At 70.3% G+C, this 115343-nt stretch carries 96 protein-coding genes, 6 tRNA genes and 1 pseudogene (1 of these 103 only partly in view); 69 read left to right on the top strand and 34 right to left on the bottom strand.

The features are described 5' to 3' along the window. Positions 1 to 2445, top strand: partial view of a putative bifunctional diguanylate cyclase/phosphodiesterase gene (locus Aco03nite_RS17200; protein WP_203796357.1) — the 3' portion only. It extends 585 nt beyond the left edge of the window; the window shows 2445 of its 3030 coding nt (coding positions 586-3030); its start codon lies beyond the left edge, outside the window; it ends in the stop codon at positions 2443 to 2445. A 119-nt stretch (positions 2446 to 2564) separates the two neighbouring features. Here the strand turns inward: Aco03nite_RS17200 and Aco03nite_RS17195 are convergent, their stop codons facing one another. The 7 genes from Aco03nite_RS17195 to Aco03nite_RS17165 all read right to left on the bottom strand — a co-directional run bounded on the left by Aco03nite_RS17195 (position 2565) and on the right by Aco03nite_RS17165 (position 11932). Continuing rightward, positions 2565 to 3632, bottom strand: a complete 1068-nt coding sequence (locus Aco03nite_RS17195) for an NAD-dependent epimerase/dehydratase family protein (protein ID WP_203796356.1) — start codon at positions 3630 to 3632, stop codon at positions 2565 to 2567. Between the two features lie 867 nt (positions 3633 to 4499). Continuing rightward, positions 4500 to 5249, bottom strand: coding sequence for an SDR family NAD(P)-dependent oxidoreductase (locus Aco03nite_RS17190; protein ID WP_203796355.1), 750 nt, complete (start codon positions 5247 to 5249; stop codon positions 4500 to 4502). A 296-nt stretch (positions 5250 to 5545) separates the two neighbouring features. Further along, a complete protein-coding gene (locus tag Aco03nite_RS17185) occupies positions 5546 to 5893 on the bottom strand; it encodes a histone-like nucleoid-structuring protein Lsr2 (RefSeq protein WP_203796354.1) in 348 nt (115 codons plus the stop codon). A 1865-nt stretch (positions 5894 to 7758) separates the two neighbouring features. After that, on the bottom strand, positions 7759 to 8469 hold the full coding sequence (locus Aco03nite_RS17180; RefSeq protein WP_203796353.1) for an HAD family hydrolase: 711 nt from the start codon (positions 8467 to 8469) through the stop codon (positions 7759 to 7761). Beyond that, positions 8466 to 9224, bottom strand: coding sequence for an ROK family protein (locus tag Aco03nite_RS17175; RefSeq protein ID WP_203796352.1), 759 nt, complete (start codon positions 9222 to 9224; stop codon positions 8466 to 8468). The genes Aco03nite_RS17180 and Aco03nite_RS17175 overlap by 4 nt, the downstream gene beginning before the upstream one ends. A gap of 57 nt (positions 9225 to 9281) precedes the next feature. Beyond that, a complete protein-coding gene (gene bioD / locus Aco03nite_RS17170) occupies positions 9282 to 9989 on the bottom strand; it encodes a dethiobiotin synthase (RefSeq protein WP_203796469.1) in 708 nt (235 codons plus the stop codon). 809 nt (positions 9990 to 10798) lie between these two features. Continuing rightward, the gene (locus Aco03nite_RS17165) at positions 10799 to 11932 is read right to left on the bottom strand and encodes an 8-amino-7-oxononanoate synthase (RefSeq protein WP_203796351.1); all 1134 of its coding nucleotides are present in this window, start codon (positions 11930 to 11932) and stop codon (positions 10799 to 10801) included. A gap of 83 nt (positions 11933 to 12015) precedes the next feature. Here Aco03nite_RS17165 and bioB point away from each other — a divergent pair, with 83 nt between their 5' ends. After that, positions 12016 to 13011, top strand: coding sequence for a biotin synthase BioB (bioB, locus tag Aco03nite_RS17160; protein ID WP_203796350.1), 996 nt, complete (start codon positions 12016 to 12018; stop codon positions 13009 to 13011). After that, entirely contained in the window at positions 13011 to 13187 is a 177-nt protein-coding gene (bsaP, locus tag Aco03nite_RS55035; RefSeq protein WP_444978836.1) for a biotin synthase auxiliary protein BsaP, read from the top strand. The genes bioB and bsaP overlap by 1 nt, the downstream gene beginning before the upstream one ends. Positions 13188 to 13497: 310 nt before the next feature. Here bsaP and Aco03nite_RS17155 read toward each other — a convergent pair whose 3' ends face one another. Then, positions 13498 to 14541 (bottom strand): GNAT family N-acetyltransferase, encoded by a 1044-nt coding sequence (locus tag Aco03nite_RS17155; protein ID WP_203796349.1) that lies wholly within the window; start codon positions 14539 to 14541, stop codon positions 13498 to 13500. Between the two features lie 70 nt (positions 14542 to 14611). Next, entirely contained in the window at positions 14612 to 15343 is a 732-nt protein-coding gene (locus Aco03nite_RS17150) for an ACT domain-containing protein (RefSeq protein ID WP_203796348.1), read from the bottom strand. 828 nt (positions 15344 to 16171) lie between these two features. On the opposite strand from Aco03nite_RS17150, the gene Aco03nite_RS17145 reads away from it, so the two are divergent. The 15 genes from Aco03nite_RS17145 to Aco03nite_RS17075 all read left to right on the top strand — a co-directional run bounded on the left by Aco03nite_RS17145 (position 16172) and on the right by Aco03nite_RS17075 (position 32883). Next, complete coding sequence (locus tag Aco03nite_RS17145; protein ID WP_203796347.1) at positions 16172 to 16933, top strand: pyrimidine reductase family protein; 762 nt, start codon at positions 16172 to 16174, stop codon at positions 16931 to 16933. A 143-nt stretch (positions 16934 to 17076) separates the two neighbouring features. Beyond that, positions 17077 to 18822, top strand: coding sequence for an ATP-binding protein (locus Aco03nite_RS17140; RefSeq protein ID WP_203796346.1), 1746 nt, complete (start codon positions 17077 to 17079; stop codon positions 18820 to 18822). A 20-nt stretch (positions 18823 to 18842) separates the two neighbouring features. After that, entirely contained in the window at positions 18843 to 19997 is a 1155-nt protein-coding gene (locus tag Aco03nite_RS17135) for an exonuclease SbcCD subunit D (RefSeq protein WP_203796345.1), read from the top strand. Next, positions 19994 to 22480 carry an AAA family ATPase gene (locus tag Aco03nite_RS17130; RefSeq protein WP_203796344.1) on the top strand — a complete coding sequence of 829 codons (2487 nt, stop codon included), beginning with the start codon at positions 19994 to 19996 and terminating at the stop codon, positions 22478 to 22480. The genes Aco03nite_RS17135 and Aco03nite_RS17130 overlap by 4 nt, the downstream gene beginning before the upstream one ends. Continuing rightward, positions 22477 to 23448 carry a hypothetical protein gene (locus tag Aco03nite_RS17125; RefSeq protein ID WP_203796343.1) on the top strand — a complete coding sequence of 324 codons (972 nt, stop codon included), beginning with the start codon at positions 22477 to 22479 and terminating at the stop codon, positions 23446 to 23448. The genes Aco03nite_RS17130 and Aco03nite_RS17125 overlap by 4 nt, the downstream gene beginning before the upstream one ends. A gap of 603 nt (positions 23449 to 24051) precedes the next feature. Then, positions 24052 to 24741, top strand: a complete 690-nt coding sequence (locus Aco03nite_RS17120; RefSeq protein ID WP_203796342.1) for a sigma-70 family RNA polymerase sigma factor — start codon at positions 24052 to 24054, stop codon at positions 24739 to 24741. Next, positions 24738 to 25517 carry an anti-sigma factor gene (locus tag Aco03nite_RS17115; protein WP_203796341.1) on the top strand — a complete coding sequence of 260 codons (780 nt, stop codon included), beginning with the start codon at positions 24738 to 24740 and terminating at the stop codon, positions 25515 to 25517. Before Aco03nite_RS17120 ends, Aco03nite_RS17115 begins: the two co-directional genes overlap by 4 nt. A 223-nt stretch (positions 25518 to 25740) precedes the next feature. After that, positions 25741 to 26427 carry a hypothetical protein gene (locus Aco03nite_RS17110; RefSeq protein ID WP_239145222.1) on the top strand — a complete coding sequence of 229 codons (687 nt, stop codon included), beginning with the start codon at positions 25741 to 25743 and terminating at the stop codon, positions 26425 to 26427. A gap of 44 nt (positions 26428 to 26471) precedes the next feature. After that, the gene (locus tag Aco03nite_RS17105; protein ID WP_203796339.1) at positions 26472 to 27251 is read left to right on the top strand and encodes a DUF4142 domain-containing protein; all 780 of its coding nucleotides are present in this window, start codon (positions 26472 to 26474) and stop codon (positions 27249 to 27251) included. A gap of 40 nt (positions 27252 to 27291) precedes the next feature. Then, positions 27292 to 28572 carry a Pecanex-like protein 1 gene (locus Aco03nite_RS17100; protein ID WP_203796338.1) on the top strand — a complete coding sequence of 427 codons (1281 nt, stop codon included), beginning with the start codon at positions 27292 to 27294 and terminating at the stop codon, positions 28570 to 28572. Positions 28573 to 28816: 244 nt separating this feature from the next. Further along, positions 28817 to 29749, top strand: coding sequence for a DNA-3-methyladenine glycosylase family protein (locus Aco03nite_RS17095; RefSeq protein WP_203796337.1), 933 nt, complete (start codon positions 28817 to 28819; stop codon positions 29747 to 29749). A 27-nt stretch (positions 29750 to 29776) separates the two neighbouring features. Beyond that, positions 29777 to 30622 carry a CBS domain-containing protein gene (locus tag Aco03nite_RS17090; protein ID WP_203796336.1) on the top strand — a complete coding sequence of 282 codons (846 nt, stop codon included), beginning with the start codon at positions 29777 to 29779 and terminating at the stop codon, positions 30620 to 30622. A gap of 46 nt (positions 30623 to 30668) precedes the next feature. After that, a complete protein-coding gene (locus Aco03nite_RS17085) occupies positions 30669 to 31235 on the top strand; it encodes a GAF domain-containing protein (protein WP_203796335.1) in 567 nt (188 codons plus the stop codon). A gap of 34 nt (positions 31236 to 31269) precedes the next feature. Further along, positions 31270 to 32184 carry a diacylglycerol/lipid kinase family protein gene (locus tag Aco03nite_RS17080; protein WP_203796334.1) on the top strand — a complete coding sequence of 305 codons (915 nt, stop codon included), beginning with the start codon at positions 31270 to 31272 and terminating at the stop codon, positions 32182 to 32184. A gap of 174 nt (positions 32185 to 32358) precedes the next feature. Continuing rightward, a complete protein-coding gene (locus Aco03nite_RS17075) occupies positions 32359 to 32883 on the top strand; it encodes a nucleotidyltransferase domain-containing protein (RefSeq protein ID WP_203796333.1) in 525 nt (174 codons plus the stop codon). Here the strand turns inward: Aco03nite_RS17075 and Aco03nite_RS17070 are convergent. Next, positions 32876 to 33979, bottom strand: coding sequence for an MBL fold metallo-hydrolase (locus Aco03nite_RS17070; protein ID WP_203796332.1), 1104 nt, complete (start codon positions 33977 to 33979; stop codon positions 32876 to 32878). The two genes, Aco03nite_RS17075 and Aco03nite_RS17070, sit on opposite strands and share 8 nt — an antisense overlap. Positions 33980 to 34128: 149 nt before the next feature. Here Aco03nite_RS17070 and Aco03nite_RS17065 point away from each other — a divergent pair, with 149 nt between their 5' ends. The 3 genes from Aco03nite_RS17065 (at position 34129) to Aco03nite_RS17055 (ending at position 37013) form a co-directional block, all read left to right on the top strand. Beyond that, positions 34129 to 34647 carry an LURP-one-related family protein gene (locus tag Aco03nite_RS17065; protein ID WP_203796468.1) on the top strand — a complete coding sequence of 173 codons (519 nt, stop codon included), beginning with the start codon at positions 34129 to 34131 and terminating at the stop codon, positions 34645 to 34647. Between the two features lie 11 nt (positions 34648 to 34658). After that, positions 34659 to 36125, top strand: a complete 1467-nt coding sequence (locus tag Aco03nite_RS17060) for a deoxyguanosinetriphosphate triphosphohydrolase family protein (protein WP_203796331.1) — start codon at positions 34659 to 34661, stop codon at positions 36123 to 36125. A 171-nt stretch (positions 36126 to 36296) separates the two neighbouring features. Further along, a complete protein-coding gene (locus Aco03nite_RS17055; RefSeq protein ID WP_203796330.1) occupies positions 36297 to 37013 on the top strand; it encodes an SDR family oxidoreductase in 717 nt (238 codons plus the stop codon). On the opposite strand, the gene Aco03nite_RS17050 is transcribed toward Aco03nite_RS17055, so the two are convergent. From Aco03nite_RS17050 to Aco03nite_RS17030, 5 genes are all read right to left on the bottom strand, one after another. Then, positions 36970 to 37770, bottom strand: coding sequence for a helix-turn-helix domain-containing protein (locus Aco03nite_RS17050; RefSeq protein ID WP_203796329.1), 801 nt, complete (start codon positions 37768 to 37770; stop codon positions 36970 to 36972). The genes Aco03nite_RS17055 and Aco03nite_RS17050 overlap by 44 nt on opposite strands. Positions 37771 to 37778: 8 nt before the next feature. Beyond that, positions 37779 to 39413, bottom strand: a complete 1635-nt coding sequence (locus Aco03nite_RS17045; RefSeq protein ID WP_203796328.1) for a GMC oxidoreductase — start codon at positions 39411 to 39413, stop codon at positions 37779 to 37781. A gap of 9 nt (positions 39414 to 39422) precedes the next feature. Next, positions 39423 to 41048, bottom strand: a complete 1626-nt coding sequence (locus Aco03nite_RS17040; protein WP_203796327.1) for a phospholipid carrier-dependent glycosyltransferase — start codon at positions 41046 to 41048, stop codon at positions 39423 to 39425. 940 nt (positions 41049 to 41988) lie between these two features. Further along, complete coding sequence (locus tag Aco03nite_RS17035; RefSeq protein ID WP_203796326.1) at positions 41989 to 42927, bottom strand: CDP-alcohol phosphatidyltransferase family protein; 939 nt, start codon at positions 42925 to 42927, stop codon at positions 41989 to 41991. A 390-nt stretch (positions 42928 to 43317) separates the two neighbouring features. Next, positions 43318 to 44355, bottom strand: coding sequence for a fatty acid desaturase family protein (locus tag Aco03nite_RS17030; protein WP_203796325.1), 1038 nt, complete (start codon positions 44353 to 44355; stop codon positions 43318 to 43320). A 136-nt stretch (positions 44356 to 44491) separates the two neighbouring features. Here Aco03nite_RS17030 and Aco03nite_RS17025 point away from each other — a divergent pair, with 136 nt between their 5' ends. Further along, entirely contained in the window at positions 44492 to 45775 is a 1284-nt protein-coding gene (locus Aco03nite_RS17025) for a sensor histidine kinase (protein WP_203796324.1), read from the top strand. Next, a complete protein-coding gene (locus Aco03nite_RS17020) occupies positions 45727 to 46365 on the top strand; it encodes a response regulator (RefSeq protein ID WP_203796323.1) in 639 nt (212 codons plus the stop codon). Before Aco03nite_RS17025 ends, Aco03nite_RS17020 begins: the two co-directional genes overlap by 49 nt. Before the next feature lie 440 nt (positions 46366 to 46805). Here Aco03nite_RS17020 and Aco03nite_RS52970 read toward each other — a convergent pair whose 3' ends face one another. The 3 genes from Aco03nite_RS52970 to Aco03nite_RS17005 form a co-directional block, all read right to left on the bottom strand. Continuing rightward, positions 46806 to 48272 (bottom strand): WD40/YVTN/BNR-like repeat-containing protein, encoded by a 1467-nt coding sequence (locus Aco03nite_RS52970; protein ID WP_239145221.1) that lies wholly within the window; start codon positions 48270 to 48272, stop codon positions 46806 to 46808. A 56-nt stretch (positions 48273 to 48328) separates the two neighbouring features. Beyond that, on the bottom strand, positions 48329 to 48529 hold the full coding sequence (locus Aco03nite_RS17010; protein WP_203796322.1) for a hypothetical protein: 201 nt from the start codon (positions 48527 to 48529) through the stop codon (positions 48329 to 48331). Positions 48530 to 48629: 100 nt separating this feature from the next. Further along, positions 48630 to 50333, bottom strand: a complete 1704-nt coding sequence (locus Aco03nite_RS17005; RefSeq protein WP_203796321.1) for an alpha/beta hydrolase — start codon at positions 50331 to 50333, stop codon at positions 48630 to 48632. A 172-nt stretch (positions 50334 to 50505) separates the two neighbouring features. On the opposite strand from Aco03nite_RS17005, the gene Aco03nite_RS17000 reads away from it, so the two are divergent. Genes Aco03nite_RS17000 through Aco03nite_RS55030 form a run of 7 tightly spaced genes read left to right on the top strand, consistent with a single transcriptional unit; the run spans position 50506 to position 58351 of the window. Beyond that, positions 50506 to 52281, top strand: a complete 1776-nt coding sequence (locus tag Aco03nite_RS17000; RefSeq protein WP_203796320.1) for a diguanylate cyclase domain-containing protein — start codon at positions 50506 to 50508, stop codon at positions 52279 to 52281. Between the two features lie 54 nt (positions 52282 to 52335). Continuing rightward, entirely contained in the window at positions 52336 to 54045 is a 1710-nt protein-coding gene (locus Aco03nite_RS16995; protein ID WP_203796319.1) for an acyl-CoA dehydrogenase, read from the top strand. Positions 54046 to 54054: 9 nt separating this feature from the next. Next, on the top strand, positions 54055 to 55005 hold the full coding sequence (gene ligD, locus Aco03nite_RS16990) for a non-homologous end-joining DNA ligase (protein ID WP_203796318.1): 951 nt from the start codon (positions 54055 to 54057) through the stop codon (positions 55003 to 55005). 55 nt (positions 55006 to 55060) lie between these two features. Next, on the top strand, positions 55061 to 55555 hold the full coding sequence (locus Aco03nite_RS16985) for an RNA polymerase sigma factor (protein WP_203796467.1): 495 nt from the start codon (positions 55061 to 55063) through the stop codon (positions 55553 to 55555). Positions 55556 to 55559: 4 nt separating this feature from the next. Further along, positions 55560 to 56648 carry a hypothetical protein gene (locus tag Aco03nite_RS16980; protein ID WP_203796317.1) on the top strand — a complete coding sequence of 363 codons (1089 nt, stop codon included), beginning with the start codon at positions 55560 to 55562 and terminating at the stop codon, positions 56646 to 56648. A gap of 45 nt (positions 56649 to 56693) precedes the next feature. Beyond that, positions 56694 to 58262, top strand: coding sequence for an OFA family MFS transporter (locus Aco03nite_RS16975; protein WP_239145220.1), 1569 nt, complete (start codon positions 56694 to 56696; stop codon positions 58260 to 58262). Beyond that, entirely contained in the window at positions 58259 to 58351 is a 93-nt protein-coding gene (locus Aco03nite_RS55030) for an MFS transporter small subunit (protein ID WP_425544582.1), read from the top strand. The genes Aco03nite_RS16975 and Aco03nite_RS55030 overlap by 4 nt, the downstream gene beginning before the upstream one ends. On the opposite strand, the gene Aco03nite_RS16970 is transcribed toward Aco03nite_RS55030, so the two are convergent. Further along, a complete protein-coding gene (locus tag Aco03nite_RS16970; RefSeq protein WP_203796316.1) occupies positions 58326 to 59357 on the bottom strand; it encodes a LacI family DNA-binding transcriptional regulator in 1032 nt (343 codons plus the stop codon). The two genes, Aco03nite_RS55030 and Aco03nite_RS16970, sit on opposite strands and share 26 nt — an antisense overlap. A gap of 297 nt (positions 59358 to 59654) precedes the next feature. Here Aco03nite_RS16970 and Aco03nite_RS16965 point away from each other — a divergent pair, with 297 nt between their 5' ends. The 12 genes from Aco03nite_RS16965 (at position 59655) to Aco03nite_RS16910 (ending at position 75951) form a co-directional block, all read left to right on the top strand. After that, positions 59655 to 60953, top strand: coding sequence for an ABC transporter substrate-binding protein (locus Aco03nite_RS16965; RefSeq protein ID WP_203796315.1), 1299 nt, complete (start codon positions 59655 to 59657; stop codon positions 60951 to 60953). After that, positions 60953 to 61879, top strand: a complete 927-nt coding sequence (locus Aco03nite_RS16960) for a carbohydrate ABC transporter permease (protein ID WP_203796314.1) — start codon at positions 60953 to 60955, stop codon at positions 61877 to 61879. The genes Aco03nite_RS16965 and Aco03nite_RS16960 overlap by 1 nt, the downstream gene beginning before the upstream one ends. Beyond that, entirely contained in the window at positions 61876 to 62721 is an 846-nt protein-coding gene (locus Aco03nite_RS16955) for a carbohydrate ABC transporter permease (RefSeq protein ID WP_203796313.1), read from the top strand. Before Aco03nite_RS16960 ends, Aco03nite_RS16955 begins: the two co-directional genes overlap by 4 nt. Positions 62722 to 62734: 13 nt before the next feature. After that, a complete protein-coding gene (gene arfA, locus Aco03nite_RS16950) occupies positions 62735 to 64243 on the top strand; it encodes an arabinosylfuranosidase ArfA (protein ID WP_203796312.1) in 1509 nt (502 codons plus the stop codon). Between the two features lie 138 nt (positions 64244 to 64381). Further along, complete coding sequence (locus tag Aco03nite_RS16945; protein WP_203796311.1) at positions 64382 to 66016, top strand: beta-1,3-glucanase family protein; 1635 nt, start codon at positions 64382 to 64384, stop codon at positions 66014 to 66016. Between the two features lie 239 nt (positions 66017 to 66255). Next, positions 66256 to 67698 (top strand): pyridoxal phosphate-dependent decarboxylase family protein, encoded by a 1443-nt coding sequence (locus Aco03nite_RS16940; RefSeq protein WP_444978837.1) that lies wholly within the window; start codon positions 66256 to 66258, stop codon positions 67696 to 67698. After that, positions 67698 to 68981 (top strand): lysine N(6)-hydroxylase/L-ornithine N(5)-oxygenase family protein, encoded by a 1284-nt coding sequence (locus tag Aco03nite_RS16935; protein WP_203796309.1) that lies wholly within the window; start codon positions 67698 to 67700, stop codon positions 68979 to 68981. The genes Aco03nite_RS16940 and Aco03nite_RS16935 overlap by 1 nt, the downstream gene beginning before the upstream one ends. Positions 68982 to 69054: 73 nt before the next feature. Beyond that, complete coding sequence (locus tag Aco03nite_RS16930) at positions 69055 to 71259, top strand: GNAT family N-acetyltransferase (RefSeq protein ID WP_203796308.1); 2205 nt, start codon at positions 69055 to 69057, stop codon at positions 71257 to 71259. Continuing rightward, complete coding sequence (locus Aco03nite_RS16925; protein ID WP_203796307.1) at positions 71256 to 73049, top strand: penicillin acylase family protein; 1794 nt, start codon at positions 71256 to 71258, stop codon at positions 73047 to 73049. The genes Aco03nite_RS16930 and Aco03nite_RS16925 overlap by 4 nt, the downstream gene beginning before the upstream one ends. Next, on the top strand, positions 73049 to 73600 hold the full coding sequence (locus Aco03nite_RS16920; RefSeq protein WP_203796466.1) for a GNAT family N-acetyltransferase: 552 nt from the start codon (positions 73049 to 73051) through the stop codon (positions 73598 to 73600). The genes Aco03nite_RS16925 and Aco03nite_RS16920 overlap by 1 nt, the downstream gene beginning before the upstream one ends. A 616-nt stretch (positions 73601 to 74216) precedes the next feature. Beyond that, entirely contained in the window at positions 74217 to 75476 is a 1260-nt protein-coding gene (locus Aco03nite_RS16915; protein ID WP_203796306.1) for a magnesium transporter MgtE N-terminal domain-containing protein, read from the top strand. A 25-nt stretch (positions 75477 to 75501) separates the two neighbouring features. Next, positions 75502 to 75951, top strand: a complete 450-nt coding sequence (locus Aco03nite_RS16910; protein ID WP_203796305.1) for a YdeI/OmpD-associated family protein — start codon at positions 75502 to 75504, stop codon at positions 75949 to 75951. 3 nt (positions 75952 to 75954) lie between these two features. Here the strand turns inward: Aco03nite_RS16910 and Aco03nite_RS16905 are convergent, their stop codons facing one another. After that, entirely contained in the window at positions 75955 to 77103 is a 1149-nt protein-coding gene (locus tag Aco03nite_RS16905; protein ID WP_203796304.1) for a hypothetical protein, read from the bottom strand. A gap of 78 nt (positions 77104 to 77181) precedes the next feature. Here Aco03nite_RS16905 and Aco03nite_RS52960 point away from each other — a divergent pair, with 78 nt between their 5' ends. Next, complete coding sequence (locus tag Aco03nite_RS52960) at positions 77182 to 78000, top strand: alpha/beta fold hydrolase (protein ID WP_239145219.1); 819 nt, start codon at positions 77182 to 77184, stop codon at positions 77998 to 78000. After that, positions 77997 to 78935 (top strand): alpha/beta hydrolase, encoded by a 939-nt coding sequence (locus Aco03nite_RS52955; RefSeq protein WP_239145218.1) that lies wholly within the window; start codon positions 77997 to 77999, stop codon positions 78933 to 78935. The genes Aco03nite_RS52960 and Aco03nite_RS52955 overlap by 4 nt, the downstream gene beginning before the upstream one ends. Before the next feature lie 23 nt (positions 78936 to 78958). Here Aco03nite_RS52955 and Aco03nite_RS54085 read toward each other — a convergent pair whose 3' ends face one another. Beyond that, on the bottom strand, positions 78959 to 79081 hold the full coding sequence (locus Aco03nite_RS54085; RefSeq protein WP_275415875.1) for a hypothetical protein: 123 nt from the start codon (positions 79079 to 79081) through the stop codon (positions 78959 to 78961). A 93-nt stretch (positions 79082 to 79174) separates the two neighbouring features. Here Aco03nite_RS54085 and Aco03nite_RS16895 point away from each other — a divergent pair, with 93 nt between their 5' ends. Next, positions 79175 to 80125: a GlxA family transcriptional regulator gene (locus tag Aco03nite_RS16895; protein ID WP_203796303.1), complete on the top strand. Its 951-nt coding sequence runs from the start codon at positions 79175 to 79177 to the stop codon at positions 80123 to 80125. A gap of 163 nt (positions 80126 to 80288) precedes the next feature. Here the strand turns inward: Aco03nite_RS16895 and Aco03nite_RS16890 are convergent, their stop codons facing one another. From Aco03nite_RS16890 to cbiE, 5 genes are read right to left on the bottom strand one after another with little or no spacing between them, the layout of a single operon-like run. Further along, positions 80289 to 80876 carry a hypothetical protein gene (locus Aco03nite_RS16890; protein ID WP_203796302.1) on the bottom strand — a complete coding sequence of 196 codons (588 nt, stop codon included), beginning with the start codon at positions 80874 to 80876 and terminating at the stop codon, positions 80289 to 80291. Continuing rightward, positions 80873 to 81631 (bottom strand): hypothetical protein, encoded by a 759-nt coding sequence (locus tag Aco03nite_RS16885; RefSeq protein WP_203796301.1) that lies wholly within the window; start codon positions 81629 to 81631, stop codon positions 80873 to 80875. The genes Aco03nite_RS16890 and Aco03nite_RS16885 overlap by 4 nt, the downstream gene beginning before the upstream one ends. Before the next feature lie 42 nt (positions 81632 to 81673). Beyond that, entirely contained in the window at positions 81674 to 82399 is a 726-nt protein-coding gene (locus tag Aco03nite_RS16880; protein ID WP_203796300.1) for a cobalt-precorrin-6A reductase, read from the bottom strand. After that, positions 82396 to 83220, bottom strand: coding sequence for a precorrin-4 C(11)-methyltransferase (cobM, locus tag Aco03nite_RS16875; protein WP_239145217.1), 825 nt, complete (start codon positions 83218 to 83220; stop codon positions 82396 to 82398). Before cobM ends, Aco03nite_RS16880 begins: the two co-directional genes overlap by 4 nt. Beyond that, positions 83172 to 84380, bottom strand: a complete 1209-nt coding sequence (gene cbiE / locus Aco03nite_RS16870; RefSeq protein WP_203796299.1) for a precorrin-6y C5,15-methyltransferase (decarboxylating) subunit CbiE — start codon at positions 84378 to 84380, stop codon at positions 83172 to 83174. The genes cobM and cbiE overlap by 49 nt, the downstream gene beginning before the upstream one ends. Positions 84381 to 84536: 156 nt before the next feature. Here cbiE and Aco03nite_RS16865 point away from each other — a divergent pair, with 156 nt between their 5' ends. The 7 genes from Aco03nite_RS16865 to Aco03nite_RS54695 all read left to right on the top strand — a co-directional run bounded on the left by Aco03nite_RS16865 (position 84537) and on the right by Aco03nite_RS54695 (position 89328). Next, positions 84537 to 86141 carry a ferredoxin reductase family protein gene (locus Aco03nite_RS16865; RefSeq protein WP_203796298.1) on the top strand — a complete coding sequence of 535 codons (1605 nt, stop codon included), beginning with the start codon at positions 84537 to 84539 and terminating at the stop codon, positions 86139 to 86141. 32 nt (positions 86142 to 86173) lie between these two features. Continuing rightward, positions 86174 to 86713: an FMN-binding protein gene (locus tag Aco03nite_RS16860; RefSeq protein WP_203796297.1), complete on the top strand. Its 540-nt coding sequence runs from the start codon at positions 86174 to 86176 to the stop codon at positions 86711 to 86713. Positions 86714 to 86745: 32 nt separating this feature from the next. Next, positions 86746 to 87474 (top strand): FAD:protein FMN transferase, encoded by a 729-nt coding sequence (locus Aco03nite_RS16855; RefSeq protein WP_203796464.1) that lies wholly within the window; start codon positions 86746 to 86748, stop codon positions 87472 to 87474. Positions 87475 to 88435: 961 nt separating this feature from the next. Further along, positions 88436 to 88507 (top strand) — tRNA-Gly (locus Aco03nite_RS16850). A gap of 31 nt (positions 88508 to 88538) precedes the next feature. Beyond that, a tRNA-Cys gene (locus Aco03nite_RS16845) sits at positions 88539 to 88609 on the top strand. A 26-nt stretch (positions 88610 to 88635) separates the two neighbouring features. Continuing rightward, positions 88636 to 88707: transfer RNA gene (locus Aco03nite_RS16840), tRNA-Val, on the top strand. 156 nt (positions 88708 to 88863) lie between these two features. Continuing rightward, entirely contained in the window at positions 88864 to 89328 is a 465-nt protein-coding gene (locus Aco03nite_RS54695; RefSeq protein WP_373872604.1) for a DUF6879 family protein, read from the top strand. Positions 89329 to 89341: 13 nt separating this feature from the next. Here the strand turns inward: Aco03nite_RS54695 and Aco03nite_RS16835 are convergent, their stop codons facing one another. Further along, positions 89342 to 91576, bottom strand: coding sequence for a hypothetical protein (locus Aco03nite_RS16835; protein WP_203796296.1), 2235 nt, complete (start codon positions 91574 to 91576; stop codon positions 89342 to 89344). 89 nt (positions 91577 to 91665) lie between these two features. Between Aco03nite_RS16835 and Aco03nite_RS16830 the strand changes: the two genes are divergently transcribed. Further along, entirely contained in the window at positions 91666 to 92463 is a 798-nt protein-coding gene (locus Aco03nite_RS16830) for an endonuclease I family protein (protein WP_203796295.1), read from the top strand. Between the two features lie 36 nt (positions 92464 to 92499). On the opposite strand, the gene Aco03nite_RS16825 is transcribed toward Aco03nite_RS16830, so the two are convergent. Together Aco03nite_RS16825 and Aco03nite_RS16820 are read right to left on the bottom strand one after the other, a co-directional pair. Beyond that, on the bottom strand, positions 92500 to 93351 hold the full coding sequence (locus Aco03nite_RS16825) for a M23 family metallopeptidase (RefSeq protein ID WP_203796294.1): 852 nt from the start codon (positions 93349 to 93351) through the stop codon (positions 92500 to 92502). After that, on the bottom strand, positions 93348 to 93836 hold the full coding sequence (locus tag Aco03nite_RS16820; RefSeq protein ID WP_203796293.1) for a winged helix-turn-helix domain-containing protein: 489 nt from the start codon (positions 93834 to 93836) through the stop codon (positions 93348 to 93350). Before Aco03nite_RS16820 ends, Aco03nite_RS16825 begins: the two co-directional genes overlap by 4 nt. A 243-nt stretch (positions 93837 to 94079) precedes the next feature. Between Aco03nite_RS16820 and Aco03nite_RS16815 the strand changes: the two genes are divergently transcribed. The 5 genes from Aco03nite_RS16815 (at position 94080) to Aco03nite_RS52950 (ending at position 99923) form a co-directional block, all read left to right on the top strand. Continuing rightward, entirely contained in the window at positions 94080 to 94616 is a 537-nt protein-coding gene (locus tag Aco03nite_RS16815) for a DUF4956 domain-containing protein (protein WP_239145216.1), read from the top strand. Beyond that, positions 94613 to 95365 carry a polyphosphate polymerase domain-containing protein gene (locus Aco03nite_RS16810; RefSeq protein WP_203796291.1) on the top strand — a complete coding sequence of 251 codons (753 nt, stop codon included), beginning with the start codon at positions 94613 to 94615 and terminating at the stop codon, positions 95363 to 95365. Before Aco03nite_RS16815 ends, Aco03nite_RS16810 begins: the two co-directional genes overlap by 4 nt. A 2-nt stretch (positions 95366 to 95367) precedes the next feature. Further along, positions 95368 to 97017: a carbohydrate-binding domain-containing protein gene (locus Aco03nite_RS16805; protein ID WP_203796290.1), complete on the top strand. Its 1650-nt coding sequence runs from the start codon at positions 95368 to 95370 to the stop codon at positions 97015 to 97017. A 27-nt stretch (positions 97018 to 97044) separates the two neighbouring features. Beyond that, on the top strand, positions 97045 to 98583 hold the full coding sequence (locus Aco03nite_RS16800; RefSeq protein WP_203796289.1) for a hypothetical protein: 1539 nt from the start codon (positions 97045 to 97047) through the stop codon (positions 98581 to 98583). Positions 98584 to 98801: 218 nt separating this feature from the next. Then, a complete protein-coding gene (locus Aco03nite_RS52950; RefSeq protein WP_239145215.1) occupies positions 98802 to 99923 on the top strand; it encodes a dipeptidase in 1122 nt (373 codons plus the stop codon). A gap of 611 nt (positions 99924 to 100534) precedes the next feature. On the opposite strand, the pseudogene Aco03nite_RS16795 reads toward Aco03nite_RS52950, so the two are convergent. The 3 genes and pseudogenes from Aco03nite_RS16795 to Aco03nite_RS16785 form a co-directional block, all read right to left on the bottom strand. Next, positions 100535 to 102535 (bottom strand): annotated as a pseudogene (locus Aco03nite_RS16795) (ATP-binding protein); the annotation flags it as partial. 295 nt (positions 102536 to 102830) lie between these two features. Continuing rightward, positions 102831 to 105125 carry a putative bifunctional diguanylate cyclase/phosphodiesterase gene (locus Aco03nite_RS16790; RefSeq protein ID WP_203796287.1) on the bottom strand — a complete coding sequence of 765 codons (2295 nt, stop codon included), beginning with the start codon at positions 105123 to 105125 and terminating at the stop codon, positions 102831 to 102833. Between the two features lie 249 nt (positions 105126 to 105374). Beyond that, on the bottom strand, positions 105375 to 106238 hold the full coding sequence (locus tag Aco03nite_RS16785) for a hypothetical protein (RefSeq protein WP_203796480.1): 864 nt from the start codon (positions 106236 to 106238) through the stop codon (positions 105375 to 105377). Between the two features lie 322 nt (positions 106239 to 106560). Here Aco03nite_RS16785 and Aco03nite_RS16780 point away from each other — a divergent pair, with 322 nt between their 5' ends. The 5 genes from Aco03nite_RS16780 to Aco03nite_RS16760 all read left to right on the top strand — a co-directional run bounded on the left by Aco03nite_RS16780 (position 106561) and on the right by Aco03nite_RS16760 (position 107831). Then, on the top strand, positions 106561 to 106746 hold the full coding sequence (locus tag Aco03nite_RS16780) for a hypothetical protein (protein ID WP_203796280.1): 186 nt from the start codon (positions 106561 to 106563) through the stop codon (positions 106744 to 106746). 107 nt (positions 106747 to 106853) lie between these two features. Beyond that, positions 106854 to 106925, top strand: a tRNA-Gly gene (locus tag Aco03nite_RS16775). 38 nt (positions 106926 to 106963) lie between these two features. Beyond that, positions 106964 to 107034 (top strand) — tRNA-Cys (locus Aco03nite_RS16770). Between the two features lie 26 nt (positions 107035 to 107060). Next, positions 107061 to 107132 (top strand) — tRNA-Val (locus Aco03nite_RS16765). Between the two features lie 429 nt (positions 107133 to 107561). Next, the gene (locus tag Aco03nite_RS16760) at positions 107562 to 107831 is read left to right on the top strand and encodes a type II toxin-antitoxin system Phd/YefM family antitoxin (protein ID WP_203796278.1); all 270 of its coding nucleotides are present in this window, start codon (positions 107562 to 107564) and stop codon (positions 107829 to 107831) included. A gap of 26 nt (positions 107832 to 107857) precedes the next feature. Here Aco03nite_RS16760 and Aco03nite_RS16755 read toward each other — a convergent pair whose 3' ends face one another. Beyond that, positions 107858 to 108352, bottom strand: coding sequence for a MarR family winged helix-turn-helix transcriptional regulator (locus Aco03nite_RS16755; RefSeq protein ID WP_203796276.1), 495 nt, complete (start codon positions 108350 to 108352; stop codon positions 107858 to 107860). Positions 108353 to 108458: 106 nt separating this feature from the next. On the opposite strand from Aco03nite_RS16755, the gene Aco03nite_RS16750 reads away from it, so the two are divergent. From Aco03nite_RS16750 to Aco03nite_RS16725, 6 genes are all read left to right on the top strand, one after another. Beyond that, entirely contained in the window at positions 108459 to 109622 is a 1164-nt protein-coding gene (locus Aco03nite_RS16750) for an acyl-CoA dehydrogenase family protein (protein WP_203796274.1), read from the top strand. A gap of 13 nt (positions 109623 to 109635) precedes the next feature. Continuing rightward, positions 109636 to 110529, top strand: coding sequence for a haloalkane dehalogenase (locus Aco03nite_RS16745; protein ID WP_203796272.1), 894 nt, complete (start codon positions 109636 to 109638; stop codon positions 110527 to 110529). Next, positions 110526 to 111647: an acyl-CoA dehydrogenase family protein gene (locus tag Aco03nite_RS16740; RefSeq protein WP_203796270.1), complete on the top strand. Its 1122-nt coding sequence runs from the start codon at positions 110526 to 110528 to the stop codon at positions 111645 to 111647. Before Aco03nite_RS16745 ends, Aco03nite_RS16740 begins: the two co-directional genes overlap by 4 nt. An 18-nt stretch (positions 111648 to 111665) precedes the next feature. Continuing rightward, positions 111666 to 112991 (top strand): LLM class flavin-dependent oxidoreductase, encoded by a 1326-nt coding sequence (locus Aco03nite_RS16735; RefSeq protein WP_203796268.1) that lies wholly within the window; start codon positions 111666 to 111668, stop codon positions 112989 to 112991. 61 nt (positions 112992 to 113052) lie between these two features. Continuing rightward, positions 113053 to 113556, top strand: coding sequence for an SRPBCC family protein (locus Aco03nite_RS16730; RefSeq protein WP_203796266.1), 504 nt, complete (start codon positions 113053 to 113055; stop codon positions 113554 to 113556). 135 nt (positions 113557 to 113691) lie between these two features. Next, positions 113692 to 114174, top strand: a complete 483-nt coding sequence (locus Aco03nite_RS16725; RefSeq protein WP_203796264.1) for a hypothetical protein — start codon at positions 113692 to 113694, stop codon at positions 114172 to 114174. Positions 114175 to 114189: 15 nt separating this feature from the next. Here Aco03nite_RS16725 and Aco03nite_RS16720 read toward each other — a convergent pair whose 3' ends face one another. Next, complete coding sequence (locus tag Aco03nite_RS16720) at positions 114190 to 115215, bottom strand: hypothetical protein (RefSeq protein ID WP_203796262.1); 1026 nt, start codon at positions 115213 to 115215, stop codon at positions 114190 to 114192. Positions 115216 to 115343 lie beyond the last annotated feature (128 nt).

Here is a 115343-nt window from a genome sequence, read left to right as displayed (position 1 = left end):
CTCGCCGCCGACGTCAGCCGCGCCTCCGGGCTCGGGCACCTGGCCCTCTACACCGCCGCCGGCCTGGCCGCGCTCACCCCGTCGATGGCCGAACTCACCAAACCCGCCGAGAAGGCCGCCTCGGAGACCTCCGCCGGCCGGCTGACGCTGCTCGCCGTCGCGGCCATGGTCGCGCCGACCGTGCTGCTGGTGAAGATGTTCCGGGAGGGCCGGTTCGCCGGCCTGACCGTGGTCGCCGCGCTGAGCACGCTCATGGTCGTGCTGGTGCTGGCCCGGATGGCCGGGATCATGGCGAGCCACCGGCAGGCGATGTCCCGGGAACGCGCCCTGCGCGAAGCGTCCGCCGCCCTGGTCTCGGCCAACGACAGCGAAGCCGTCGGGCTGGCCGTGCGTACCACCGTCGCCCAGCTCATCCCGGGTGACGTACCGCACGGGGTGGTGCTCGCGATCGCGGTCACCCAGACCGAGCCGCAGAGCCCGGAAGCCGTCGCGCAGGCAGCCGTGGACCGGGCCACCGGAACCGCCGCCCGCCTGGTTCCCACCCGGGACGTGGACTGGGCGGTCGCGGTCCGGCTCACCCAGTTCGACAAGACGCTGCGCTGCCCGATGGTGCTCAAGGACCGGCCCGGCGGTGACCCGCTGGTCGGCGTGCTGCACGTGGCCGCGCCCACCTGGGCCCTGCTCGACCTGCAACGCTCCGTCGAAGTGCTGGCCGGGCAGGTGGCGCTGGCCCTGGAACGGATCGTGCTCGGGCACGAGGTGGCCCGCCGCAACAGCGAGACCTACTTCCGGACCCTGGTGCAGAACACCGCCGACGTCATCACCATCGTCGACGACGAGGACCGGATCCGGTACGCCAGCCCGTCCGCGCACGGCGTCTTCGGCGGCGACCCGACCGGGGTCCTCATCCCCGAGGTCATCCACCCGGCCGAACGCACCCGGCTGGGCGAGGTGCTGACCGCCGTCCGGGAGGGCGAGAAGATCGAGGAACAGCTCGACTTCCGGGCCCGCGGCAACCGGCGCACCGAGGTCCTGCTCGAACTGCACTGCCGGGACCTGCGCACCGAACCGACGGTGGCCGGCCTGGTCATCACCATGCGCGACGTCACCGAACAGCGCCGCCTGCAGAACGAGCTCACCCACCAGGCGTTCCACGACGCGATGACCGGGCTCGCCAACCGGGTGCTCTTCAACGACCGGCTCCAGCACGCGGTGGCCCGCAGCGCCCGGGACGGCTCGGTCGTCGGCGTGCTCTTCATCGACCTGGACGACTTCAAGATCGTGAACGACACCCTCGGGCACGCCGTCGGCGACCAGCTGCTGATCGCCGTCGCCCACCGGATCGCCGGGGCCCTGCGCGCCGACGACACCGCGGCCCGGCTCGGCGGCGACGAGTTCGCGGCCATCGTGGAGAACGTCAACGGTCCCGGCGCCGTCGAGGAGACCGCCAGCCGCATCCTGGAAGCCCTCGCCGAACCGATCGTCACCGACGCGAAACCGCTGCACGCCGTCGCCAGCATCGGCATCACCACCACCCCCGAGGGCAGCGACGCCGACGAGTTGCTGCGGCAGGCCGACCTCGCGCTCTACGTGGCCAAAGGCGCGGGCAAGAACCAGTGGCGGCGGTACGAGGCACACCTGCACGAGGAGATGGTGGCCCGGCTGGAACTGCGGTCCGCCCTCGGGCACGCGGTCAGCGAAGGCCACTTCCTGCTGCACTACCAGCCGATAGTGGACCTGCCCACCGGGGCGGCCGTCGGGTTCGAGGCCCTGGTCCGCTGGCACCACCCGCGGCAGGGCATCGTCACCCCCGACCAGTTCATCGAGGTCGCCGAGGAGAGCGGGCTCATCGTGCAGATGGGCCGGTGGGTCCTCGAGGAGGCGCTCCGGACGGTCGCCGAGTGGCGCCGGATCCTGCCGCCCGGGACCGCGCCGTACGTCAGCGTCAACGTCTCGGTCCGCCAGTTCCGGGAGGCCGGATTTGTCGACCAGGTGCGGAACGCGCTCGCCCAGACCGGGGTGCCACCGCAGGCCCTGATGCTGGAGATCACCGAGACGTTGCTGGTCAAGGACGACGAACGGATCTGGGGGGATCTCAGTGTCCTGCGCGACATGGGCATCCGGATCGCCATCGACGACTTCGGCACCGGGTATTCGTCACTGGGCTATCTGCGTCAGCGGCCGATCGACGTCATCAAGATCGACAAAGCGTTCATCGACGACATGGTGACCGGCCAGCAGCCGATGGCCCTGGTCAGCGGCATCGTGAGTCTGGCCCGCTCGCTGGGGCTGGTGGTGGTCGCCGAGGGCATCGAGGACGCCGCCCACCGAGTCGTCCTGGTCCGCCTGGAGTGCCCGCTCGGCCAGGGCTTCCTGTTCTCCAGCCCGCTCGGCCCCACCGAGGTCCTGGCCTGGCTCCGAAACAGCCAGCCCATCGCGGTCTGACCCACCCGTCTCCACCGCGTCCGGCCCGGCGGACGCGGGTCGGCCTTGGCCGTCGCCTTCCTCGCGTTGTCGGGGCGGGACGGGTAGTCGGCGAGAGCCCGGTAGGCGTACCGGCAAAGTCAGTAGGGGTTGCCCTGTCCGGGGAGCCGGCCGCGCAGCAGACCGCCGAAACGTCCGGGGCGGCCGGGGTCGTCGGTCATCGGCGGGCTGCCGGTGTGCGCGCGGTCGGCCATGCCGGTGAGCAGCTCGCGCATGGCGCTGATCGCATCGGTCCGGGGCCGCCAGCCCAGCGTCCCGGCAGCCCGGTCGCAGCTCATCAACGGTGCCTTCAACGCCAGTTTCACCCAGCCGCGATCCACCGGTTGCAGACGCAACTGCCAGGTCAGCGCCGCGGCCCCTTCCAGAAGCAGACCCGGAACCGGCAGCGGTACGCCATGAAAAGCGCGACTGACCACGTCGGCGTCCAGCACCGGCCCGGCCGCAATGTTGAATGCCCCACGCGCGTCCGACCGGAGCACCCGCAGATAGGCGTCGGCCACATCGTCGGCGTGCACCGCCTGCAACCGGAGCCCCGCATGCCGCGGCACCACCGGAAGCCGGGTCAGCCCACGCGGAAACAGCGGCCCGGCGAAATAGCGGGCGATCTCGGTACCGGCGTCCCGCTGAAAGATCAGCCCCGGCCGCAACCGCACGACACGCATCGTGGGGTGATCCGACTCGACGGTGTCCAGGACGCGTTCCACCAGCGCCTTGTGGCGGCTGTAGGAGGATTCCGGGATCCCGGTACGCAACCAGGACTCCTTGACGAACCCCTGTTTCGGGCCCGGCGCGTAGACCCCCACCGATGAGGCCTGCACCAGCGTCGGGACACCGGCGGTGATGGCCGCCCGGAAGACGGCACGGCTGCCCAGAACGTTCGTCCGGTAGAGGCGGCGCTGATCGTGACTCGGCTGGATCTGCCAGGCCAGGTTCACCACGGCATCGGCACCCCGGAAGAACTCGGTGATGCTGTCGGCGTCCTCCTCGGCACCGATGTCGGCGGTGAGCCAGGGGACGTCGGCGTACGGTCCGGAACCGGGTGGTTTCCGGCGGGAGATACCGGCGAGGTCCAGGTCCGGCTCGGTGCGCAGGCGGCGCAACAGGGCGGTACCCGCGTTGCCGCTGGCACCCACGATCACTACACGCATGGTGGTGGCGTACCCGGCGAGCGGCCCCTGAACCCCACCCTGCACCGCTGCCCGCCGTCCGCTGTTTGCTGCCTTGCCTTTCGCTCTCGCCCTCGTGGCCGCCTTTGCCCTTCGTCTTCGTCGTTGTTTTTCGTCCTGGCCTCCTGCCCTCGCCCCTGCACGGCGGCTTGAGGTTCGGCCCGGGCTGCCTGGCGTCTTTGGTTGCGGTTCTTTCCCGAACCTGTCGAGGAAGCTGCGGCTCTTTCCCTGAACCTGCCGGGAGATCGTGGCTCTTTTTCTGGTCCGGTCGGAGTCTTCGGCCCATTCCGGTGAGCGCTCGGCTCTTTCCCGAGGGTTGCGGACGGTGTCGGTGTCGTTCTTTACCGTGCCTGCGGGGGTGTTTTCCGGCGTTCCCGGGGCCTGGGCGTCGGCCAATTCGGCAGGGCGTGCCTGTTTCCTGTGAACCGGGCCGGGATTTCCGCACCTCCGGCGGGGCGGTCGGGTTCCAGGGTTCCGCATTCTGGAATGTGGGGCCGGCCGTGATCCGTCTCTGATCCGGTCCCGGCGCCTCGGCCCGGCGTCTTCGGATGCAATCCGGCAGGCAGCCCCGGATGCAATCCGGCAGGCAACCTCAGAGGCAATCCGGCAGGCGGCCCGGGGGAAAATCCGGCCGGTGACCGGGGACGTTTTCCGGATGGTGACCGCGGACGTTATCCGGCCGGTGGCTCCGTGCGCTATCCGGGAATGGTGGGGGATCTCTTTCCGCCGGCAGGCTCTTCTTTCCCGCCGGGCGCATGGTTTTCCGTTCCTGACCAGCGTCTGACCTGGTCGGCGGGTGGTCACCGGCCCGCTTCGGCTCGTGCGGGTGGTGCCTATGGTCGACTTCGGTCAGTCGGCGGCGGTGGGGCGTTTTGTGGCGGCTCGGCCCGCGTAGAGACGGTCGGTGATCGAGGGGAAGGCGTTGGCGAACAGGATCGCGGCCCGGTACTTCGCCGGGACCACCATGCGGCGGCGTGGGCGGGACAGGGCCCGCTCCACCGCGGCGGCGACGATCTCGGGGCCGGGCAGGCCGGAGCGGTGTGCGGTCAGTTCGGTGGCCACAAAACCCGGCTCGATCAGGGTCACGCCGATTCCGGTGCCGGTCAGTTCGCGGCGGACCGAGTCGTTCATCCCGCGGAGTGCGAACTTGGTCGCCGAATAGACGCCGCCGATACCTATCTCGCCGGCCACCGAGCCGATGTTCACGATCGACCCGGAACGCTGCTCCCGCATGATCGGGACGACCGCGCGCATCAACCGGACCGGGGCCATCAGGTTCACCTCGATCATCGCGCGGACCTGCTCGTCCGGGGCCAGCACCGAGGCGTCACCCCCGACACCGGCGTTGTTGATCAGCACGTCGATCCGGCCGGACACCGCCAGAGCCCGGGCCACCAACTCCTCGGCCTGCTCCGGATCGGTGACGTCGGTCCGCACCGGGTGCGCCTGACCGCCGGCCGCGGTGATCTCGTCGGTCACCGCCGTCAATTCGGCATCCCGGCGGGCGGCGAGCACCACGGTGTCACCCCGCGCGGCCAGCCGGATCGCGGTCGCCCGCCCGATGCCGCTGGACGCCCCGGTCACGATGACGACGGTCACCGGAATCCCCTTTCGACAGGAACGGTGCCGCCGCTGTTGGACGCCCCGGTCACGATGACGACGGTCACCGGAATTCTCTCTCGACAGGAACGGCGCTGCCGCTGTTGGACGCCCCGGTCACGATGACGACGGTCACCGGAATTCTCTCTCGACAGGAACGGCGCCGCCCGGAGCACTCCGGGCGGCGCCGCCGCTGGTCTTCGTGCCGTCGCCGTCTCTCAGCGTCCTGAAAAGCGGGCGACGGTCATCATTGTCGGGGAAACCGGAAGCCTCCGGGCACCCCGAACCGGGTCGGATCAGCGCTTGGCGTGGTACGCCTCGACGACATGACTCGGGATGCGGCCACGCTCGGAGACCGGGTGACCGTTCTTGTTCGCCCACTCGCGAATTGCCTGATTCTGGTCGCGGCTGGAACGGCTCGACACCGCCGGAACGGTACGCCGGGCAGTGGTGGGGACGTTACCGTTTCGGCCCAGCCGGGTGGCTGAGGAGAGGAACGGTTCCAAAGCTTTACGCAGCTTGCCGGCGTTCTTCTCGGACAGGTCGATGGTGTAGTTGACTCCGTCGAGCCCGAATTCGACGGTGCGGTCCGCATCGCCGCCGTCGAGGTCGTCGGTCAGCACGGTAATTATCTGCTTGGCCATGGTTGTGCGCTCCTACACGATGTCATTCGAGTGACGTCCGCGCGCGCACGCCCGCTCCTGGCCGCGAATGCTCGTCGTCCCATTCATTCTGTCGCCATGATGGCGGCGAGTGCAAATTGCCCGTTCTGGCATGTCGCAATTGCCGGAACCCATCCGTGCCAGCCCGGAGCCCAACTCTTTTCGGGATCGTGAATATGCGGTAACGTCTGCCCTGGGAGCGCTCCCAGGCGCCGGGTTTCCGGCACCGTGCGCCGACCGCGCCCCACGAAGACCCGAGCCGCCTCGTCGCCGATCCTCCGGTGCCGGGGCGGTTCGCCGTCCCAGCGGCTGATCTTAACCCGCCCACCCTCACCAACAGCCGTCAATTTCCACCCTCCCCAACCCGGCCACCCGCCAACAACTCCGACAGCCAAGGCGACCCACCTGCCTGACCCGCCCCGGCAGGCCGGCCCGGCCTTCGTCCCGATCCGACCTGGCCCCAGCCCCGGCCCGGCTTGGTTCGGCCCGACCTGGTCTGGCTCGCTTGACCCGGCCCGGCTTGGTTCGGCCCGACCTGGTCTGGCTCGCTTGACCCGGCTCGGCTTGGTTCGGCCCGGCTTGGTTCGGCCCGACCTGGTCTGGTTCGCCTGACCCGGCTCGGCTCGGCTTGGTCCGGGCCAGCTTTCTGGCCCGCCTTCACCCGACCCGACCCCGTCCTGGTCTGGCCCGGCTCGGCTGGCCTGGCCCGCAAACGTCTTGTGTGTAGTGACAGGTGTCTGCGAACACCGCGGATATTTCGGTGGATACTGGACAAGCCGATCAGGGGCGGTAGATCCACACGCGACCTGATTTTCGCTTGATGAGGCGGTCTGCTTTGCAGGTGCCGGGTTGTGGTCGCCCTGTCCGTTACCGGCGGTGTCGCGAACGCTGGGCGGCTGCGGGAGAAGGCTATCGGCTCAGCCGAGTTGATTTGTGCGTTCTTCTCTCACGCCCGCGCTGGATGACCTTGAAGGGGTCGCGCTTCGGTCGGCGTGATCAAGCGTCATGTTCCGGTCCTGCCGGCCACTCGCGTGAGGACTTGTCAGGTGAGGGGCGGGCCGCGCATCAGCAGGGTCGGTGGGGTCTGACCCGCGCGAGCTGGTTCATGTGGAGGCCGGCCTGCGTCGGGTCGGCTCGTGGAAGACAGGCTGCGCATCGGCCGGGGCGGTGAGGCCTTGGCTGGCGCGGGCTGGTTCATGAGGAAGCTGGTCTGCGTGCGGTTGGGCTGGCAGAGGGCTGATTCGCATGCCGATGGTCGCGGTCGGGTTGGCTCACTCAAGGGTGGGTCGCGTGGAGGGATGGCCTCTCGTAGGGGTTGAGGCCACGCAAGACGAGGGTCGGCTGTGGAAGCACGGTTGATTTGTGGAAGCACGGTTGACCTGTGGACGGGCGGATCGGTCTGTGGAAGCACAGGTTGATCTGTGGACGGGGTGGGCGGGGCGTCTCGGTCTGTGGAAGACGTGGGCTGGCCTGTGGAAGACATGGGTTGGTCTGTGGGCGGGGCGTCTCGGTCTGTGGAAGACATGGGCTGGCCTGTGGAAGACAGGGGACTGGCCTGTGGACCGGGCGTGTCGGTCTGTGGATGGTGTTCGCTGGTCTGTGGAAGACGTGGGTTGGTCTGTGCGCGCGTGGGCTGGAAGTGTGTGCCGACGCCGAAAGGGGGCCACGCCGTTCGATGACCAGTGCCAGTGCCAGTGCCAGTGCCAGTACCAGTGCCAAGAGCAGGGGCGGTGTGGTGGCGGGGCCGCGGGCGCGGAAGCTGTGAGCGGTGGGGCGTGTGCCTGCCGGGGAAGGCAGCGCCCGTCGAAGCGAACCGCGGGTGAGGGCTTTGACGGGCGTACCGGCGATCAGAGAAGGTTTTGCAGTTGGTGGCCGTCGGTGACCACGTGGTCGGGGGTGGCCTGGTCGCCTCCGGTGTCGTCTCGGGGGGACGGCATCAGGATCGCGGTGCCGATGTCGGCTCGGCGGGCGCAAGCGATGTCCCGCCGCCGGCTGTCGCCGACGAACCAGCAGGATGCGGGCGGGACTCCCAGGGCGTCCGTGGCGTTCCAGATCATCTGTGGGTTGGGTTTGCGGACGCCGGCCTCGTCGCTGTAGATCTGCACCCGGAACAGCCGGCCCACGCCGGCCTTGGTCAGGAAGTCGCGGTGTGCCGCCCCGCACAGGGTGTTGCTGACCACGGCCAACGGGATGCCGCGGCCGGTGGCTTCCGCGAGGAACTCGGCGATGCCGGGACGCAGCGTCCAGCCGTCGCGCCACGCCCAGTCGTAGCTGAGGCGGGTCGCGTTGGCGCGCACCCGGGCCTGGGCCAGGCGCGGCCAGTCGGCGATCACGAAGCGCTCCCACACGTCCAGGTGCGGGAGTTCGTCGGGCTGGTCCTCGTCGCGCCAACTGGCGTACCGCGCGGCGCCGTCGATCAGTGAGCGCTGGATCCGGCCGGGCGTGAGGGCGCCGTCGGTCAGGTTGTAGAGGCGCAGCACCAGCTCGGGCGGGTCGGCCCGGAACGGGGCGTCGGCCAGCACGCCACCGAAGTCGAGGAGGACCGCCGACGGGGTCACCGGGTCTCCTGCCCCAGGGTCCAGGCGCGGACACCACCGACGATGCCCGCGGTGTTCGGCACCACGATCACGTCGTCGCCCATCTTGGCCAGCTGGGCGGGGGTGATCAGGCGGGAGTTGCCGCCACCGAGGAACACCCGGTCCCACAGGAACACCGGGCGCAGGCCCTCGATCACGTTACGGACCCGGCGGGACCAGAGCGCGTCGCCGAGACGGCGCCGTTCATGCTCGCCGATGTACGTGTCGTAGGAGGTGCCCCACCGGATCGGGGCCTGCGACATCTCCATGTGCGGGGCGAGCTCGCCGCCGTCGAAGAGGGCGCAGCCCAGCCCGGTGCCGAGGGTCAGCACCAGCTCGCAACCGGTGCCGGCGACCACACCGGCACCGTGCACCTCGGCGTCGTTGAGCACCAGTGTCGGCAGCCCGAACGCCTCGGCCAGGGCGGTCCGGGCGTCGAAGCCGTGCCACAGATCGACCAGCTCCGGGTCGACCTTGGTGCGCGGGCCGGAACGGGTCACGTAGTGCGGGGTCGCCACCACCACGCCGTGCCGGATCATGCCGGGCATGCCGACGGTGACCCGGTCCGCGTTCGGTAGCTGCTCGCCGAGCATGACCAGTGTCTTCACGAACAGGTCAGGTGGCAGGGGATAGGGGGTGGGGACTCGAATCGGCTGGGCGCGCATGGTCCCGGCCTCGTCGAGGACGGAACCTTTGATCCCGCCACCACCGCAGTCGATCGTCAGGGTGAATGCCACCCGGCCAGTGTGCACGGCAGATCACCTCCCCCGACTGCAATTGTGCCGGGTGTCGGTCTATCCCGCCTCTTCCGCCCAGACCCGCCAGTTGTCCAGAACACCGTGCAGCGCCGGGGTCAGCCAGCCCGGAGCGGATCTCCGGAACACCCCCGGATCCATCGATCCGGCACCCTGCGGAAGGGCTCCCACCAGGTGCGGAACGAGTTCGCTGAGGTTCGCCCAGTGGACCAGCTCGGGCTCGCCCGGCCAGGCCCCGAGGATCACCCGCGCCGGTACGCCACGGCGGTTCAACGCCTCCAGCGTGAGCGCGGTGTGATTCAGCGTACCCAGCCCGGCGCGCGCCACCACGATCATGTTGGCGCCCAGGGTGGTGGCCAGATCGGCGAACGTCCACGGCTCACCGGACGGGCGCAGACCCATCGGCACCAGCAGCCCGCCGGCGCCCTCGACCAGCACCAGATCGTGTTTCTCGGCCTCCGCCCGGATCGCGTCGACCACGTCGAACAGGTCCAGCGCGGGCATACCGGCCACCCTGGCGGCGGCCAGTGGGGACAGCGGTTCCGGGTACTCGGCCAGGGTCCGCACGGTCTCCGGACCGGCCAGGCGGGTGACCACCTCGGCGTCGGTGGGTTCCCCGGTGTTGATGCCCGTCTGACCGGGTTTGATCACTGCGACACGGAGGCCGGCGTCCTGGGCGGCGGAGGCCATCGCGGCCGTGGTGATCGTCTTGCCGACCTCGGTGTCGGTGCCGGTGACCAGCACGATCCCGAGCCACTCGTCGGGATGTCCGGGAGCACGTTTCTCCCGCGGAGCGGGGTCGGGCTCGGAGGTGGTCCGCGGGGTGGGCTCGGGCGTGGTCCCGGCTTCCGGTTCGCGGGGCTCTTCCGGCTCCTCCGGGGCCGGGCTCTCCACCGGCTGCGGTACGGGCACCGGCTCGGTGGCATGCCCACCGCCGTGTGCCAGCAGCGGATCGGACTCCGGCCGGCGTGGCGGGGGCGTCGCCACCGGCAGACCGTGACCGCCGCCGCTGCGTTCCGGGTGGGGCGGCGGTGTGAGCCCGGGCGGTTCCTCCGGCGGCAACCGCCGTGAGCCGCGTTGGAGCGGCGCGCTCCAGCCCGGCGACTCGGCACGGTGCGCGGGCGGTTCCACGCGGTGCGCGGGTGGCTCGGCACGGTACGCGGGCGATTCCACGCGGTGCGCGGGAGGCTCCGCACGGTGCGTGGGCGGTTCCACGCGATGTGTGGACTGCTCGGCACGGTGCGCCGGCGGCCCGGCGCGATGTGTGGACTGCTCTGCACGGTGTGTGGACTGCTCCGCACGGTGTGTGGACGGCTCGGCGCGAGGTGCGGGCGGTTCCGCGTGACGCGTGGGGGCCGGTGGCTCCGCGCGGCGTCTCGGTGGCTCGGCGGCCCACGTCTCGGCGGGGGATTCGCCCGGCCCCGGGCCGCGGACCCGCAGCGAGGAGAGGGCCGGCTCCGGTGGGAAGAGCGGCGGCGGGCTCAGCGGTTCGCTCGGCGGGGGCGGCGGAACCACGGACAGGTGGCGGCGTGGGGACGCCTGTGGGGGATCGGCGGTCAAGGTGCGCACTCCAGGATCACGGTCAGGGCTCGGGCGAAGTCCTGCTCGGGGACGCCCGCGTTGACGGTCAGCCGCAGGCGCGAGCTGCCGTCCGGAGTCGACGGAGGCCGGAAACAACCGACCGCCACCCCACGGTCCCGGCAGTCGGCGGCCCAGGCCACGGCGGCCTCCGGCCCCGGCGCCGGCACCGAGAGGACACCGGCCGCCGGGTCACGCCCGGCGAATCCGGCGGCCCGCAGCCGCCCGGCGATGCGCGCGCCCCGGTCGAGGAGCACGGCCCGTCTGTCGTCGGCGGCCCGGGCCACCTCGACGGCGGCGAGCACACCGGCGGCGACGGCCGGGGGAGGAGCGGTGTCATAGATGAACGTGCGACCGGTATCGATCAGGTGCCTGGTGAACGTGGCCGGCCCGGCCACCACCCCACCGGCGCCACCGAGCGACTTGGACAGTGTCGCGGTGACGATCACGTCGGGCGCTCCGGCCAGCCCGGCGGCCGCCACCCCGCCGGCGCCGGCGGCACCGAGCAGGCCGAGGGCGTGCGCGTCGTCGACGATCAGCAGGGCGCCGCGGGCCGAGGTGACCGCGTGCAGGGCGGCCAGCGGGGCCAGGTCACCGTCCACCGAGAAGACCGACTCGGTGATCACGGCGGCCCGCCCGGGGTGGGCGTCCAGCAGGGCGGCGACGGCGTCCGGGTCGTTGTGCGGAGCGACTTTCACCGGCAGGCCGGAGATCCGGCAGCCGTCGATCAGGGAGGCGTGGTTGTAGGCGTCCGACACGACCAGGTCGCAGACGGCGGCGACGGCGCGGACCACTGCCAGATTGGCCAGGTAGCCGGAGGAGAACACCAGCGCGGACTCGGCGCCGGTCCAGTCGGCCAGGGCGGACTCGAGCGCGGTGTGGACGTCGGTCGAGCCACGGACCAGGCGGGATCCGGTGGCGCCCAGCCCGTACACCGCAATCGCTTTTTGTGCCGCGTCGACCACCCGGGGGTGGCCGGAGAGACCGAGATAATCGTTTCCGGCCAGATCGACGACGTGGTCGTCACCGGACCGCGGCCGCAACTGACGGGTGAGCCCCGCCTTGGCCCGTTCGCGGGCGAGGCGGTCCAGCTCCGCCAACCAGTCCCCCAAGATCCCCCCTGTGATCACGCGAACGGAAACTATCACCCAGCTCCGACAGTCTGGTCAGGCCGGGAACTCTGTAGGGTACGGGCATGCCAGAGATCCTCGACCGGGCCCGTGCCCGGGTGCTCCACGACGGTGCCGGCCTCGGTGAGGCGGACATCCTGGAGGTGCTGCGTCTGCCCGACGAGGACCTGCCGGAGTTGCTGCAGCTGGCCCACGACGTCCGGATGAAGTGGTGCGGCCCGGAGGTCGAGGTCGAGGGCATCGTCTCGCTGAAGACCGGCGGTTGTCCCGAGGACTGTCATTTCTGCTCCCAGTCCGGCCTTTTCGCATCCCCCGTCCGGGCGGTCTGGCTCGACATTCCCTCCCTCGTGGAAGCAGCCAAGCAGACCGCGGCCACCGGGGCGAGCGAGTTCTGCATCGTCGCCGCCGTCCGCGGGCCGGACAAACGGCTGATGGAGCAGATGCGCGCCGGGGTCAAGGCGATCAAGGAGGCGGTCGACATCCAGGTCGCCGCCAGCCTCGGCATGCTGTCCCAGGAGCAGGTCGACGAGCTGGTCGACATGGGCGTGCACCGCTACAACCACAATCTGGAGACCTGCCGGTCGTTCTTCCCCAACGTGGTGACCACCCATTCGTGGGAGGAGCGCTGGGAGACGCTGACGATGGTCCGCGAGTCCGGCATGGAGGTCTGCTGCGGCGGCATCCTCGGCATGGGCGAGACGATCGAGCAGCGTGCCGAGTTCGCCGCCCAGCTGGCGTCGCTCGACCCGCACGAGGTCCCGCTGAACTTCCTGTCGCCCCGCCCCGGCACCCCGTTCGGTGACCGGCCGGTGGTCGAGGGACGCGACGCCCTGCGCGCCATCGCCGCCTTCCGGTTGGCGATGCCGAGGACCATTCTTCGGTACGCCGGTGGCCGCGAGATCACACTCGGCGACCTGGGCACGAGGGAGGGCCTGCTCGGTGGCATCAACGCGATGATCGTCGGCAACTACCTGACCACGCTGGGCCGCCCCGCCACCGCCGACCTGGAGCTGCTGAAGGACCTGAAGATGCCGGTGAAGTCGTTGTCGGCGACCTTCTGATGTTCTGCGACCGCTGCGGCGAGCCGGCCACATCGGGCGACCACACCCCCTGCGCCACGGCCCGGGAGATGGAGCCACCCCGCTTCTGCCCGGACTGCCGCCGCCGCATGAAGGTCCAGGTCTACCCGACGGGCTGGTCCGCCACCTGCGTCGAACACGGCACCCGCCAGTCCTGACCCCGGCAGTCCTGACCCCGCCGCGCCTGAGCCACCTGGCGTGGCGCGGCCGTGCGGTGGGTTCCGCTCGCGCCTGAACCCGCCGCGCGAGAGAAAGACAGCGTCCTTGAACCCGCCGCGCGAGAGAAAGTCGCCGGCCCTGAACCCGCCTTGCGAAAGAAAGTCGCCGGGCCTGAACCCGCCCTGCGAAAGAAAGTCGCCGGGCCTGAACCCGCCCTGCGAAAGAAAGACGCCGGCCCTGAAGCCGCCGCGTGAAAGAAAACGGCGGGCCTGAAGCCCGCCGTTTTTCTCCAGCTCGCAGCTCGGGGCGTCAGCCGCGGGTTGCCCGGGACTCCTCGGTTGCCGGGTGGGCGGCCGCTCGGAGGGTCACGGTGACCATGGCGCCGTCCCGTTCGATCGGGCCCGCCCCGACCCGGCGCAGGGTGCGCAGCATGCCCGCGTTGCCCGCCCCGGTGTGTGTCACCACCGCCTCCACCCCGCTTTTCGCGGCGTGGGCGCGCAGACGCTTCAGCAGGGCGGTGCCGAGACCGCGCCGCTGCCAGTCGTCGGCGACCAGGATCCGGAACTCGCCCAGGTCGCCCTCGGTGAGCAGACCGGCCATCGCGACCACGGCGCCGCCGGGGGCGACGGCCAGCAGGGTCAGACCGCCGGACGGCTCCAGCAGGCGGCGCAACCGGGCCTCGGCGGGCGCGCCGCCGGGGAACCGCAGGCGCAGCGAGGCCGGCGAGCACTCGCTGTGGAACTCGGCGACGGCGGCCAGATCGTCCGGGGCGGCCGGGCGCAGGACCACCTCGGCGCCGTCCGGCAGCAGCAGGGCGACCTGGTCGCGGTGCCGGCGCTGGACCGAGGCGGCAACCTCGACCAGCGCCTGGGCCCGGGCGAACTCGGCCGGGGTGAACGACGGCAGCGCCCGGAGCACCTCCAGCGCGCCGCCGGCCGGGTCGGTCAGAGTCATCCGGCCGCCGTGGAAACCGGGCCGGTCGCCGGCCGCACCGGGACGCCAGCGGACCTCGGTGGCGTCGAGCAGGGCCACCAGCACCTCGCCGAGCGCGTCGGGCTCGTGCACCAGCCGGCCGGCCAGGGCCAGCGCCCGGGTCGGCTGATCGGCCAGCCCTTGCGGGTCGGCCCTGGTCACGAACGCGTCCCGCCCCCGGCCTTTGGCCACCGCGGCCAGCAGATCGGCCTCGGTCAGCGCATCCGGCGCATCCACCAGGAAGTCGTCGACCGCGCCCTCCTCGGTGGTGTGCACCTGGACGGCGAGGATGTTGACCGACCGCAGAGCCAGGCTCGCGGTCAGCACCGAGAGGTAACCGGGACGATCGTCGACCGTGGCCCGGACACGCCACAACGCCATAGCGGGCACTCCTTTCCTCCGTCTTCCAGAGTGCCTCGCCGTTGTTGCAGATCTATTGCCTGAGCTGGGCTTATGACGTTACGGCTGTCACATCTGGACCGACCGCCGCGGGCGTGGCCGCCGAGTCCAGCCGGTCACCGAGGATGACCGCGGCGGCCCGGACCAGCTGGGCGACCCGATCGACCTCGGTGATGTGGAACGCGGCGGCCGGCAGGTCGTCCTCGTCGGTCCGGGCCACCACCAGCACCAGGCCGCCCCGGCCGAACGGGGCCACCGCGTACCGCGGGCCGCCCGGCTCGGTCATCGGACGGGCCCGCAGCGGGGTCACCTCGGGCAGGCGCAGCGGGGACGGCGCGCGCCAGCTCGCGTAGACCACACTCGGCTCGCTGACGACCCCGGTGGTGTTGCTGCGGGCGGCCCAGTCGGCCGGCACCACGGCGGCCGCGGCCCAGTCGGCGGCGAGCAGACCGGGGACCGCGTCGACGAGGGTGGCGAGACCGTCCGCCGGGTTCGCGGCGACCTGGGCGAGGAGTTCGGCGTCGTGGCCACCGTTGACCGGTGCTCCTATCGCCTTCCACACGCCGTCGACCTGCACGCCCGGGATGGCGGCGAGCCCGGCGAGGAGGCGCTCGACCCGGGAGGCGCCCGGCCACACGACGGTGAAGTCGTCGACCGCCCGTCCGCCGAGCCGCTCCAGCACCACGACCTGGACGATGTCGGCGCCGGCCACCCCGAGGGTGCGCGCGACCTGCCCGAGGGCGCCGGGACGGTCCGGCAGGGTGATTCGAACCCGCAGCAACATGAAACTCCTCCCGTCGCGACGGCCGGTGACGCCGTCCCTACCTGGACACCCTGCCCACCTGGCGTTTCGGACCGATTGCACAGCCGTGTCCCGGCCGTCAAGCTGTCGTGACATGCCCGGAATCACCTTCGCAGGGTCATGAGGCCGGCATGGCACGGATGCCACCACACCCTCGCCCCGTCCTCCCGAAGAGTGGATGCCCTCCACCATCCCGATGCAGATCAAACCCATTTGCCGGTACGCCGGGAAAGCGCACGTGCTGACCGCCAAGGAAGCCGGAGGGACTGGGCGAGCTCCGGGAAGACGCCCGGGCAAGCGGGGCGAGCGGGGCGAGGTGGGAAAGGGAGCCGGAGAAGGCGGGCCGCGCCGGGGAGGAGGCCGGGAGGAAGGGGCGGGGCTCGCGGAGGAAGTCTGGAGAGGGCGGGGGTCGGTGAGAAGCCGGGCTGGTTCCGGCTGCGAGTCGTCACGCGTCGGGCACGCCGGGGGTGGGTGGGCGTTAGGGTCGGGACATGATCTGTGACGCCTGTCGCGAGCGGCGGCACGACGACTGCCGGGGCGGGTCCTGGTGCGACTGCCAGCACCGCAAACTCGAACCGACCCCGCCGGTGACCGGCCCGCCCGGCCCGTGACCACGTCCCCCCGCGAAGCGGAAGACGGAAGGCGAGCTCGAACCGACCCCGCCGGTCGCCGGCCCGTCCAGCCCGTGACCACGTCACCCCGCGAAGCAGAAGACGGAAGGGCGGAACTCGGAAGAGCGGCGAGGCCTCAGGCCGGGGGAGTGGCGGGGCCGGAGGGCAGCGAAGCGGTGGGGCCGGAGGGTGGGGGACGGTGAGGCCGGGAGTTGCGGGGCCGCCGGTGCTGCCTGAAGGGGTCGATGGGCTGGTCGGCTGTTATCCGCGGCTGGAACGGCCCAACCTTCGGGTCAACTTCATCGCCAGTGCGGACGGGGCGGTTTCCGTCGACGGGCTCTCGGCGGGGCTGCAGGGGCCGGGGGACAAGGAAGTCTTCGACACGCTCCGGATGGTCTGTGACGGGCTGATCGTGGCGGCCGGCACGGTGCGGGCCGAGAACTACGACGCGTTGCGGTTGACCGAGGGCGGACGGGCCTGGCGGGTGGCGCGGGGACTGACCGAGTTTCCGCTGATGGTGATCGTCTCCGGGTCGCTGGATCTGGATCCGGAGCAGCTGATCTTCGCGGATGCCCCGATCCGGCCGATCGTGCTGACTTACCGGGCCGCGCCCGCGTCGCCGATCCGGGAGGTGGCCGAGGTGATCGCGCTGGGGGAGCGCGAGGTCGATCTGGCCGCCGGGGTGCGGTTGCTGCACGAGCGCGGGGCGACCCAGCTGCTCTGCGAGGGCGGTCCGGGTCTGCTCGGTGCGATGATCGCCGCGGACCTGGTCGACGAATTGTGTCTCACGGTGGCCCCACTGCTGGCCGGTGGCCAGGCGGGGCGTATCGCCCACGGTCCGCCGGCGCCACCGCGCCGGATGTCGCTGCGCCACGCCCTGACCCGCGAGGACATGCTCTTCCTGCGATACGGGAGGGCGGAGCCGACGGAAGACCGGGCGACCCCGCCGGGGGATCGGTAGGAATGGGATCCGGGTGACTGATCGGCGTGAATCAGGGCGCGCCTCCACAACAAGGTCAAGATCTTGTGCATAACTCTGTGGATGAACCCCACAGGTTGTGGAAAACCGGTGCCCTGGGCAATTTGTCATACCGCTGAGGCACCATGATCCCCGTGTCTGACGAAACTTCCCCCGTCGGGCGGGTGCTCGGTACCGCGGATGCCACCCCGCTCCAGTTCTGGACGGCCGTGACGCCCGGGAGCTACCTCCAGCTCGACGACGTCGTGGTGACCAAGCGCGACCTGCCGGACCGCGAGCCGGTGACGATCGCCGGCGTGGTGACCCAGGTGCGTGCCCGGCACGAGGGCGCCCAGTTCGACTCGGACGTGTTCGCCATCGCCGACGGCACGCTGCCCGCGATGGTGCAGGAGGCCGCCGAGATCACCACCACCCGGGTCGACCCGGAGCTCTATGTGCCCCCGGCCCCGGGCGCGGTGGTGCACCGGGCCTCCGGTGACGCGCGGGACGCGGCGCTGCACTTCGACCGGATGGAGCGCCGGGTTCCGATGGGCACCGGCCGCGACGGCGTGCCCGTCTTCCTGAACGCGGACTTCCTGGACGGCACCCGCGGCGCGCACGTGTCGATCTCCGGCATCTCCGGGGTGGCGACGAAGACGAGTTTCGCGACGTTCCTGCTCTATTCGGTGTTCCGCTCCGGTCAGCTGGGCGCCGACGGCACCAACGCCCGCGCCCTGATCTTCAACGTGAAGGGCGAGGATCTGCTCTTCCTCGACCACCCGAACACGAAGCTGGACGACAAGACCCGCGAGGCGTACGCGTTGCTCGGTCTGCCCGCGGCCCCGTTCCCGGATGTCCGGGTCTACGCGCCGCCCCGCGCCGGTGACTCGTCCGGCGCCCCCGACGTGGCCAGCCGCCTGACCGGGGTGGACTCGTTCTACTGGACACTCGCCGAGTTCTGCGAGCTGAAGCTGCTGCCCTACGTGTTCGCCGACGCCGACGACGAGCGCCAGCAGTACACGATGGTGGTCCACTCGGTGACCGCCCACCTGGCCCGGTACGCGGTGCCCGCCGAGGGTGGCATCAGCATCGACGGCAAGCGGATCAGCTCCTACCAGGATCTGGTCGACCACGTCGTGGAGCAGCTGACCGACGACGACACCCGATCGACCTGGGCGGGCAGCGCGGTCAACATGGGCACCGTCAACGCCTTCGCCCGCCGCATGATCAACAGCAAGCGGGATCTGTCCCGGCTGATCCGCGGTGACCTGGCCCAGCGCCGCCCGCACCAGATCAAGACCGCGGACAGCGCCCAGGTGACCGTGGTGGACCTGCACAACCTGCCGGACCGGGCGCAGCGGTTCGTGGTCGGTGTGACGCTGAAGACCGAGTTCGAGGCGAAGGAGAAGGCGGGCACCGGCCGTCCGCTGCTCTTCGTGGTCCTCGACGAGCTGAACAAGTACGCGCCGCGTGAGGGCTCCTCCCCGATCAAGGAGGTGCTGCTGGACATCGCCGAGCGCGGCCGATCGCTCGGGGTGATCCTGATCGGCGCCCAGCAGACCGCCAGCGAGGTGGAGCGGCGGATCGTCACCAACTCGGCGATCCGGGTGGTCGGCCGGCTGGACCCGGCCGAGGCGTCCCGCCCGGAGTACGGGTTCCTTCCCCCGGCGATGCGCCAGCGTGCCCTGCTGGCCCGCCCGGGCACGATGTTCGTGAACCAGCCGGACATCCCGGTCCCGCTCTGTGTCGAGTTCCCGTTCCCGGCCTGGGCCACCCGCAAGTCGGAGTCCGGCCCGCCACCGGCCGAGACGCTGCGCTCGATAGTGCAGGGCGCCGACCCGTTCGCGGTGATAGGGGGTCGCGGCGCGGCCGACGACGACATCCCGTTCTGACTGGAGACTAAGGTTCAGCGATGCGCATCCTGCACACCTCCGACTGGCATGTCGGCAAGGTTCTCAAGGGCCGCAACCGCAACGAGGAGCACATCAAGGTCCTCGCCCAGGTTGTCGACATCGCCCGTGCCGAGCGTCCGGATCTGGTCATCGTGGCGGGTGACCTCTACGACACGGCGGCCCCCACCGCCGAGGCGACCCGGCTGGTGACCCGGGCCCTGTCCGCGTTGCGCAAGACCGGCGCCCGGGTGGTGGCGATCGGCGGCAACCACGACAACGGGGCTGCTCTGGACGCGTTGCGCCCGTGGGCGGACGCGGCGGGCATCGAGCTTCGTGGTTCGTACCCGAAAGCGGATCTGAATGATCTTTTGATCGAGGGGACCACCGAGGGCGGGGAGGACTGGCGGCTGGTCGCGCTGCCCTTCCTGTCCCAGCGGTATGCGATCCGGGCCGCCGAGATGTACGACCTGACCGCAGCCGAGGCCAACCAGACCTACGCCGACCTGGTGGCCCGCCTGATCGCGAAACTGAGCGAGTCGTTCGCGGACCAGAAAAAAGTCAACCTGGTCACCGCGCACCTGACGATCGTCGGCGCGAGCACCGGCGGCGGCGAGCGGGAGGCGCACACCATCATGGGTTACGCGGTGCCCGCCACCGTCTTCCCGCCGAACGCGCACTACGTGGCCCTGGGCCACCTGCACCGCACCCAGGCGGTCATCTCGCCCTGCCCGACGCGATACTCGGGCAGTCCGCTCGCCATCGACTTCGGCGAGGAGGAGAACGTCTCCTCGGTCTCGATCATCGACGTCTCCACCGAGAAGGCGGCGCACGTCCGCGAGGTGCCGGTGACCACGGCGCTCACCCTGCGGACCGTGCGCGGCACGCTGGAGCAGCTGGCCACGGTGAACCTTCCGGATGCCTGGCTGCGTGTCCTGGTCCGGGAGGTGCCGAGGCCGGGCCTCCGTGAGGACGTGCAGGAGCTCCTGCCGAACGCCCTGGAGGTTCGCATCGACCCCGACATGCTGCCGACCCGGAGCGGCGCGCGCAGCGCCGAACGCGCCGGCCGGTCCCCGCGCGAGCTCTTCGGTGACTATCTGGACAGTCGCGGGAACGCCGAGGAGGGCGTCCGCGAGCTCTTCGACGAGCTGTACGACGAGGTGAGCAGCAACCAATGAGGCCACTGAGGCTCGACATGGCCGGGTTCACGGTCTTCCGCGACCAGACGACTGTGGACTTCACCGACGCCGACTACTTCGCCCTGGTCGGCCCGACCGGTTCGGGCAAGTCGACGGTGCTCGACGCGATCTGTTTCGCCCTCTACGGCACCGTCCCCCGCTGGGGTGGCGCCCGCGGGATCGGCAACGCCCTGGCCCCGTCGTCGGCCGAGGCCCGGGTGCGCCTGGTCTTCGAGTCGGCGGGGGATCGGTTCGTGGCGACCCGGGTGGTCCGCCGGGACGGCCGGGGCAACGTGAAGACCGCCGGGGCCGGGCTGCAGCTGATGCCGCCCGGCTTCGACGTCACCAAGCTCGACACCGGGATGGACCTGGAGGATCTGGGCGAGGTGCTGGCCGGCACCCCGGCCGAGATGGACGCGGCGGTGCTGGACGCGGTCGGCCTGCCCTACGAGCAGTTCACCAGCTGCGTGGTGCTGCCGCAGGGCCAGTTCGCCGACTTCCTGCACGCCAAACCGGCCACCCGGCAGCAGATCCTGGTCAACCTGCTGGGTCTGCACGTCTACGAGGACGTGCAGGGCCGGGCCGCCGAACGGGGCAAGGCCGCCGAGGCCAAGCTGACCGTGGTGGAGCAGCAGCTCGGCACGCTGGAGGACGCCACCGACGAGGCGGTCGCCGAGGCCGCCGGCCGGCTGGAGCGGATGCGGGAGCTGACCACGGCGGTCGAGAGCGCGATCCCGGGGCTGCGGGCCGCCCGCGAGGCCGAGGGCGCCGCCGCCGGGAAACGGGACGCGATCGACGCGGAGCTGACGGCGCTCGGCGCGGTGCGTACCCCCGCGGGTCTGCGGGAGGCCACCGGTGAGGTGGCCGCGGCGCGGGAGGCGGCGGACCGGGCCGGTGTCGAGGTGCACACGGCCGAGGAGGCCGAGGAGAAGGTGCGCGGTGAGCTGACCGCCGCCGGTGACCCGGGCCGGCTGCGGGTGGCGCAGGACCGGCACACCGAGCTGGCCCGGCTGATCGAGCAGGAGGAGTGGTTCGCCGGCAAGGTCTCGGTCGCCGAGGTCGAGCACCGGGACGCGGCCGCCGCCGTCGAGCTGGCGCACGCCCACAACCTGGGCGCCCAGCAGCTGCTGGAGCAGGCCCGGCAGGACTACCGGGACGCCCAGCAGCGGGACCGGGCGACCGCGCTGCGCGGCCACCTGACCGCCGGGGACGCCTGCCCGGTCTGCGAGCAGACCGTGACGGTGGTGCCCGAGGTGCCGCGGGAGTCCGCGGTGCGGCAGGCCGAGCAGGCCGGCAACCTGGCCCGGGAGGAGTCCGAGGCGGCGCAGTCGCGCTGGCGGGAGCGGGACGCGGTGTCCCGGAACGCGGCGTTCGACCTGGAGCGCAAGCGCGGGCAGTACGAGCATCACCTGTCCCGGCTGGCCGAGGTCCGCAAGGCGGTCGAGGGTCTGCCCACGATGGACGAGCTGCAGCGGCGGCTGACCGAGCTGGCCGAGTTGCAGCGCCGGCTGGAGGACGCCGGCACCGCGGTGCGCCGGGCCCGCGAGGCGCAGCGCGCGGCGCAGACCGTGGTCCGGGGTGCCGAGGAGCGGCAGCGGACGGCGTGGCGGCAGTTCGACGGGGTGCGGGACGGGCTGGCCCGGTTCGCCCCGCCGCCGGCCGACCGGGACGACCTGGCCGGCGCCTGGCAGGCCCTGGTCGACTGGGCGGCCGGGGAGCACGGCCGGCGCCGGACGAGCCGGGACGAGGCCGAGGACGCGGTCCGGGCGGCGCACGAGACGACGGCGCGTGCCCACGACGCGATCGTCCGGTTGTTCGCCGACGCCGGGGTGTCCGTCGTGGACCGGGACGAGGCGTCATTGGTTAGGGCAGCCACGGTCACCGCCGAGCGGGCCGAGGCGGCCTGGCAGCGGCTGACCGAGCGCCGGGAGCAGGCCCGCGCCGCCCAGGAGCAGCGGATGACCCTGCAGCTCCAGGGCCGGGTGGCGAAGTCGCTGGCCGGGCACCTGCGGGCCAACAACTTCGAGCGCTGGCTGCTGGAGGAGGCGCTCGATCTGCTGGTCGACGGCGCGTCGCGGATCCTGCGGGAGCTGACCGGCGGGCAGTACGAGCTGATGCACGAGAAGGGCGAGTTCTTCGTCGTCGACCACCACGACGCGGGTCTGCGGCGCGGGGTGCGGACCCTGTCCGGGGGCGAGACGTTCCAGGCCTCGCTGTCGCTGGCGCTGGCCCTGTCCGAACAGCTGGCCGGGATGAGCACCACCGCGGCCAGCCTGGAGTCGATCGTCCTGGACGAGGGCTTCGGCACCCTGGACGCGGCCACCCTGGACGTGGTCGCGGCCACCCTGGAGAACCTGGCGGCCCGCGGCGACCGGATGGTCGGCCTGGTCACCCACGTGCACGCGCTGGCCGAGCGGGTGCCGGTCCGGTTCGAGGTGCACAAGGACGCGCGTACCGCCCACGTCGAGAGGGTCGGCCTGTGACCAGGATGTTCGTCGACGCGTGGGATCCGTCGTACGGCGCGTCGTACGAGGGTGGGGACGGCGCCGACGGTCCCGGCTCGTCCAGCAGCGCGCAGGTCGACGTGGACGTGGAGGTGCCGGCCGCCGAGTGGGCGCCGATCGACGTCTCCCCGTCCGCGGTCGTGCCGGACGTGGTGTTCCTGGTCGACGGAGTGCGCCGCAACGATGCCGGGCTGTGGACGGCGGAGGAGGACGGCACCACGTACCCGGGGCTGGCCGCGTCGTACGCCGCCGGGGTGGTCCGTTGCGATCTGGCCCGGGGGGTGGCCGAGCTGGCCGGCGCCCGGGTCGCCCGGGGCCTGTTCACCGCCAGCCCGACCGCGACCGACGTGCAGGCCGGTTCGGTGCGCTACGAGGTGCACCGGATCAGCGGCGCCGGCGAGGCGAGCAAGCTCCCGGCCGCGGTCCAGCCGCCGCTGACCGCACTGGAGATCGAGATCTCGTCGGCCGCGCGGGACGGCGGTTCGGACGGCACGGATCTGCTGATCGTTGACGGCCCGCTGCGCAGCCGGCGGCAGCTGCCCCGGACCATCGGTTACGTGAAGACCCAGCAGAAGCACTATCTGCCGGCCGCGCAGGAGTCGGTCGTGCCCCGGCTCCGGCCGGGGCAGCGCACCCCGGTCTTCCATCTGATGTCGGTGTGGGGCGGCTGGTCGTGGTACCTGCGGCTGCCCGGCTCGTCGGGCGCCCCGTGGTCCGGGATCGTCCGGGTGGAGTGTTCGCCGGAGCTGAGCGCGGAGCAGGCGGTGGAGCTGGCGGACGTGTCGGTGGCGACGCTGCCACGGTTCGCGTCGTCGGCCTACAAGGACCCCCGGGCGCCGCAGAACCTGGTGCCGATCGCCGGGCTGGAGCGGCGACTGCGCGGCATGCTCGGCGATGCCCGGGTGCTGCACCGGGCGCTGGCGCTGGCGACCAGCCGGTCGCGCTGATCTTCACCCTCTGTGCGCGGGGTGTTCTCGTGCACAGAGGGCCGTCCACCAGGTGGACGGTAGAGACCTGACAAAGTCTCGCGTTCTGGGACGGTGGCGGGATTGCCGTGCCAACCTCGTGTCCGCCGGTCACACCGTGGTGCGGGGCAACGTGCCTATTCGGACTCCGAGGGCCACACGAACAGGCAATTCGGAAATTGGGAGCGCTCCCCGCCGGGTGTCGCCCGAAAGGGTCCGACCGGCAATAAGGCATCCCCCGATCGGTTCGGCAGCACGCCCATTCACCGCACAATACGCACTCATGACAACGCTGCGGAATCGCTTGTTCACGCTACGAGATCGCGCTCTCCGGTGCGACAAGAATTCTTCTCACCGGAGTTGTCCAGGGGCCAAAGTCACTGAGTATCATTCCGCCTTACCTGGTGTCCCGATCGGCGTTGATCAATACAGAGAGTGATCGGCGCCGGGCGCCCTCTCGATCACGAAACGCAGCGGAGGACCGTTGAGACCGAGCGTCCCGGAAATTTCTGCCCCAGCTTTGATCCCGGCGGGGCATCCCGGCCGTATCTCAGGCGACGGGGAAAGGTCCGGGCGGAGGTATCGATGCATGCGGTGGCCGAGGATCGGCTCGCGCCGGAGAGGTTGCATGTGATGGCACGGCAACACTCCGGTGGTAGGTGGCAGGCTCTCGACGGTGGTGGCAACGGCAACCAGCGGGACGAGGGCACGACTATCCCGAGGCAGGGTCCGCGGCACCAGTCGGCTCCGAACAGCACGCCGAGTCACGAGGACACCCTCGTGCGGATGCTGTACGAAGAGCACGCCGGCCCCCTGCTGATGTTCGTCCTGCGGCTGACCGGTGGAGACCGGCAGCGCGCGGAGGACATCGTGCAGGAGACGCTGCTGAGGGCGTGGCGCAACGCGCACCGCCTCGGCGCGCAGGGTCAGCAATCGCTGAGGCCGTGGCTGGTGACGGTGGCCCGTCGCATCGCCATCGACGAGCATCGCAGTGCCAACGCCCGCCCCGCCGAGACGTACGACCGGGAGCTGGAGAGCTTCCCGACGACGTCCGACGAGACCGACAAGGTTCTGCAGTCGATGACAGTGTCGGACGCGCTCCGGCAGCTCAGCCATTCGCATCGGGAGATCCTCATCGAGACGTACTTCCGTGGCCGCACCGTCCCGGAGGCAGCCGAGTCGCTCAACCTGCCTCTCGGCACCGCCAAGTCGCGGGTCTACTACGCGCTGCGCGCCCTGCGCACCGCACTTCAGCAGCGGGGGGTGACGGAATGACGCAGGATCAGCACTACGACGTCGCTTCGTACGCTCTCGGCATCCTCGGCGACCGGGACGCGGCGCTGTTCGAGGACCACCTGATCGAGTGCGCGCAGTGTGCGTACGAGCTGGAGTCGTTCGTCGAGGTGGCGGACGTCCTCTCGACGGTCGACGGTGAGGCCTTCGTGGCGGCCGAGCAGGCCGAGCGGGACGCCACCGTGCTGCACAACATGCTGGGCGAGGTCGGTGCCGAGCGGCAGCGTGCCAACAGCCGCCGGCTCTACTCGCTGGCCGCCGCCGTGGTGGTCTTCACCATGCTGTCGATCGGCGCGCTCTTCGCCGGTGGCCAGTGGCTCGGTTCGGGCTCGGGCAGCACGCCGGACACCACCGCGCAGGGTGGCGGGCAGAACCAGCTCGATCCGCTGCCCAACGGTGACCTCGGCATCGGCGGCACCAAGCTGCCCGGTGACAACTACAGCGCCACCGGTGACCGCTCCAACGTCAGCCTCGTCGTCGGTCTGCTGAAGAAGGACTACGGCACGCAGATCTCGTACGCCGTCGGTGGCATCGAGGGCTCGAAGACCTGTGCGCTGTACGTGGTGCGTACCAACGGGGTCAAGGAGAAGGTCTCCGGCTGGGTCGTGCCGGCGGGCAAGGGCTGGGGCACCGCCGCCAACCCGGCGCCGCTGATGCTCCAGACCGCGACCGAGATCCCGAAGGAAGAGATCGCCCACGTTCAGGTGGAAGAGGTCGCCGCGAACGGGTCCACCTCGACTCTGGTTCGCGTTCCGTAATCGTTCGAACACGCAAATGGCCCGGTCGCCTCGGCGACCGGGCCATTTCGTATGTGGTGGTGACATGTATACGGGCCGGACCGTCCAGTGGTTCAACGGAAAAATCATTAATTTGATCGGCCCAAATGTTCAACCGTCTCCGCGCTCCCGCCGTACTACTGCCCGGAATGGCCAAAGCCATGAATCACCCGGGAGGGGCCACGTGGTACCGGAGAAGCGCAAGTTGAGGGTCGTAGGCGCGGCGTTGGCGGCAGTGTTCGCCCTGTCCGCATGTGCCCCGACCCAATACGAAGCGGCGGACTACGGCAACGCCGCAGAGCCCGCCTCCAACGATGTCGTCGCGACTCCGGGCGCCGAGGCGACCGCGGGCGCCGAGCCCGAGACGGACTCGACCGCCGAGCCCGACGCTCCGGCCGACGAGGCGAACGTCCCGGAGATCAGCGAGGAGCTGACCACCACGTCGCTCACCTCCCAGAAGGTGAAGCTGATGGGCACCACCGTCCAGGACCAGGACGGCTTCGTGCTCTACCGGTTCGACAAGGACGAGGACGACCCGGCGAAGTCGAACTGCAACGGCGACTGCGCCAAGATCTGGCCCGCCGCGCTCACCAACGACGGCAACCCGACGCTCAAGGGCGTCGACAAGTCGCTCGTCGGCACGGTGACCCGCGCGGACGGTACCAAGCAGCTCACCCTCAAGGGCTGGCCGCTCTACCGCTACATCGGTGACAAGAAGCCGGGTCAGTGGAAGGGCCAGAACGTCAGCGGCACCTGGTTCGTGATCCAGCCCAACGGCACCAAGAACCTCACCTGCCTCCCGGCCGTGTCGAAGCCTGTCGCTCCGCCGAAGGACGACACCTCCGGCGACGCGGGCAGCGACGCCGAATCGGGCAGCGACTACAGCTACTGATCCGGCACACAGGCACAGGCACAGGAAAGGTTGGAGGAGACGAGATGAAGACCCGCCGAGCCCCCCGATGGCTGGTCGGAACCCTGGCCATGTCCCTGGCGTTCATGCTGGCGCCGGCCGGGGCGGCTCACGCCGCTGACGAACCCGTGCCAGTGCCCCCGAACACCGGGCTGACCAACAAGGGCACCGGAGTGGTCAGCGACGCTGACCGCGACTTCATCATCAAGGTCCGCCTGGCGGGTCTCTGGGAGATCCCGGCCGGCAACATGGCCCAGGAGAAGTCCGAAGACCCGAACGTCGTGAAGATCGGCAAGGCGATCGCCGAGCAGCACGTCGCGCTCGACTCGCTGGACCGCACGGTGGCCAAGCAGCTCGGTATCAGCCTGCCGAACCAGCCGAACGGCGACCAGCAGGTCTGGCTCGACGAGATGAAGAACGCCGCGACCCCGCAGCAGTTCGACCAGATCTTCATCGACCGGCTGCGGGCCGCGCACGGCAAGATCTTCCCGGCCATCGGAACCATCCGCGCCACCACACGCAACGACTCGGTCCGCAAGCTCGCGCAGCAGACCAACCAGTTCGTGATGACGCACATGACCCTGCTGGAAAGCAGCGGGATCGTCGACTACGCCGCGCTCCCCACAGCGCCGGCGCCGGCAGCAGCCGCGGGACAGGGCCCGGTCCCTCTGGACAACCAGATGATGGTCTCCGCCCAGCAGGGCCAGAACATCCCGGGTCTGAGCAACACGGTAATCCTGTTGATCCTCGCTGCCGCGTTGGTGGTCGGGGTTGTTACGACCATGCGCATCTTCCGCGCACGGTAGATCTCAACATCGCCCACGGCGACAGAGAAAGGTGTCACCCATGCGAAGGTCCAAGTACCGGCGCGCCAGCAGCGGCTCCCCGTCCTGGTTCAGCGGTAAGCGCCGCGTCGCCGTCATCGGCGCCGCTGCCCTGGCCGCGTTCGGCGGCGTGGTGACTGTCACTCAGATCTCGAGTGCCAGCACGGAGCGCACCCAGCAGCGGGCTCTGGCCGCCTGCGACGACCTGCAGGCCCCCAACCGGGCACAGCTCTCCACCCAGACCCGGAAGGGCACGTACACCACGAACAACGGCAAGGTCACGCAGCACGCGGACGACGGCGCCGGTGACGTGGCGACCACCGCCCAGGTGCGGGCGCGGTGCCGTGACTGGGTGATGAAGAACGTCTCCGACGAGGAGGTCACCGAGGCGACCACCAACGCCCGTCGTGGCGGCGGCCGTGGCAACAACAACGGTGGTAACAACAACGGTGGCGGCCAGAACAACGGCGGCAACCAGGGCAACAACGGTGGCGGCGAAGCCAGTGCCGCGCCGAGCGAGGAACCCGCCGCCGGCGAGGGCGAAGAGAACAACGGCGGCAACAACGGTGGCGACCAGGGCAACAACGGTGGCGACCAGGGTGGCGACCAGGGCGACAACGGTGGCGACAACGGTCAGAACAACGGTGGTGACCAGGGCGGCGACCAGGGCGACAACGGTGGCGACCAGGGTGGCGACCAGGGCAACAACAACGGTGGCAACAACGGTGGTGGCCAGGCCGAGACCCCGCCCCCTGGCGCCGGCCTCGGTGTGCTGACCAACTCCTGCGACACCTCGAACCTCGCCCCGCACGACGGTTTCCAGAACGGCAACCGGTGTGTCTCCACCGAGTTCGGTGAGGTCGGCGCGGCCGCGAACAACTCCACGCTGCTGATCACCAACGCTCCCCGGAACGTGAACCGCAACCAGGCCTTCACCATCCAGGTCAGCACCCGCAACCTGATCCGGGACCGCTTCCTCGCGGCCGGCCAGGGTGGTTACTACGTGGAGAGCTCGGTCCTGCAGAACGGCATCGTCCGTGGTCACTTCCACACCGCGTGCCGGATCCTGCAGAGCCAGCAGGCGGCTCCGGCCGCCGACCCGGTCCCCGAGTTCTTCGTGGCGACCGAGGACAACCGTGGCAGCGCTCAGCCGGACACCGTCGCCATCCAGGTGCCGGGCCTGCCCACCTCGGGCAACTACCAGTGCTCCTCCTGGGCGGGTGACGGTTCGCACCGTATCCCGATGATGGAGCGCGCCAACCAGACGCCGGCCTTCGACTCGGTCCGGGTCCGCGTCCGGTAAGTACGGCAAGTTCAGCTAGTTCAGCACGGTAGTACAGACAGCGGAACCGCCCGCCGTCGAAGCCGGAACGATCCGGACCGGGTTGTGGTGACCCGGTCCGGAACCCCCCTTCGCTACGGCGTCGTCCTTCCCCCTGCCGGACGACAAGACGGCGGATGGTTTCCCTGATGACCGGACCTTTCTCGGGTGTCCGGTCATCACCTCCCGATGGCCCTGACCCTGGAGCAAGGTCAGGGCCATCGGCATGTCCGCGATTCGGTGGCATAGTGACCCGGTGACCTTGACCCGCAGGTTGACGCCACCGGAGCGGTACGCGTTCGGCGCCTCGGTGCGGCCCCTGCTGGTCCCGAAGTCCGACCCCTGCGGGCGGTTCGACGCCGGTGGGCTCGCGCTCGCCATGCGTACGCCGATCGGCCCCGCGTCGTTGATCGTTCAGAGGTCCGGAGCGGAGCTCGTGGCGACCGGTCACGGCCCGGGGGCGGCGTGGGCGATGGAGACGGCCGACTCGATCATCGGACTGCGCGACGACGTCGGCGGTTTCCCGGAGCTGGCCGTGCGCCACCCGTTGGTCGGTCGCCTGGCCAGGACCTTCTCCGGCGTACGCCTACCCGCCACCGCCCGGCTCTTCCCCCGTCTGCTGCGGGCGATCCTGGAGCAGAAGGTGACCGGCAAGGAGGCGCACCGGTCGTACCGCGCGGTGTGCCGTCGTTTCGGGGTGCCCGCGCCCGGCCCGGCCGATCTGCTGTTGCCGCCGGACCCGGCCGAGATCGCGGCGACCGCCTACTGGGAGTTCCATCCGTTCGGGGTGGAGCAGCGCCGCACCGAGGCGCTGTTGCGGGCGGCGCGGGTGGCGGACCGGCTGGAGCGGTGTGTGGACGCGGCCGAGGCGACGGCCCGGATGACGGCGCTGCCGGGGATCGGCCCGTGGACGGCGGCGGAGACGGTGCGGTTCGTGTTCGGCGATCCGGACGCGGTGAGTGTCGGCGACTTCCACATCCCGAACACGGTGGCGTTCGCGCTGGCCGGTGAGGCCCGGGGCACCGACGAGCGGATGCTGGAGCTGCTGGAGCCGTTCCGGGGGCACCGGGGCCGGGTCTGTGATCTGCTCGCGCTGGGCGGGATCACCGCGCCGAAGTTCGGTCCGCGGATGCCGCTGCGGTCGTTTTCCCGGTTCTGACCCGCTCAGCTGGGTAAATTGCTCGGGATGTTCGCTTTGTACCTCCTGGTACTGATCAGTGGCAGCGAGCCGATCCTCCTCGCGCAGCGCTGGGCCCTGCTCACCGAACGCTTCTCCGGCTGGTCGGCGATCATGCGGCAGAGCCGTGCGCTGGTCGCCGCCCAGCGGGACTTCTCCGCCGAGCAGCGCACCATCATCTCCGGCGCCTACGCGATCGCCGACCGGAGCCTGCGGGACATCCTGGTGCCCCGCCGGGACGTGCTCACCGTGCCCTGCGGGCGGCCCGCCGGCGCGGCGCTGCGGGTCCTGATCGACGGCGGGCACTCCCGGGCGCCGGTGGTCGGCCCGGCCGGGCTGGACGACGTGCTCGGCGTGGTGCACCTGCGTGACCTGGTCGGCGCGGCCGGCCCGGTCGACGGGCTGGCCCGCCCGCCGCTGTTCCTGCCGGCCACGCTGCGGGTCTCCGGCGCCCTCCAGCAGCTGCGGGCCGAACGACAGACGCTGGCCCTGGTCGCCGACGAGAGCGGCGCCGTCGACGGCATCGTCACCATCGAGGACCTGGTCGAGGAGATCGTCGGGGAGATCTACGACGAGAGTGACCACGACGTGGCGTCGGCCGTGCGGGAACCGGACGGGGCGCTGCTGATGCCCGGCTCGTTCCCGATCCACGACCTGCCGGACGTCGGGTTCCGGGGCCGGGCCGACGGCGGCTGCACCACCGTCGCCGGGCTGGTGCTGGCCGAGCTGGGGCACATCCCGACCGCTCCGGGCGAGGTGGTGACGCTGCCCGAGTTCACCGCCGAGGTGACCGAGGTGACCGGTCGGGCGATCACCCGGTTGCGGGTTCGTGCACTGACCGCGGATATCGACTGACCCGCTGTGCGACATGTCCCGGATCGACGGGAATAGGGTTTCATCCATGACAGAGTCGTCTGGCGCCTACGAGTACCTGGACAACGTGGACCCGCGGGAGCAGGCCCGGCTCGACGCGGTGCGCCGCTACCGGCTGGTGGATCAGCCGTTCGAGGACGCGTACGACCGGATCGCGTTCGTGGCCGGCGCCCTCTTCGGCACCCCGATCGCCACCGTCTCCCTGGTCGAGCGGGACCGGGTGTGGCTAGCCGCCTGCCAGGGGCTGACCGGGGTCCGCGAGATCGGCACGGAGCCCGGCCTGTGCGCCTCGGTGATCGCCCAGGACGACGTCTACGTGATCAACAACGCCGCCGTGGACCCGCGCACCCTGGAGCACCCGCTGGTCCGTGGTGACCTGGGCCTGCGGTTCTACGCCGCCGCACCGATCCGCACCCACGACGGTTACCGGCTCGGCACCGTCAACGTGATCGACAGCGTGCCCCGGGAGGCGAACCCGCGCCAGCTGAAGGCCCTGGAGAACCTGGCCGAGATCGTCGCCGACGAGCTGGAGCTGCGCCTGATGGTGATCCGCAGCGCGGCCGCCGAACAGCGCATGCGCGAGACCGTCAACTGATTGGTCGCGCGCCCGATCGGGTAACGGCGGCGACATGCGAACCCCCCGCACGATCGCCGTCGTGGCCCACCAGCGCAAGACCCTGGGTGGCGGCCTCGACGAGCTACGCCGCCTCCTGACCCTGCACGACATCGACAAGCTCCTCTGGTACGAGGTGCCGAAGAGCCGCAAGGCCCCCAAGCAGGTCCGCAAGGCGATCAAGGCCGATGTGGACCTGCTGGTCGTCTGGGGCGGCGACGGCATGGTGCAGCGCACCCTCGACGTACTGGCGCGGGACAAGAAGGGCCGCAAGGTCCCGGTCGCGATCATGCCGGCCGGCACCGGCAACCTGCTGGCCGGCAACCTGGGCATCCCGACCGACCTGGAGAAGGCCGTCGACATCGCCTTCACCGGCGACCGCCGCCGCTTCGACCTGGGCCGTCTCGACGGCGAGCACTTCGCCGTGATGGCCGGTGTCGGCTTCGACGGCGCCATGATCAAGGACGCGGACGGCGCCCTCAAGGACCGCCTCGGCAAACTCTCCTACGTCTGGACCGGCCTGCGCCACGTCAACGGCGAGACCCCGCGCGCGAAGATCCGGATCGACGGCACCGACTGGTTCGACGACGAGGCCAGCTGCGTCCTGATCGGCAACGTCGGCACCATCCACGCCGGGATCCAGGCCTTCGACGACGCCTCCCCGACCGACGGCTGGCTCGACGTCGGCGTCGCCACCGCGCACAACGCGCTGCAGTGGGCCCGCACACTGGGCACGATGGCGGTCAAGCGCTCGGACACCTCACCGTTCGTCCGCACCACCCGGGCCCGCCGGATCGACGTCACGCTGGAGTCGAAGATGGAGTACGAACTCGACGGCGGCGACCGCGCCAAGACCAGGAAGTTCACCGCCGAGGTGGTTCCCGCCGCCGTCCGGATCTGCGTTCCCTCCGAAGAAGAACAGCGGAGTTGATACGCCTACACCTCCGACAACCGCAGCGGCCCTCTCCCGTGGCCGGCCGCGAGGCAGGCGGTGGTCCGGGCCGCCCCGCGACCGCCGGGCGGATGCGGTGCCCACCGAACGGTGGATGGTTCCGGGAAGGACACTGCGGTTACCTGACGCTCGCGGCACGAGCGGGGGAGTGGGATGACCGGGCGGTACGTGATGACGGCCGGCGACGTGGTCGCGGTGCTGAACGCGCTCGACGACTACCAGGTGGAGGTCAGCGTGGCCGGCGGCTGGGCGGTCGACGCGCTGCTCGGTGAACAGACCCGGGAACACGCCGACCTGGACCTGTGGGCGCCCGCGACACACCTGGAGTGGCTGCTGCGGGCGCTGGCCAACCGCGGTCTGGACCGGGTCTTCCCGTGCCCCGGCGACCGCCCGTGGAACTTCGTCCTGCACGACGGCGACCGGCGGCGCGTCGACCTGCACCTCTACGAACGCCTGCCGGACGGCCGCCTGCACTACGGCTCGGCGGTCGACGGGACGGTCTTCGAGGCCGGGGCGCTGGGCGGGTGCGGGGAGATCGCCGGCCGGCGGGTCCGGTGCGAGGCCCCGGAGTGGGCGGTGCGATGGCACACCGGTTATCCACCCCGGGCCGCCGACCGGCACGACGTGCCACTGCTCTGCGCCCGCTTCGGCATCCCCCTGCCGGCAGATTTCAGCTGACCTGCTGCCACCAGCCGTCGACCGCGGGCGGGTTGTCCACGTCCACCCGCTCGCCGGGGCGCGGCACGGCCAGTTTCACGCCCCGGGCCTTGGCCTCGCTCCAGGTGCGGTCGGCCGGCTCGGCCCACTCGTGCAGGGCCAGGTTGAACGTGGCCCAGTGCACCGGGATCAGCAGGCCACCGCGCACGTCGACGTGGGTGGCGACACCGTCCTCCGGGGTCATGTGGATGTCCGGCCAGGCGTCCCCGTACGCCCCGACCTGCACCAGCGTCGCGTCGAACGGCCCGTGCTCGGCGCCGATCGCGGCGAACCCGTCGAAGTAGCCGGTGTCGCCGGAGTAGAACACCTTCCGGGTCGGGCCGTTGATCACCCAGCTGGACCAGAGCGTCTCGTCCCGGCTGAACCCGCGGCCGGAGAAGTGCCGGGCCGGGGTGGCGACGAACTCGATGCCGGCGACGGTGGCCGTCTCGTTCCAGTCCAGCTCGACGATCCGGCCGGCCGGGACACCCCAGCGCTCCAGGTGCGCGCCGACACCCAACGGCACCAGGAACCGGGCGGCCTGCAGATCCACCAGGTTCTGGATGGTGACCATGTCCAGGTGGTCGTAGTGGTCGTGGGAGATCAGCACCGCGTCGATCGGCGGCAGCTCCCGCAGCGGCACCGGCGGCTCGTGCAGGCGGCGCGGCCCGGCCAGCCGGGACGGCGAGCACCTGTCGCTCCACACCGGGTCGAGCAGGACCCGGCGGCCCTCGATCTCGATCATCGCGGAGGAGTGGCCGTACCAGGTGATGTGCAGGCCCTCGGCGGTGTCGCCGGGGACCGGGGTGACCAGCGGGATCGGCTGGTGCGGCCGCCGCGAGTCACGGTCGCCGACCGCCGCGAGGGCCGTCCGCGGCATGGAACCGACGGCGATCTGCGACGCGGGGACGGTGTTGTGGAATTTGCCCTGGGAATACTGCGGTGATCGCTGGATCCGCTCCCGGCGGGCGCCCCGGGCCCGGGCGCCGATCTGGGCGGGGACGTCGCGGGCGGCCCACACCGCCGCGGCAGCCAGTGCCAGAGCCATCACGGTACGGGTACGCGTTCGCTTAGCCATGGTCTCCAGTCTGACCCCCGCAGGTTGCGACCGGCCACCGAGCCCCACAGGGTCCTCTCAGCCAGTGGCGGGTATGACACACTGCGCCGGTGACGCTCGACACCCTTCAGGCGCAGAACCATCTCATCGTTCGCCAGCGCATACGTCTCATGGTCAACCAGTACGAGGTCCACGCCGTCAGCCACGACGGTCAGGAGGCCGGGATCCTCGCGTTCGCCCAGCAGAAGCGGCTGGCGTTCAAGGAGCAGGTGACCCTCTACACCGACGACACCAAGCAGGTTCCGCTGCTCGGTTTCAAGGCGCGGCAGGTCATCGACCTGGGCGCCACCTACGACGTGACCGACGCCCACGGGCAGCCGATCGGCCTGTTCCGGAAGAACTTCGCCGCCTCCCTGCTGCGTTCCAGCTGGGTGGTGGAGCAGCCCGGGTACGGCGAGATCCCCGGCCAGGAGCGCAACCAGTGGGTGGCGATCCTGCGGCGCTTCATCGACTACCTGTCGTGGCTGCCGTACCACTTCGACTTCACGATCCAGGGCCGCCCGGCGTTCTCGGTGGTCCGCAAGTGGGGCCTGCGGGACACCTACCAGGTCAGCATCCACGACCCGCACCTGGACCGCAGGCTGGTCGTGGCGATGGCCGTCGCGCTGGACGCTCTGCAGAGTCGGTAGATTCTCCGGGCATGGACGACCCCCGTGCCCAACGACTCTTCGGCGACAGCCTGGTGGCCCCCGGTGATCTGGCGTCGAGCCCGTTCCGGGTGGACCGGGACCGGATCGTCAGCTCCCCGTTCCTGGCCCGCCTCGCCGGGGTCACCCAGGTGATCAGCCCCGGCGGGGCCGGACTGCTCGTGCACAACCGGCTCACCCACAGCCTCAAGGTGGCCCAGGTGGGCCGGGCCATCGCCGAGCGGGTCCGGGCCGCCCAACCGGACCTGGCCGACAAGCTCGGCGGCTGCGACCCGGACGTGGTGGAGGCGGCGGCGCTGGCCCACGACCTCGGGCACCCGCCGTTCGGGCATCTCGGCGAGCGGGTCCTGGACCGGCTGGCCCGCAACCGGCTCGGGTTGCGCGACGGTTTCGAGGGCAACGCCCAGTCGTACCGGATCGTCACCAGCACCGAGATCCGCGGCCAGGCCACCATCGGCCTCAACCTGACCAACGCGGTCCGGGCGGCCATCCTGAAGTACCCGTGGACCCGGCTCACCCACCCGGACCCGCACCCGCGGTTCATGGACCCGCCACCGCGCGGCGCCGCCGAGGTGCCGGACGACCCCGAGGGCGGCTCGCTCAAGTTCGGCGCCTACTCGACCGAGATCGCCGACGTCCGGGCGGCCCGGGCCCCGTTCGCCGGGCGCGTCGCCGACTGGCAGCAGACCGTCGAGGCCTCGGTGATGGACACCGCCGACGACATCGCCTACGCCATCCACGACCTGGAGGACGTGCACCGGGTCGGAGTGCTGCAGCAGGGCGCCGTCGCCGCCGAGCTGATGGCGTGGCAGCGCTGGGGCCCGGAGTCGGACGTCAACCGGGCCGGCGGCGCCATCGAGTCGCTGCGCCGCCAGCTGCACCGCAAGGACGGCTGGATCGCCGACGACTCGGCGTTCGCCGACGCCGTCGAACTGGTCCGGGCCGAGCTGGTGGACGGGCTGCTGGCCCGCCCGTTCGACGGCTCGCTGGAGTCGGAGGCCCGGGTCGCGGCGTTCTCGGCGAACTGGACCCGGCGCCTGGTCGAGTCGGTCGAGATGATCGGGCAGCCGGCCGTCCGCAGCGGTCACGTCCAGCTGTCCCGGGCCCAGTGGCACGAGGTGCAGATCCTCAAGTTCGTGCAGAACCGGTTCGTGCTGGAACGCCCCGACCTGGCCCTGCACCAGCGCGGGCAGGGCCGGCTGCTGGCGTCGCTGGTCGAGGCCCTGCTGTCCTGGCTGACCGACCCGGAGGAGGCCCAGCGCCTGCCCCGCCGCCTCCGTGACCTGGTGGAACTCGCCGAAACCGAGCTGCCGCCCGGCACCCCGGAACGGGTTCAGCGCGCTCGCGGCCGGGCCATCGTCGACTTCGTGGCCGGGTTGACCGACAGCCAGGCGGTGGGCCTGATGGAGGCGCTGTCCGGCCGGTCCCGCCAGCTGTGGACGGATGCCCTGGTGCTCTGACCTTTTCACCTGGACCACCGCGTCCGGCCCGGCGGTCGGGGGTCGGTCCGGTGGCGCGCGGACCTCGCGGTGCCGGGACGGGACCCGCTGGTGCGGTTGTGGAGGTGCTGGCGTACCGGCGCATCGTTTTTGTTCAAGACGCCCGACGGTGAGCGTAGATAGCGTCCCGGCATGACGCTCACCGGAAAAACCGCTCTCGTCACCGGCGGCTCGCGGGGCATCGGCCGGGCCGTCGCCCGGCGGCTGGCCGCGGACGGCGCCCGGGTCGTGTTCACCTACCAGCGGGCGAAGGACGCCGCGGAGTTGCTGGCCGCCGAGATCGGCGCCACCGCGGTCCGCTGCGACCAGGCCGATCTGGACACCCTCCCGGCGATCTTCGAGCCGGTCCGGGACGGCCTGGACATCCTGGTCAACAATGCCGGTATCGCCGTGCAGCAGCCGATCGCCGAGCTGACAGCCGCCGAGTTCGACCGGGTTCTGACGATCAACACGAAGTTCCCGCTCTTCGCCCTGCAGGCCGCGATCCCGCTGCTGCCGGACGGCGGCCGGGTCGTCAACATCTCCACGCTCAACACCGCGGTCGCCGGGCCGGGGCTCGCCCTCTACTGCGCCAGCAAGGCCGCGCTGGAGCAGGTCACCAGCGTCGCCGCCCGGGAACTCGGCCCCCGCGGCATCACCGTCAACACGGTCTCGCCCGGCGCCACCGACACCGACATGCTCCGTGCGGTCAACACTCCTCAAGCTCTGGAACGGGCGGCCGGTCTGACCGCCCTGGGACGCCTCGGGCAGCCGTCCGACGTGGCCTCGGTGGTCGCGTTCCTGGCCGGACCGGACGGCGCCTGGATCACCGGCCAGAATCTGCGAGCAACCGGCGGCCTGATGATCTGATCCCGTGTGCCGGGAGCAGGTCGCGCAGGGCGGTCGGGGTGAGTCCGGCCAGGGACCGGACGTCGCGGGTCAGGTGCGGCTGGTCGGCGTATCCGGTGTCGGCGGCGACGCGGGCGGCCGGTGTCCCGGTCAGCAGGCGGGAGGCGGCACGCTGGAACCGGGCGACCCGGGCGACCGTGCCGGGGGAGACACCGACCGACCTGCGGAAGGCGACCTCCAGCCGGCGGCGGCTCGTCCCGAGAGCGGTGGCGACGGCGTCCACCCGGGCTCGTCCGGGGCCGTGTTGCAGGCGCCACCAGGCCGCGGTCAGCAACGGATCGGCTTCGTCCGGAGTCAGGCGCCCGGCCAGCCAGCGGTCGAGCAGGGCGAACCGTCCGGGCCAGTCGAGCCCGGCGAGCTGTTCGGCCAGGTCGGCCTCGCCCGGGCCGAGCACGTCGGCGAGCGGCACGGTCCGGCCGGTGATCTCCACCAGGGGCAGCCCGAGCAGCGCCGACATGCTGCCGGGGGTCAGGCCGATCGTCACGCCGTGCCCCCACCGGCTCGGCCCGCCGACGGTCGGTGCCGCACTGACCCCGGTCGCCACCCGGCACGCCCCGGTGACGTCGATGACCAGCGCGGGCACGTTGATCGGCAGCAGCCGGTGCGGGATCGGTGTCGCGGTGGTGAAGCCGCTGTAGGTGAGCACGTGTCGTCGTAACCGCGGGTCGGGTTGACCGAGAATGGTCAGGCAGGGTGTCGTGACTGCCGCTTCCGGCACCGAGTGGATCATGTGATTCTCAGTGCGGCCGGCGCGCCCGCGGGCACCGCGGGGTTCCGGGGCGCGATCGGGGTGACCCGCCGATAGGGGTCGCCGAGCGCCGGCCGCGGGTCGGCGTCACCCCTGTTGGGCCAGAGCGCGACGGCCCGTTCGGCGAGCGCGGTGATCGTCAGCGACGGGTTGACGCCCAGGTTCGCCGGGACCGCGGCGCCGTCGATGACGTGCAGGCCGGGGTGGCCGTAGACCCGGTGGTAGGCGTCGACCACACCCGTCTCCGCCGACTCCCCGATGGTCGCGCCGCCGAGGATGTGCGCGGTCAGCGGGATGTCGAAGACGTCGCCGACGGTGCCGCCCGGGTGACCGCCGATCCGGTCGGCGATCCGGCGGACCGCGGCGTGCCCGACCGGGATCCACGTCGGGTTGGGTTCGCCGTGGCCGGGACCGGTGGTGAGCCGCCCGCCACGGGTGCGCCGGACCGTCAGCGAGTTGTCCGCCGACTGCATGACCAGGGCGATGATCGTGCGCTCGCTCCACCGGTGTACCGACAGGGACCGGGCCAGGACCACCGGGTGCCGCACCGCCTGCCCGAGGAACCGCAGCGGCCGCGGCACCCGCCCGCCGCCGTCCACCAGAATCGTGGAGAGCAGGCCCATCGCGTTGCTGCGCGGCCCGTACCGGACCGGCTCGATGTGCGTGTCGGCATCCGGATGGAACGACGACGTGATCGCGATGCCCCGGGAGAACGGCTGCTCCGGCACGTCCTTGGTGGCGGCGCCGAGCAACGCCTCCGAGTTCGTCCGGGTCAGATGCCCGAGCCGGGCGGACAACCGCGGCAGTACGCCGGTGTCGCGCATGGTGTGCAGCAGCCGCTGGGTGCCCAGCGCCCCCGCCGACAGGATCACCTGACCGGAAGTGAACACCCCGCGCCGGGTCTCGACCCGCCAGCCCGAACCGTCCGGGCGGACCGCGGTCACCTCGGTGTCCGGGTGCACCGTGACACCGGCCCGCTCGGCCAGGTAGAGGTAGTTGACGTCGAGCCGGTTCTTCGCGCCGACCCGGCAGCCGATCATGCAGTCGCCGCACTCGACACAACCGGTGCGATCCGGTCCGGCGCCACCGAAGTACGGGTCCGGCACGGTCTTTCCGGGCTCGCCGAAGAACACCCCGACCGGGGTACGCCGGAACGTCCCGCCCACCCCCATGTCCTGGGCGACCCGCTTGATCACCACGTCGGACGGCGTCATCGTCGGCTGTTCGACGACGCCGAGCATCCGGGACGCCTGGTCGTAGAACGGTTTCAGCTCCCCGGCCCAGTCGGTGATCCCGGACCAGCGCGGATCGTCGAAGAACGGGGCCGGAGGCACGTACAGCGTGTTGGCGTAGACCAGCGAACCCCCGCCGACCCCCGCCGCGGACAGCACCATGATGTCCTTGAGCAGGGTGATCCGCTGCATACCGCGCAGGCCCAGCCGGGGCGCCCAGAGGAAGTTGCGCAGATCCCACGACGTCTTCGGCAGGGTCTCCGGGGTGAACCGGCGCCCGGCCTCCAGCACGCCGACCCGGTAACCCTTCTCCGCCAGGCGCAGCGCACTGACGCTGCCGCCGAAGCCGCTGCCCACGATGACGATGTCGAAGTCCGCCATCGTCACACGTTAGCGGCGATAGATGCTGATGGAATAGCCCACCTGGTCGATCAGGGTGGCACCTTCCATCATTCCCTTGAGCCGGGGACTGGCCAGTGCCACCCGGCTGTCCGAGATGACCAGCAGACCGCGGATCTGACTGACCGGGACCGTGTACGGATCCCGCGCGTTGATCCCGTAGTACCGCGGCACCCCGGAACCCTTGTAGATCAGCCACACCGGTTCGCCCGGATAGTTCACCTTCAGGTGCTGACCGAGCCGGGCCAGATCCTGACCCCAGTCCACGTTCGCGTCGTGCAGGTTGTTGTGCGTGTTGGCGGTGCCACCGAACGCCTCGTTCGAGTACGGCAGGTAGTACGGGTACGTCCGCACCGAACTCGTCGCCACCATCAGCAGCAGCGCCGCCGTGGCCATCCACGACGACCTCGTCCGGATCAGCGCCACCGCGCCCGCCGCCACCGCCAGGAACATCGGCAGGATGATCACGTACCGGGTGCCGAAGTTCCGTGCCCCCGTCATCGTGACCAGCAACAACAGCGCCGACACCGGCAGCAGGTAGAGCGTCGCCGCCCGCAGCTTCGGCACCACCAGCATGGTGAACACGCCGGCCACCCAGAGCGCCAGCATCCCCAGCGGCGTCTTGATCAGCAGCGCGACCGGCATGTAGTACCAGGGGGAGCCCTTGTAGGCCGCACCCAGCAGGAACCCGTTGTACAGCTTGTTCTCGAACTTGAACTGGACCAGCATGCCGTCCCGGTAGGCCTGCGGGAACGGCAGCAGATCCACCGCCAGCGCCTTCAGCCCCTCCAACTCGGGCAGGCCGGGCGGGGTCTCCCAGCGCAGCCGCGGATCCACCACCAGATAGGTGAACCAGACCACCGCGATCGCGATCAGCCCCGCCCCGACGGCCGCGCCGGTCGCCGCACCGAGTCGCTTCCCCGTCTTTCCCGCCGCCTCTGTTGTGGACTCTTGTGCCTTTTGCGCTGTCCAGGTGGAAAGGGCCAGAAGCAGGATCAGCAGCGGTACGGCCGGGAGCACGCTCATCCGGGTCGCCAGCGCCGCACCGAGCGCCACCCCGGCCAGCGGCACGTACAGTTTCGGCCGCTCCCGGGCCCGCCACGCCATCCAGAATGCGGTCAGCAGCATCCCCGCCGCCGGCACGTCGAGCGTCGCCAGCGATCCGTGCGCGATCAGATCGGGGGAGAAGCTGTACAACGCCAGCGCGATCAGCCCCGCCCACGGACCCGCCAGATCCCGGGCGAAGAACAACACCACCAGACCGAAGGCCAGCGTCAGTACGATCACCGGCAGCCGCGCCAGCAACATCAACTGAAACGGATTGTTACCGCTCTCGTAGAGCAGATGCCGCCCCAGCCGGGTCTGATTCCCCGGATAGGCCGGATCCAGTTCGGCACCCGCGAACGCCGTGCCCGCCGCGATGATCAGTTTGCCGAGCGGCGGATGCTCCGGGTTGTAGCGCAGGCTCTGCTGCTGCCGGTACACCTCGGCGGTGGCCACGTAGACCGGCTCGTCGATGGTCGGCGACTGCTGCATGGCCGTGGTCACCATGGCGAACGCCATCTGCCCCAACATCGCCACAACAGCAAGGATGTAGATCAATCTGCGTCGTGGCATCGCGCCAATCTAGCCGGGCCCCGATCAGACGCCCACCGTGCGGGTGGCCACCATCCCACGGGTGACATCGCCGGTCACGGAAGGTATCTCGAGCGCCCACCCTCCGCTGAAACAGCCGTCCTCGGCAAGCCGCATGCCGCCGGTGGAGCGTCCCGCTTTGGCACAGGCGTCCCCGGGAAGCGCCAGCTGAGCCGAATGCAACAGCGAGTCGTCATCCCCACCGGAATGCACGGCGAAGTGCACATGAGGCCAGTGCCCGGAGTACACCCCGGGAAACGCACTACCGAACGAAACCCACCCGTCCCGATCGGTACGTTGCCGGCTGCACCCCCGATGCCCCCCACAGTGCCAGAGGCTGACGGTGCAGTCGCCACGCCCCCGCCCAGAGTTCAAACTGACAACCCGAAGCCGAACGGTGAACGAGACTTCCCCCAGGGAGAGATCCCGCCCAGCCCCAGCCACAAGAACCGTCATCAGTCCCCCCAGTCCGTTCCCCGGCCCCACTCCGTCAGCCGTCTCTTCGGCACCCACACCCCCACCCATACCCGTTTCCAGTGGCAAACCGGGAGCAGCCCCAGACCGGCAGCAGCCTCAAACCGGGAGCAGCCCCAACCGGGCAGTTCCAAACCGAGAGCAGTCCCAAACCCATCCCACGCCTCCGACCGCCCGCCTCGCCGGTTCCAGCTCTCCTGACCCCTGACTTCCTTTCCGTTCGTCTTGCCGGTTCCAGCTCTCCCGGCCCCTGACTTCCTTTCCGTTCGTCTTGCCGGTTCCAGCTCTCCCAGCCCCTGACCTCCCTTCCGCTCGCCTTGCCCCTCCCGCCCGCGCGTGTCCCTCCCGCCTGTCTTGCGCCTCTTTGTGGTCTTTCAAGCACAAAAAGGAGCACCCCCGGCGCGGGTGCGCCGGGGGTGCTCGATGTTTTTGTCAGGTGTCAGGTGCCTCAGACCGTGGCGGGAGTGTGCTGCGTCGGCTGCGGCTGCGGCTGCGGCTGCTGCGCGGCCAGTTCGGCCTCGTGCTCCTCGTAGGCCGTCTTGGCGGCCTCCAGGTTGGCCGGGAACTTCTGGCACGCGCGGAGCAGCTTCCAGATCAGGAACGTCTCGAAGGCGAGCAGCGCGACACCGGCGAAGATGGTGACCTGGAAGACCAGACCGGTGACCGGGCCGACGATGAAGACGAACATCTCGTACTCGATACCGCTGAACAGGTGCGTCCGGATCCGGTTGCGGCGCAGAGTTCCGCCGACCCGGTTCTTCAGCGAACGCTTCTTGACGGGAGTCGTCGTCTGCTCGGTCTCGGGCTCCGGCTCGGGCATCTCGGTGGACGGCTCGCTCATCTCGGCGGCCGCCTCGGCCTGGGCCGCGCGGAGCGGCTCCTTGTAGGCGTTGATCTGGTCCTTCATGCTGCGCCGGACCTTCGCCATCTGGGCGCTGTTCAGGTACCGGAACAGGTCCAGGAAGATCGCGATCGCCATCAGCCAGAGCCAGGCTACGTCGTCGGTCCGCACGAACTGGCCGCCGAACAGGGCCAGCGCGATGAAGAAGACCCGGACGCGGTCGAGCACGAAGTCGAGCCATTGGCCGAACATGGTGCCCGTGCCGTTCAGCCGGGCGATCTTGCCGTCCATGCAGTCGACCACGAAGCTGATGTGGAAGAGGGCTCCACCAGCCACGAGGTACCACGGTTCACCGACGGCGAAACAGGCGGCAGCACCGAACCCGAAGATCGACGCGATGAGGGTCAGAATATTGGGCGTGATCCATCGGTAGGGCGCTACCAGACGCACCAGTCGCGACGCCAGCGGGTCGACCAGAAGCACGGTCCACCACGCGTCGACCGGCTTGTAGGTCCGTTCCCGGATCTCCTGCAAGGTCACCTTCACGCGCGGCACTTTAAACCTTAATCCTCTGAGAACGCTATGTGGCCCGCCGGTGAACGAAAGGCACTACCAGGGGTAATGTCGATCACGGCGGCCAGTAATCGAATTTGACGGGGTTGTTACGAACCGGTGTCGCTTCGATGGATGACCGAAGGACACTTCCGGTCCGGTTCGGCTACCTTACGCCTCACGCCCGCCAACCGCTCAATTCCGTCCCGGAGTTCAGACCACCGTCCCGAACTTCGGCCCATCGATGACCCACCGGGGCCGTCCATCCCACCACCCACCCCACCTCGAGCCTTCGTCCGGCCTGTCGGCCGACTGTCTTCGGGCCTTGGGCCGGCCTGTCAGCCGCCCCGCTTCGGGCCGGCCGGCCCGCTCGCCCGGCCCGGATCACCGGGCCTCTGGCCTGGTCTGTCCCCGGGTCCTTCGCTCGGCCCGCAGCTCGGCGCCGACGTCGTGCAGGTGCCCCAAGGCCTGCCGGTACGACTCGACCAGTCCGGTCTCCTCGTAGGGCACCCCGATCTCGGCGCAGAAGTCGCGGACGATCGGCTGGGCCCGGCGCAGGTTCGGCGTCGGCATGGCCGGGAACAGGTGGTGCTCGATCTGATAGTTGAGCCCGCCCAGCGCCACGTCCACGAACCGGCCACCCCGCACGTCACGCGAGGTCAGAACCTGTTTGCGCAGGTAGTCCTCGGTGCCGTCGGGATGCGGCATGCCCTTGTGGTTCGGCGCGAACGTGAGCCCCAGATAGACCCCGTACAACGCCTGGTGCACCACCAGGAAGGCGATCGCCTGCAGCGGGGTCAGCACCAGGAAGACCGCCCCGAGATAGCCGGCGAAGTGGGCCGCGAGCAGCACACTCTCCAGTCCGCGCCGCTTCACCGTGCCGGCCAGCAGAGCCCGAACGCTGTCCCGCTTGAGGTCGACCCCCAGGAGGGTGAGCAGCGGGAAGAAGAACCAGGCCTGGTGACGTGTCAGGAAACCCCGGCCGCGCGCCTGCTCGCGGGACCACACCAGCACGTCGGGGCCGACATCGGGATCCAGATCGTCATGATTCGGGTTGGCATGGTGCTTGGTGTGCTTGTCCATCCAGTAGCCGTAGGACATGCCGATCGCCAGATTGCCGGCGATCAGCCCGGCCCGGGCGCTCGGCCGGTTGGTGCGGAACACCTGCCGGTGCGCCAGATCGTGCGCCACCAGCGCGACCTGGGCGAACGCCACGGCCAGGAAGACCGCCACGACAAGCGTCCACCAGGAGGCGCCGACCAGGAAGAAGGCGGCCCATCCGCCGATCAGGGCGAGAGCCGTCAGTCCGATCCGGACGGTGTAGTGGCCCGGGCGCCGGCGCAGCAGCCCGGCCGCGTTGATCCGGCGATTGAGCTCGGCGAAATCACTTCCGGCGGTACGGGTCTCGGCTGTCGTCGTCATGTCCACCAGCCAACCGGCGCGGCGCCCGCGCGTCAGGTGTGCCAGCACCCTCTTGTTGGTGGGGCTACCACCACCTACCGAAGAAGGTGGGGCTACCCCTACCGACAGGCGGGCCCCCGGCGGCCAGGATGGGGGCATGGACTCGCGTGACTGGATTCGGGAGGGCTTGCGCGCCGCGGTGAGTGGGGCGACAGCCGTCCCGCTGGCTGTCCTCAACATCCCGCTCTTCGTGCTCTTCGTCGTCTCGCTGGTGCTGACCCCGGTGCTCGGGCTCGGGCTGGTGCTGCTGCCCCTGGTGACGAAACTGATCCGAACCCGCGCCAACCTGGCCCGCAGGCTCGCGGCCAGGTGGGGCAGGCCGATCGACCGGCCCTATCTGCCCCGCCCGCAGCGGGCTCCGCTCGGCGGTCTCCGGCACTACCGCTGGATCATGCGTGACCCGGCCACCTGGCGCGATCTGGCCTGGCTGCTGCCCGGCGCGGTGCTCGGCCCGGTCCTCGGCCTGCTGGCAATCGTCCTGCCGGTCTACGGGGTCGAGGGCATCCTGTTGATCCCGCTCCTGATCTCGCTCGGGACGGACTACGGCTATGGCGTGATCTGGCCGATCTCGACCCTCGCCGACGGCTTCCTGTCCCTGCCGCAGGGCGTGGTGATCCTGGCGATCGGGGTGGCCGCGGCGCCCTACCCACGTCGCGCCGATGCCTGGATCACCCGGCTGTTCCTCGCCCCGACCCGGGCCGCCGAGTTGCGGCTGCGGGTCAGCCAGCTGACCACCACCCGGGCCGACACCGTCGACGCGCAGGCCGCCGAGCTGCGCCGGATCGAGCGTGACCTGCACGACGGGGCACAGGCCCGGCTGGTCTCGCTCGGCATGACCATCGGGCTCGCCGAGGAGCTCGTCGGCGCTGACCCGGCCACCGCCCGCAAACTGCTCGCCGAGGCCCGCGAGACCAGTTCGGCGGCCCTGGTCGAGCTGCGCCAGCTGGTCCGGGGCATCCACCCGCCGGTGCTCGCCGAGCGCGGACTGGAAGGCGCGGTGCGGGCCCTGGCCATGGCCCTGCCGATCCCGGTGACGGTGACCGCGGCGTTGCCCGGCCGGCTGGACACGCCGGTCGAGTCGGCGGCCTACTTCGTGATCGCCGAGGCGCTGGCCAACGCTACCCGGCACAGTGGAGCCGGCGCGGTCTCCGTCGACCTGCGGCACACCGGCGACATGCTGCTCGCCGGGGTCACCGACGACGGCCGGGGCGGCGCCGATCCGGCCGGTGGCACCGGGTTGCGGGGCATCGAGCGACGTCTCGCCGCCTTTGATGGCACGATGAGCGTGTCCAGCCCGCCGGGCGGGCCGACCGTCGTGACCGTGGAGCTGCCGTGCGCGTTGTCATCGCCGAGGACCTCGCCCTCCTTCGAGACGGGTTGATCCGGATCCTCGAGGCGTACGACTGCGAGGTCGTCGCCGCCGTCGACAACGGGCCGTCGCTGCTGCCCGCGCTGGTGGAGCATCGTCCCGACGTGGCCGTGGTCGACGTGCGGTTGCCGCCGACCTTCACCGACGAGGGGCTGCAGGGGGCGATCTCGGCCCGGCGTGCGATCCCCGGGATGCCGGTGCTGGTGCTGTCGCAGCACGTCGAGCCGCTCTATGCCCGCGAGTTGCTGACCGACCGGGCCGGCGGGGTCGGCTACCTGCTCAAGGACCGGGTGGCGAACGTCGCCCAGTTCATCGACGCGGTCCGCCGGGTGGCCGGCGGCGGCACGATCATGGACCCGGAGGTCGTCACCCAGCTGCTGGCCCGCAACGTGCCTCCACTGGCAGCACTGACCGTTCGCGAACGTGAGGTACTGGGCCTGATGGCCGAGGGCCGCTCGAACGGTGCGATCGCCACGAAGCTCTACATCGGTGAAAAGGCCGTGAGCAAACACATCAGCAGCATCTTCACCAAGCTGGCCCTACCACCATCCGACGACGACCACCGCCGGGTCCTGGCCGTCCTCGCCTACCTGGACGTCTGACCGTCGCCCCGCCCCGCCCCGCCCCGCGAGGTCACGCCACACCGCGTCCGGCCCCGAAATCGCCGCGCTGAGGTCGCTACGTTCCGGGGTGGGGCGGTATGGATTTGGAGTCGCCACGCTGAGGGCGCTGTGTGCCGAGGCAGCCGGTATGGATTCGGAGCTGCCGCGCTGGGGTGGTCGCCGTGTCGCGTGACGAGGTGGGTCGGAGCGGATCCGGGATCGTCACGTTGAGAGCGCCGGGTCTGGGTTCGGGGTTGTCACGCGCAGGGAATGCCGTACTGCGTGGTGGGTTTGGGTCTGGGATCTGGTTGGTCTGGAACCGGCTTTTCGGGAGGGCGGCTTGTCGTGTGCAGGGCCGGCGAGCCCCGACCCTGCACGCGGACCGGTGAGTCCGGGCCGTGCAAGCGGGCCGGCGAGTCTCGGCCCTGTGGATGGGCGCGTCAGCGGTGGGACAAGCGGGCGATTCGGCCGTCGCGGCCGGAGGCCCAGCATGTGCCGTCGGTGGTGCAGGCGACCGCGTCGAAGCTGCCGGTGTCGAAGCGTCGCCAGGTGATGCCGCCGTCGTGGGAGACGTCGCTGCCGGTCGGGCCCACGGCCAAGGCGGTGCGGCCGAGCCAGGCGGCTCCGGAGCGGTATTCGCCGGGTTCGGTGCGGGAGACGGTCCAGGTTCGGCCGCCGTCGTGGGTTACCGCCGAACCGTCCGGTGCCGACGTCTCGGTGTTGTAGTCGCCGCCTACGACGATGCCGTTTCGTGCGTCGCGGAAGGCGAGTGAATAGATTCCGGCGCTGGCCCCGCTCGGTACCGGCGTGGCGGTGACGGTCCAGGTCCGGCCGCCGTCCCGGGTGGCGAAGACCCGGGCTACCGAATCACCACCGGTGGCGAACCAGGCGTTACGGCCGCCCGGCGAGGCATGCCCGCCATCGATCGACGCATCCACTCCCCGGGGCGAGGCAGCCGCACCGATCAACGAGCCGTCCGCGTCGGCGGACGAGGCACCGGCACTGACGGACGATGCGTCTGCGCCAGCGGGCGAGGAGCCCGCATCGACCGACGCATCCGTGCGGGCGGTCGCCGCAGACGAGCCCGCCGGACGGCCCGGGCCGGTGAGCGAGGCCCCCGGGGCGGCGGAGACGTCGGCGGAGAAAGCGGCGGAGGCGGTGGTGGCAGCGGAGAAGGAGGAAGCGGCGGTGGCGGCGGAGGAGGAAGAAGCGGCGGTGGCAGAGAAAGCGGCGGCGGTGGAGGAAGAGACGGCGGAGGCGGTGGTAGCGGCGGAGGCGGTGGTAGCGGCGGTGGAGGAAGAGACGGGGGAGGCGGTAGCGGCGGAGGAAGAGGCGCTGGTGTGGGCGTGGGTGGGGGCGGGCGGGGCGACCAGGCACGTGCCGCTGGCGGCGAAGGCGAACTCGCCGGGTAGGGCGGCCGGCATGCCGTCGGTGGGTTGTACCTGCCAGGTGCGGCCGGCGTCGCGGGTGGCGAGGATGCGGAACTTGCCGTTCACCGGGTCGGAGAGGGCCAGGCCGTGCCGCCGGTCGAGGAAGGTGACGCAGTCATAGAAGGCGGCCGGGTCCTCGTTGCGGAACGTCTCGGTCCAGGTGGCGCCCCCGTCGGTGGTGCGGTAGATCCGGGAGTCGGTGCCGGCGCCGATGGTGAGTGCCACCGCGTCCCGGGGGCCGAAGGCCTCGATGTCCCGGAACTGCAGTTCGGCGGCCTCGGGTGGTCCGACGGAGGCCCAGGTGCGGCCGCCGTCGACGGTGCGCAGGATGGTTCCGGCGGAGCCGGCGGCCCACGCCACCTCGGCGTCGACCGGGGCGAGCCCGCGGAACCGGGCGGTGCTCCCGGTGTCGGTGAGCTGCCAGGACAGGCCGGCCCCGGGGGACAGCGGGGTGACGGCCAGGACCAACGCTGCCATTGATGTCTTCCGATGCGATGTCATGGTGGCCCAAACTACCGGCCCGGGCTACCGGGTCAAGTGGCTGATGTCGATGGAAGAACCGAGGGGGACGGTGACGGGGACAGGGGTGGCGGTGACTTGAGCAGCCGCCCGGCGAGCAGCCCGCCGCCCAGGATCAGGACGGCGGCGATCATGCCGGCGACCCCTTGGGCGATCGGCCGTTGCCGGCGCCCGGGCACGCGCTGAAACCCGTCGACCATCAGTGCCTCCCTCACGGTCCCTCCCCACATTCTCAACGTGGGGAAGGAGGGGACCCGACGTGGGGAAGGAAAGGACCCCGGCGTGAGGAAGGCCGGGACGGGACGGATGACCGGATCACCGGTCCAGCAGTGCCCGCAGTCGAAGGCTGTCCTGGGTCGTCCATCCCGGCGGCGGGGCGATGGCCGCCCACCCGTCGACGGTCTCGGACTTGTAGACGTGCCCGTGCCCGGTCGGCACCTTGTTGGAGAAGACCAGGTCGCAGGTGATCTGCCAGAACGTGATCCCCGGGTACCAGTGCATGTCCGGGGTGACGTCGGCGGCCCGTTTCCCGATCAGCCACTGTGGTTTCTGCCAGAGCAGGTCCCAGCTCCACCAGACCACCGGATCGGTGGCGTTCTGCAGGTAGACGACCTTGGGCCGGGGCCCGGTGAGGTCGCGCAGTTCGGTGGCGTCGTCGGCGAACTCGATCGGCAGTTGCGGGTAGTGCGGATCCCAGACGGGACTGCCGGCCGCCCGGTTCTCGGTGAGTTCGCGGTGTGCCGGGTTGGCGAAGGTGGGCCCGAGGAGCAGCGCGCCGTCCGCCCCGTCGACCAGGGCCTCCGGCGTACCGAAGGTCGTCTCCATCCCGTACGTCCCGAGGCTCTCGCCGAACAGCAGCAGCCGTGGCCGGTCGCCGGCCGGCATGGTCGCCCAGCGGTCCCGGACGGCGCCGATCAGGGCGTCGGCCGCGTCGACCACTTCGGACCGGTCTCCCATGAAGGCGAAGAAGCTCGGCAGGTACGAGTACTGCATGGAGACGAGGGCGCTGTCCCCGGCGTACATGTACTCCAGCGACCGGGTGACCTTGTTGTCCACCCATCCGGTGCCGGTGGGGGTGAAGACGGCGATGACCGAGCGGTCGAATGCCCCGGTCCGGTCCATCTCGCGGACCACCAGCCGGGCCCGGTCCTCGACGGTGAGCGCCGAGGCGAGTCCGCCGTAGAGACGGATCGGTTCGACGGCCGGGCGGCCGGCGAACGCGGTGAGTTCGTCGGTGCTGGGCGCCCCGGCGACGAAGGCGCGGCCCTGCCGGCCGAGGGAGTCCCAGGAGACGGCCGATCCGGGGCCGCCGGAGCGCAGCCCGGAGACCGGGACGGTGACGCCGTTGCCGGTGCCGTTGTTGACGACGGCCGCGGACCGGTCGGCCATCGCGAACAGGTTGGCGACGAGGAGGCCGTCGAAGGCGGTGTAGCTGAGCACCGCCACCACCAGGGTGCCCGCGCAGTAGGCGGCCGGCACCGGGACGGCCCGGCGGAACAGGAACGCGCAGCCGTGGGTGGCCAGGCGCAGCAGCCGGGCGATGACGAGCAGCACGGTGAAGGTGAGCAGGCTGACGCTGACGGTGCGGGCGATGTCGGTGTCGGGCGCGGGTTCCATGCCGAGCCGGATCCGCAGGTCCTGTTGCCAGTGGTTGCCGAGCCAGAGGAAGACCGCGACCAGGACCGGCACGGTGATCGCCAGTACGGCCCAGGCGATCCGGGCGATGTGCGGGCGCATCGGCCCCCGGAAGCGGCGGACCAGGGCCTCGAGCGCGGCGCCCAGGCCGTACCCCATGGCGGCGGTGACGCCGGCCACCATGCCCTGCAGGAACCAGACGCGGGGCAGCAGGGACGGGGTGAAGGAGAGGCAGTAGAAGACGGCGCCCAGGGCGACGCCGGCGAGGCTGAGGCCGGCTGACGCGATGCGGCGGCGGGCCGGAGGGGTGACGGTGGCGGGAAGATGATCGGTTGTGCGACGCGGCGAGGGGATGGGCGGCGACGTCACCACCTGCATGCGCATCCGGTGCTCCGTTCGTCGGGCCGGGACCGTACGCGGGGTGACGGTTCCACCCCGCTACGTTGCCCCTCCATCATCGGGGGTCGATGCTGTCGGACGCCGCCCTATTTCCCTCCGGGTTCTCCCTGGTTTTCGCCTGGCTCCTGCCGATGTACGGGGGCGAGGGAGGAACGCGATGCGGTTTCGCAACTGGATCGCGGTGCTGGTCAGTGTGCTTTTGCTGGCCGGTGCCGGGGTTGTCGGCATTCTGGTGAACCAGTCGACGGTCCGGGCGGTCGAGGCGGTGCACCGGAACGACACCACCGCACTGGGCACCAACAACGGCACGCTCACCGGCCAGCTGCAACGAAACTCCACCCTGGAGTTGACCCGTCTGCTGGGTCAGAGTGCGCTGCGTTTCGCGACCGCCGACGCGAAGGACCGGCTCACGCTCACCGTCGCCAGTGCCAAGAGCACCACTTTCCAGTACGGGATGATCACGGTCGGCCTGGATCACGAGTTCCTGACGTCGAACCGTTCCGCCGGGCTGCCCGATCCCGCCGACGTGGCCTGGGCGCCGATGTGGGAGTCGCTGGCGACCGACGGGTACGGCTTCGCCGGCGTGATGCCGGCCGGTGACACGTTCGTGGCCGCGGTGGGCATCCCGGTCGTGGTGAACGGTGGCGTCGTCGGTTACCTGATCGGGTTGAACCAGGTCGTCGCCACCCCGTTGCAGGGTTACATCCGGGAGTTGCGCAGCGACGCCCACCAGACGCTGATCGTGGACACGTCGGGCCGGGTCGGCGCGGCGAGCACCGACGAGCGGCTCGGCACCTACGTGGACCCGGCGGTCCGGGCCGATCTGGGTCATCCCGGCAGTCGCTTCGTCCAGTACGAGGACGATGGCGTGGAGATGATCGCGGTCATCGTCGCTGTCTCCCCGAGCGGCTGGTCCTACGTGCGTACGCAGACGCAGGCCTCGTTCGACGGTGCCGTCTACAGCCGAAGCCGTACCCTGACCGTCACCCTGCTAGCCATGCTGGTGATCGGTGTGGTGGGAATCACAGCCCTCGGTTACCGCACGCAGATCCAGCGCCGTCGTGCCGACGAGCGTTTCCAGGCCCTGTTCCAGCACGCCCCCGATCTGGTCTCGGTGCTCGACGAGTCCGGCCGGATCGTCTTCAGCAGCCCGAGCACCACCGCGCTCCTCGGGTTCCCGGCCGGTTCGCTGGCCGGGCACAGCGTCTTCGACGTGGTGCACCCGGAGGACCAGCCGACGATGCGCGAGCGCCTGACCGCGCTGCTCGGCGAGGCGGACGGGGTGGTGCGCCTGCAGTGCCGGGTGCAGACCGCCGGCGGCGAGTTCCGCTGGTTCGACTTCACCGCCTCGAACCAGATGCACAACCCGGCCCTGACCGGGGTGGTGGTCAACGCCCGGGACATCTCGGAGAACCGGGCCTTCCAGGAGCGGCTGGAGCACGAGGCCCAGCACGACCCGCTGACCGGCCTGCCCAACCGGCGGCGGATGCAGGACCGCCTGAGCACGTCGTTGCGGTCCGACGCGGTGGCCGTGCTCTTCGTCGACCTGGACGGGTTCAAGCCGGTCAACGACGAGCACGGGCACGAGGTCGGCGACGCGCTGCTGCGGCAGGTGTCGGACCGGCTCAGCGCCTGCATCCGGGCCGGGGACGTGCTGTCCCGGGTCGGTGGCGACGAGTTCGTCATCCTGATGCCGGGGGTGTACGGCCCGGAGGCCGGCGCGGCGATGCGGGAGCGGATCCGGTACGTCCTGGACCTGCCGTTCCGGATCGACGATCATGAGCTGACCATCGGCGCCAGCGTCGGGGTGCACCTCGCCCCGGCCGCGACCGACCCGGACGAGGCCCTGCGTTCCGCCGACCACGCGATGTACGAGATCAAGCACGCCGGCCGGATGCCGGAGCGGATAGGCAGGCACCGCGCCGCGGACTAAAGTTGGTGCACGTTGGGTGCACGAACTTCAGTCCGCGAACGACGACGAACGGCGGTGACCGCGGTGTCCAAGGTCTTCTCCCGGCGCGACCTCGACTTCCTGCTCTACGAATGGCTCGACGTCGAGGCGCTGACCACGCGCGACCGGTTCGCCGAGCACTCGCGGGAGACGTTCGACGCCTTCCTCGACGTCTCCCAGCAGATCGCCGAGCGGGACTTCGCGCCGCACAACCGGGCCGGCGACCTGACCGAGCCCACCTTCGACGGCGAGCGGGTCACCATCATCCCGGAGGTGAGCCGGGCCCTGACGGTGTTCGCCGAGTCCGGTCTGATCGCGGCCGGCATGGACGCCGAGCACGGCGGCCTGCAACTGCCGCACGTGCTGCAGCGCGCCTGTTTCCTCTGGTTCCAGGCCGCCAACACCGCCACCTCGGCGTACGCCATGCTCACCTCGGCCAACGCCCACCTGCTCCTGACGCACGGCACCGAGGACCAGATCCAGCGGTACGTGATGCCGATGCTGGAGGGGCGCTACACCGGGACCATGTGCCTGTCCGAGCCGCAGGCCGGATCGTCCCTGAGCGACGTGACCACCCGCGCGGTCCGCGACGAGGACGGGACGTACCGGCTCACCGGCGGCAAGATGTGGATCTCCGGCGGTGACCACGAGCTGAGCGAGAACATCGTCCACCTGGTGCTGGCCCGGGTCGCCGGAGCGCCCGCCGGGGTCAAGGGCCTGTCGCTGTTCATCGTGCCGAAGAAGGACGTGACCACCGGCGAGCGCAACGGCGTGGTCCTGGCCGGTCTCAACCACAAGATGGGCTACCGCGGTACGACCAACGCGGTGCTCGCCTTCGACGACGCCCGGGGCGAGCTGGTCGGGGCGGAGGGCCGCGGCCTGCAGTACATGTTCCACATGATGAACGAGGCCCGGATCGGCGTCGGGGCGGGCGCGGTGGCCCTGGGCTACACCGGTTACCTGCACGCGCTGGACTACGCCCGGGAGCGCCGGCAGGGCCGCCCGGTGACCGCCAAGGACCCGTCGGCACCCCCGGTGGCGATCGTCAAGCACCCGGACGTGCGCCGGATGCTGCTCGCTTCCAAGTCGTACGTGGAAGGCGGTCTGGCTCTGGTCCTCTGGGCGGCGAAGCTGCTGGACGAGCCGAGCGAGGAGAACGCGCTGCTCCTGGACGTGCTCACCCCGGTCGTGAAGGCCTGGCCGTCGCAGTGGTGCCGGCTCGCCGACGACCACGCCATCCAGGTCCACGGCGGTTACGGATACACCCGCGAGTACCCGGTCGAGCAGTTCTACCGGGACAACCGCCTCAACTCGATCCACGAGGGCACCGACGGCATCCAGGCCCTCGACCTGCTCGGCCGCAAGGTCACCCAGAACGGCGGCGCCGGCCTGGCCCTGCTGCTGACGAGGATCAGAGAGACAGCCGCGTCGGCCAAGGACGGCGCGCCGGTGATGGAAGCATGCGACCGGCTCGCCGCGACCACCGCCAGGCTCTGGCAGGACCCGGCGAGCGCCCTGGTCAACGCCACCGCCTACCTGGACGCCACCGGCCACCTGGTGATCGCCTGGATGTGGCTGGAGCAGGCGAAGGCCGCCGAGGGCAAGGAGGGCGCCTTCTACGAGGGCAAACGCCTGGCCGCCAGGTACTTCGTCACCCACGAGCTGCCCCGGATCGGCCCGATGCTGGACCTGCTCGACTCGGGCGACACGCTGCTTCGGGACATGGACGACGCCTGGTTGGGTTAGCGTCATGGCATGGCCGGTAAAGCCACGATCGTCGAAGTCGGGGACCACGAGGTCCGGGTCTCCAACCCGGACCGGGTCTACTTCCCGGAGCTCGGCGCCACCAAGCTCGACCTGGTCGAGTACTACCTGGCGGTGAGCGACGGGATCGTCCGCGCGCTGCGCGAGCGCCCCTGCATGCTGCACCGCTTCCCGGAGGGCCTGGCCGGGGAGAAGGTGCACCAGAAACGGGTGCCGAACGGCGCTCCGCCCTGGCTGGAGACGGTCCGGGTCAAGTTCCCCCGGTACAACAGGCACGCCGACGAGCTGTGCGTGACCAAACCGGCCGACGTGATCTGGGCGGTGCAGATGTCCACCGTGGAGTTCCATCCGTGGAACTCGCGGCGGGCCGACACCGAGCGCCCCGACGAGTGGCGCATCGACCTGGACCCGATGCCGGACTGCCCGTTCGGCACGGTGCGGAGAGTCGCCCCGGTGGTCCGCGAGGTCCTCGACGAGTTGGGGATGACCGGGTACCCGAAGACCAGCGGCGGTTCGGGCCTGCACGTCTACGTCCGGATCGAGCCGCGCTGGGGTTTCGCCGACGTCCGCCGGGCCGCGCTCGCCTTCGCCCGCGAGGTGGAGCGGCGGGCCCCGGACGACGTGACGACGACCTGGTGGCGCCGCGACCGCGACCCGAAGGCGCTGTTCATCGACTACAACCAGAACGCCCGCGACCACACCATCGCCAGCGCGTACTCGGTCCGCGGCGTCCCCGAGGCCACCGTCAGCACCCCGGTCACCTGGGACGAAATTCAAGATCTCAACCCCGGGGACTTCACTATTCGTACGATTCCCCAGCGCTTCGCCGAGCTAGGGGACCTGCATTCGGACATCGACGACCACTCCCACTCGCTGACCACACTCCTGGAATGGGCCGACCGTGACGAGCGGTCCGGCCTGGAGACCCCGGCCGAGAATTAGCCGGGAACCGATCGGGCCGCCGCCGCGTGTACCGGACATGGTGGTTCCGGCAGTGATGATCGATCTGGGTGAGGCGTCCTCCTCCCACGAGGGGTTCGAAGCCTTCTACCGGGCCAACGCCGACCGGGTGTACCGGGCGCTCGCGGTCACCCTGCGCAGCGACGACCTGGCAGCCGAAGCGGTGTCGGAGGCGATGGCCCGGGCCTGCGCCCGCTGGCCCACGGTCAGCCGCCTGGACAACCCGGCCGGCTGGGTCTTCCGGGTCGGCCTGAACTGGGCCACCTCGTGGTGGCGCAAGGTTCGCCGGGAACGCCCTCCGGCTGACGAGGCCGACCATCCCCGGTCCCGGCCGCCGGACACCGCGGTCGGTGCCCGGGACGCCCTGGCGAAACTGCCGGAGTCCCAGCGCGCCGTGATCACCTGCCGGGTGCTGCTCGAACTCACCACCGCCGAGACGGCAGCCGCCCTGCGGATCACCGAGGGCACCGTCAAGAGCCGTCTCTCCCGCGGGCTGGCCGCCCTGCGCCACGAGCTGAACAGCGAGGACTGACCGGATGGACACGATTCCGCAAGACGTGACCGAGGCCGTCCGGGCGGCGGCCGGGGCAGCGCCGGGCTATCGCGCGGACCTCACCGATGTGCGCCGCCGGGTCCGTCGTCGCCGTAAGCGGCAGGCCGTCCTCTCTGCCGTGGGCGCGGTGGTCCTGGTCGTCGCCACCGGGTTCGGCGTGATCGTCCGGCGGGAGGAGAGCAGGCTGAACGACCTCCCGGCCGCGGACGACGCCCCACCGGAGCCGGGATTGCAGCGGCTGCTGCTGAACGGCGCCCTGGGCCGGTATCAGCCGGCGGCCGAGGGCGGCCGAGCCGTCGAACTCGGTGCCTCCACCCGGATGGGAGTGCTGGAGCCGAGCGGCCGGATCGACACGCTCGACGTGGTCGGCGCCGGGCGGTGGGACCGCGCGGTGGCCCTGCCGGACGGCGCGGTGGTGGCGGTGAACGAGAGCGAGTTCCGGCTGGTGGTGACCCGGCCGGACGGCACGGTCCGGCTGCAGCGGAACCTCAGCCACGACGAGGAGTGGATGAGTCTGCTGACCGCGACGGCCGACACCGCGTATCTGTGGCGCCAGACCGACCTGGTCGCACACGACATCGCCTCCGGGACGGAGACGCCGGTGGTGAACATGTACCAGCTCGGTCTCATCAACATGCAGGGGGCGTTCACCGCGGCCGACGTGAACGACGGAGTGCTCGTGCTGGCGCCGAAGGAGACGACCGGTTGCTCGGTCGAACTGCTGCGCCGGCCACTGGCCGCGAACCGGGAACCGGTCCGGTCGGAGTGGCTGGACATCGGTGTGGGGAACTGCGAGCAGGTCACCGGGATCCGGCTTTCCCCGGACGGGGCCATGGTCGCGGTCAGCTACCAGACGGCGAACCACGACTTCGAGGTCGTGGTGTTCCGGATCGCCGATCAGAGGATCGTGGCCCGGGGCGGCGGGGGCACCGGCGATCTGGTGGTCGACGGTGTGCGGCCGTATCCACTGGTCGCGATCGCCTGGCAGACCCCTTTCGAGCTGCGGGGGGCCTGGTACCTGACCAATGGCGACGAACCGTTCCGACTCCATACCTTCTTCATCAATTGGTGATCTCGGATCGGTTTTATTGATCAAATTCGGTGATATCGTCCGGCGATGGCACTGCTCTCCGCTCTCGATAGAGAGCACACCATCGCCCCGGAGGGGTACAGCCGGTGGCTCATTCCGCCGGCCGCTCTCGCCGTCCACCTGTGCATCGGGCAGGCGTACGCGACGAGCGTCTACAAGACTTCACTCGTCCAGCACTTCGATACGTCACAGACCGCGATCGGCATCGTCTTCAGCATCGCGATCGTCATGCTCGGCCTGTCCGCCGCGATCGGCGGCACCTGGGTGGAGCGCAACGGCCCGCGCAAGGCGATGTTCGTGTCCGCCTCGTTCTGGACCGCCGGCTTCCTGATCGGCGCCCTCGGCATCTCCACCGGTCAGCTCTGGCTGCTCTACCTGGGATACGGCTTCCTCGGCGGCATCGGCCTGGGCATCGGCTACATCTCCCCGGTGTCCACGCTGATCAAGTGGTTCCCGGACCGGCCGGGTCTGGCCACCGGCATGGCGATCATGGGCTTCGGTGGCGGCGCCCTGGTGGCCGGCCCGCTGTCCCGGCAGCTGCTGTCCTTCTACGACGCCGACTACGACCCGACCGTCACCACCTCGACGGCCGGTGGCGGCGCTCTGACCGCCCTGTTCCTGACCCTCGGCATCGCGTACTTCCTGATCATGATGTTCGGGGTGTTCAACATCCGGGTGCCGCGTGAGGGCTGGAAGCCGGCGGGCTGGGATCCGTCCACGGTCAAGGCCAAGCCGATGGTCACCACGGCCAACGTGTCCGCCGCCAACGCGGTCCGGACCCGCTCGTTCTGGCTGCTCTGGGTCGTGCTGTTCTGCAACGTGACGGCCGGCATCGGCATCCTGGAGCAGGCCAGCCCGATGATCCAGGACTTCTTCCGGGGCACCGGAGGCACCTCGACGGTCGCGGTCACCGCGGCGGCCGGCTTCGTCGGACTGCTCTCGCTCTTCAACATGGGCGGCCGGTTCGCCTGGTCGACGGCCTCGGACGCGATCGGGCGCAAGCCGATCTACATGGTGTACCTGGGTGTCGGCATGGTGTTCTACGCCCTGCTGGCCCTCTTCGGGCACACCGCGACCGCCCTGTTCGTGCTGCTCGCCGGGGTGATCCTGTCGTTCTACGGCGGCGGGTTCGCGACCGTGCCGGCCTACCTGCGGGACCTGTTCGGGACCTACCAGGTGGGCGCGATCCACGGCCGGCTGCTGACCGCCTGGTCGGCCGCGGGTGTGGCCGGGCCGCTGATCATCAACGGCTTCCTGGACGCGCAGGGCAAGCCGGGCACGCTGACCGCCGACGCGTACCGGCCGGCTCTGTTCACCATGGTCGGTGTGCTGGCCGTCGGCTTCATCGCCAACCTGCTGATCCGCCCGGTCCCGGAGAGCCTGCACGAGCCGGCCACCGCGCCGGCCGCCCCGGTGACCCCGGCCGAGCCCGCGACGCCGGCTGCGAAGAAGGCCGAGCCCGCGACGCCGGCGGTGGAGAAGGAAGCCGAGCCCGCGGCGCCCGTCGAGCCCGAGGACACGAAGGTCGAGGCCGTGGAGCCGGCCGAGACGAAGGCTGACGAGACTCCCGAAGAGAAGAAGGAGGCGACGGCATGAGACTCGTGATCTCTTGGGCCCTGGTGTCCGTCCTGCTCGGTTACGGCGTCGTCCAGACGCTGATCACCGCGGCGAAACTCTTCCAGTAGTACTCTCCCGCTCCACCAGCTTGAAGGGAGCCCGCAGCTCGAGACCGGGCGGCGGGCTCTCGCTGGTGATGCGCAGCAACAGCCGGTCCACCGCGGTCGTCGCGATCATCTCCTTGTCCGGCGAGATCGTGGTGATCGTCGGGTTGGAGAACCGCCCGTCCTCGATGTCGTCGTAGCCGATCACCGCGATGTCCTCGGGCACCCGCAGCCCCCGCGACACGATGGTCCGGATGGCGCCGAGCGCGACCAGGTCGGAGTAGCAGAAGACGGCGTCCGGTGGCTCGGCCAGGTCCAGCAGGTGTTCCATCGCGCGGGCGCCGTCCGGCCGGTTGAACCGCGGCGTACTGATGATCAGCTCTTCCCGCGGGGTCAGCCCGCGGGCCGCGTGCGCCTCCCGGAAGCCGCGGGTGCGCCGTTGCGCCGCCTCGCCGGTGGCGTAGGGCTGGTCGCCGATCGCCGCGATCCGCCGCCGTCCGAGATCGATCAGGTGCTCGGTGGCCAGCCGGGACGCCGCCACGTCGTCGATGCCGACGTGGTCGAAGCTGCCGTCGCTGGCCCGTTCGCCGAGGATGACCAGTGGCAGGGTCCGGTCGCGGTCGGCGAGGGCCTGCTGGTCGAGGCCGAGCGGGCTGAAGATGACGCCGTCGAAGAGCAGCCGGCGCGAGCCGTGGGCGATGAACGCCCGCTCGTGTTCCGGGTCGCCGTCGGTCTGGTCGATCAAAACGTTATAGCCGCTGACCCGCGCCGCCCGGATGACGCTCTGCAACAACTCGGAGAAGTACGGGGTGTCCAGGTACGGCACCACCACGGCGATCTGACCGGACCGTCCCTGTGCCAGGTTGCGCGCCAGGACGTTGGGTCGATATCCGAGTTCGTCGACCGCGCGCTGAACCCGCTCACGCGTACGCTCAGTGACGTTGGCGTAGCCGTTGACCACGTTCGAGACGGTTCGGCTCGATACGCCGGCCAGCTCCGCGACGTCACGCAGAGTGACTTCTCGACGCATTCTGCCTCCCTCTGCCCGCCGCAAGTTTCCGGCAGGTTACCCCTTGCCGACGCTAAGACGTCCGTGCATGCTGTGTTTTGCAGCGCTGCAAAAGCGTAGCAACAGCACTCGCCGGACTGAGGGAAACGTTTGGTGAGGCCCTTACGGCCGACCCCCGGTGTGCCAGCACCGGAGGCCGGCTCTTCCGAGCCCTGGACCGGCCCGGAACTGCTCAACTGGATACGCAACTACTTGAACTGTGAGGACCCAGTGAACCTCAGCAAACTTAGCGCACGGCGGGTCAGTCGGCGATCACTTGTGGCGGCGGTCGCTGCGACGACGCTGGCGCTGACCGGGTGCAGCAGCGGTGGCGACGACGAGCCGGTCGAGAAGCCGACCGGCCCGGTCACCATCAAGGTCTGGGCGTGGTACCCGGAGTTCCAGGGTGTCGTCGACCTGTTCAACAAGACCCACTCGGACATCAAGATCGAGTGGACCAACGCGGGCACCGGCCAGGACCAGTACACCAAGCTGCAGACCGCGCTGAAGGCCGGCAAGGGCGCGCCCGACGTGGCGATGCTCGAGCTGCAGGAGATCCCGACCTTCCAGCTCACCAAGCACCTGGTGGACCTCGGCAAGTACGGCGCGAACGACGTCAAGGGCGACTACGTCGACTGGGCGTGGAAGCAGGTCAGCTCCGGTGAGCAGGTCTACGCGATCCCGGTCGACGCGGGCCCGATGGCGATGATGTACCGCGACGACATCTTCAAGAAGTACAACCTGACCGTCCCGACCACCTGGGACGAGTACAAGGCGCAGGCCGAGAAGCTGAAGGCCGCGTCCGGGGGCAAGTCCTTCATCACCGACTTCGGCGCCAACGACGGCGGCTTCCTGAGCGGCCTGTTCTGGCAGGCCGGCGCCCAGCCGTACACCTACGACCTGGCGAACCCGTCGAACATCGGCGTCAACCTGAACAGCGCCGAGGCCAAGAAGGTCATCACGTACTGGGAGGGCCTGGTCAACGGCGGTCTCGCCGACACCACCGCGTTCCACACCACGGACTTCTACAACGGGCTCGGCTCGGAGAAGTACGCCACCTACATCGCGGCCGGCTGGGGCCCCGGCTACATCCAGGCCAACGCCGCCGCGTCGTCCGGCAAGTGGAAGGTCGCGCCGCTGCCGCAGTGGGCGGCCGGCGAGAACAAGCAGGGTGACTGGGGCGGCTCCTCGTTCGCCGTGACCGACCAGGCGAAGTACCCGGACATCGCGGCCAAGGTCGCCATGGAGATCTTCGGCGCGAAGAACACCGAGGCCTGGAAGATCGGCATCGACAAGGCGTTCCTCTTCCCGACCGCCACCCCGATCCTGGAGTCGGCCGACTTCAAGAACAAGGAGTACGACTTCTTCGGCGGCCAGAAGGTCAACGAGGTGTTCGTCCCGGCGTACAACGCGATCGGCCCGTTCTCCTGGAGCCCGTTCAACAGCTACAACTTCAACCAGCTGACGACCGGCCTGAACCAGGCGATCGAGAAGAAGTCCTCCTGGACCGCTTCGCTGGACGCCGCGCAGGAGAACGTCAAGACCTACGCCACCCAGCAGGGCTTCAAGGTTCAGTAATGACCGAGGTCCAGACTTCCCCCGCGGCCGCTCCGGCGGCCGTGGGGCCCTCGGCGAAGAAGGCGGGACGCCCCCGGTGGCGGGAGGCGACGACCGGCTGGTTGTTCGTGCTGCCGTTCGCGGTGCTGCTGGTGGCGTTCCTGCTGCTGCCGATGGCGTACGCATTCAAGATCAGCCTGTACCGCTCGACGCTGATCGAGGGGGAGGTCTTCGCCCTCTTCGACAACTACAAGCAGGCGATCGACGACCCGCTGGTCCGTGAGGGCGTGGTCCGGGTGCTGATCTTCGGCCTGGTCCAGACCCCGGTGATGATCGGGATCGCGCTGGTCGCGGCGCTGCTGATCGACGCCACCACCTCGCGGTTCTCCCGGTTCTTCCGGCTCGCGGCCTTCGTGCCGTACGCCGTCCCGGTGGTCATCGGCACCCTGATGTGGGGCTTCCTCTACAGCGACAGCATCGGCCCGTTCTCCGGCCTGGGCATCGACTTCGTCTCCGGCGACACCGTGCTGGCGTCGCTGGGCAACATCGTGACCTGGCAGTGGGCCGGCTACAACATGATCGTCATCTACGCGGCGCTGCAGGGCCTGCCCCGGGAGATCTACGAGTCGGCCCGGATCGACGGCGCCAGCGAGGTGCAGATCGCGCTCCGGATCAAGACGCCGATGATCTCGTCGGCGCTGGTCCTGGCCACCCTCTTCACGATCATGGGCACCCTGCAGTTCTTCACCGAACCGCTGATCCTGCAGCCGCTCAACCCGGGCGCGGTCACCCAGCACTACACACCCAACGTCTACGCCTACAACCAGGCGTTCTCGTTCCAGCAGTACAACTACTCGGCCGCTATCTCGTTCCTGCTCGGCGCGGTGGTGTTCGTCGGGTCCTACATCTTCCTGTTCGCCACCCGGAAGCGGAGCGCGCTGAAATGAGCCTGAAAAAGGGCAGCGTCGTCGCGCACCTCGCGATGGGCCTGATGGCGATCTACTTCCTGCTCCCGTTCTGGTGGCTGCTGGTGGCCGCGACCAAGGACAACGACGGCCTGTTCCAGTCCGCGTCGCTCTGGTTCAGTGACTTCAACCTGTTCGAGAACCTGAAGCTGCTGTTCAACCAGGAGAACGGGATCTACCTGACCTGGCTGCGCAACTCGGCGTTCTACGCGGTGGTCAGCGGGGTCGGCGCGACGGCGATCTCGGCCCTGGCCGGGTACGCCTTCGCCAAGCTCCGCTTCCCCGGCCGCAACGCCCTGTTCGCCCTGCTCCTGGGCCTGATCATGGTGCCCGCGACGGCGCTGGTGCTGCCCACCTATCTGCTGATGGCGCAGGCCGACCTGATCGACTCGGTCTGGGCGGTGATCCTGCCGTCGTTGCTCAACCCGTTCGGCGTCTACCTGCTGCGGGTGTACGTGCACGACTCGATCCCGGAGGAGATGCTCGAAGCGGCCCGCATCGACGGCGCCGGCGAGTTCCGGGTGTTCACCAGTGTGGCGCTGCCGGCGATGAAGCCGGCCCTGGTCACCGTCCTGCTGTTCAGCATGGTCGCGTCCTGGAACAACTTCTTCCTGCCGCTGGTGATGCTGAGCAACGACGATCTCTATCCGCTCACCGTCGGGCTCCGGGCCTGGTACATGTCCGCGATCATGGGCAACGGCGGTGCGGCGACCTTCAACGTGATCATCACCGGTGCGCTGGTGGCGATCGTCCCCCTGATCGCTGCCTTCCTGATGCTGCAGCGGTACTGGCGCGGTGGCCTGACCATCGGCTCCGTCAAATGAGTAAGGGTTAACAATGCTCCGTGCGCGTGTCGTATTGAACCCGGGCGCCGTCGTGGCGCCGGTCAGCCGCCGGACCTTCGGCTCGTTCGTCGAGCACATGGGCCGCTGTGTCTACACCGGCATCTACGAGCCGGGCCACCCGCTCGCCGACGAGGACGGCTTCCGCACCGACGTGCTGGCGCTGGCCCGCGAACTGGGTGTCTCGATGGTCCGCTACCCGGGCGGCAACTTCGTCTCCGGTTACCGCTGGGAGGACGGTGTCGGCCCGCGGGAGCAGCGTCCCCGCCGCCGGGACCTGGCCTGGCGCAGCATCGAGACCAACGAGGTCGGCATCGACGAGTTCGCCAAGTGGGCGGAGAAGGCCGACGTCGAGATCATGTACGCGGTCAACCTCGGCACCCGTGGTGTCCAGGAGGCCCTCGACGTGCACGAGTACGTCAACCACCCGGAGGGCACCGCGATCTCCGAGCAGCGCCGCGCGAACGGGGCGGAGAAGCCGTACGGCATCAAGCTCTGGTGTCTCGGCAACGAGCTGGACGGACCCTGGCAGACCGGGCACAAGACCCCCGAGGAGTACGGCCTGCTCGCCGCCAGCACCGCCCGGGCGCTGCGGTCCGCGGAGCCCGATCTCGAACTCGTGGCCTGCGGCAGCTCGTCGTCCAGCATGCCGACGTTCGGCACCTGGGAGTCGACGGTGCTGGAGCACGCGTACGACGTGGTGGACTATGTCTCCTGCCACGCGTACTACGAGGAGCACGACGGTGACCTGGGCTCGTTCCTGGCGTCCGCGGTCGACATGGACTTCTTCGTGAACAGCATCGTGGCCACCGCGGACGCGGTCGGGGCCCGGCTGAAGAGCACCAAGAAGATCAACATCTCGTTCGACGAGTGGAACGTCTGGTACCTGTCCCGGTTCCAGAACGCCCCGCTGCCCGAGGAGTGGAAGGTCGCCCCGCGGGTGATCGAGGACCGGTACAACGTGGCCGACGCGGTCGTGGTCGGCAACCTGCTGATCTCGCTGCTCCGGCACAGTGACCGGGTGACCGCCGCCTGCCAGGCGCAGCTGGTCAACGTGATCGCCCCGATCATGACCGAGCCGGGCGGGCCGGCCTGGAAGCAGACCATCTTCCACCCGTTCGCCAAGACCGCCGCCCTGGCCAAGGGTGACGTGCTGCGCCTGCACATCGACGCCCCGACCTACGAGACCGCGAAGTACGGCGCGGCCCCGCTGGTCGACGCGGTCGCCACGCACGACCCGGCCACCGGCGACGTGACGGTCTTCGCGGTCAACCGGGACGTGACGAACCCGGTCGAGTTCAGCGTCGACCTGAGCGCCTTCGAGGGGGAGTTGTCCGTCGCGGAGTCCTGGATCCTCGCCGACGACGACGTCTACGCCTACAACACCAAGGAGGCGCCGGAGCGGGTCGAGCTACGTTCCTTCGACGGCGTCACGATCGACGGCGGCACCGTCACAGTCACTCTGCCGAAGGTCTCCTGGAGCGCGATCCGCTTCACCCGGTAGAAAAAGTGTTATCGGTCGCGGCTGGAATACGTCACGGAAATAGACCTTAAAGCAGCTTTAAAGGCTCTGGGGGTACGGCTTTCCGCAGGTCATGATGGCGAGCGTTCGTTGCTGTCTGCCTTCGGAGGTCGCACCCCCATGCGCCGTAAAAGGAGCTTGATCCTGGCCTCGGTGGCCACGGTCGGAGCACTCGCCACCGCCTGGATCGCCCTGCCCGCCTCGGCGGCCGAACCCGCCGCCTCGGTGCGCACGATCGAGAACTGGGGCACCGGCTGGCAGAACGAGGTGACGATCACCAACAACGGATCGTCCACCATGTCGTCCTGGAAGGTCGAGTTCGACCTGCCCGCGGGCAGCGCGATCGGCAGCTTCTGGGAGGCCGACATGGCCACCGCCGGCAGCCGTCGCACCTTCACCGGCCGCTCCTGGAACGGCACCCTGGCGGCCGGCGCGAGCACGAAGTTCGGCTTCGTCGGCTCCGGCGCGCAGCCGGTCAACTGCAAGCTGAACGGCAACCCGTGTGTGGGCAGTGACCAGGTGGTCGTGACGACCCCGCCGACGGCCGTCCCGACCACGGTTCCGGCCACCACGCCGCCGACCACCCGTCCGACCACGGAAGCGCCGACGGCCGCACCCACGACGACGGCGCCCACCAAGAAGGACGAACCGGTCCCTCCGGCCAGTGACCTGCTCCCGGTCACGCTGACCAACGACAGCGGGCGCAACCAGCCGGTCTTCGTCTACGTGCTCGGCGTCAACCTGGAGACGGGCAAGCTCGGCTACGTGAACGCGGCAGGCGCCTTCACCCCGTGGACCGGTGGCGGCCCGGTGCCGGTGCCCGCCCCGGACGTGGCGATCCCCGGCCCGGCCAACGGCTCCAGCACCACGATCAAGGTGCTGAAGAACATCTCCGGCCGGATCTACTTCTCGTTCGGGAAGAAGCTCGACTTCAAGATCACTGGCGACGGCCTGGTCCAGCCGGCCCCGTGGGCGGGCGCCGACCCGAACCGGGACATCCTCTTCGACTGGAGCGAGTTCACCCTGAACAGCTCGGGTCTGTGGCTGAACAGCTCGCAGGTGGACATGTTCGCGGTGCCGCACGTCGTCTCGGTGACCGGTGGCAGTGGCAGGACCAGCAAGACCGGTGAGGTCGTCCCGGGCGGGCGGCAGAAGGTGATCGACGCGGTCAAGGGCAACCCGGACTTCGCCAAGAGCATCGTCACCGGTTCGGACGGCACCGTGCTGCGGGTGCTCGCCCCGGGCAAGGCCGCGGACGCCGGTCTGATGAGCCCGACCTATCTGGACTCGTACATCGGCAGCGCCTGGAACGCGTACACCGGCAAGAGTTTGACCGTGGTGCCGTTCGGTGACCGTCCCGAGGTGAAGTACACCGGGCGCACCACCGGGGACGTCATGAACTTCACCGACGGCACCGGCAGGACCGTGGCATCGTTCACCAAGCCGTCCACCGCGAACGTGTGGGGTTGCGACGGTGCCCTGAGCGCCCCGAACGACCAGATCGTCGGCCCGATCGCCCGGACCCTATGCGCGGCGCTGTGGCGGACCACGCTCGGCACCCTCGACACCCAGCCCGGCGGTACGGCTGCCGACTTCTACCAGAGCGGACCGGCCAACACCTACGCGAAGGCCGTCCACGACAACATGAAGGACGGCAAGGCGTACGCCTTCGCCTTCGACGACGTGCAGAATCAGGAGTCATTGGTCCACGACGGAGACCCGCGCGCGGCCGGGATCACGCTGAGTCCGTTCTGATCTTCTACATCGACGAAGCCCACTCTGCAAAGAGTGGGCTTCGTGCGCTATGTGGCAACGATCACTCGATGGTCGTCTACGTAATACTGCGCAGGCCGGGCCGCGTTTGACCCTCCGCGGAGCGCCCCGTCGCGCCGCGTGCAAGTTTCCTTCCCGTGTCCGGCCGGTTAGCCTCCCCTCAGGTTAGGTAAGGTTTACCTTATTGGAGGCCCCCGTTGGAGCGGTCCGATTCACCGCATCTGTTCTCCGGGTCCACACTCGACGCCTATACGTCGGGCGTGTGGCACGCGTCGGCACTACTGGCCGGCCGGGTGAAGGCAGTGCGGCAGCCGTACTCCGGCGCCACCGTCCCCGAGCTGCAGGAACAGGTCGACGCCGTCGACCTGGACCGGCCGCTGGGTGACACCGGAGCGGCACTGCACGAAGTCGCCCGGCTCTACCTGGACAACGCTGTCTGGTTCCACGAGCCCACCTACGTAGCGCACCTGAACTGTCCGGTGGCGATCCCCGCGCTCAGCGCCGAAGTGCTGATCTCCGCGGTCAACTCGTCGGTGGACACCTGGGACCAGAGCACCGCGGGCACCCTCATCGAACGCCGCCTGATCGACTGGACGGCCGGCCGGATCGGTTTCGGCCCGGGCGCCGACGGCATCTTCACCAGCGGCGGCACCCAGTCCAACCTGCAGGCCCTGTTGCTGGCCCGCGAAGAGGCCCTGGAGAGCCGCAACCGTGCGGCGAGCCTGGAGCGGTTGCGGATCTTCGCCACCACCCAGAGCCACTTCAGCGTCAGCAAGTCGGCCGGGATCCTCGGCCTGGACGCCGACGCGGTGATCGGTGTCGCCACCGACCACACCGGCCGGATGGACGCCACGGCCCTGGCCGTCGCGATCGACGACGCCCGCCGGGACGGGGGCATCCCGATGGCCGTCGTCGCCACCGCGGGCACCACCGACCTGGGCCGGATCGACCCGGTCGCGGAGATCGCCGAGATCTGCGAGCGACAGGGCATCTGGTTGCACGTGGACGCCGCGTACGGCTGCGGCCTGCTCGTCTCCCCGCGCCGCCGGCACCTGCTGGACGGGATCGAACGTGCCGACTCGGTGACCGTCGACTTCCACAAGAGCTACTTCCAGCCGGTCAGCTCCAGCGCGATCGTGGTGCGCCGGGGCGAGACGATGCGCCGGATCGCGGTGCACGCCGACTACCTCAACCCGCGGACCGCGGCCCTGCCGAACCAGGTCGACAAGAGCCTGCAGACCACCCGGCGCTTCGACGCGCTGAAGCTGTGGATGACGCTGCGGACCATGGGCTCGGACCAGATCGGCGACATGTTCGACACGGTCATCGACCGGGCCGCTGACGTGCACGCGCTGATCGAGGCGGACTCCGACTTCGAGGCGCTGGCCGAGCCGACGCTCAGCACCGTGCTGTTCCGCTTCCGCCCGGCTCACCTGAGTGTCGCCGAGTGCGACGACCTGATGCCGAGACTGCGGCAGCGGCTGTTCTACGGCGGGCGGGCGATCGTCGCCGGCACCAGGATCGGCGGCCACTACTGGCTCAAGTTCACCCTGCTCAACCCGAACACCACGATGGACAATCTGCGCGACGTACTGGACCTGATCCGCGGGATCGGGCGCGAGATGACCGGCGAACGCGACGAGGCCGCGGCGGTGATGGCCTGATGCGTACGTACGACTTCGTGGCCATCGGTGTCGGCCCGTTCAACCTGGGGCTGGCCGCCCTGACCGAGGATCTGCCGGACGTCGACGGGATCTTCCTGGAGCAGCGGCCCGAGTTCGACTGGCACCCCGGGCTGATGCTCGACGGCGTCACGATCCAGGTGCCGTTCCTCGCCGACCTGGTCACCATGGCCGACCCGACGAACCGGTTCTCCTTCCTCAACTACCTCAAGCAGGTGGGCCGGCTCTACCCGTTCTACATCCGGGAGAGCTTCTTCCCGCTGCGTGCCGAGTACAACGCGTACTGCAGGTGGGTGGCCGGGCAGTTGCCCTCGATCCGGTGGAACACCCGGGTCGACACCGTCACCCACGACGGCTCCGGCTATCTGGTGCAGACCGCCGGCGGTGAGACGTTCCGGGCCCGCAAGCTGGTGCTCGGCATCGGCACCGAGCCGCGGGTGCCGGCCGTCGTGGACCAGGGCCCGTACGTGCACAGCGCCGACTACCTGTCCGCCAAGCAGCAGCTGCAGACGCTGGAGTCGATCACCATCGTCGGCAGTGGGCAGTCCGCCGCCGAGATCTACCTCGACCTGCTCAACGGCATCGAGACGTTCGGTTACCACCTGAGCTGGATCACCCGGTCGCCCCGGTACTTCCCGATGGAGTACACGAAGCTGACCCTGGAGATGACGTCCCCGGACTACATCCGGTACCACCAGGCCCTGCCGATGGACGTGCGCGATCGTCTCGGCCGGGAGCAGCGCAACCTCTACAAGGGCATCAGCGGCGACCTGATCGACACGATCTACGAGACGCTGTACGCCAAGAGCCTCACCGGCCCGATCCCGACCACGCTGCTGAGCAGCACCGCGCTGGAGGGCGTGATCTGGGACGGCGAGCGCTGGACCCTGGCCCTGGAGCACCAGGAGCAGGGCGACTCGTTCACCGCGACCACCCACGGGCTGGTCCTGGCCACCGGTTACCAGCACCGGGTTCCGTCGTTCCTGGACCCGGTCCGGGACCGGATCAACCGGGACGCCCGCGGCCGGTTCGACGTGACCGCGGACTACGCCGTGGACACCGCCGGGGACGAGATCTTCGTCCAGAACGCGGCCGAGCACACGCACAGCGTGACCGATCCTGATCTGGGCATGGGCCCGTACCGGAACAGCGTGATCCTCAAGGCGATCACCGGCCGGGAGATCTTCAAGGTCGAGGAGTCGATCGCGTTCCAGCAGTTCGGCGCCCCTAAGGCCGACATTCCCCGTCAGTTGGTGAAGCGATGAGCGAGCTTGCGAGCGAATCAATAGACACAGTTGAGTGCTCGTCGGGTCACCGGAGCGCAGCGGAGGTGACCCGATGAGACTCGTACCGCTCGATCTTGATCGTGATCTTGATCTTCTCCATGAATGGGTGACGCATCCACGGTCGCACTACTGGGGGTTGCAGGACGCGACGCCCGAGCGGGTGCGCGAGGAGTACCAGGGGTTCCTCGACAACCCGCACTACGACGTGTGGCTCGGCCTCGACGACGACGAGACCCCGCTGTTCCTCGCCGAGACCTACGACCCGGTCCACAGCGAGCTGGCCCCGCATTACGAGGTGCGCCCCGGCGACATCGGCATGCACGTGCTGGTCGCGCCGCCGACCCGGAAGCGCTCCGGGGTCACCTCCGCGGTGATGCGCGCGGTGATGGACCACTGCTTCGCCGACTCCCGGATCGAACGGGTGGTGGTCGAGCCGGACGTCCGCAACGAGGCGATCCACCGCAAGAACGCCGAGGTCGGCTTCGTCGTCGACCATGACGTGCCCCTGCACGGCAAGACCGGGCGGCTCAGCTTCTGCACCCGGATCGCGTACGAGATGAGCGTCCCGCACCTGAGCCCGGAGGCCATCGAGTTCGCGCACCGGCGGCTGATCGCCAAGGCCATCGCCGAGTTCAGCCACGAACGCCTGATCACGCCGGTCCTGGACGACGGCAACGCGCAGTACCGGTTCGGCGAGCACACCTTCAACGCCAAGCGCTACCCGCTCGAACACTGGGTGATCGACCCCGACTCGATCGACGGGCCGCTCGACGCGCTCGACTTCATCGCCGGCCTGCGCGAGACCCTCGGCATCCCGGAGAAGCTGCTCGGCACGTACCTGGAGGAGATCTCGGCGACCCTGGCCGGGACCGCCTGGAAGTTCGCGCACCGCCGGGAGACCGCCGACGACCTGGTGCACGCGAGCTTCCAGACCATCGAGGCCGCGATGACCGAGGGGCACCCCGGTTTTGTCGCCAACAACGGGCGGATCGGTTACGGACTGCGCGACCACGAGGCCTACGTGCCGGAGGCCGGGCGGCCGGTCCGGTTGCGGTGGGTCGCGATCCTCAAGGTCAACAGCCTTTTCGTGTACGACGGGGAAGAGCGCGCGTTCTTCGAGGCGGAACTCGGCGCCGATCTGGTGTCCCACTTCGAGCAGCAGCTGCGTGGCCACGGCCTGGACCCGGCCGACTACCGCTACCTGCCGGTGCACCCGTGGCAGTGGGAGCACAAGGTCACCGTCACGTTCGCCCCCGACGTGGCCCGCCGGGCGATCGTCCCGCTCGACGCCGGCCCTGATCGTTATCAGGCACAGCAGTCGATCCGCACGTTCTTCAACCTGGACCGGCCGGACCGGCACTATGTGAAGACCGCGATCGCCGTGCAGAACATGGGCTTCCTGCGCGGGCTGTCACCCAAGTACATGCAGGCCACGCCACCGATCAACCAGTGGGTGGCGGACCTCGTCGAATCCGATGCTGAGCTGCGGGCCTGCCGGTTCGGGGTGCTGCGCGAGCTGGCGTCGACCGGGTACACCGGCGACGCCTACCACCGGACCGGCACCCCGTCGGCGTACACGAAGATGCTCGCCGCCCTCTGGCGGGAGAGCCCGGCGCCGCGCCTGGCCGAGGGGGAGCGGCTCGCCACCATGGCCAGCCTGCTGCACCGGGACCGGGACGGGAACGGCCTGGCCACCGCCCTGATCCGGGAGTCCGGCGTGGCCCCCGCGGCGTGGGTGGCCACCTACCTGCGCGCCTACCTGCGGCCGGTCGTGCACTGCATCCTGCGGCACGACCTGGCGTTCATGCCGCACGGCGAGAACCTGATCCTGGTGCTGGAGAACCACGTGCCGACCCGGGTGTTCATGAAGGACATCGGCGAGGAGGTGGCGGTGATGAACGACCAGCCACTGCCGCCCGAGGTCGAACGGATCCGGATCGCGGTCAGCGACGAGTTCAAGGAACTGGCGATCTTCACCGACGTCTTCGACGGTTTCCTGCGGCACCTCGCCGGAATCCTGGACGCCGACGGGGTGCTCAGCGCGGCCGAGTTCTGGTCACTGGCCGGCGACTGCGTCCGCGAACACGCCAAGGACCACCCGGATCTGGCCGGGCGGCTCGACCTGCTGCGGCCCACGTTCGCACACTCCTGCCTGAACCGGCTGCAGCTGCGCAACACGCTGCAGATGGTCGACCTCACCGATCAGGCCAGCTCGCTGATCTTCGCCGGTGAGCTGGAGAACCCGATCGCTTCATGAAGCTCTACCGCGACTCTTATGGGATCCCGCACCTGCGGGCCGGCTCGGTCCTTGACCTGGCCTTTTTGCAGGGGCGGGTGACCGCTCTTGATCGGGGCCGCCAGATCTCGGTGGAGAAGCGGCGGTCCGAGGGGCGGCTCGCCGAGGTGGCCGGGATTGACGAGCTGCCGTGGGATCGGTTCGCGCGGCGGGTGCGGTTGGACGACACCGCGCGTCGCTGCTACGAAAATTTGGATATATCGACACAGGAGTGGGTTGCGGCTTATACCGACGGCGTCCGGGCCGGCGGCGTCGAGTGGCATCCGTGGTCGTCGTACGGCGTCTTCCTCGTGCAGCAGATCCTGTTCGGGACGGTCGGCAACAAGATGTGGCGGGCGCACGTCGAGCGGACGCTCGGCCCGGCCGCCGTCTCCTGGTTCGCCGTCGAGGGGCCGGGCGGATCCGGCAGCAACGCCTGGACGAACGGTGGAGAGATCGCCGGGGATCCACATCGGCTGATCGAGCTGCCCGGCGTCTACCAGCAGATCCGTCTCGCCTGCCCGTCGTTCGACGTCGCCGGGCTCACCTTCCCCGGCGTCCCCGGGGTACAGCACTTCGGGCACACCGGGTCGGTGGCCTGGGCGATCACCAACGCGATGGCCGACTATCAGGACCTGTTCATCGAGGAACTGCGGGACGGCTCGGCGCGCGGCCCGGACGGCTGGGAGCCGGTGGACGCACACCAGGAGACGATTCTGGTACGGGATTCCGAACCGGTCGTCGTCGATGTCGTGGAGACGGCCCGGGGGCCCGTCGTCGACGGGGCGCTGAGTATGCGTACGCCGGCCAGGGTCGCCTTTGATCTGGGTTTCGACGCCCTTCTGCCGTTGTTGCACGCGACGACGGTGGACGATGTGGCGGACGCGCTGTCGCGGTGGGTGGAACCGGTCAACAGCGTTCTGACCAGCGATTCCACCGGGCGTACCCTGCAGTTGACGGTCGGGCGGGTGCCGCAGCGCGACGAGCGGAACCGGCTGGTGCCGGTGCCCGCGTGGGAGGCCCGGTACCAGTGGGAACCCGGGTGGGAGCCCATGTACCGGTCGCCGGTCACCTCGGCGGTCAACGCCAACGACCGGCGACCCGATACCGAGCCCTACGGGGTGGATTTCGCACCGCCCGGCCGGGCCGACCGGATCCGCCACCTGCTCTCCCACGGTGTGCCGCACGAGTTGATCCACATGGACACCGACGTGCCGTCCGATTCGGATCAGGCTGGGCAGCGGATGGCGCGGCAGGCGGCGGTGGCTCGGGCGGTCTGTGGACTCCCCGAACTCCAGCCGCTTTTCGCACCCAGCGGCCACGACCCGATCTTCGCCCCGTGGACCGACCCGCGCGGCCGCATCGGCGTCGCCTTGGACGGGGTGCTCGACGGTCTCGGCCTGGATCCGGCCACGCTCGTGTCCGGCCCCGGGGAGACCGGCGCCTGGGGTGACCGGCACCTGCTGCACCCGATCCAGCTGCCCGGGCTCGACGCCGACGTGCCGCCGGTGCGGTTGAGCGGCTCGGCGGCGTGTGTCCTGAACACCGCCAGCGTGCCCGGCGTCAGCGACCTGTGCTGGCGCGGCCCGGTGGCCCGCTACGTGTGGGACCTGGCCGACCGTTCGCGCAGCCGCTGGATCGTCCCGTTCGGCGCCTCCGGCGACCCGGAGTCGCCCCACTTCCTGGACCAGTTGCCACTGTGGGCAGCAGGTTCCCTCATCCCGCTGGTCACCGACTGGGACCGGCTGTCACCGGACGGAACCCTCTCATGATCGTCTTCACGGAGAAGCTGCCCGGCCTGGGCGAGCTGGTGATGATCCGGTTGGACCCGGTGGCCCACGCCCCCCTGGTGCACTCCTGGGTGACGAAGGACCGCAACCGTTTCTGGGGCATGGCAGGCCACAGTGTGGAGAAGGTGTCCGAGATCTACACCTTCGTCGACGGCCTGGACAGCCACCACGCCTACCTGCTCCTGCTGGACGACCACGCGATCGGCATCTTCCAGACATACGAGCCCGCCGAGGACCCGGTGTCCGAGTGCTACCAGGTCCAGCCCGGCGACTTCGGCCTGCACCTGCTCCTGGACGCCGGCGACAAGAACCTCCCCCACATGACGAGCAAGGTCTTCCCGGCCCTGCTACGCCACCTGTTCACGGACAGGTCCCACTCCCGAATAATCGCCGAACCAGATATCCACAACACCCGAATGATCACCCGCTTACAGCGAGAGGGCTTCACCCTGGGCCCGATCATCGACCTGGGCCACAAACGGGCCCAACTGACATTCCTCGATCGCCACCGTTTCGAAGGATCGGGCAAGTAGGCGATCCTCGATCGGGGGATGGGCCTTGATACGAGACCAGATGCGTGGGCAAACTGGTCTCGTATCGAGCCGTGAGCCGGATCCGTCCCGTTAGTTCCAGCCCCTCACCAGCGCGATTACCGCGACCGCCAGACCAAGGATTTCGATCACCACCAGAACCGTTCGTCGGCTCGGCTTACGCCATGGCCTGTGGCGGGGATCGGCTGTGTTCTTCTCACCCTGAGGGGGCGACTTGGGTGTCGTCGACTCGTGGTAGCGGCTATTGTCCATAAGAACTCCTTACTCGTGCCCAAGCGATGTGGGAGGGTTTTGGGGGCGATGGCCGTTGCACCGGCCGTCGCCCCTTCTTGTTCGGTCCACATTGGTAGTGATGACCCCTGCCAATTTAGACCCAGCGCCCACCTTGATGTAGGCGCGATAAGAATGGCGGACTTGTTGTCCGGCATGGCCTTGAGCGCCTTCAGTGATCGTGATTTCACATGAGGTCCCAGGTAGGGGCCGGTCAGGGCGGGCAAGATTCAAGGTTTGCTATCCGCTGAAGTTTCGTTCTAATGGGTGCATACCCGCTAGAGGGAAAGTCGGACAACATTGTCCTTCAATGGGCCACGATGGGACGGTGTTGACCGCAGAGAACGCTACAGATACGAATTTTGTCGGCCCGCTTGATCCAGACATGGTGACAACGGTGGCGGAACTGGGCCGGCAGTTGACGCTGATGCGGCTGAATGCGCCCCGCCCCACGCCCGCTCATGAGCCGCTCACGCTTCGCGAGTTGTCCCGGAGCACCGGGATTCCACGCAGCACGCTGGGTAACGCCGAGTCCGGTCGCATTCTGCCTCGTGCGCGAGTCGTCTACGCCTTCGCCAAGGGGTGCGGAGTCGCCGAGGAGCAGCTTGCCGTCTGGACAGAGGCCCGCAACCGGCTGGCTCATGCCGTGCGTAATCGTCGTCGCGACCCCGATTACGCCTTGGTCGGAGAGGTGGCCCGACGCCTGGCCGAATCCTCCGGTGATGCTCCTCTTCAGTTGGCTCGGAGGGCGGTGGAGTCCCGATCGCCCAACGGTGTCACCGCTGATCTCGACAAGGTTCTCGAGGCTATGTCACCAGAGGAATGCGCTGAACATCTCGAGCTGATGCCGCCGGCTGCCGCTGCCGCCTGCCTGCATCTTCTGGCCCCACAGCGTGGCGCATGGGCACTGGAGTTCCTGGACCGGGGATTGGCGGCCATCCTGTTGGAGGCCGAGGACCCGGCGATGGCCGCGGAGCATCTTCAACTCCTGGACTTCCACATAGCCCGGCAGGTTCTGCCGTTGATCCCTACTGCGACGACATCGTCCATCCTGGGGAACATGCCCCGGCACGATGCCAAGGTTCTGGTGTCGCGAATGCCGATGGCCTGGACCAGCGCAGTGGTGCTGAACGAGGTGGTACCGGTAGCGATGGCGGCGGACTTGCTCCTGACCATGCAACGCGGACAGCGGAGCCGGGTGCTCGAAAGTGCCGAGACCTCGCGAATCGTGGGGCTGTTGTCGGCCCTGGCGTCCCACGAGGCCGGCAAAGTCCTCCGGGGTTTGTCCGCAGCACAGGTGAAGTGCATCCTGATGGAAATGCCGGACATCAAGGTCGCCCGGATTCTGGGTGAGCTTCCCGTCGCGGGTGTGCCGGATCTGCTGACGACCGGAACCATCGAGAGAGCCGCGACGCTTCTGACCTATCTGTCCGTCGGGCGCGCAGCCGAGGCGCTGAACCAGATCGGTCCCGACCGCCGGGCGGCCATCCTGACCCGGCTTCCGGTCGACACGCGTCACGGGATCGAGCAGGCTGTCGCCGAGCAGCCCGTGCATCAGGCAGTCTTCCTCGGAACGACCTTTACCTGACATCAAGGGTGGTTATCGTTCCGGCATGGAGTACCGGGGTGAGTTGCGGAAGACCGGGGGGAACACCACCGGCTTTCAGATTTCTGACGAACTGGTGAGTGGGCTCGGTGGGGGTGGGCGGCCCAAAGTTGTCGTCGCCGTCGGGGACTTCGAGTTCCGGTCGTCGATTGCCAAGATGGGTGGGGTCTACTGGCTCGGGGTCAGTGCTGAGCGCCGGGCTGCCGGTGGGCTCGAAGGTGGGCAGGTCTACGACCTCACGATCGTGCTGGACGAGGCTCCCCGTACCGTCGAAGTGCCTGAGGATCTTGCTGCCGCCCTGGCCTCGGAACCGGACACCAAAGCGTTCTGGGACACCGTCTCCTTCAGCAATCAGCGGTGGCACGCCGAGCAGCTGACCGCGGCGAAGACCGCCGAGACCCGCGCCCGCCGCCTGGCGAAATCGCTCGACCTGCTGCGTGCGGGCAAGGCCCGCTGACGGTCACAGCGGGCGGTACGCGATCGACGGGTCGAGCAGGGTCACCCAGGACGGGCGGTACGCGGGCAGCCGGCCGTCCATCTCCTCCTGCAGGTTGGTGCGCCACGGGCCGGACACGCCGTCGTCGTGCCACCAGGTCGGCCAGGAGTCGTAGCGGCGTTCCACGTTGACGCCGGTGGCGCTGGTCTCGACGCGGAGGAAGAGCCACCTGCCGTACCGCGGATCGGATTCGGCCCGCCGTAACGCCCGGACCAGCTCGGTCAGCCGGCGGAACGCCGCGTAGCGTTCCTCGTCGGGCCGGTCGGCGGGTGGGTTCTCGCCGGGCTGCGCGCTGAAGCTGGTGGCGTCGGCGTAGGCCAGCAGCGAACACCTGCCGTCCCCGTGTGGCGCGCGGTCCTGCAGCCAGCCGACCAGGGTGTCGAGTTCGCCGGTGGTGGGCGGCGCGGGCCGGGACAGTTCGGGCGCGTCCTGCATCGCCGACCAGACGAGCCGGTCGTGTTCGCCCTGGCTGAGCTGCCGGATCCGGCGCATCGGCGGGCGCCGGCCGGGCCGGATCCGGGGCGCGGCACTGCCGGGCAGCAGGCCACCGCGGCGGGCGCCGTCGAGGGCGGCGTCGACGTCCGGCGGGGTGTCGGTGAGGATCTCGGTGAGCAGGTCGGTGAAGTGGCCGGCGGTGATCTCGGCCCGGACCGCGGCGGCGAGCAGTTTCTCGGCGGCCTGCCGGGGGCCGAACCGGCTGAGCGCGACGACGGTGCTCTCCGCGGTGAGCAGCGGCCCGGTCATGTCGGTCATCCCGTCGGTGAACCCGTCCGGGTAGCGGACCCGGCTCCAGCGGCCGCTCTCGCGCCAGATCACGAAGCCGAGCCGGTCGCGTTCGGCGAGCGGGGACAGGGTGTCCCAGGGCAGCCAGTCGGGGGCGCCGGTCAGCAGATCGAGGGACGGGTCGAGGTCGCGGCGGTGCCCCCAGAGCACCGCCCGCCGCCCGTCGAGCAGCGCGAACCGGGCCCAGCTGCCGTCCTCGTCCTGTCGGCCGGCGCCGAGGTCGTCGACCGCCCAGATGCCGGGCCGGCCGAGCGCCGCGTAGGTGGCGCTCAGCGTCGCCCAGCGGGTCCAGAGGAGTCCGGGGGCGGGCAGGTCGACGTTGCTCAGCATTCGTCCACTGTGCCAAATTGTCGGCGCACTGGCATCGCCCCCCTACGATGCGAGCGTCATCGATCAAGGGGGATCTGTATGCCGATTACACGATCACGTCTCCTGGCTGCCGGGGTGCTCAGCGCCGCGGTTGCCGTAGCGGGCGCTGTCGCGGTGCCCGCAACCGCCCAGGCGGCTGGTAAGACCGCGACCACCAGCGCGGCCGAACGCCGCAGACTGGACAAACTGCCGACCCCGAAGCTCGGCTGGTACAAGTGTTACGGCACCGCCGAGTGCGCCACCGTCAAGGTGCCGCTCGACTACGACAAGCCCAAGGGCGCGAAGACCGAGATCGCGGTCCTGCGGGTGAAGGCGAAGAACCAGAAGGCCAAGATCGGCAGCCTGTTCGTCAACCCGGGCGGCCCGGGTGGCTCGGCCACCGCGATGGCGGCCGACGCCCCGCTGTTCCTGAGCGACGCGGTGCTGGAGAAGTTCGACGTCGTCGGGGTCGACCCGCGCGGCATCGGCGCCAGCGCCAACATCAAGTGCTTCAAGTCGGTCAAGGACCAGACCGCCGTCTTCAACAGAATGAACGTGGCGTTCCCGCTCGGCAAGACGCAGGAGCAGCGGTACATCAGCGGCGCCCAGTCGTTCGGCAAGGCGTGCTCCACCACCGGCAAGACCCTGGCCGGCGCGATGTCCACCTCCGAGGTGGCCCGCGACATGGAACTGATGCGCCGCGCCGTCGGTGACAAGAAGCTGACCTACCTGGGCTTCAGCTACGGCACCGCGCTCGGCCAGTACTACGCGAACCTGTTCCCGGACCGGTTCCGCGCGATCGCGATCGACGGCAACATCGACCCGCGGCAGTGGGCCGGCACCGGCTCCAGCGGCAACCAGATCCTGGACGCCGGATGAAGTCGGCTGACGGCGCCACCAAGGCGCTGTGGGAGATCCTCAAGCGCTGTGACGTCGCGGGCGAGGAGTACTGCTCGTTCGCCGCCGGCAACCCGATCACCAACTTCAAGTCGGTGGCGGCGAAGCTGCGGGCCAAGCCGCTCGTCATCGAGGACGAGACCGGCACGTTCACCCTCACCTACGCGGACTTCGTCGGCGGGCTGCTGAGCTACATGTACTCGCCGTACGCCGGTGAGGTCGTCACCTCGCTGATCTCCGAGGTGGCCGCGATGCAGGCCGGTGGCGCCGCGGCGGCGTCGGCGAAGGTGGCGCTGCGCAAGCGGTACGACGCCGGGCGCAAGGCCGGTTACGACTTCCCGTACGACAACAGCTTCGAGGCGCAGAGCGCGGTCATCTGCACCGACGGCAAGCACCCGAAGAACGCCAGTGGCTGGCCGGCCTACACCGCGGCGCGTGACCTGCAGGCGCCGTACTTCGGCCGGGTCTGGGGCTGGCTGAGCGTCCAGTGCGCGAGCAAGACGTGGACGGTGCGGGACGAGGACGCCTACCGTGGCCCGTTCAACAAGCGGACCAAGGCCCCGGTGCTGATCGTCGGCAACTACTGGGATCCGGCGACCAACTACGCCGCGTCCGTGTCGGCGAGCAAGCTGACGCCGAACTCGCGTCTGCTGACCAGCGACAACTGGGGGCACACCGCGTACGGCACGGGTGCCTGCGCGACCGGCGCCATCGACCGTTACCTGCTGACCGGCAAGGTTCCGGCGGCCGGCACCAAGTGCAAGGCCGACCACCAGCCGTTCACCGAGCCGCTGTCGGCCGGTGAGGAGCCGGACCCGGGCGCCGACCTGTCGACGATGTCGGCGGCCACGCCCGGTAAGAAGCTGCCGCCCGTCGTGGCGCCGCAGCCCGTGTCGGTCCTCACCGGCACTCGCTGATCGTCAGGGGGGACGCCGGGCCGTCACGCGGCGCGGCGTCCTTCCCGGCTGGGCTTCCAGTCGGCGCTGTCGTGACTGTCCTTGGTCAGTCCGGCGAACGAAGCGATCAATACCAGGGCGAAGAAGACAACAAGTGTGATTCCCATGCGTACCAGCGTGGTCCTGTTCTGCGCCCCGGAACAGTGGCAGGAATGCCATACATCTTCAAGAAGCTGCCAACCTGCGGGTAGGGTGACCGCATGTTGAGAAGCGTCGCCGTGATCGCCATGGACGAGGTCGCCGTCTTCGAGATGGGCGTGCTCTGCGAGCTGTTCGGCTACGACCGCACCGCCGAGGGCCTGCCCGCCTACGAGTTCGCGGTGTGCAGTGTCGGTGGCGCCCCGGTCACCACCCACGCCGGTTTCACCGTCACCCCGTCGTTCGACCTGTCGTTCGCGGAGACCGCCGACCTGGTCGCGATCGCCCCCAACGACACCCGCGAGGCCCCGCCCGAGGTGCTCGACATGCTGCGCCGGGCGCACGACCGCGGCGCCTGGGTGATGAGCGTCTGCACCGGCGCGTTCACCCTCGGCCGGGCCGGGCTGCTCGACGACCGCCGCTGCACCACCCACTGGCGGCACACCGACCGGCTGGCCGCCGAGTTCCCGCGCGCCAAGGTCGACCCCGGCGTCCTCTACGTCGTCGACGGCAACGTCCTGACCAGTGCCGGGACGGCCGCGGCCATCGACGCCGGCCTGCACCTGGTCCGCGAGGAGCAGGGGTCCGCGGTCGCCGCCCAGCTCGCCCGCCGGATGGTCATGCCACCGCACCGCGACGGCGGCCAGGCCCAGTTCATCGAGGTGCCGATCCATTCGTCGGTCGACTGCGAGACGATCCAGCCGCTGCTCACTCACATGCTGGAGACCCTGGACGAGACGCACACCGTCGACACGATGGCCGATCTGGTGCACATGGCCCCGCGCACGTTCGCCCGCCGCTTCCGCTCGGAGACCGGCGCCACCCCGCACGACTGGCTCACCAACCAGCGGGTCCTGCTGGCCCGCCGCCTGCTCGAGGACACCGACCTGGGCATCGACGCGATCGCCACCCGCGCGGGTTTCGGCAGCGCCCAGACGTTGCGGCACCACTTCACCCAGCGCCTGTCGACGACACCCCAGAACTACCGGAGCACCTTCAAAGCCAAACCCTGACCCTTCTGCCGGTACGGGATCGACGTGGCCCCCGACCGCACCGGCAGATCCCGCCCCGCCCGCGAGGTCCGCGCCACTGACGGACCGCCCGGCGACCGCCGGGCCGGATGCGGCCCACACCGGCTACACCGCCCGTCCCCGCGCGGCTCCTGCGCCGGTCCCGTCAGCGGCGGGGCAGTTCGGTCTGGGCCGCGGACAGCCAGTCGAGGGCGTGCTCGAGATCGATCGCGGTGGCCCGCCGGCGACGGGAACGGTGCCCCCGGGCGGCAGCCGCACACGCCTCGATGCGCCGGCGAAAGGCGGCGTACCGATAGGGATCGTCGATGGCCGCGGGCCCGCCGGGATCCACCCGATCCCACCGCCGCCGCAGCCGCCGGAGGACCACCACCGAGATCAGCCCACCCCAGAGCCCCACCACACTGACCAGCGCCAACAGCAGCGGCCCGACCACAGCGCCGCCCAGTCCCCACAGAACCGCCCCCGCCACCAGGACCCCGGCCGTGCCACCGAGCAGAACCGCCACCGGATCCACTTCGGCCCCCGGCAGTGTTCTTCCCCGCCCCGCGGCGACCCGGACCTGTTGCCGAACCTGACCGAGCCGGGCGAACCCCAGCCGATCGGCCCGGTCGGCAACCCAGTCCCGGCTCTGCGCATCGGTGACCACCGCATCGAGATCCCGGGCGATCCGTCCCAGCCGGGGCCGGGCTTCCCCGGAGAACGGATCCTCCCGCACCGAAAGCCGCCTCTTCACGGCATGTCCTCCCCAGGGCGGGCCGGCAGATCGTCCAGGTGGCGTTCGACGCAGTCGACGGCCTGGCAGAGAAGCTGGTCGGCACGGGCGAGCCGCCGGATCACCGGATCGGTCCGGATGGCCCGGCGCAGCAGTGGCGCCGACCAGTCGGCGGGCCCGGCCTGCCGCATCGCCACCGAAACGAGCCGGACCCGGGCATCCAGGAGCCGATCCGGAATCGCCGCCGGCCCCGGCCCGGCCCGATCACCGGTCAGCGGACCACGCGAGCCACCGATCCGCCCTTTGCCGTGGGCTTCGTCGTTCGTCCCGGACGGGAATCGAAGACCCGGGTCGGCGAGTCTTCCGGTGCCGAGGTGTGGGCGCTCGATGCCGTGGGGGAGCGGCGACCGGGACAGGCGGTGGCGGCCCAGCGCCGCTGCCGTCCGGCGGGAGACCCACGGGGTCACGGCGGCGGTCAGCAGGACGGTCACGGCTGCCGTGACCACCAGCCCGGCCGTCGACAGGCCCACCGCGGAACCCACGGTGGTGGACAGGAACACCAGCAGGAACGTCACCGTGGTGGCCGCCAGGACCTGGACCGGGGCCGCCAGCACACCGGCCGCCTCGGTCAGCGCGGCGTCCAAGGCGGACAATCGGGTGCACGCGGCACGGATCCAGAGGTGGCTGATGTCGCCGGCCGCGGTCAACTCGGCCAGGGTGTCGGCCACGAGCGCGCGGACGGCGTTCAGTTCGGCGTAAGGGACACGACCTGACATCCGTCGAGCGTCGCATCACCTCGGCTCCGAGGCTGTCGTGTTTCAGCCTGCCCGGGTCCGGAGCCAGCTCATCGCCTCGTCCGGTGTGGACACCACAGGCGCCGGCGGGACGGGCGGACGATTCACCATCAGGACCGGAATCCCCAGCTCACGGGCGGCGACGAGCTTCGCGGGGGAGCCACCGCTGTCCTTGGTCACCAGGACGTCGATGCGCTGCCCGGTCAGGACGGCACGTTCCCCCTCGACGGTGAACGGGCCCCGGTCGAGCAACACCTCCAGATGACGGGGGACGTCACCGGCGGGCGGTTCGACCGAGCGGGACAGGAACCAGCACCCGTCCAGCCCGGCGAAGACGGCGAGCCCCTGCCGGCCGGTGGTCAGGAAGACCCGGCGGCCGAGGCGGGGCAGCGCGGCGGCGGCCTCGTCCAGGGACGCGACGCGGTGCCACTGGTCGCCCGGCCCGGCGCTCCAGCCGGGCCTGCGCAGGATCACCAGCGGTACGCCGGATCGGGCGCACGCCTCGAACGCGTTCGCACTGATCGTCGCCGCGAACGGATGGGTGGCGTCGACCACCGCCCCGATCCCGGCGTCCCGCAGATATCCGGCCAGCCCGTCGACCCCGCCGAACCCGCCGATCCGCACCTCCCCGGCGGGCAACAGCGGAGCACTGGTCCGCCCGGCCAGCGAACTGACGACGGCGAACTCCCCGTGCGCCAGCCCGGCCAGCCGCCGCGCCTCAGTGGTCCCACCGAGGATCAGAACCGTCACGAGCGGCCCGGCTCAACGGGCGGATCGATCGGGTCGGTCCGGCAGCGGGCTGTCGAATACAGGTGGCTGTCCGGGAACTGGCCCGCGGTCAGGGCGGCGCCGACCACGATCACCGCGGTCCGGCGTACGCCGGCGGATCTGACCTTCGCAGTGATGTCCTGAAGAGTGCCTCGCAGGATCAGCTCGTCGGGGCGGGAGGCCCGGGCCACCACCGCGACCGGGCAGTCCGCGCCGTAGTTGCCGACCAGCTCGGCCACCACCGCCTCGATCCGCTGAACGGCCAGGTGCAGGACCATGGTGGCGCGGCTGGCGCCGAGGGTGGCCAGGTCCTCGCCGGGCGGCATGGCGGTGGCACGTTCGGCGGTGCGGGTGAGGATGACCGTCTGCGCCACCTCGGGGACGGTGAACTCGCGGGCCAGCGCCGCGGCCGCGGCGGCGAACGCGGGCACACCGGGCGTCACGTCGTAGGGAACCCCGGCCGCGTCCAGTCGCCGCATCTGCTCGGCGACGGCGCTGAACACCGACGGGTCGCCGGAGTGCAGCCGGGCTACGTCCTGCCCGGCGGTGTGCGCGGCCACCATCTCGGCGATGATCTCGTCGAGGTTCAGGTTCGCGGTGTCGATCCTCCGGGCGCCGGGCGGGCAGGCGTCCAGGAGTTCGGCGGGCACGAGACTGCCGGCGTAGAGGCAGACCGGCGACGCCGCGAGGATCCGGTGCCCGCGCAGCGTGATCAGGTCGGCCGCACCCGGCCCGGCGCCGATGAAGTGGACGGTCATCGCGGCACCACCGACCAGATCGTCACCGGCATGAACGAACGCCACCCGGTGAACCCGCCGACCGGCGAGCCACGCTGCACGGTGAGCCGGGTCAGTTCCCCACCGACCTTCGCGTACGCCGCGGCCAGCACCGCCTCCGATTCGACGGTGACCGCGTTCGCCACCAGGCGGCCGCCGGGGCGCAGCGCGGTCAGGCAACGGTCCAGGACGCCGTCGCGGGTCAAGCCGCCTCCTATGAAGATCGTGTCCGGTTGCGGTAGCCCGTCGAGGGCGTCCGGGGCGCGGCCGTGCACCACCCGCAACCCGGGGACGCCGAGCGCGCCCGCGTTGGCGGTGATCGTGGCGCCCCGGTCGGCCGACGACTCGATCGCGATCGCCCGGCAGGACGGGTGCGCGCGCATCCACTCGATGCCGATGCTGCCGGAGCCGGCGCCGACGTCCCACAGCAGCCGCCCCGGCGCGGGAGCGAGCGCCGCCAGCGTCACCGCCCGCACCTCCCGTTTGGTCAGCTGCCCGTCGCCCTGATAGGCCGCGTCGTCCAGTCCGGGCACCACGGGCAGTTCCGGCCCGCCGGCGCAGTCGATCGCGACCACGTTGAGCGGATCGCCGGGCGGCAGCACCCACCCGTCCGCGGTTCCGGTGACGACACGTTCGCCGGGGCCGCCGAGTTGTTCCAGAACGGTGAGCAGGCTGTCCCCGTACCCGCGCCCGGAAAGAAGTGCGGCGACAGCCGCCGGGGTCTGCGGACCGGCGGACAGGACCAGGATCCGGCGGCCGGGATTGATCACCCGGTTCAGGCTCTCCACCGGCGCGGTGATCAAGGTCACGACGTCGACGCCGGTGAGATCCCAGCCCAGCCGGGCCGCGGCCAGCGACACCGACGACGGATGCGGCAGCACACGCAGCCGGTCGGCGCCGATCACCCTGGTCAATGTGGTGCCGATGCCGTGGAACATCGGGTCGCCGCTGGCGAGCACGCACACCCGCCGCCCGCGCTCCGCCTCGATCAGGCCGGGCAGGGCCGGGACCAGCGGCGACGGCCACGGAACCCGGCGGCCGGCCACCTCGGCGGGCAGCAGATCGAGCTGACGCGGGCCACCGAGGACGACATCCGCCCCGAGCAGCGCCCGCTGTGCCGGGCCGGGAAGATCAGGCCACCCACCGGCTCCGATGCCGATCACGGTGACCGGGTGTTCCGTACGCATGCGCTGAACCTAACCCGTGGGAATTTTCAGATCTTGTTGAGCCGGATCGGCGTGACGCGCGTACCCCTCTGTGACGGTCCCTTCGCGGACGGGACTGTCACGTCGGCCGCATGGGGTGGCAGGCGCCGTGAGACGACTGCTGAGCAGGTGAGGACGTTGACTATTCCGGCCTTCCGGGATCAGCGTGAGGTCCCCGACGACGACGGGTACTTCGCCGGGCTGCGCGACGACGCACGGCCGAGCTGGGACAACCCGTCCATGCCGAGCTGGCCCCAACAGCAGCAACAGTACGGGCCGCAGGAGTACGCGCAACCGCAGTACGGGCAGCCCTACAACCAGCCGGACAACTACCGCCGCGGCGAGGTCGCCGAGGTGTCGATGACCGATGCCAGCGGCTGGAAGGCCGGCACCGGCGTCCCGATCCAGGACGAGCGCCCGCCCGGCGAGTCGACAAGCGGCAACCGGCTCTTCACCGTGATGCTGTTCTTCTCCGGCCTGGGCACCAGCATCGCGCTCTGGCTGTTCAACACCCAGCCCGGCGCGATCAGCAACACCGCCACCGCGATGATCGCGGCCGGCCGGGTCACCGGGCTGATCGGCGGCTACCTGCTCTTCATCCAGCTGCTGATGATGAGCCGGGTCTCCTGGCTGGAGGAGTGGGTCGGCTCCCGCGACCTGCTGCGCTGGCACCGCTGGCTGGGCACCTCGCTGCTGACCTTCGTGGTCGCGCACATCGTCTTCATCGTCTACGGCTACGCGCTCACCGCCGGCACCGGCGTCGTCGAGCAGGGCTGGACCGTGATCACCACGTTCCCGGACATGATCAGCGCGACGATCGCGACCGGCCTGCTGGTCTTCATCTCGCTGATCTCGATCCGGGCCATCCGCAGCGTGCTCAACTACGAGCTCTGGCACCTGATCCACCTGACCGCGTACGGCGTCCTGCTGCTCGGTTACGGCCACCAGATCGCGGCCGGCGCCGACATGAACGGCCGATTCGCCTCGATCTTCTGGCCGGCGCTCGGCTGCATCACCATCGCCGCCCTGTTCTGGGGCCGCGTCGTCGAGCCGCTGTGGCTCAACTCGCGGCACCGCTTCACCGTGGCCGAGGTGGTCGGCGAGGGCGCCAACACGTTCTCGATCTACATCGAGGGCAAGCGCCTGGAGAAGCTGCCGGTGCAGGCCGGTCAGTTCATGCGCTGGCGCTTCCTGACCGCGAACGGCTGGTGGCAGTCGCACCCGTTCTCGCTGTCGGCGGCCCCGAACCCGAAGTGGCTGCGCCTGACCGTGACGATCGCCGGCGGCCACACCCGCAAGCTCGCCACCATGCGCCCCGGCACACCGATCTGGGCCGAAGGCCCCTTCGGAACCTTCACCGCCGGTCGCCGTACGCGCCGCCGGGCCCTGTTGATCGCCGGCGGCAGCGGCATCGCCCCGATCCGGGCCCTGCTCGAGGACATGCCGGCGGACACGATCGTGATCTACCGGGCGAGCCGCCCCGACGAGCTGGTCTTCCGCACCGAGCTGGAGGAACTGGCCGAGGAGCGGGACGCCTGGGTGCGCTACATCGTCGGCGGCCGCAACGACCCGGGCCCGCGCCGGCTGTTCACCCCGGACGGGCTCCGCGGCCTGGTCCCCGACGTGAACCGGCGTGACGTGTACCTCTGCGGCCCGCCCGGACTGGTCAACGCGGCCGTCGAGACGCTCAAGGAGCTCGACGTCCCGGACAGCCAGCTCCACCAGGACCCCTTCGAATTCTGACCCGTCCCCCTAACGGATCTTGGAGTACCGCCATGCGTCGTAGTACCGCAGCAGCCGTCGGCACCCTCACCGGAGCAGCCCTCATCCTGGGCGTTCGCCTGAGCGTGCAGCCGCAGGCCGTCCCGGTGAACGCCGCCGCGGGCAGCAGTGTCGCCGAGGAGCCGGAGATCGACGAGGCCTCCGACTCGACAGCCGCCCCCGAGGCCACCGGCGGCACCGGCGCGAAGGGCTCCGGCAACAAGGAGTCCGGCTCCAAGGAGTCCTCGAAAGCGCCCGAGAAGGAGGAGGCCGGGCTCAAGGCCGGCACCTACAAGGGCAAGGCCGTGCAGAACGCGTACGGCACCATGCAGGTCACCATCAAGGTCAGCGGCGGCAAGGTCACGGCCGCGGACTCGACGTACCCCACCGACGGCTTCAGCGGCACGATCAACCCGAACGCGGTGAAGACCCTCAACGCGTCCGCGCTCAAGGCCGCGACCGCCAAGGACGTCGACGCCGTCTCCGGGGCGACGTTCACCAGCCAGTCGTACGTCACCTCACTGCAGAGCGCCCTGGACAAGGCCGGCGCGTAAGGTCCAGGTTCGTGCGCCACGTCGAAGAGGTCATGGGTACGGTCGTCAGCATCGAGTTGGCCGACGACCTGCCTGAGCCCCGCCTACGGGAACTGGTCGACAGCACCTGCGCGTGGCTGCACGAGGTGGACGCGCGGTTCAGCACGTACAAGGACGACAGCGAGGTCTGCCGGTTCCGGCGCGGCGAGATTCCGCTCGCTGAATGCTCCGACGATCTGCGGCACGTGCTCGACCGCTGCGCCGACCTGTGGCGGGAGACCGGCGGCTACTTCGACGCCTACGCCGGAGGGCCCCTCGACCCGTCCGGCTACGTCAAGGGCTGGTCCGTCGAAGTGGCCTCCCAGCGGCTCGCCGAAGCCGGCTCCACCAGGCACTACATCGGCGCCGGCGGCGACATCCGGATGCGTGGCCCCGGCCCCGGCGGCCGCCCGTGGCGAGTCGGGGTGCGGCACCCGTGGGAGGCCGACAAACTCGCCTGGGTGCTCGCGGTCACCGACGGGGCGGTGGCCACCTCCGGGACGTACGAGCGGGGCGCCCACGTGTGGAATCCGGTGGCCGGGGCCCCGGCCAAGGGCTTACGCTCGGTCACGGTGACCGGCCCTGACCTCGCGGTCGCCGACGCGTATGCCACAGCGGCGCTGGCGATGGGCGTAACCGGCTTGTCCTGGCTGGCCAAACTCTCCGGCGACGGCTACGAGTCAGCAGCGGTCACCGACGACGGCCGCGCATTCACGTCCCCCGGCCTACCGATCGCCGAGTAATCCCCGACCCCCGAACCCTTCCGGTCGTTCGGACCGTTCCGGTCGTCCGGACCCTTCCGCTCTTCCGGACCTTTCCGCTCTTCCGGACCTTTCCGGCCCAGCTCTTGCCTCGGCCCACGGAATGTCCCGGATCCCGGAAACCTCCTGGCCCGGCCACGGCCACGGCCCCGGTCCTGGCTCCGGCCCACCGAACCCTCCGTCCCCGGACACCTTCCGGCCCGGCCCATGGCCGTGGCCTTTGACTTCAACCTCGGTAGCCGCCAGGCCCGGCCCACGGGACCTCCCAACCGCGGCCCACGGAAACTCCAGGAAACCTGGGGCCAGGGCTGGTCCTGGTCCTGGTCCCGGTCCCGGCCCCGGTCCTGGTCCTGGCCCGGTCCTGGCCCGGTCCTGGCCCGGTCCCGGCCCCGGCCCCGGTCCTGGTCCTGGCCCGGTCCCGGTCCCGGCCCCGGTCCCGGTCGCGGTCCTGGTCCTGGTCCCGGTCCGGGCCCTGGTCCCGGTCCTGCTTCCACGGCCGCGGCCCTGGCTCCGGTCCGCGGAACCCTCCGGCCCCGGACACCTCCCGGCCTGGCCCGTGGCCGCGGCCTTCGACTTCAACCCCGGTGGCCCCTAGCCACGGCCACCGAACCTCCCAGCCCCGGCCACCGAACCTCCCGGCCCTGGTTCACCGAACCTCCCGGAGGCGCGGCGACCTGCTGGGACGGACGCACACGCCCGGCGGTCGCCGGGCGGTTCGGGCGGGTCGCCTGCCTTGCGTGGTGGCCACGGGGCTTTGGTCGGGCGTACAAAATAGTGGGGTTGGAAGTGATCTGGGCCGCTACCGGTGTGGCTATATGTACCACTTTGTGGGTTTTGGCTGGTCGTTGTCGAGTGGTTCGCGGGACACGCGGGGCACCCCGGTTTGGCGTGGGGCGGGGGGACCGGATAAAGTTCTGTCGTAGCCGGGGGAAACGCCGGGGGTGCGGAAGTGGCGCAGTGGTAGCGCATCACCTTGCCAAGGTGAGGGTCGCGGGTTCGAATCCCGTCTTCCGCTCGGAGATAGGCCTTCTACACGGGGCTACCTCGGTGGAGTGGCCGAGAGGCGAGGCAACGGCCTGCAAAGCCGTGTACACGGGTTCAAATCCCGTCTCCACCTCGCTGCCTCGTAAGGGGCAAGAGCAAGGGCGATTGGCGCAGCGGGAGCGCGCTTCCCTGACACGGAAGAGGTCACTGGTTCGATCCCAGTATCGCCCACGAGTGACGAAGGGCAGTGCATCCGCGGAAAGTGCGGACGCACTGCCCTTCGTTCTATTCCCCTCCGGGGCCGAGCCCTCGGGCACCCCCGCATCACGGTGGGCGCGGCTGGCGTCCCGTCATAACGTCTCTGCCCTACTGGAGCAGGCGCCTGAGATGTATGGCGGTGTCGAGGGCATCGACGCCGCGCCCGCCGAACGGCAGCCCAGCGTTCGTTACCTCTACGACACCAGCAAGAGGTCCGACGAGTGCCTGCTGCGTAGCCGAAGGTTTCTGGCCCAGTGTGATGCGACCACAGCTCGACCGTCTCCCATCGGCGGTCGGGCTCGGCGACGTCCGGCTGGGAATCCATCCGACGCTGAGCCGACCGGTCCGGAACCGGAGAACGATCCCGGTCTGGCCGATTGGTACGTACTGGTTCGCCGGCACACCACGGCGGGGCGGCCGATGACCCGGATCCGGATCGTCGACGAGCCTTTGACTGATTACCAGCGCCGCCTGATCCGGCTGGATCGCTGGAACATCGAGGCAGGCGAAGTGACCGATCATCCGGATCGGGCGGTCGGTGTCGAAGTAGGCAGAGCTTTCGCAAGGTCGGGCGCAGGACCATGGCTTTGGTGATGAGATGGTTCGCCTAGTGGGGTTCCCGGGTGGGTGTGAGCTCGGCCGGCTGGGGAGAGGTCGGCTGGGGGCAGGTCGGCTGGGGAGAGGTCGGCTGGGCCAGTCTGTCGATCTGGGTCCACATGGCCTCGTCGGACCAGTAACCGGTGTGGCGGCGTAGCGGGGGCATCGGCTCGCCCGCCGTGTACCAGGACGACTCCGGGTCCGGTAGCGGAACGTCCACGTCGTCACGGCCTACCGGGCCGCCGATGTAGTCGGTCGGGTAGGAGAAATTGCGCCACTCCTGCAGGCGGGCCAGCACGCCGTCGTGGATGTAGGCGGGGAACGCCCACCCGTACAGCTTGCGCAACGGTGATCCGAAGGTGGCCAGGGCCGGCTGTCCGGCCGGCTGCTGGGCGAGTGCCAACGCGGCGAGCACACTGCCCTGGCTGTGGGCGACCACTACCACCCGGTCGCCGTTGTCGTTCAGCCAGCGGATGCGGCGTTGCAGGTCGGGTACGGCGCGTTCGGCGTAGCAGGGTGGGGCGAACGGGTGGAACGAGCGCGGCCAGAACGTGCCCACGTCCCAGAGCACCCCGAGCCACCGGCGGGCGTCCGGCTGGCCCCAGCCCCAGCGCAGCAGCGCCACCCCGGCCACCGGGATCAGCCCGGCCAGCGTGACGGCGAACGCCGGTGACCAGGGGGTGCCGCCGGCGATCGAGTTCTGGATTCCGGCGATGACCACCGTGCCGACCAGTACGAGACCGGCCAGCAGGTAGCGGATGTCGGGGGCGAAGCCGGCCAGTCTCCGGCTGCGGGCGACCGAGCGGGCCCAGCGCATCCGGCGCCGGAGTTCGCCGTCGCAGATGCCGTCGACGGGTAGCGCGTTGCACCGCCAGGCGTCCCAGGGCGGTTCCGGTGCGGGTGTGGCGTCGGTGCGGCCGGCGTATTCGGCCAGGATCGGCGCGGTGTTCCGGCGGCCGCCCGCCGCGGCGTACCGGATCAGCTCGACGAGCAGGAAGACGACGGTCAGGGCGGCGGGCGCCAGGACGAGCCAGGGGATCTGCCAGCGCAACGTATCGAAGACCGCTCGCTCGGGCAGGTCGAGCGAGCTCGCGATGCCGACCAGGGTGCCCAGGCCGGCGGCGTTGACGCTGACCATGCCGAGCACCGCGACGATCAGTGGGGCCGCCGACCAGCGCGGGCCGTCGCGTCGCACGGTCGCGGCCGGTGCGCCGCGCCGGATGCCGGCCCGCCGCAGCAGGGCGATCGTGGCCAGGACCGGCAGCCGGGCCATCACCAGGACGACGATCAGCCAGAAGGTCTCGATCGCGATGCCGCGCATGTACCGGATGTTGCCGTCGGCGTCGGCCACCGGGTGGGACTGCCAGGCGAATCCGGCGGCGACGCAGACCAGGAGCGCGGCCGCCACGACGAGCGGCAGGATCAGCCGGCTCCCGGCGGTCTCGGTGGCGAGCAGCAGGAGAGTGCCGCAAAGGAGTACGGCGGCGGTGATCTCCAGCGGCAGCCAGATCGGACCTGCGGCCAGCCAGGACAGCACACAGGCCAGCCAGGCGAGCCCGCCGGCCAGGTGCAGGAGGCCCAGCCGGTGCACGGTTTCCGCGCCGTTGAAGAACCGTGGGTCGGCGACGCTGTCCGGGCGGGCCGCGGCGCTTCCACGGAACCGTTCGGGATCGGGATCGGCCGGGGCGACCTCCTCGTAGCGGTGCAGGGCCTGTCGCGACAGCAGCCACAGCGTGAGGAGCAGTACGGCGACCAGCGCGGCGCCGGCCACCGTCCGCGGTCCGGGGTCGAGGGCACCGAGCGGGGCGTTCGCGATCCGCCTCCAGCGGGACGACTGGTCGGGGTTCCGCCCGAACTGGAAGGCCCAGATGTCGATGGCCGCCAGCGTGGCGAGCAGCAGCAGGTTGAGGGTGATGCCGAACGCGGCCAGCCGCCCGCACGCCCGATGCGCCGCGAACGCCCAGCGGTCCGCCCGGGTCCGGGCCGAGCAGGTCCAGCCGGCCAGGTTCGCCAGCATGAACGGGAACAGCAGCACCCACAGCACCCGGGTGCTGCTGCGCGAGGTCATCCCACCCCAGCAGTACGCCTCGACCCGGCGCCCCCGCTGATCGGTGTCGGCGGCGTAGAACCCGGCGATCCGGTCACCCCAGATCTGCTGGTGGGCTGTCGTCCCGAGCAGTGCGTCGGGCGTGGTGCCACCCACCCCGTGCACCCGTAGCTCGGTGACCCTGGCCGACGACGGCATCTCGCACTCCCTTTGTCCGCATTAGACGTAATATACCCCTTTAGTATGATCTTGGCGTTTAAAAGGTTTATGACTGATATCTTCCCGGCGTGATCAATTTTCCGACCACCGCACGTGCGCTCACCACCTTGGTGGGACTGGCCGCGCTCGTGCTTCCGGTCAGCGCCTCGGCGGCGACCACTCGCGACGACGACTACTACGCGGCGGCCGCCGGACTGTCCGGTGAGCGGCTGAAGACCGCGCTGCACGGGATCATCTCCACCGGGGCGACCGCACTGCCATATGCGGGCGTGTGGGCGGCGCTCAAGGAGACCGACGAGGACCCGGCGAATCCGTCGAACGTGATCCTGTTGTACTCCGGAACCAGCCGGTCCAAGGCGCGGAACGGGGGAGGGCGGGGCGACTGGAACCGTGAGCACGTCTGGGCCAAGTCCCACGGCCAGTTCGGAACCCGTACCGGGGCCGGAACCGACCTGCATCATCTGCGACCCGAAGACGTGACGGTGAACAGCACCCGGGGCAATCTGGACTTCGACAACGGCGGAAGCGCCGTCGAGATCGCTACGAAGAACCGCATGGATCGCGACTCCTGGGAACCGCGGGACGAGGTCAAAGGCGACGTGGCTCGCATGATCTTCTACATGGCGGTGCGGTACGAGGGCGGCGACACCTTCGCCGATCTCGAGGTCGACGACCGGACCAGCCGCGGTGGTGAGCCGCGGATGGGCCGGGTGTCAGCCTTGCTGAAGTGGAACCGGCAGGACCTGCCGGACCAGTTCGAACGCCGGCGCAACCAGATCATCTTCGACCGTTACCAGCACAACCGGAACCCGTTCGTCGATCACCCGGAGTGGGTCGACTCGATCTTCGGAGCGGTCCGGAGCTGACCTGTCGGCGGGTCGGACGTCAAGCTGCCGACCGGGTCAGTTCCGGACCCGGTCGGCGGTGAAGACCTCGCCGTTCTCCGGGAAGCCGGGCAGGGCGGTGGGTTTCGGGGCTCCGGTGGTCCAGCGGGGGTCCTTCTCCGGCCCGGGCTCCAGGGTGGGCCAGTGCATCGGGATGCCCGCCGTCGCGGTCGGGTGCGGGCTGTCCGTCAGCTGGACGTGCAGGTGCGGCTCGGAGGTGTTGCCGGTGTTGCCGACCTCGGCCAGCTGCTGGCCCTCGGTCACCCGATCGCCTTCGGCGACTTTCAGAGACGACTTCCGGAGATGGGCGTACGTCGCGAAAGTGCCGTCGTCGTGTTCGACGATCACGTGGTTGCCGAGGATGCGGTGGGCGCCGGCCAGCTCCCGGGCGAACGCCTCCGCGGTCATCATCCAGATCAGCGACGGCCACGTGTCGCGGGAGCGGTGGTCGCGCTGGGTGCCCACCGCCCGGACCACCCGGCCGGGTGCCATGGCCAGGACCGGAGCGCCGAAGCAGGCGTACGACGAAGGGGCCTTGGTCTTGACGGACCAGCTGATCTTCGACGGGGCCTCGGCGGAGGGCATCAGCAGGTCGACGGCGTAGGTCTGGCCGTACGCCCGGATGCCGTGGCTGGGGACCGCGGTGCCGGGGCTGTTGATGGCCACCCAGCGGCCCTCCACCGGCGGGGCGAGGGTGACCGCGGGGGTGGTGGAGCGGGGCGCCCGGACCATGGCCAGGGTCAGCAGGCCCAGCGTGAGCGCCCAGTCCCACAGGAACGGGACCGGGATCGGCAGGAATGTCAGGGCGAGCACGGTCACCACGAAGAGGCGCATCCACAGGGTCTGGTGACGGGCGACGGCGCGTTTCATCGGCGGGCTCCCAGTAGGGTCGTCAACAGGGGGATGACACGGGCGGCGGGCACCTCGTAACGCCCGCCGCCGACGGTGTGCAGCCAGCCGGCGGCGACCAGTTGGCGCAGATGGTGATAGACCTGCCCACTCGTGCCCATCCCGTCGAGTTTCCCCAGGTCGGCGGCGCTGCGGGCGCCGCGCAGCACCTCCTGCAGCAGCCGGATGCGGGTCGGGTGGGCCAGGGCGGTGAGGACGGTGACCTGCGCGGACCAGTCGCCGTCGAGCAGGCTCGCGGTGCCGGCGGTCTCCTGCCAGCGGGCGATCCGCTCGTCGGGCAGCGTCACATGCCCGGTGATCATGACGGCGCCGGGCGCCTCGATCCGGTCGAGCATGCCTTCGAGAGCCCAGAACGTGTCCGCGTCGGGGGTGTTCGGTGCCTGGTCACGCGCTTCCAGAGCGGCCACGCGGGCTTCCAGCGCGGCCAGGCGGTCGGTGTCGCTCACCCCTCAACCATAACGTAATTACGTAGAAACGTAGAACTCATAGCCGGGCCATAGCAGGCTCTGAGGTAGCTCTGAGGTTCTGTTCGATAGATAAACACCTATGTGCCAACTAGGGTTAGATCGAAGTTCATCGATACGTAACCCGCCGGCCGGATGGGGTTCACTGGGGGCTCCGGCCGGGCGCACTGAGAGGTCGTGCCAACTATGCCCCGGCTTGCGCTTTTCGCGCTAGATCTGGTAGCTGTGAGCGTTCTCGTCTTCGCGCTCTACTTCCCCCGGCATCGGCGCCGGGACCTGGTGGTCGCCTATCTCGGCGTCAATGTGGGCGTTCTCGCGGTGGCCGGATCACTCAGCTCCAGCACCGTCGGCGCCGGCCTCGGACTGGGCCTGTTCGGCGTCCTGTCGATCATCCGGCTCCGGTCCACCGAACTGGACCAGCACGAGGTCGCCTACTACTTCTCGGCCCTGGCGCTCGGCATCCTCGGGCCACTCAGCGGCGGCTCGGTCTGGCTGGCCCCGTCGCTGATGGCGCTGATCCTGCTCGTCATCTATCTCGGCGACCATCCCCGGCTGTTCCGCTCCTACCAGCGGCAGGTCATGGTGCTGGACAACGCGGTCGTCGACCGGGTCGCACTGGTCGCCCAGCTGGAACGGATCCTCGGCGCCCGGGTGCACAAGGCCACCGTGGAACGGGTCGATCTCGTCAACGAGACCACCGTGGTCGAGGTGCGGTACTCGTACAGCCAGAAGGCCCGTCTCCTGGAGGGGGCGAGCCGGTGACCGTGACCACCGCGCACTTCGACCCGATCACGCTCACCGAACTCACCGAGACGGCCGAGCTGCAGACCCGGGTGGACCGCAAGTACGTGCTGCCGCTCGCCGAGGCCGAGGCCCTGATGTCCCGCCTCGACCCGGGCACCCGGGTGCTGGAGATCGACGGCGAACGCACGTTCCGCTACCGCTCGGTCTACTTCGACACCCCCGACCTGGTCAGTTTCCGGCTCACCGCCTACAAGCGGCGGCGGCGGTTCAAGGTGCGCACCCGCACCTACCTGGACTCGTCGCTGTGCTGGCTGGAGGTCAAGACCGAGGGCTACCGCGGCGGCACCGTCAAGGACCGGCTCCCCTACCGGATCGAGGACCAGGACACCGTCGAACCGGGCCGCTGGTTCGTCGACGACATCCTCGGTGCGCACGACGACCGCCGGGACCTCGCGCCGACCCTGCTCACCCACTACCGGCGCACCACGTTCTGCCAGGCCTCCGGCGACTCGCGGCTGACCGTCGACGTCGACCTGGTCTGGGCCGGCGTGGACGGCCGGGAGCTGGGCGTGCCGAACGTCGCGGTGGTCGAGACCAAGACCGGATCGGCCGCCTCCCCGGCCGACCGTCTGCTGTGGGCCTCCGGGCACCGGCCCACCAGCATCTCCAAGTACGCCACCGGGCTCACCGCCTTGCAGCCCGGCCTGCCCGATGTCAGGTGGCGGCGACTCAAGCGCCGTCACTTCACCCCCGTCACAGAGGACTGAACATGCCTCGCATCCCCCGTCTCGTCGCTCCCGCGGCGCTGACCGCCACCGCACTCGCCGTGCTGGTGGCCCCCGCCTCTCCCGCGCTGGCCGCAGGCCCCGCTGCCGCCGCCGCGATCGCCGCCAACCAGGCCACCCATCTGCAGGCGGCCGACCTGACCTGGAACGAGTCGGAGGTGGCCGCGGTCACCCTGACCGGCACCAGCGCCACCACCACCAGCTCGAACGTGACCGTCTCCGGCAGCACGGTGACGGTGACGGCGGCCGGCACCTACCGGTTCAGCGGCTCGCTCACCAGCGGCCAGATCGTGGTCAACAGCACCGGTTCCGGCCTGGTCCGGATCATCCTCAACGGTGTCACGATCACCGGCGGCACCGGCGCGATCAACGTGGTCGCCGCCGGCGAGGTCCTGCTGTTCCTGCAGGCCGGCACCACCAACCGGCTCACCGACGGCACCGCCTCCGCGGACGGCCCGATCGCCTCGGCCGCCGATCTGACCATCGCCGGCACCGGCGCGCTCGTCGTCACCGGCAACGCCAACGACGGCATCAACGCCAAGGACGGCCTGGCCATCGCCGGCGGCACCATCACCGTGACGGCGCCCGACGACGCGATCCGCGGTCAGGACTACGTCATCGTCAGCGGCGGCACGATCACCGCGACCGCCGGCGGCGACGGCCTCAAGTCCGACAACGACACCGACACCACCCGCGGGTACGTCGCGGTCACCGGCGGAACCGTGAACGTCACGTCGGTCGGTGACGCCCTCACCGGCGCGACCGACGTGATCGTCAACGGCGGCGCGATCACCGCCCGGGCCACCGGCACCGGCTCCGCCAAGGGCCTCAAGGCCGGCGTGCTCACCGTGGTCAGCGACGGGACCGTCGGGGTCAACGCCGCCGACGACGGCCTGCACTCGGACGGCAACATCACCGTCGACGGCGGGACCACCACCATCGCCAGCGGGGACGACGGCGTGCACGCCGAGACGAACGTGGCGATCTCCGCGGGCACGGTCAACGTGACCGGTTCGTACGAGGGAATCGAAGGCCTGAAGGTCCTGATCACCGGGGGCAACGTTTCGGCGACCGCCACCGATGACGCGGTCAACGCCTCCGACCCGGCCTACGGCGAGATGCAGAACTCGCCGAACGCCCTGATCAGCGTCTCCGGCGGCACCGTCGTGGTGAGCGGCGGCACCGACGGGCTGGACTCCAACGGGGCGCTCACCCTCAGCGGCGGAACCGTGGTCGTCGCCGGCTCGCCGACCCGGGGCGGCGGCGAGGGCGGGCTGGACTCCAACGGCGCGCTGACCATCACCGGCGGTGTCGTCTACTCCACCGGGATCAGCGCCAGCACCAGCACGCTGCCCAGCTCCGGGCAGGGCTGGGTGTCGTACACGTTCAGCGCCAACCAGCCGGCCGGCACGATCGTGCACCTGGCCACCACGTCCGGGACACAGATCGCCACCTACCAGTCGACGAAGGCGTTCAAGCACGTCGTCTTCAGCTCCAGCCAGATCACCCGGGGCACCACCTATGCGGTACGCACCGGTGGATCGGTCTCCGGCACGGCGGTCGGCGGCGGCCTCTACACCGGCGGCACCCTCTCCGGCACCCAGGTCGCGACGGTGGTCGCCGGAACCCGCTGAGCCGGACCGTGGGATCGTCGGCGCCTGATGACCGATGATCTCCTGAACGAACTGCGGGGAGCCGGGCGCAGCCGCGTCCGGTTCCTCGTCGTCCGGCGCGGCCGCACGGTCCTGCCCCGGCTCGCCGAGTGGTGCGCGACGGACCCGGGCGGGCTCGGCGTCGCCGCCCTGGCCCTGGAGTTGCTCGAGGAGTCCGTCGACTGGCCGGACCGGCAGACCGTGACCGATTTCGCCCAGGCGGTGGCCCGGGCGGCCGTCCGGCACGGCGGCGAGGCCGGGGTGCGGGCGCTCTACCGGGTGCACGCCCTGGACCCGCCCGGCCCGCACCCGCCGATCGGCGCCGAGTTCCTGACCAGCCCCGATCCGGAGCTGCGGCTCGCGGCGGCGGTCTGCTCCGGCCGCGGTGCGGAGGTCTTCGGTGAGTTCCTGGCCGACGGGACCACCGGCTACCTGCAGCGCACGGTCATCCGCCGGGCCATGGACGGGCGACCGGATCAGATCCCGATGTTCCTGGCCGCGATCGGGCCGGACCGGGCCCCGGCCGTCCGGTCCCGGAACCTCGGCGAGTGCCGGCGGATCATCGAGGACTGGCGGCCCGCCCCGGCGCGGTTCGCCCCGGTGCTGGCCGCCCTCCTGACCGAAGCGCCGATCGGGGTGCGCCCGGCGGCCATGAACGCGCTCCGTTCGGCCGGCGCGGCGACCGGCGATCATCTCGACGTGATCAGCGACTTCTACCGGGCGACCGGCAGTTCGTCGGCGCTGGCCACCCTGATCGCCGGCCGGCGGCCGGAAGCCGTCGAAGCGCTGCGCGAGTTCCTCGCCGCGCCGCACCCCTTCGGCTCGGTGCAGGGGTATCTGGAGGACGCCACCTGGTGCGCCGCCGAGATCGCCGACGACGTGGCCGGTCACCTGCGCGCCCGGCGGGAGGTGCCGGCGATCCTCCACGCGCTGCGGCGGCGATGGGGTGCGACCGCGGCGCCGCTGATCCCGGCGCTCGTCGATCTGCACGCCGCCGGTGTGGAACAGAACGCGATCACGGAGATCCTCGCCGGGATCGGGCCGGCGGTGGTCGCGGCGGAAGAGCTGCTGGTCACCGAGATGCGGGACACCACGAATGATCGGGTACGCCGGATCCAGGCGGCCGTGGCCCTGCTGCGGTGCGGCAGCACTGTGGACGAAGCGGTGGCCGTGCTGATGGCCGAGTTCGATCACCCGGTCGCGCAGCGGTACCTGGCCGAGCAGGATCCGCCCCTGCCGATTCCGAAGGGGCTCGCGGACGGGGCGGTCACGGCGTACCGCAGCAGGCTCCGGTGGTTGTCGGGGGACCGCGACCCGCAACTCGCCGCGGACCTGATGAACCGCTTCCTCGTGCTGGCCGGAGGCCTGCGGGAACTCGCCTGGCTGGCCGGGACCGGCGACCTGATCCGGCCGCACCTGCCCGCCCTGACCGCGCTGCGCGACGACCCGCGCCGCCCGTTCCCCAGCCGCAGCGTGCGCGAGGACGAGCGCCTGGTCAGCGTCCTGACGGATCTGGTACCAGGCCCGGCACCAGCAGATCCGCGGTGAGCCCCGGCGGCCGCGCCCGCCTACTGATCCGCTCCGAACGCCACGCCCGGGCCCAGTTCCGCAGCTGGGGCGCCGACCCTGACGCGCTCTGACAGAAACGTGCCAGAAAGTTGGTAGAAGGGGCTGGCAGGCTGGCCGTAGGACGCGGGAAGTGCGGGATCGGCAGTCAAGGGGGGATCCCGCACCTTCCGCGTCCTGCCTACGCAGACCGCACGGGGATGAGCATGTGGAGTAACCGGATCACCCGGCTGCTGACCGGGAGTCCACTGATCGACGGGCACAACGACCTGCCGGACGCGTTACGGGTCCTGGCCGGGGAGGCGGTGTCGCCGGCCGCGCTGGAGAAGTTCGCGCTGGACCGGCACCAGCCGCTGACCCGCACCGATCTGCCCCGGCTGGCGGCGGGGCGGGTCGGCGCCCAGTTCTGGTCCGTCTACGTGCCGGGTGACCTGCCCCCGGCGGCGGCCGTGGTGCGCACGCTGCAGCAGATCGACCTGGTCCGGGAGATGCACCGCCGGTTCCCGGACCGGCTGGAGCTGGTGACGACCGCCGGCGGACTGGAGTCGGCGTTCCGGGCCGGCCGGATCGCCGGCCTGATCGGGGCCGAGGGCGGGCACAGCATCTGCGACTCGCTGGCCGTCCTGCGGATGCTGTACGAGCTGGGCGTCCGCTACCTGACCCTGACCCACAACCAGAACGCCGGCTGGGCGGACAGCGCCACCGACGTGCCCCGGGTCGGCGGGCTCAGCGACTTCGGCCGCGAGGTGGTGGCCGAGATGAACCGGATCGGCATGCTCGTCGACCTGTCGCACGTCGCCGACACCACTATGCGTGCCGCCCTGGACGCCACCCGCGCCCCGGTGATCTTCAGTCATTCGTCGGCGCGGGCGATCTGCGGCCACCCGCGCAACGTGCCGGACGACGTGCTGGCCCGGCTGCCCGGCAACGGCGGGGTGTGCATGGTGACGTTCGTGCCGGCGTTCCTGTCGGCGGAGCGCTGGGCCTGGGAACGGCACCGCACCGGCCCGGTCCCGCCGGTGACCGTGGAACACGTCGCCGACCACGTCGAACACGTCCGGGAGGTGGCCGGGGTCGAGCACGTCGGGCTGGGCGGCGACTTCGACGGCTGCGGGGAGATGCCGGCCGGGCTGGACGACGTGACCGGTTACCCGAGACTGTTCGGGGAGCTGGCCGCCCGCCGGTGGTCGGACGCCGAACTGGCCGCGCTGGCCGGCGGCAACGTGCTGCGGGTGCTGCGGACCGCCGAGTCGGGGCAGTCACAACCGAAGCCGGCCCGCCACGACGTCAGCTCGTCCTTCTCGCGTACGCCGAGGGCGTGAAAGGTCTCCGCGGCAGCGGCCCAGTGTCGATGCGCGGTCTCGTGGTCGCCCGTCGCGCACCGGGCCGCGCCGAGATCCCGCAGCGTCCGGGCCCGGGGCAGCCGCATCCCGATCGCCTGCCACTGCCCGGCGGCCGACTCCAGCAATCCGGCGGCGTCCGCGACCCGGCCCGCGGCCAGATGCAGTTCGCCGATGGTACGGGTGACCAGCGCCGTCCCGTGCCCGTCGTGCCGTCCGGTGGTGGCCGCCAGCGCCACCCGCAACGGCTCCCGCCCGCGCTCCGGATCACCCTGCCGGATCCACACCTTCGCCAGCGCCTGCGCGGTGTACGCGGCCAGATGCGTGTCGCCGATCCCGGTGGCGATGACGTGCGCGGCGCCGCAGAGTTCGGCCGCCTCGTCCAGTTCGCCGCGGGCCCGGTGCACCAGCCCCATGCCGCGGATCGCGACCAGCTCGCCGCGCCGGTGGCCGAGCCGCCGGTACCGGTCCAGCGCGGCGCCGAGATGCCCTAGCGCGATCTCGTCGTCGCCCAGTTCCCGGTGCGCGAACCCGAGGCTGTAGTGGGCGTGCGCCACCCCGGCCACGTCACCGAGCCGGTCCAGCATGTCCCGCGCCCGGTTGATCTGCGGCAGCGCCACCGCGTGCTCGCCGAGTTCCCGGCCGACCGTGCCGAGACCGTTCAGCGCCACCGCCTGACCCCGGTCGTGACCGGCCGACTCGAACAGGGCGGCGGCCCGGGAGAAGTGCCGGCGCGACTCGGGGAACCGGTCCTGGGCGTACCGCAGCTGACCGATCCCGCACTCCATCGCCGCCTCGGCCAGCCGGTCCCCGGCCCGGCGGGCGGCGGCGCTCGCCGCGGTGTGCGTGCGCTCCCAGCCGTCGAAGTTGTTGCGGGCCGCGAACGAGGCGAACACCAGCGCGTCGGCCAGCCCGCACGCCGGGGCCACCAGGTCCAGCGCGGCGGCCCGTTCGACGGCGGCGATCAGGGCCGGCTCCTCGGCGTCGAACCACTCGCGCAGGTCGAGCCGGGCGATCGTCGCCGTCCAGTGGTCACGCGGCTCGGGCAGCCCGTCCGGGTGGTAGAGCCGCGGGGTGGCCACCGGCAGCTGGTGCGCGAGATGCTCGACCAGCCGCAACTGGGCGGCGACCGCGCCGGTGACGGTGTCCCGGGCGCCGTCGGCCAGCTCCCCGGCGTAGAGCCGGACCAGATCGTGCATCCGGTAGCGGGTGCACTGCCCGTCGGCGCCGACCACGTCCAGCAGCCGCGCGTCGGTGATCTCCTCGGCCAGGTCGTCGGCCTCGTCCAGAGTGGTGTCCAGCAGCGCGGCCAGGGTCAGCGCGGTGACCACCGGCGGATCCAGGCAGCCCAGCGCCCGGAACGCGGCCTGCGCCCGCGGACTCAGCCCGCGGTAACCGACCGCGATGCCGGCCCGCACCTCCAGGTCGTCGACGGCCAGCTCGTCGAGGCGCCGCCGTTCGTCGTCCAGCCGGTCGGCGAGCTGCGCCACCGACCAGTGCGGCCGGGCCGCCAGCCGGGCCCCGGCCACCCGGACCGCCAGCGGCAGCCGGGCGCAGAGCCGGATCAGGCGGTGGGTCTGCGCCGGATCGGCGTCCGCCCGGCCCACGCCGATCACCCGGGTGAGCAGCTCCCGGGCCTCGCCGACGGACATCGTGCCCAGCTCCACCCGATGGGTCGCGGGCAGCGTCACCAGCCGGTTCCGGCTCGTCACCAGCAGCGCCGAACCGGCGTCACCGGGCAGGAACGGATGGATCTGCCGGGCCCCCACCGCGTCGTCGACCACCACCAGCACCCGGCGGCCGGCCAGCGCCGCCCGGTACCGCGCCTCCCGTTCCCGCAGGTCGGCGTTGCCCTGCGCGTCCGCGTCGGTGACACCCAGCATCCGCAGCAGCCGGCTCAGCGCCTCGGCCGGCTCCAGCGGGTCGGCGCCACCCACGTTGAGGAACAGCAGCCCGTCCGGGTACCGCTCGCGCACCGCGTGCGCCACGTGCACCGCGAACGCCGTCTTGCCCGCCCCACCCGGCCCGGACACGACCACCACCGGGCTGGTCGCCGAACCGCGCAGCTCGGTGACGGCGCCGGCGGCCGGCCCGGCGAACCCGGTGTAGTCCGGCAGGTCGGGCGGCAACAGGAACGGCGCGGCCGTCCGGACGGGTGCGACCGGGTCGCGCAACACGCTGGTGTGCGCCTCGCGCACCAACGGCCCGGGTTCGGCGCCCAGCTCCTCGGCGATCCGGTTGCGGCTTCGAGCGAACAGATCAAGGGCTTCGGCCGTACGTCCGGACGAGTGCAGCGCCCGCATCAGCGCCGCGATCAGGGGTTCGCTCAACGGGTCCTGCGCCAGGGCGGCGGCCAGCCGCTCGGTGGCCTCGGCCTGCCGGCCCCGGGACAGCGCGACGGTCGCCCAGTCGGCCAGTGCCGCCAGCCTGCTGTGCTCCAGACTCTCCCGGGTGCGCTGCGCCCACGCGCCGGGCAGCCCGGCCAGCGCCTCACCCCGCCACAGGCCGAGCGCCTCGTCCAGGGCGGCGAGGCGCTCGTCCGGCCCGGCGCTCCGGGCCGTCTCCAGCAGCTCCCGGAACCGGAACAGGTCCACCGCCCCGTCCGGAACCCGCAGCGTGTAACCGCCGGACCAGCGGACCAGGGTGACCCCGGTGCTGTCCTTGACGACCCGGCGCAGGCGGGCCACGTAACCGTAGAGGGCGCCGCGGGCGTCGGCCGGCGGATCGTCACCCCACAACCTGTCGATCAGGGTCTCGAAGGTGACCGGATGCCCGCCGTCGAAGAGCAGCGCGGCGAGCAGGTGCCGCTGCTTGAGCGCGCCCAGCTGCTCGGAAGCCTCGACCGGGCCCAGCAGCCGGAAACGCACAGCTCCACATTAGATGCGCCCGCTACGCCTCCGCCAGAGCCGGTGACCTCCGCTCGATCCAGCCGGTCAGGTTCGCCGGAAGGTCCGCCTTGCCGTAGTACCAGCCCTGCACCAGGTCGCATCCCTGCTCCCGCAGCCAGTCCCGCTGCACCTCGGTCTCCACACCCTCGGCCACCACCCGGTGCCCCATCGCCCGGGTCATCGCCAGGACCGCGCGGACGATCGGCTCGTTCACACCGTTCTCGCCGACCTCGTTGATGAACGAGCGGTCGATCTTCACGATGCCGACCGGCAGCCGGTTCAGGTAGCTCAGCGACGAATAGCCGGTGCCGAAGTCGTCGATGCAGAGCGTGACACCCATCGTCCGCAGCGCGTTCAGGGTGAGCAGGGCCGACTCCAGGTCCTCCATCACACCCGACTCGGTGATCTCCAGCCACAGCGCCTCCGGGGGCAGAGCGTTCTCCCGGAGCGCGTCGTCGACCAGGCGTACCAGCGAACCGTCCCGAAGTTGACGCACCGCGACGTTCACCGACACGTGCAACGGGCGGGCGTCCGGCCCCCGCTGGGCGGTCCACTCACCCAGCTGACGGACCGACTCCCGCAGCAGCCACGCGCCCATCTCCTCGATCATGCCGGTCTCCTCGGCGATCGGGATGAACTCCACCGGCGACACGTTACCCAGCTCCGGCGAACGCCAGCGCATCAGCGCCTCGAACCCGTCCAGCTCGCCGGAGGCCAGGTCGATGATCGGCTGGAAGTGCGCGGCCAGCTCGCCCCGGCCCACCGCCCCGCGCAGCGCCTGCTCCATCCGTACCCGGCCGGCGACCTGGGCGTGCATCGAGACGTCGAACATCGCGTACGTGTTGCGGCCGTCGGTCTTCGCCTTGTACATCGCGGTGTCCGCGTCCCGGATCAGCTCCCGGCCGCTGGTGCCACCGCCCGACTTCGCCACCCCGATCGACACCGAGTTGACGACCTCGCCGATGGAGAGCGGGAACGGCCTGGTGAACGCGGACAGCAGCCGCTCGGCCAGCGACTCGGCCAGCCGCTCGTGCGCCGGCCCGGCCACCGCGATCACGAACTTGTCGCCGCCGACCCGGCCCACCATGTCCTCCGCGCGGACCAGCTCGGTCAGCCGCACCCCGACCGCACGCAGCATCTCGTCACCGACCGGGTGCCCCCAGTTGTCGTTGACCATCTTGAACCGGTCCAGGCCGATGAAGAGCAGGCCGACCTCGGTCCGCTCGGCGCCGGTCCGGGCGATCCAGCGGTCCACCGTCTCGGTCAGCAGCTCCCGGCTCGGCAGATCGGTGAGCGTGTCGTGGGTGACCCGGCGGCGGCTGATCCGCTCGGCCCGCGCCTGCAGATTGTTCGACCGGATCACCCGGGCCAGCACGGTCAGCACCAGCGAGACACAGAGGGCGGCCCGCATCAGGTTGCTCGCGGTCGACCCGTCCGGCACGAGGGCGGTCAGCGCCACCGGGACGATCACCATGACCCCGATCAGCACGGTCCGCAGACGGGTCAGATCCCGCTGCTCGCCACCCTGCTGCGGCTCGGTGAGCTCCCGCATCGACGGATGCAGCGACGCGCCGGTCAGCAGGGCGAACATCAGCAGCAGGAAGACGTTGATCGCCTGCTCCGGCACCGCGACCAGCAGGGCCACCCGCAGGCAGTAGAGAAGATCACCGATGAACAGGGCGACGCTTGCGAAGATCATCATCCACAGTGCCGGCTGCCGGCCACCGCGGGACAGCAGCATCCGGGCCGCCAGCACCAGGATGCTGACGTCGAAGACCGGGAAGAGGACGTTCACCACCTGCGGGCCGGTCAGGACCGCGCTCACGTTCGGGGCGATCAGGAACGTCCAGGTCAGGAAGGCGGTGGCCAGCCCGACCATCAGCGCGTCGATCCGTGCCGTGTCGTCCTCGAACGCCCGGCGGCGCCGCAGCATCCCGGCGAAACCCATGCCGACCAGCAGATACGCCGGAACGGTGACCAGATCCGGCAGCAGGCGCAGCCAGTCCGGCAGCCCACCCGACTCCCGGACGATCCGCATCAGGCTACTGATGATGAAGAACCAGGAGGCGGTACGGATGTGCCGCCACGGAACATCGTCGCTCGGTTGGTGACGGCGCGGTCCCCGATGGATCGCGGTCACTCCCAGAACGAGGCACAGGGCCATGGCCGGGGCGGCGGCCCAGCCCGGGCCGGTCAGCAGAACCGTGATCAGTGCCGCGTTGAGCCCGAGGTGCACCCAGAACTCGGAGGGTGTCCGGTTCTCATGCGCCTGATCGAGGGCTGGGACGTGGGTCATGGGCCCTTTATCGGCGCCGGTCCGTGGTGCCTTATCGAAATCCCTGCCGGATCTGTCTTGTTTGCCCCAGTGCAAACACCGCGGCCGGAGCGTCCGTGCGAACGCTCCGGCCACGGTCCCTGCCGTTTTCAGTCACTCGCCCCGCGGCCGACCGTCCCTGCCGCGTTCGGTCCGCGGGCCGTTTCGGTCCGCGGGGCGTTTCGGGCGGTGGGGCCGCTTTTTGAGTCGGTGCCGCCGCGCTGACGTTGGTCAGGTGCCGGTCGTGCTCTGCTGGGTTCCCTGGTCGGTGCCTTGGCCCGTGCCCTGGTCTGTGCCTTGATCTGTGCCGGACGAATCCTGCTGCATTCCGCCGCCGGGGCCGCCCTGCATCCCGCCGCCACCCGGCATTCCGCCACCGCCGGGCCCGCCGCCGAAGCCGCCGCCCGGCCCACCCTGCTGGCTGGTGCCGTCCTGGGTGGCCACCGCCGGAGTGGACCCGCCGAGCGCCGACATGATCCCCGCGGTGATCCCCGAACTGGCGATCGCGGTGACCAGAACGGCAGCGACCAGAACCAGCTTCGGACTCTTGGCGATCTTCGGTCTACCGGTGGCGGGCGGCGGAACCTGCCACTGCTGAGGCGGCGGCCCCGCGGTAGGCCCACCCGCCGACCCACCGGCGGTCCCGCTCTCCCCACCGCCCACCGGAAGCGGCCCAACCCCCGGCAGCCCAGCGGCCGGCACCTCCGCAACCGTCGAGGCCCCCGACCCAGCCGCCCCTGAGTCAGCCGGAAGCGCGGTCACGGGTGTGACCGCGGCGGCCGGGAACGGGCTTGCTGGCATCGGCGTGATGATCGCGGTGTCGTTCTTGGGGAGGACGTTCTCCTGAAGAAGGGTGTCGTCCCTCCTGTCGTCCTTGATGTCGTGCCTGGTGTCGTCCGTGAGGAGGGCGTAGTCCTTCCGGAAGGAGTCCTCGTTGCGGAAGGCGTCACCCCCGCCCGAGGTGATGACCTCGGTGGCCGTGGTGGCGGGGCCGGCGGTCTCGGCCCATGGATCACGTGCCTCGGTGGGCGCTTCCGCGCCGGCATGCGCGGGAGTGAGGGCGGCGGTGGTGGTGAGCTGGTCGTTCTTCGTCATCGAGTGCTCCTAGGCAGGTCGGCGAAGACCATCGTGCGGAGCCACCTTGTGCGAACTCTGTGTCCGAATCAGGAAACCTCTGTCAACCGGAACTGTCCGCTGAACACCTTCACAGACACCCAGGTCGAGGCGGTCCGGGTCGGATCCCGGAGGTGACCCCGTACGCGAAAGGGTGTCCGAGATTTGGGGGTTTTGACCTTTCGGCTGACGTGCCCGGCACCTTAGGGTTTTGCCCTTTCGGGTGGGTTTCCTGCGACGCGCGGCCGTACTGCGGCAGGGCTCCGGCGTGCGAGATTGTCGCGTGTTCGAGAGGGAGGTACCCATGGAAGAGGCATTCGCCGCGTACGCGGCCGGCCACGCCGACGGTGAGGCCGGGGTCCGCAGTCTGGTGCGGTCGACCGACCCGGAGACCGGACCCGACTACCGGGTGGGGGTGGCCGACGGCAGTGTCGCCGCGTTCCAGGCCCAGCTGCTCGCCGAGATCCGTCGCCTGATGGAGTCGTCGTAAGTGCTCTGACCTGCGGCGGAGCAGAGAAGTCGGGGGGTGCTTTGGCACCCGCTCGGAGGCTCGGCTAATGTTTCATCCGTCGCCAGGGAAACCGGGCGGCGAGAAATGCGGAAGTGGCGCAGTGGTAGCGCATCACCTTGCCAAGGTGAGGGTCGCGGGTTCGAATCCCGTCTTCCGCTCGGAGAAGGCTGTTGCTGATCCTTGCATCGGCCGCCTCGGTGGAGTGGCCGAGAGGCGAGGCAACGGCCTGCAAAGCCGTGTACACGGGTTCAAATCCCGTCTCCACCTCGCTGCCTCGTAAGGGGCAAGAGCAAGGGCGATTGGCGCAGCGGGAGCGCGCTTCCCTGACACGGAAGAGGTCACTGGTTCGATCCCAGTATCGCCCACGTGTGACAGGGGCCGTGTGTCCGCGGAAAGCGCGGGCCGCGGCCACTCGTCTTTTCTGCTCCGGGTGCCGATCCCCCGGAAGCCCCGCAATACGACCGCTCACGGTCGGGTGGAATGATCCGCGCCTCGACGACTTCCGGGTGGCGAGCCCTCAGAGGCTCCGCATCACGACCGCTACGGTCGGGTGGTTCGATCCTTGCCTCGACGACTCCGGGTGCCGATCCCCCGGAAGCCCCGCATCATTGCCACTCGCGGTCGGGTGGATCGATCCGTGCCTCACCGGCGACTCTGCGCTGTTGTCGGGTGGGTTCAGGTTCCGGCCGTCCGTTCGGGATGGCGGCGCCGGGTAGACCCCTGGGGGACGGGTCACTCCTGGCCACCAGCGACGGCACCGTCCACCTCTGGGACGTTCGCACCGGCCGGGATTTGTGAAGGTCATCACCGCTTCTGATCTGCGGGCGAATCTCGCGAATGTCTTCGACGCCATCGAGAGCGATGCCGGGCACCTTGTTGTCACTCGTAGCGGCCACGAGCCCATGGTGATCATGCCGAAGAGCGACTACGACGCCTGGAAAGAGGCCGAGTATCTGTCTCGTGGGGCCAACGGGCGCGAGTTGCGCCGCCGGATGGCGGAGACGGAGGGTTCGGCGGGTGAGGTGGAGATCCTCTCCTGTCGTTACCACTACCGGGACCGATAGGCGGTCTGCGGGCCAGGCGTCGGGCGTCAGGTTGTGCGTAGGTGGCGTTCGGCGAAGTCGTCGTCGTGGGTCAGTTCCACGGCGAGGGTTCTGGTCAGGCGGTCGATGGTCGACGCCAGGGTGCTCAGGTCCTGCGGGGACCAGTCCCGGAACGTTTGACGCAAGGTTTCGACGCGGGCCTGGCGGACCGCCTCGACGCGGGTCAGGCCGGCCTCGGTGATGGTGATGTGCACGGTGCGGTGTTCGTCGGGGTGGCGGTCCCGGCGGACCAGGCCGGCGTCGGCGAGTGGGGCGACACGGCGGGTGGCGGTGGACGGCGTGATGTCGAGCTGTTCGGCGATCTCGCCCATGGTGAGCGGGGTGCCGTCGGACAGCCGGGACAGCAGCAGGAAGGCGGTGCGGTCGAGCATCGGGCCGCCGCCTGCCTCGCCGCGGTGGAAGCGGTGGAATTCGCCGAGGCGGATGAGCCAGGCGATGGATTCCTGGATGCGGGCGAGCTCGGAGTCGGCCGACGTTCCCATGCTGCCATCGTGCCCGACCTTGCTCAGGCACTGCCGCAGAGCCCTTCGCCATTCGTACCCAGTAAGCATATTGATTTTGTAGGAGATGCTGGTAGCGTTCATTTTCATGATGCAAATGAAGCCGTGGAAGGACGTGCTGAGCGAGCTGGAGGCCGGCTCCGCCGAGCGTGAGTCCGCGCCGGAGCGTCCGCACGACGTGGTCGACCGGCTGCGCGGCACCGGCTTCCTGGCGCTACGGGTGCCGCGTGCTCACGGCGGGGCGGACGCGAGCCTGCGCCGGGTCTTCGAGGCGCTGATCGACGTCGCCCGGGCCGACTCCAACGTGGCCCAGGCCCTGCGCGCGCACTTCGCCTACGTCGAAGGGCTACGGTTCGCCCCGTCCGGCGCCTTCCAAGCCATCACCGACGGCAGTGTGATCGGTAACGCGATCACCGAGCCCACCGGCGCGGCCGCGGGCGATTTTGCCGGCCTGTCGACCGTTTTCACCAGGACCGGCGACGGCTGGACGATCACCGGCACCAAGTTCTACTCCACCGGCACGCTGTACGCCGACCGCGTCTGGGTGTGGGGCGTCACCGAGCAGGGCGTCCCGGCCAGCGCGCTGATCCCGCTGGACCGCCCCGGCATCACGGTCGTCGACGACTGGGACGGTTTCGGCCAGCGTGCCAGCGGCAGCGGCACCACTCACTTCGCGGGTACGCCGGCCACCACGGACGAGGTGGTCGTCGCCGGTTCCGAGCCGCCGCCCCGCCTGGCCATCGGCGCGTTCCTGCAGCTCTGGCTCACCGCCGTGGTGGTGGGCAACCTGGAGGCGGCTAGCAACGACGCGCAGACCCTGTTGCGCGGGCGCCGCCGGGGCATCACCCACGGCACCACCGAGCTGCCGCGCCACGACCCGGTGCTGTTGCAGCAGGTCGGTGACATCGCGAGCAAGGCGTACGCGGCCCGGGTGATCGTCCTGGACGCGGCCTCGCTGCTCGACGACGTCGACGCCCGGCTGCACGCCGGTGAGCTGGACGGGACCGCCGCACAGGAGGCGGGCCGCCGGGTGGCCGAGGCGAAGATCTCGGTCGAGCGCCTGGCCCTGGACGCCGCGACCGCCCTGTTCGAGGTCGGCGGCGCGTCCGCCACCCGCGCGGGCGCGAACCTGGACCGGCACTGGCGCAACATCCGCACGCTCGCCTCGCACAACTCCACCCGGATCAAGGCGCGGGTCATCGGCGACCACGTGATCAACGGTTCCGACCTGCCCGACAACACCTACTTCTGAGCCAGGAGCACCAGTGACCGCCATTGAAGCAGCAGCGTTCGGACCGGACGCGAAGAGTGTCGAGGTCCCCGTGCTCGACTCGTTCCTGCACCACGTCGAGCAGGGCTCGGGCGCGCCGATCGTGTTCCTGCACGGCAGCCCGACCAGCTCGTACCTGTACCGGCACGTCTTCCCGAAGCTGACCGGCAAGGGTCGCCTGCTGGCCCCCGACCTGATCGGTTTCGGCGACTCCGGCCGCCCGGACATCGCCTACGAACTGGCCGACCACGAGCGCTACCTGGACGCCTGGTTCGAGGCCCTCGACCTGCGCGACGTGACCCTGGTGCTGCAGGACTACGGCGCGGCCTTCGGTGTCTCCTGGGCCGCCCGCCACCCCGATCGGGTCCGCGCGGTGCTGCTGGCCGAGCCGGTCATCCGCGACATCGAGTCCGCGGCACTGCCGGCGGCCTTCGTCGGCGCGCAGCAGCTCATCCGTACGCCAGGCGCTGGTGAGAAGTTCGTGGTGGAGGAGAACGGTTTCCTGACCCAGGTCTTTCCCGGCGCGTTCCTGCAGCCGCTCGCGGACGAGGATCTGGCCGTCTACCAGGCGCCGTTCCCGACGCCGGAGTCCCGCGCGCACCTGATCCGGTTCCCGCGCAACCTGCCGATCGACGGTGTCCCCGCCTCCAGCGTGGAGTTCCTGGCCCGGAGCGAACAGTGGCTGAAGACGTCGGCGGACGTCCCGAAGACGCTGCTCACCTACGAGCCCGGCTTCCTGCTCACGCCCACGATCGAGGCCTGGATCCGGGCGAACGTGGCGAACATCGAGGTGCACGCCGGTGGTGCCGCGGTGCACTTCGTGCAGGAGGAGGAGCCGCAGAAGCTGGCCGACGCCGTGCTGGAGCTGATCGAGCGGGCCGGGAAGTGACCGCCGCCCTGATCGCCCGGATCGCCGAGGGCGCCGCCCACCGCGAGGCCGAGGGCATCGCCCCGTTCGAGCAGATCGCCTGGATCAAACAGGCCCGGCTGGGCGCCCACCGGCTGCCGGTCGCCGAGGGTGGTGCCGGTGCGAGTGTGCGGGATCTCTTCGACCTGGTGGTACGCCTGAGCCACGCCGACTCCAACATCGGCCACCTGCTGCGCGCCCACTTCGGCACGGTCGAGGACATCCTGACCTGGCCCGACTCGCCGCGACGGCAGCGCTGGATCGCCCGGGTGGCCGCCGGTGAGCTGTTCGGCAACGGCAACAACGAACTGGGCGCCAAACACGCCGGCGACTACGGCAAGTCGACGACGTTCACGCCGGACGGTGACGAGTACGTGGTCGAGGGCGCCAAGTACTACTCGACCGGCACGCTGTACGCCGACCACACCTTCGTCACTGGCGTCACCGACACCGGCGTCCCGGTGTCCGCCCTGCTGACGCTGGGCGCCGGCGGCATCACCGTGGAGGACGACTGGGACGGTTTCGGCCAGTCCCTGACCGCGACCGGCACCACCCGTTTCGAGGGCGCCCGGGTGACGGCCGGGGAGGTGGCGTTCCCGCCGGAGGACTACGACCGCTGGCACCTCGGGCCGTTCTACCAGCACTACCTGAACGCGGTGGTGGCCGGGAACCTGCGGTCGGTGCTGGACGACGCGGTCGCCCTGATCCGCTCGCGCCGGCGCAGTTTCACCCACGGCTCGGCCGACCTGCCCAAGGACGACCCGGTGCTGCAGGAGGTGGTCGGCGAGATCGCGGCGCTGTCCGCGGCGGCCACCGCGATCGTGCTGGAGACGGCCGACGTGCTGGCCGGGGACGACGTGCACGAGGCCGCGCTGCGCGCCTCCCAGGCCCAGGTGGTCCTGCACGACCTGGGACTGCGCGCGGCCACCGCCTTGTTCGAGGTCGGCGGGGCGTCGGCGGTCAAACGGTCGGCGAACCTGGACCGGCACTGGCGCAACATCCGCACGGTCGTCTCGCACAACCCGGTGCGCTTCAAGAACCGCGCCATCGGTGACCTGCTGGTCAACGGCGAGACCCTGCCCGACAACACCTATTTCTGATACGGAGACCGACCGGCTGTGACGCGCCAACTCCACCTGAACCTGTTCATCCTCGCCTCGGGCCACCACGAGGCGGCCTGGCGGCATCCCGGTTCCACACCGGACCGGATGTTCGACCCCGGGTTCTACACCGAACTGGCGCGTACGGCCGAGGCGGCCGCCTTCGACGCGGTCTTCCTCGCCGACATCCCGAAACTCGACGACAACATCGAGTTCAACTCGGCGGGCCGGCTCGACCCGCTGGTGACCCTGGCGGTCATCGCCGGGGCCACGCGGCGGATCGGGCTGATCGGCACCGCGTCTACCACGTACTCGCATCCCTGGCAGTTGGCCCGCTCCCTGGCCAGCCTGGACCATCTCTCCCGCGGCCGGGCCGGCTGGAACATCGTCACCACCGACTCGCCCGCCGCCGCCCGCAACTTCGGTCTGGACGGGAACCCGGACGCGGCGACCCGCTACGAACGCGCCGACGAATACGTCGACGCCGTGCTGAAGCTGTGGGACAGCTGGGAGGACGACGCGATCCGCCTGGACCGGGTGGCCGGCCGCTACCTCGATCCGGCGCGCATCCACCACCCGGGGATCGACTCCCGGCACGTCCGTGTCCAGGGCGCGCTCACCACCCCGCGCCCGCCGCAGGGCTATCCGGTGCTGGTCCAGGCCGGTTCGTCGAACCACGGCCGGGCCTTCGCCGCCAAGTACGCCGAGGCGATCTTCACCGCCCAGCAGCACATCGACGACGCCCGCGCCTTCTACACCGACATCAAGCGGCAGGCCGCCGGCCGGGGCCGCGACCCGGAACACGTCAAGATCCTGCCCGGTCTGAGCCCGGTGATCGGCGGCACCGAGGAGGAGGCGCTGCGCCTGCAGGCCGAGTTGAACGAGCTGACCGTGCCGGCGTTCGGGCTGATGCAGCTCAAGGACTTCGCCTACGTCGACCTCGATTATCTCGACCTGGACGAGCGGGTGCCGGAGGAGGCCTTCGCCGGTGCGGGGGACGTGACCGACAACCTCAAGAGCCGCACCCAGGTGTACGCCGACATCGTCCGCCGTGAGAAACCCACCCTGCGCGAACTGCTGCACAAACTGGCCGGCGCTCGTGGCCACAAGGTGCTGGCCGGCACCCCCGAGCAGGTCGCCGACCACATCGAAGACTGGTTCACCAGCGGCGCCGCGGACGGTTTCAACGTGATGCCGCCGTCGCTGCCGGCCGGGATCGACGTGTTCGCCGAGACCGTCGTGCCGATCCTGCGTGCACGGGGCCTGTTCCGGGAGGGCTACACCGGTTCGACGTTCCGGGAACACCTCGGCTTGCCGAGACCGGAGAACCAGTACACGCGGTAACTTGGGTGCCGGCGTATCACTGTCAGGCGTGAACCGTGGCTTCCCTGGGCAGAAGGACGGCATGACTAGCGAACCGAACGGGCGGGTGCTGCGGACCGCGCTGGGCCACGACCTCGTGCTCAGCCGGACGTTCCGGGCGCCCCTGGAGGACGTCTGGGCCAGCGTGACCGATTCTGATCGAACAGCCCGGTGGTTCGGCCCGTGGGAGGGCGAGCCGGGGGCAGGTCAGACGATCAAGGTCCGGATGTCGTACGAGGAACAACAGCCGACGATGGAGATGCGCATCGACGCGTGCGAGCCACCCCGCCGCCTGGCCCTGTCCTCCACCGACGAGTCCGGCGACTGGCGGATGGAGCTGCTGCTGGCCCACGCCGACGGCATCACCGAGCTCCAGCTGGTGCACCACCTGGACAGCACCGGCGCGGTAGGCGAGATCGGCCCGGGCTGGGAGTACTACCTCGACATGCTCACCGCGTCCCGGGACAACACCCCCCAGCCGAGTTTCGACGACTACTACCCGGCGATGAAGCCCCACTACGAGGCACTGGTCGGCACCCTGTCCTGAGCCCGTGCTAAATAGATGACCATGCCGGTAGACGGAAGACGAACGGGACCGATTGTTCTTGCCGCGTCCGTTGTCGGGATCCTGCTGGCGGCATGCCAGTCGTCGGTCGAGCCGCAACAGCCCGACACTCGTGCCGTGGATCCCTCGGTTCCGGACGGCAGACTGCTGGAAAGCGTTCTGGTGATCGAGAAGGCACGTGCTTCCGGTGCTCCCGGGTACTCCTACGTGCCCATGACCCAGCCGGCCGGCCTGACCGAAATGTCAGCCGGCCTGCAGACGGGTGTCGTCGCGGACAGCTACACCTTCGGTGACCCGAGTGTGTGGGCCGTTGTGGAGTTCTCCGCGGAGCCGACCGGTACCTGCGAGGGCATTCGTAGTGGCGGCGACGCCGGGCGGTGTGTCCGGCAGGGCGCTGTCGAGACCGGCCGGCCAGGGACGGGATTCGAGAACGTCACGGTGTACTTCACCGATTCCGGTGGGGTCCGATCGGTGAGCAGCGAGTCGCCGCAGATCGCGGTCGCCGGGAAGTTCTGGGCCACCGTCGAGTTCGTCCCGATCGACGAGGCCGGGTGGTTCTCCGACCTGCTGTCACGAGCGAGGTCCGCTCCGAAGATCTGACCCGGAGACCCTGTCCTAGCTGAGGGTGGCGGCCTGCATGTCGACGTTGCCGCAGGTGGGGTGGTAGACGTCGGTGGCTTTCCAGGTCAGGGTCAGTTTGCTGCCGGCGGGGGCCCGGAACTTGATCTCGAAGCGGTTGGTGCTGATCGCCTCCCGGTTCTCCAGGGTTCTGGTCCGGGTCAGGCCGTTCAGGGTCGTGGTCAGCTTGCCGCCGGCCATCCAGACTCCGGCGTAGAGGCGCAGGGTCCGGGTCGCCGGGCCGGCCGGTACCCGGAGGGTGAAACCGGAGCCCTCGCCGCAGGCGTAGACGCCGGTGGGGGTGCGGGCGGCCGCACCGGTCGGGCGGCCGCCGGACCAGGTGAACCGTTGCGGGTTGTTCTCGTAGCGGCCGCGGCTGCCGGTGGTGCCCAGGTCCTCGATCGAGTTTCCGCTGCTCCGCCGGTTGATCGAACTCGGGTCGTCCAGGCCGAAGTGCACCCAGTCCCGGGTGCCCTCGGCGCTCAGGTCGACCAGGGTCGGCACCTGGCCCGCGGAGACGGTCAGGGCCGGTCTGACCGGGGCCGGGTTCGCCTTCGGCGGGCTGGGCGTGGTCGTCGTCGGCACGGGCCGGGCGCTTGTCGCCCCGGTGGACGGGGACGGCGCCGGGCTGGACGGCTCCAGCGAGATGGTCGCCTGGCCGGGCGGCGACAGGGACCAGGTGGCGCTCGGGTCGGCGGGCCACACCGGGCCGGGGGCCGCGGCGGGTAGGGTGGTCGGCTGGTCGCCGCCGGTGTTCTGCACGATGGCGATCACCGTGACGGTGCCCGCGGCTGCTGCCGCGGCCAGCCGCCACCAGCGGCGTCCGGCGCGGTGCCTGCCGATCTCGGCGGCGGTGGCGGCGGCGGCGATGTCGCGGGCGGCGTGGCCGGGGCCGGGCGGCAGGGCCCGTGCGGGTGGCCGGCCGGGCAGGGCGGGCCGGTTGTCTCCGGCGGTGTCGTCGCGGGATGCGAGCCATCCGCCGATCCGTAGTCGGCTCGATCGCTCGGCTTTCCGGTCAGGCACTGTGGCGAACTCCCCACGTTGTCCAAGCGAAGCGCGTCGTCCGGAGATTGGGCAGCTGACGAATCGCGCCTAACATACGGCCTCCGCCGTCGGCTGTCGATCGCTTGTCGCGCGGTTTATTTTTGAAC

This window comes from Actinoplanes couchii (genome assembly GCF_016862075.1).
GTDB classification, from domain to species: Bacteria; Actinomycetota; Actinomycetes; order Mycobacteriales; family Micromonosporaceae; genus Actinoplanes; species Actinoplanes couchii.
Note: the sequence above shows the minus strand (reverse complement) of the source record. Positions and strands in the feature narration are given on the sequence as shown.

Bases quoted from the DNA above. Each gene is read 5' to 3' on its own strand.
- Aco03nite_RS16910 (WP_203796305.1), top strand. From the start codon at position 75,502: ATGGAGTACCGGGGTGAGTTGCGGAAGACCGGGGGGAACACCACCGGC.
- Aco03nite_RS17185 (WP_203796354.1), bottom strand. From the start codon at position 5,893: ATGGCCAAGCAGATAATTACCGTGCTGACCGACGACCTCGACGGCGGC.
- Aco03nite_RS17055 (WP_203796330.1), top strand. From the start codon at position 36,297: ATGACGCTCACCGGAAAAACCGCTCTCGTCACCGGCGGCTCGCGGGGC.
- Aco03nite_RS17075 (WP_203796333.1), top strand. From the start codon at position 32,359: ATGACCGGGCGGTACGTGATGACGGCCGGCGACGTGGTCGCGGTGCTG.
- bsaP (WP_444978836.1), top strand. From the start codon at position 13,011: ATGTTCTGCGACCGCTGCGGCGAGCCGGCCACATCGGGCGACCACACC.
- Aco03nite_RS16755 (WP_203796276.1), bottom strand. From the start codon at position 108,352: ATGGGAACGTCGGCCGACTCCGAGCTCGCCCGCATCCAGGAATCCATC.
- Aco03nite_RS16785 (WP_203796480.1), bottom strand. From the start codon at position 106,238: ATGACGAAGAACGACCAGCTCACCACCACCGCCGCCCTCACTCCCGCG.
- Aco03nite_RS16885 (WP_203796301.1), bottom strand. From the start codon at position 81,631: ATGTCAGGTCGTGTCCCTTACGCCGAACTGAACGCCGTCCGCGCGCTC.
- Aco03nite_RS52960 (WP_239145219.1), top strand. From the start codon at position 77,182: ATGCCGATTACACGATCACGTCTCCTGGCTGCCGGGGTGCTCAGCGCC.
- Aco03nite_RS17000 (WP_203796320.1), top strand. From the start codon at position 50,506: ATGCGGTTTCGCAACTGGATCGCGGTGCTGGTCAGTGTGCTTTTGCTG.
- Aco03nite_RS17115 (WP_203796341.1), top strand. From the start codon at position 24,738: ATGACGCAGGATCAGCACTACGACGTCGCTTCGTACGCTCTCGGCATC.
- cbiE (WP_203796299.1), bottom strand. From the start codon at position 84,380: ATGCGTACGGAACACCCGGTCACCGTGATCGGCATCGGAGCCGGTGGG.
- Aco03nite_RS17095 (WP_203796337.1), top strand. From the start codon at position 28,817: ATGTCCGCGATTCGGTGGCATAGTGACCCGGTGACCTTGACCCGCAGG.
- Aco03nite_RS17065 (WP_203796468.1), top strand. From the start codon at position 34,129: ATGGTCAACCAGTACGAGGTCCACGCCGTCAGCCACGACGGTCAGGAG.
- Aco03nite_RS17045 (WP_203796328.1), bottom strand. From the start codon at position 39,413: ATGGCGGACTTCGACATCGTCATCGTGGGCAGCGGCTTCGGCGGCAGC.
- Aco03nite_RS16945 (WP_203796311.1), top strand. From the start codon at position 64,382: ATGCGCCGTAAAAGGAGCTTGATCCTGGCCTCGGTGGCCACGGTCGGA.
- Aco03nite_RS17100 (WP_203796338.1), top strand. From the start codon at position 27,292: ATGCGAAGGTCCAAGTACCGGCGCGCCAGCAGCGGCTCCCCGTCCTGG.
- Aco03nite_RS52955 (WP_239145218.1), top strand. From the start codon at position 77,997: ATGAAGTCGGCTGACGGCGCCACCAAGGCGCTGTGGGAGATCCTCAAG.
- Aco03nite_RS16750 (WP_203796274.1), top strand. From the start codon at position 108,459: ATGATGCAAATGAAGCCGTGGAAGGACGTGCTGAGCGAGCTGGAGGCC.
- Aco03nite_RS16805 (WP_203796290.1), top strand. From the start codon at position 95,368: ATGCCTCGCATCCCCCGTCTCGTCGCTCCCGCGGCGCTGACCGCCACC.
- Aco03nite_RS16905 (WP_203796304.1), bottom strand. From the start codon at position 77,103: ATGCTGAGCAACGTCGACCTGCCCGCCCCCGGACTCCTCTGGACCCGC.
- Aco03nite_RS16925 (WP_203796307.1), top strand. From the start codon at position 71,256: ATGAAGCTCTACCGCGACTCTTATGGGATCCCGCACCTGCGGGCCGGC.
- Aco03nite_RS54085 (WP_275415875.1), bottom strand. From the start codon at position 79,081: ATGGGAATCACACTTGTTGTCTTCTTCGCCCTGGTATTGATCGCTTCG.
- Aco03nite_RS17135 (WP_203796345.1), top strand. From the start codon at position 18,843: ATGCGCATCCTGCACACCTCCGACTGGCATGTCGGCAAGGTTCTCAAG.
- Aco03nite_RS52970 (WP_239145221.1), bottom strand. From the start codon at position 48,272: ATGGCAGCGTTGGTCCTGGCCGTCACCCCGCTGTCCCCCGGGGCCGGC.
- Aco03nite_RS52950 (WP_239145215.1), top strand. From the start codon at position 98,802: ATGAGCATGTGGAGTAACCGGATCACCCGGCTGCTGACCGGGAGTCCA.
- Aco03nite_RS55030 (WP_425544582.1), top strand. From the start codon at position 58,259: ATGAGACTCGTGATCTCTTGGGCCCTGGTGTCCGTCCTGCTCGGTTAC.
- Aco03nite_RS16835 (WP_203796296.1), bottom strand. From the start codon at position 91,576: ATGCCGTCGTCGGCCAGGGTCACCGAGCTACGGGTGCACGGGGTGGGT.
- Aco03nite_RS16985 (WP_203796467.1), top strand. From the start codon at position 55,061: ATGATCGATCTGGGTGAGGCGTCCTCCTCCCACGAGGGGTTCGAAGCC.
- Aco03nite_RS17085 (WP_203796335.1), top strand. From the start codon at position 30,669: ATGACAGAGTCGTCTGGCGCCTACGAGTACCTGGACAACGTGGACCCG.
- Aco03nite_RS16975 (WP_239145220.1), top strand. From the start codon at position 56,694: ATGGCACTGCTCTCCGCTCTCGATAGAGAGCACACCATCGCCCCGGAG.
- Aco03nite_RS17040 (WP_203796327.1), bottom strand. From the start codon at position 41,048: ATGCCACGACGCAGATTGATCTACATCCTTGCTGTTGTGGCGATGTTG.
- Aco03nite_RS16980 (WP_203796317.1), top strand. From the start codon at position 55,560: ATGGACACGATTCCGCAAGACGTGACCGAGGCCGTCCGGGCGGCGGCC.
- Aco03nite_RS16960 (WP_203796314.1), top strand. From the start codon at position 60,953: ATGACCGAGGTCCAGACTTCCCCCGCGGCCGCTCCGGCGGCCGTGGGG.
- bioB (WP_203796350.1), top strand. From the start codon at position 12,016: ATGCCAGAGATCCTCGACCGGGCCCGTGCCCGGGTGCTCCACGACGGT.
- Aco03nite_RS17090 (WP_203796336.1), top strand. From the start codon at position 29,777: ATGTTCGCTTTGTACCTCCTGGTACTGATCAGTGGCAGCGAGCCGATC.
- Aco03nite_RS17070 (WP_203796332.1), bottom strand. From the start codon at position 33,979: ATGGCTAAGCGAACGCGTACCCGTACCGTGATGGCTCTGGCACTGGCT.
- Aco03nite_RS17060 (WP_203796331.1), top strand. From the start codon at position 34,659: ATGGACGACCCCCGTGCCCAACGACTCTTCGGCGACAGCCTGGTGGCC.
- Aco03nite_RS17140 (WP_203796346.1), top strand. From the start codon at position 17,077: ATGATCCCCGTGTCTGACGAAACTTCCCCCGTCGGGCGGGTGCTCGGT.
- Aco03nite_RS16825 (WP_203796294.1), bottom strand. From the start codon at position 93,351: ATGAAACGCGCCGTCGCCCGTCACCAGACCCTGTGGATGCGCCTCTTC.
- Aco03nite_RS54695 (WP_373872604.1), top strand. From the start codon at position 88,864: ATGTATGGCGGTGTCGAGGGCATCGACGCCGCGCCCGCCGAACGGCAG.
- Aco03nite_RS16730 (WP_203796266.1), top strand. From the start codon at position 113,053: ATGACTAGCGAACCGAACGGGCGGGTGCTGCGGACCGCGCTGGGCCAC.
- Aco03nite_RS16860 (WP_203796297.1), top strand. From the start codon at position 86,174: ATGCGTCGTAGTACCGCAGCAGCCGTCGGCACCCTCACCGGAGCAGCC.
- Aco03nite_RS16930 (WP_203796308.1), top strand. From the start codon at position 69,055: ATGAGACTCGTACCGCTCGATCTTGATCGTGATCTTGATCTTCTCCAT.
- ligD (WP_203796318.1), top strand. From the start codon at position 54,055: ATGGCCGGTAAAGCCACGATCGTCGAAGTCGGGGACCACGAGGTCCGG.
- Aco03nite_RS16935 (WP_203796309.1), top strand. From the start codon at position 67,698: ATGCGTACGTACGACTTCGTGGCCATCGGTGTCGGCCCGTTCAACCTG.
- Aco03nite_RS16895 (WP_203796303.1), top strand. From the start codon at position 79,175: ATGTTGAGAAGCGTCGCCGTGATCGCCATGGACGAGGTCGCCGTCTTC.
- Aco03nite_RS17030 (WP_203796325.1), bottom strand. From the start codon at position 44,355: ATGACGACGACAGCCGAGACCCGTACCGCCGGAAGTGATTTCGCCGAG.
- Aco03nite_RS17005 (WP_203796321.1), bottom strand. From the start codon at position 50,333: ATGCGCATGCAGGTGGTGACGTCGCCGCCCATCCCCTCGCCGCGTCGC.
- Aco03nite_RS17080 (WP_203796334.1), top strand. From the start codon at position 31,270: ATGCGAACCCCCCGCACGATCGCCGTCGTGGCCCACCAGCGCAAGACC.
- Aco03nite_RS17150 (WP_203796348.1), bottom strand. From the start codon at position 15,343: ATGTTGCTGCGGGTTCGAATCACCCTGCCGGACCGTCCCGGCGCCCTC.
- Aco03nite_RS17025 (WP_203796324.1), top strand. From the start codon at position 44,492: ATGGACTCGCGTGACTGGATTCGGGAGGGCTTGCGCGCCGCGGTGAGT.
- Aco03nite_RS16970 (WP_203796316.1), bottom strand. From the start codon at position 59,357: ATGCGTCGAGAAGTCACTCTGCGTGACGTCGCGGAGCTGGCCGGCGTA.
- Aco03nite_RS16855 (WP_203796464.1), top strand. From the start codon at position 86,746: ATGGGTACGGTCGTCAGCATCGAGTTGGCCGACGACCTGCCTGAGCCC.
- Aco03nite_RS17105 (WP_203796339.1), top strand. From the start codon at position 26,472: ATGAAGACCCGCCGAGCCCCCCGATGGCTGGTCGGAACCCTGGCCATG.
- arfA (WP_203796312.1), top strand. From the start codon at position 62,735: ATGCTCCGTGCGCGTGTCGTATTGAACCCGGGCGCCGTCGTGGCGCCG.
- Aco03nite_RS17195 (WP_203796356.1), bottom strand. From the start codon at position 3,632: ATGCGTGTAGTGATCGTGGGTGCCAGCGGCAACGCGGGTACCGCCCTG.
- Aco03nite_RS17130 (WP_203796344.1), top strand. From the start codon at position 19,994: ATGAGGCCACTGAGGCTCGACATGGCCGGGTTCACGGTCTTCCGCGAC.
- Aco03nite_RS16800 (WP_203796289.1), top strand. From the start codon at position 97,045: ATGACCGATGATCTCCTGAACGAACTGCGGGGAGCCGGGCGCAGCCGC.
- Aco03nite_RS17155 (WP_203796349.1), bottom strand. From the start codon at position 14,541: ATGGCGTTGTGGCGTGTCCGGGCCACGGTCGACGATCGTCCCGGTTAC.
- Aco03nite_RS16790 (WP_203796287.1), bottom strand. From the start codon at position 105,125: ATGACCCACGTCCCAGCCCTCGATCAGGCGCATGAGAACCGGACACCC.
- Aco03nite_RS17120 (WP_203796342.1), top strand. From the start codon at position 24,052: ATGCATGCGGTGGCCGAGGATCGGCTCGCGCCGGAGAGGTTGCATGTG.
- Aco03nite_RS16955 (WP_203796313.1), top strand. From the start codon at position 61,876: ATGAGCCTGAAAAAGGGCAGCGTCGTCGCGCACCTCGCGATGGGCCTG.
- Aco03nite_RS16780 (WP_203796280.1), top strand. From the start codon at position 106,561: ATGGAAGAGGCATTCGCCGCGTACGCGGCCGGCCACGCCGACGGTGAG.